We start from the raw sequence: 115343 nt of genomic DNA, 5'->3' as shown, positions 1-115343 counted from the left end.
GCTCTCGACGGGCGGCGGCGCGCGCGGCAGCCCGAGCCGGCGCTTGCTGGACGGTGTGTCTGGTGGGGCCGACCGGCGGTCACACCGCGCGACTGTGCCTCACGGGCACCTCACTTGTTGAGGAAGATGCCCGCCACGTCGGCGTTCTTGATGGGCGTCTCCGCGTTGCGCTGGCCCGCGCAGAGCAGGTCGACGGAGATGATGGTGGCGTCGACGGCGGTGCCCGCCGGTTCGCGCTCGTCACCGGTCTGCTGCTTGACGAACTTGGTGATCGTCATGCGCTTGGTGTCGGCGTCCTGCTTGACATACTCGCTGCACGGTGTGTCGCCGCCCTTGTTGAGCGCGCGCTCGATGTCGGTGCATCCGGCCAGCAGCAGCGCGGCGGCCGCCGCGCCGAGAACGGTCCGGGTCACGGTGGCCTTCATCTGCTCCTCCTGGTCGCCTGGTCGAGCGGATGGGCCGCCGCGATCGGTATCGAGGGTAAGCGGACCGGATCCGGGCGTGCCGAGGCGGTCCGGTGTGTCGATCAGGCCAGGCAGGTGCGCAGCGGCACGTTCAACTCGGCCGAGGTCAGCGACCCGTGGTGGCCGAGCATGGCCGATTGCAGCGGTTCGGCGCCGGTGCGGATGACGCCGCGCGGTCCGCGCGCCGCGACGACGAGATCGCCGATCCGCTCGACCACCGACGACCCCACCGTCGGACCGAACCAGCCGCGTTCGATCACCTCGGCGCGCGGCAGCACCGCGAAATCGGCGCCGAGCGTCTCCCGCCACGCCGCCGCGACATCGTCCACCGCGCCGTCGACGGTGTAGACGTGCCGGGCTCGTGGCTCGCCGCCGAGCCGGTCGACGCCGGTGCGCAAGGCCTCGACCGCGTCGAAGTCCACCGTTCCGGTCAGCTCCACCATGCCATGATCGGCGGTCACCAACAGTGCCGCGCCGGGCGGCAAGTTCTCGGCGATCGTGGCGGCCAGGCGGTCGACGTGCGCCAGTTCCAGCCGCCAGGCGTCCGAGGACGGACCGCGCACATGACCGGTGGTGTCCAGGTCGCCGTGATAGGCGTAGACGAGCGAGCGATCGCCCGCGCGCAACGCGGTGGACACGCCGTCGACCAGATCGCCGAACGACAGGCTCGGACGGAAATCGCAGCCGCGCAGCACGGCCCTGGTCAGCCCGGAGCCCGCCTGGTACATCGGGGCGACCTGCGAGACGCTGATCCCGGCGCGGCCGGCGCGCTCGAATACCGTTGCGGCGGGCTGGAACTGCTCCGGCACGAGTTCGCGAAGCAGGTCGACCTTCGGGCCCTCGCCGTGCAGGCGCCAGCGCAGCGCGTTGACCAACCGGTCGTAGCCGGGCACGTTGATCAGATAGCCGACGATGCCGTGCTCGCCCGGCGGCACACCGACACCGAGCGAGCTCAGGCTGGTCGCGGTCGTGCTCGGGAATCCCACCGACAGCTGGCCGGGCGCGAGGCTCGATAGGAAGGGCGCCTCCTGCTGGTGCGCGGCGAGCGCTTCCGCGCCGAGTCCGTCCACGAGCAGGACGCAGATCCGGCGAGCGGACAGGCCGAGGCCGAGCCGATCGGTTTCGCCGGGGACGCCGAGGCAGGCGAGGACGGAGGGGAACAGGTCGGCAAGGGAACCCGAGCCGTAGGGAGGCGCGTCGAACACGAGGTCAGAATGTCAAGATCGGCGCGGCCACGGCAAGGGGTCAGGCCTGTCCGGTCTCGAATCGGCTGATCTTGCCGTCGCGCACGATGAAACGCCACGCTGTGCGCATCGATCCCCAGCGCGAATTCGTGTAGTCGGCGAGCAGTTCCACGCCGCCGTCGGTCACCGATTCGATTTGCATCCGGCCGTTGCTCGCGAAGATCTCCGCATCGGTCCACTGCGCGACATCGCGCTCCACGCCGTCGTCGGACATGGTCGCGTCCTCGGTGAGCACCGCGCGGAAGCGGTCGGGGTCGTTGGCATTGAGCGCGTCCACGAACTCCTGGACGACGGGGTCGAGCTGCTGTGCGGACATCCGGTCATCCCTCTCGGCTCACGGTAATCGGGTTGAGCAGTGACGGAACAGCAAACATCTGGCGCCCACTCTAGGGCAGAAACCGCCGTACCGGGTCAAGGCCCGGGCGCGAGAAACGAAGACACGGTGCGCAGCACTTCTTCGACCAGTTCGGGGGCGGTCGTGCCGAGCTGGGTGCTCCGTTTCTCCAGCTGACCGTCCAGCCACAGCGAGGCGAGGCCGTGGCCGATGCCCCACCAGGTGATGCCGAGGATGTCGGCCTTGTCGGCGGGCAGCAGACCGGCCGCAACGCAGTCGCCGATGGCATCGGCGAGGACCGCGAACGCGGCATCGCCCGCGGCGACGGCGTCGGGGTGCTTCTCCGGCTGGGAGAGCTCCGGCCGGAACATCAGGCGGAAGTACGCGGGTTGCTCGCGCGAGAAGCGGACGTAGGCGACCGTCAGCGCGCCGAGGGCGTCCAGCGGTGAGCCGGTCGCGGCCGCCCGAGCGGCGGTGAGTTCGGCGGCGAGCAACTCGAATCCCTTGGTGGACAAGGTCGCGAGCAGCGCGGCTCGATCGGCGAAGTGGTGGTACGGCGCGCCGGTGCTGACGCCCGCCTCCCTGGCCACGCGGCGCAGGCTCACCGCCGCGATGCCCTCGGTTTCGATCAGGCGCAGGCACGCGGCGATCAGCTCATCACGCAGTGCGCCGTGGTGGTAACTGGTCCGCTTCACCATCCGAGCGTATGCGACGGGGGCTGGACAACCTATCTATGCGGTGCTTAGATTATCTGAGCGGCGCTTAGATTCCGGCCGTTCTCCCTCTTCCCCAGACAGGTGGGACACATGAGCAACCAGGTATTGGTCACCGGCGCAACGGGATTCATCGCCGGACACGTCATCGCGGAACTTCTCGAACACGGCTACCGGGTCCGCGCCACCGTGCGCGACCTCGCGAACACCGGCAAGCGCGCGCACCTCGTCGAGCTCGCACGCCGGCTCGGCGCGGACCTCGAGTTCGTCGCCGCCGATCTCGACCACGACGCGGGCTGGAGCGAGGCCGTCGCGGGCTGCGCGTACGTGCTGCACGTTGCCTCGCCGTTCCCGTCGTACGTCCCCGACGACGAGCGCGAACTCGTCGAACCGGCCGTCCAGGGCACTTTGCGCGTGCTGCGCGCGGCCGCCGAGGAGCCGGGGGTGCGCCGGGTGGTGCTCACCTCCTCGGTCGCCGCGATCGCCTACGGCCACGACGTGGACGAGGTGCGCACCGAGGCGGACTGGTCGGTGGTGGATCGGATTCCGCCCTACCAGAAGAGCAAGACGCTGGCCGAACGCGCGGCGTGGGACTTCGTCGGCGGTCTGCCCGCCGAGCGCGGACTCGAGCTGGCGGCGGTGAACCCGGGCATGGTGCTCGGACCGCTGCAGAGCCCCGTCACCAGCACCTCCCACGAGCCGATCCGGCGGCTGATGGCGCGCGACGTCCCCGGCTCGATTCGCACCGGCTGGACACCGGTCGACGTGCGCGATCTCGCCGTGGCGCACCGGCTGGCGATGGAACTGCCGCAGGCCGCGGGCAATCGGTACATCTGCGCGGCCGACGCGCTGTGGATGGCCGAGCTGGCCCGCATCCTCGCGGACGAATACAACCCGCGCGGCCTGCGGGTGCCCACCCGGGTGCTGCCCGATTGGCTGATCCGGTTCATCGCCCGCTTCGACAAGGGCGTGCGGTTGGCCGTTCCGGTGCTGGGCCGCACCGAACTGGTCAGCGCGGACAAGGCGCGCACGGAACTCGGCTGGACCATGCGTCCCGTCCGGGAGACCGTGCTCGACACCGCCGAGAGCCTGCTCACCTTCGGCATCGTCGACGCGCCCGGGCTGCGGCCGAAGGCGATCGCGCCGCGCCCGGCCTCGAACGCAATCGGCGCCTGAGGGATTCGGGCATGCTGACCGCGACTATCGTCCTGGCGATCCTAGGCTTCGGCCGCCGCTGGTTCCGCCGCGATGGGAACGCCTCGAATGCCGAGGGGCAGGCGCGACGCACCCGCCGCCTCGACGCAGCGGCCTTGCGCCGCTTCGGCCGCAGCACGATACAACGCCCGGTGCCCGCGCTGAGCGCGGCGGTGGCGCTGCTCGGCGTGGCCGTCGCGGCGAGCGCGATCGCGCAGTGCTGAACTCGTGCGGTGGCCTCGGGTGACGGGCGCGCCGAGCCGACGGGTAGACAGTTCTGGTGACAGTGCAGCGTCCTCTCCGTTTCGGCGTGAACATGGTGACGTCGGAGTCCAGGTCCCGATGGGTCGAAAAGTGCCGTAGGGCCGAAGAACTCGGCTTCGACGTGATCGGGGTCGCCGACCACCTCGGCCTGCCCGCGCCGTTTCCCGCCATGATCGTGGCCGCCGAGGCCACCGAGCGGGTGCGGCTCAACACCTTCGTGCTCAACACCGCCTTCTACAACCCGGTGCTGCTGGCCCGCGACGCGGCGGGCGCGGATCAGCTCACCGACGGGCGCGTGGAACTCGGGCTCGGCGCGGGTTATGTCCGCGCCGAGTTCGACGCCGCGGGAATCCCTTTCGAGAGCGGCGGCAAGCGGGTGCGGCACCTCGAGCACACCGTGACCACACTGCGTAAGCTGTTCGCCGACCCGGACTACCAGCCGCGCCCGGCGCAGCCCTCGGGCCCGCCGCTGCTAGTGGCGGGGTGGGGCGACCGGCTGCTGAAGCTCGCCGCCGAACAAGCGGACATCGTCGCCTTCGCGGGCGGGGGAGCGGTGACGCCCGGCGGCCCCGTGCGACTCGCCGACGAGGACGAAACAGCCGAGCGGGTGGCCTATGTCGACGGGCTGCTCGGCGATCGCGCGGGCGAGGTCGAATTCAATCTGCTGTTGCAGCGCGTTGTTTCACGGGAAGAATGGCCAGCGCTGGCCGACGCGTACGCCCCGGCGCTGCCGCCCTCGGCCGCCGACAGCCCCGAGCGGGTCCCGACCCTGCTCATCGGTTCCCCGGACGAGGCAGCCGACCGTATCCGAGAGCTGGGCGAGCGCTTCGGATTCAGCTACTTCACCGTGCTGGAGAACAGCATGGAGCAGTTCGCGCCGGTCCTCGCCCGCCTGCGCTGACGCGGTTGCGGCCTACGCGGGCCGCTGCCACAGCAACGTGTAGCGCCACATGAGACGACGCCGGATCCGCGCGCCGGGCAGGATCGCGGCGGCGGATTTCCGGATGTCGTCGAGCGTGTCCACCGGATCTCGCAGCGGCACATCCGGACCGCTCGGGCGCGGCGGAAAGTGATCGATGGCCCAGATCAGCGGCAGCATCGGAAAATAGTGAGCGTCGCGTAGCGGCGTCATCTTCCACAGTCCGACCACGGCCAACGTGCCGCCGGGGGCGACGAGGCGGCGCAAGGCCGTCAGACCCTCCACGAGTGGCACGTGGTGCAGTGTCGCGACGGCTGTCACATAGTCGAAAGTGCCAGGGAATTCCCGGAAGTCGGCTTGTTCGAAGCGCACCCCGTTCGCTCCCGACGCCTGTTCCAGCGCGCCCGAGTCCGCGTCGATCCCGACTACCTCGCGGCCACCCGTCGCCAACTTCCTTGCCAGAAGCCCGTCGCCGCAACCCACGTCGAGCGCGGTCCGCGCGGACGTCGGCGCCTTGGCGAGTAGCCACGGGTGATAGCGGGTGTTGTGATTCCAATACGGGTCGCGGGTCACTTCACGACTCTACGGACGCGCTTCCGCGCGACTGTGATAGCGATTCGCCTAATATGTGACCTTCATCACTGAACACCGGGCATTTTGTCGGTGCGCGATGGCATGGTGTCCGGTATGCCTTCTACCGATTCGGCCGTTTCCGTCGATGTCATCCGGGTGCTCGGGGCCAGCGAGCACAACCTGCGCAACGTCTCGCTGGAGATTCCCAAGAACAAGATCACCGTCTTCACCGGCGTTTCCGGGTCGGGCAAGTCGTCCATCGTGTTCGACACCATCGCCGTGGAGTCGCAGCGGCAGCTCTACGCCACCTTCCCGGCGTTCGTGCTCAACTTCCTGCCGCGCTACGAGCGGCCGCACGCCGAGGCGATCGAGAACCTGACCGCGCCGGTGATCATCGACCAGCAGCCGGTCGGCGGCGGCCCGCGCTCCACGGTCGGCACCATGACCGACATCTACTCGATGGTGCGCGCCATGTTCGCCCGATTCGGTTCGCCCTCGGCCGGATTCGTCTACAACTACTCGTTCAACGTGCCCCAGGGCATGTGTCCGGACTGCGACGGGCTCGGCATGACGGTCCGCGCGGACCCGGACCGGCTGGTCGATCGCACCAAATCGCTCAACGAAGGCGCCATCCTGCTCCCCGGTTACGGTGTGGGCAGCGGTGATTGGCAGCTCTACGGCAATTCCGGGCGCTTCGATCCGGACAAGAAGCTGGCCGACTACACCGAGGCCGAGTACGAGGACTTCCTGTACGGCAGCGGCGGCAAGGTGGAGCTGACCTTCGCCAAGGGCACCTGGAAGGCCAATTACGAGGGACTCGCGGCGAAGTTCACCCGCACCCGCCTGCAACGCGACACCTCGACGCTCAGCGAGAAGACCCGCGAGCAGATGCAGAAATTCCTCACCGAGGGCGTGTGCCCGACCTGCCGAGGCGCCCGCCTCAACGCCGCCGCGCTGGCCACCCGGATCGAGGGCCGGAACATCGCCGACTGGTCGCGCATGCAGATCACCGACCTGATGGCGGTGCTCGACGAGATCACCGACCCGGCCGCGCTCGGCCTCGCCGACGCCATCCGCACCGCGCTGCGCCGGGTCGCCGACATCGGACTCGGGTACCTCAGCCTGGACCGGCCCACCTCGACCCTGTCGGGCGGCGAGGGCCAGCGGCTCAAGATGATCAAGCATCTGTCCAGCACGCTGATCGGGATGACCTACATCTTCGACGAGCCCAGCGTCGGGCTGCACCCCCGCGACGTCGGCAGGCTCAACAACCTGCTGAAAGCGTTGCGGGACAAGGGCAACACCGTGCTGGTGGTCGAGCACGACCCGGATGTCATCCAGATCGCCGACCACGTGGTCGACGTCGGCCCGCGCGCCGGCGTGCACGGCGGGCAGGTGGTGTTCCAGGGCAGCTTCACCGAGCTGCGCGCCGCCGATACGCCGACCGGCGCGGGGCTGCGCAGGCCCTTCACCGTCAAAGAAACCTTCCGAGCCGCCACCGGCGAGCTGCTGATCGAGCACGCGAGCGTGCACAACCTGCGCGATGTCACCGTCGGTATCCCCACCGGCATCCTGACCTCGGTCACCGGCGTGGCGGGCTCGGGCAAGAGCAGCCTCATCCGGGACGTGTTCGTGCGCCAACATCCCGAGGCGCTGTTCGTGGACCAGTCGCCGATCGCGGCGTCGTCCCGGTCGACGCCGGCGACCTATCTGGGGTTGATGGATCCCATCCGCAAGCTGTTCGCCAAGGCGACGGGCGAATCGCCGAGCCTGTTCAGCTTCAACTCCGACGGTGCGTGCAAGCAGTGCGAGGGGCGCGGTGTGATCATCACCGAGATCGCCTACATGGATCCGGTCACCACGCACTGCGACGCCTGCGACGGCCGCCGCTTCTCCGAGGACGTGCTCGGGCACACGCTGCGCGGCAAATCCATCGCGGACGTGCTGGAGATGTCGGCGGAGGAGGCGCTCGCCTTCTTCACGGAGAAAGCGCTGAACACCAAGCTGCGCACCATGAACGACGTCGGCCTCGAGTACCTGAGCCTCGGCCAGGCGATGAGCACGCTCTCCGGCGGCGAGCGCCAGCGCATCAAACTCGCCACCCAGTTGCAGAACACCGGCTCGATCTATGTGCTCGACGAGCCGACCACCGGCCTGCACATGTCCGATGTCGACACCTTGCTCGCGCTCATGGACGGCCTCGTCGAACGCGGCAACACCGTCGTCGTCATCGAACACAACCTCGACGTCGTCGCCCACTCCGACTGGGTGATCGACCTCGGCCCCGACGGCGGCAAAGACGGCGGCCGAATAGTCTTCACCGGCACCCCCGCCGACCTCCTGAACCACCCCACCTCGCTGACCGGCGAATACTTGCGCAAGTACAAGGCGGCCTGACCCGATCCCGCGGCCGCAACGACGAGGATCGTTGCGGCCGCGCATGTTTCCGGCCGCTGGTGCACCGTTAGGATGCGGCAATGCGTGTGCGGAAGGGGGAGGGGCGGCGGGCGGATACGGTGTTTCGGTCGTGGCGGACGACGGTGGGAGTGGCGGCGGCGTGTTCGGGGCTCGCCGCGATCTGTGTGCTCGCGATCGTGACCGATACGGCGGTGATCGCGGGGAAGATCGGGGCGCTGGTTTTTCTCGCGATCGGTGCGGAGATGGCGTGGTCGGGGCTGCGGCGCAGGCCGGATCTGGTGATCACCGACGATGCCGTGGAGCATCGGGCGTTCGGGCGGATCGCGTGGTCGACGGTGGATCACGTCCGGGTGCGCCGGTGTCCGGGTGGCGACGCTGTCGACCTGGTGCTGGCGCATCCGGATCGCGAGTACGCGATCGCCACCGCGCCGTCCATTCCGATGACCTCGCTGTCGGTCCCGCTGCTGAAGGTCACCGAGGCGATGCGCGAGCACCGGCCGGAACTGGAGATCGTCGCCGACTGACCGGCGCGGCCGACGCCGAAACTCGTTCCGGCAGAACGCGTCAGAACATGCGCATGTAGTGCCCGAGCAGACCGGCCGCATCGAGCATGGCGAGACCCCGCGCGGTGAGTTTTCGTTGCCAGTCGTCCAGGGCGGCGGCCAATTCGGCTGTGCCACCGGCACTTCGGATCTGCTGGACCACGGCGGCGATCTGCTCGAGCGGATAGCCGCCGCGCCGGAGCAGATGCGCGAGCTCGGCGTCGCGGATGTCGCTCGCACTGTAGCGGCGGTATCCGGTGGCCGGGTCACGCATTGGGGTGAGGATGCCGACGCCTTCCCAATTGCGGAGGGTCGCCGGAGTGAGGCGGAGCCGGTGCGCGAGTTCGCGGATGGTTCGGCTGTCGGCGTCTTCCGCGCGATCGGCGACGGTGTGGGATGCCGCCGTCAGGTGATTCACCGCTCGCCGCACCGAGTCGAGGGTTTCCCGGTCGCGAAGCAGCTGGCCGTGGCCGCTGTCGATGAGGCGGAGGGCGTCGTCGAGCGCGTCGTCGTGGAGCGCGTTCATGATCCGGCCCGCGGTCGCGTGCCCGTACGCCGCGACGAGACCCAGATAGGCGCGCAGCGCCGCCGCGTGCGCCTCGGTGTAGATCCGGTAGCCGCTGGGTGTGCGCTCGGCGGGCGGGAGAAACCCGTCGCGCTCGTAATTCCGGACCGCCTGGGTCGAGAGGCCGTGCTCGCGAGCCAGATCGGAGGGCCGCAAAATTTTCACCGGTTCGAGACTTTACCTCACCGGTGCGAGGTCGTAGCCGCGGAAGCCTCAACCGGCCTTTCAACGATACGATCGAAACACATGAGTCAGGACATTGGAGACTTCGTATCCGCGTCATGTGAGCTGGTCGCGCTCGGTGAGCCGACGCACCGGGAACCGTCCTTCGGGTTCGCCCGCAACGAGCTGTTCGCCCAGCTGGTCGACCGCGGCTTCCGCTCGATCGCGTTGGAAACCGACCGCGTCGCCGCGCTCATCGTCGACGACTTCGTCCGGAACGGTGTCGGCAGCCTCGACACCGCGATGAGCGAAGGCTTCTCGCACAACTTCGGCGAACAGGCCGCCAACCGGGAACTGGTCGCCTGGATGCGCGAATACAACCGAGACCGACCGCCATTGGAGCGCTTGGCGTTTCACGGTTTCGACGCACCGATGGAGAACCCGGACGCACCCAGCCCGCGCCGCTTTCTCGAGCACGCCCGCGACTATCTGCGTCTCGATCTCGATCTGGCCCAACTCCTCGGCGCCGACGAACGCTGGGACCGAGCGGAGGCGATCATGGATCCGACCGTGTCGATCGGCGCGACGGCCGAGGCCGAGCGCCTGCGGGAGATCGCGGACGACATGCTCCTCGCGCTCTACGCGCGCGCACCGGAACTGATCGCGGCGACCTCACGCGCCGCGTGGCTGAACGCCGAGATCCACCTGACCGCCGGTCTCTGTCTGCTGCGCTATCACCGGCAGGCGGTCCACCAGGGCGACGAGCGGGTGCGCCTCTCGGGCCTGCTGGACATCCGCGAGACGGCGATGGCCCAGAACCTCTTCGACATCCGCAACATCGAGGCCCGGCGCGGCGGAACCATGGTCGGCGCCCACAACGCCCACCTACAGCGGAACCAGGGCACCATCCACATGGCGGGGATGGACTTCGGGTGGTTCGGTGCGGGCGCCATCGTGGGCTCCCTGCTGGGTGAGCGGTACGCCTTCATCGCCGGAAGCTTGGGCAGCAGCGAGACGCTCGGACTCGGCGAGCCCGAGCCGGGCACCTACGAGAGCGTCCTGCAGAGCCGCATCGCAGGCTGGGGTCTGGCACCGGCCGATGCGGTGACCTCCGCTCGCCCGCGCACCGACACCACCCCGCGGCAGGGCTACTCCCCGCTCGACCGAGCGATCCTCGACACCGCCGACGCGGTCCTGCACATCGATACCGGTTCTCGATCAGAGCGAGCCTGACGAGGAGGATGCCGCGGCCGCCGCGAATTCAGCGAGCCAGGAAGGGAATTCGGTGAGGTCGCGCAGGACGACATCGGCGCCCGCGGCCAGCAGTTCGGCGGCGTCGCAGGGCCCGGTGGTGACGCCGACCGCGAACGCGTCGGCGGCCTTGGCGCCGCGCATGTCGCCCGCGTGGTCGCCGACGTAGATCGCCGCGCCTTGCGCGCGCAGGACCTCGGCCTTGCCGGTGGACCACAATCCACCGGCGAGGTGGTCGATTCGCCAGCCGAGCGCGTCGAGATGGAGTTGCGCGTGCGGTTGGTGCTTGCCGGTCACGACCATCAGCCGCCCGTCGCGCGCGGTCACCGCGGCGAGCGCGGCCTCCGCGCCGGGCAGGGCGGGGATGCGCGACACCACGTCGGGATACAGCTCGCGGTAGCGGGTGATCAGTGCGGGAATGAGCTCGTCGGGCGCGCCCGCCTCGGCGAGCAGCAGGGCCAGCGGCGGCCCGAGCCGCTCCACGAAGTCGGCCCCGCGTAACGGGAGCTGGAATTCCGCGGCGACGGTGTCGATGGCGTAGGAGACTCCCGGTCGCGAATCGATCAGGGTCATGTCGAGGTCGAAGCCGACGGTCCAGGTCACCGCTCGACTCTATCCGGCCGGTCAGTCCGTGCAGCGGGTCCCGTCCGGCGGGAGCGTCCCGTCGTAGAGGTAGGCGATGACGATGGCGTCCACGCAGGCCGAACCGTTGTCGAAGGCGATGTGGCCGTCGTGCTCGCTGACCACCAGCACGGCGTCGGCCAAGGTGGCGGCGACGTTCTCCGCGTCCTCGACCGTGGTCGCCAGATCGCCGCTGTTGTTCAGCAGCAGGATGGGCGGCGCGCCCGCCGCGTCCACGCCCGCCGACTTCTGGGTCGGCCGGACCGGCCAGAACAGGCACAGCGGAGTGCTGAACACCCGGTTCACGCCGAACAGCGGTGAGCGCACGGCGGCCCACTCGGCCTCCAGCGCCAGATCCCGGAGGATCGCGTCTTCGGGCTTCGAGCGCCAAGCGGCCGGGTCGTCGTTCATGCACTCTACGGCCCAGAACGCCGGATCGGACGAGCTGTAGCGGCCGTCCTCGCGGCCGACGTAGAAGTCGGCGAGCTCCGCGAGCCCGGTGCCGTCGCCGCGCAGGGCGTCGGCGAAGGCGCGCTCGAACCGCGGCCAGTACCGCTCGTCGTAGGTCGCCATGAAGATGCCGAGCAAAGCCAGATTGGAACCGACGCGGCGGCCGTCGGAGGCCGGAATGGGCTCGGCGTCCACCCGGTCGATCAGGTCGATCAGCCGGCGCATGGCGGCGTCCGGGTCGTCGCCGAGGGGGCAGTCCTCGCGTCGCGCGCACGCTTCGAGAATGCTGTGCACCAAGCGATCCCGCGCCGAGATCGCACCGGGCACGGGAGCGTCGGATGCGTCGAGCGAGTTCCACCGGTCCGGTGTCAGGCTCGGGTCGTCGACGGAATCCAGCACCATTCGCCCGACCCGACCCGGGAACTGCTCGGCATACAGCTGCCCGAGCCGGGTGCCGTAGGAGAAGCCGAAGAAGTTCAGCTTCGCCTCGCCGAGCGCCGAGCGCATGATGTCCATATCGCGCACCACGAATTCGGTGCCGACGAATCCGAGCAGGCTGCCGGTGTTGCGCAGGCACGCGGTGGCGTAACGGCGGTGCGCCTCGGCGACCAGGCGGCGACCCGCGTCGTCCACCGGCGTGAAGTCGGTGGCCAAGTATTCGTCCATCGCGCGGTCGCCGAGACACCGGACAGGCGCGGTGCGGCCGACCCCGCGCGGGTCGAAACCGACCAGGTCGTAGCGGATACGGAATTTGCGAAGTCCGGTGTCGTCCGGGTTCAGCGCGGAAAGCACGTCCTCGTAACCGGATTCGCCGGGGCCGCCCGGGTTGGTGGTGAGCACCCCGATGCGCTGCGCGGGGTTGGTGGCGCGCAAACGCACCAGCGGCATGGTGAGGGCGGCGGCTTCCGGGCGGGCGTAATCGACGGGCACCCGGATCTCGGCGCACTCGGCCTCGCGTTGCTCACGGCACGGCGTCCACTCGACCCGCTGGGCCTCGTAATCCCGCAACGTGGGCAGTGGAGCGGGGGAGGGTCTCGCGCTGCCTTCCACACTCGGCGTGATGGAGCACCCTGTGGCGACCAGTGTCGCGACCGCGACGACGCTCAGCAATACGCACCGACTCGACCGCACCGTCGTCCCCCGATCCTCCGCGACACTCCGCGGGAACATCGCGCCGCGCCCGCCGAACGTTCCGAGCGGGTCCACTTCGAAGATAGCGAGAAAGCGGCGATCCGTGCGGATTGCCGCGCGCGGCACGGCCCGGCGGTACGTTGGACCTCACGCAGGTTTCGCCTCGCGGAAGGGCCACCTCGGAGATGGATTCGGATCTGCAGCAGCGGCTCGTGGCGTTGTTCCAGCGGACGGCGGCGACCGTGCCCGCCTACCGCGCCTTCCTCGACAGCCACGGCGTCGACGCGGCTTCGGTCGTCGACGGCACGGGATTCGCACGACTGCCGCTCGTCACGAAAGAGAACTACCACCAACGCTATTCGCTGCCGCAACGCTGCCGCGACGGCGATCTCGGGGCATGCGACCTGATCGCGGTGTCGTCCGGTTCGACGGGCACGCCGACCTTCTGGCCCCGCTCCGCCGCCGACGAGGCGGCCGCGACCCGCCGCTTCGAGCAGGTCCTCGTGCACGGTTTCGACGCCGCCCAGCGGCGCACCCTCGCCGTGGTGTGCTTCCCGCTCGGCACCTGGGTGGGCGGCCTCTACACGCTGTCCTGCCTGCGTGGGCTGGCCGCCGAACTGGCCATGACGATCGTGGCTCCCGGCAACAACAAGGCCGAGATACTGCGCGTGGTACCGGAGCTCGGCTCGCATTTCGACCAAGTGGTGCTCTTCGGCTATCCACCCTTCCTCAAGGACGTCATCGACACGGGGCTGCGCGAGGGCGTCGACTGGTCGCGTTACGCGGTGAAACTGGTGTGCGCGGGGGAGGTGTTCAGCGAGCAGTGGCGGGATCTCATGGGCAAGCGGGCGGGCCTGGATCCGGTGCACGATGTCGCCGCGCTCTACGGCACGGCCGACGGCGGCGTCCTCGGCAACGAGACGCCGCTCAGCGTGCGGACCCGGCGGTTCCTCGCCGAACATCCTGCGGCGGCGCGCGAGTTGTTCGGGGGTCAGCGGTTGCCGACGCTGATGCAGTACAACCCGGCCGATCGCTTCTTCGAAACCGTCGACGGGACATTGGTGTTCACCGCCGACTCCGGAGTGCCGCTGATCCGGTATCACCTCGCCGACGACGGCGGTGTCATCCCACACGAGCGCATGGTGGAGTTCTGCCGGGCGCACGGGTTCGAACCGGACGAGGAGACGGGTCCGGATCTGCCGTTCGTGTTCGTGTTCGGCCGCTCCATCCACGCGGTGTCGGTGTTCGGGGCCAATGTGTATCCCGAGACGGTGTCGCTCGGGTTGGAACGTGCGGAGATCAGCGAATGGGTCACCGGGAAGTTCGTGTTGGAGGCGTGGGAGGACGCCGATCGCAATCGGTTGCTACGGATCACGGTCGAGCTCGGGCCGGACGAGGCGAATACCGTCGAACGGACCCGGCTCGTCGCCAACGCCGTTCGAGACGAGTTGGTGACGCACAACAGCGAATACGCGAACTATGTCCCGGTCGAGCGGCATGTGCCGCATGTGGAGCTGCGGCCGATGGGGGATCCGGACTACTTCCCGGTGGGCGTCAAGCACCGGTATACCCGGTGAGGTGACGGCCTCCGAGCGGACCGACGCGAATCGCGTTCAGAACAGCCTTGATTCACGTGGAACTCCGGTTGCACTCGATGCCGCGACCCGAAAATCCCGGCGTGACAGTGCGATCTGCACCGAGTGCGGACCGGCACCACGTGTGGATCTGCGCGAACCGGCGATCGCTGGCACTGTGGACGCCATGACCCTCGGTTCCGATACCAAGATCCTTTCCATCGGCCTGCATCCGAGCCAGCTCGACTACAGCAGACTCGCCGGTCTGGACGAAGCCGAGCTGACCGCGCGGGTCGAGGCGGGGACGGCGATGCTGCGGGATTCGGGCTTCGACGTCGTGTCGTGCTCGGTTCCGGTCGATCCCGACGCGGCCGAGCAGATGCTGAAGGAGAGGCTGGCGGAGGCCGACTACGGGTTGGCGATGATCGGCGGCGGAGTGCGGATGCTGCCCGAGCAGACGCTGCTGTTCGAGCGCATCGTCAACGTGCTGACCGAGGCGTCGCCCGGCATCCGGCTGTGTTTCAACACGTCACCGGAAACGACGGTAAACGCATTGCTGCGCTGGGTGCGGCCGCGAGGGCGGGGCTAACTTCTCGGCGCGACCGGGACGCGGGTCGCGGCGAAGGCCGAGTGCTTGCGTCCGTAGCCGAGGTAGACCGCGACACCGATCGCCACCCAGATCGCGAACCGCACCCAGGTCAGCTCGTCCAGGGTGAACGCCATCAGCGCGCAGCCCAGCAGCGCGAGGATCGGCACCAACGGAACGAGCGGGGTGCGGAACGGACGCTCGCGGTTCGGCTCCAGCTTGCGCAGCACCAGCACCCCGACGCACACCACAGCGAAGGCCGACAGCGCGCCGATGTTCACCAGTTCGACCACGATGTCGATGGGCAGCAGGCCCGCGATGGCGGCACAGCCCACGCCGAGCACCAGGGTCAGCCGCACCGGCGTGGAGCGCCGGCCGGTGGCCGCGAGGCGGCGGGGGAGCAGGCCGTCGCGGCACATCGCGAAACTCAATCGCACCTGCGCGTAGACGATGAGCAGCAGGCCTTTGGTGAGCGCGATGATCGACGCGACGATGATGACGTTGCCGATCCAGCCGATGTTCAGCGCGCCGAAGGCGGTGGCGATCGGGGCGCCGTTGTTCAGGGTCGGGAACGGGGCGACGCCGGTGAGCACGGCGCTCACGAGCGCGTAGAGCAGTGTCGCGATGAGCACGGTGCCGATGATGGCGAAGGGCACGTCGCGCTTCGGGTTACGCGCCTCCTCGGCGGAGGCGGCGACCACGTCGAAACCGAGGAAGGCGAAGAACGCGATCGCCGCGCCGCCGATGACGCCGCTCCAGCCGAACGGCGCGAACGGGGCCCAGTTGCCCGGGTCGATGTGCGGGGCGCCGACGGCGACCACCAGCACCAGCACGCCGATCGTCACCGCGACCAGCGCCTTGGTGATGCGCGCGGTAAGCGAGACCTCGCCGACCAGTACGGCCACGATCGCGGCGATGATCAGCACCGCGGGCAGGTTCACCACACCGCCCTCGCCGGGCCCGGCGGTGATGGCGTGCGGGAGCGTGATGCCGAACATCGAATCCAGTGCCGACACCGTGGTGCCGGACCATCCGATCGCCACGGCCGCGCCCGCGATGACGAATTCCAGCAGGAGATTCCAGCCGACCAGGAACGCCGGTCCTTCCCCGAGAGTGGCGTAGGTGTAGGTGTAGGCGCTGCCCGAGACCGGGACCATCGCGGCGAGCTCGCTGTAGCAGAGCGCGACGAGCACGCAGACCAGACCGGCCAGTCCGAACGACAGCACGATCGACGGTCCCGCCTTCTCCGCGGCCGCAACGCCGGTGATGACGAAGATGCCCGCGCCGACGATGGTGCCCACGCCCATGGCGGTCAGGTCGATCCGCCCGAGGCTGCGTTTCAGCGACGAGCCGGAGCCGGGCAGGCTCGCGTCGTCGGGCGTGCGGCGGCGCCACCGTTGTTCTGCGCTGGTCATCGGTTTCCTCTCGGGGCGCGGTTCACCCGCCCCAGTACGAGATAGGGATCCTCGGCTCGGCCTTTGTGGGCCGAAGCCGAGGATCCATTCTCGTGGGTGCCTTCGCGGCGTCGATAACCGGGGGTTTGCAGAAGGTGCGTATCGGCAGCGACCGCACGCCGCGTCAGCTGGACGACGAGGCCGCGAACGGAGTCCCGACGCGCACCGGAGCGTCGCGGTGCGGATGCCGCCACAGACCCTTGCGCTCCAGGATCGGCAGCACCCCCTCGCCGAACCAGTACGCCTCCTCGAGATGGGGGTAGCCGGACAGGATGAAGTGGGTGATGCCGAGGCGCGAGTACTCGATCAGCCGCTCGGCGACCTCCTCGTGCGAACCGACCAGCGCGGTGCCCGCCCCGCCGCGCACCAGTCCGACACCGGCCCACAGATTCGGCGCGATCTCCAGCCGGTCGGCACTGCCGCCGTGCAGCTCCACCATCCTGCGCTGGCCCTCCGACTCGCTGCGGGCCAGGTTCGCCTGCACCCGTTCGATGTCCGCAGGATCGATGCCCTGTAGCAACCGATCGGCTTCGGCCCACGCCTGCTCGGAGGTGTCGCGGCTGATGACGTGGACGCGCAGGCCGTAGTCCAGGATGCGGCCGTGGTCGACCGCGAGTCGGCGGATCCACTCGAGCTTCCTGCTCACCGCGAGCAGCGGCTCGCCCCAGGTGAGATAGGTGTCGGCGTAACGCGCGGCCACCGGACCGGCCGGTTCCGACGAGCCACCGAAGAAGACCGGGGGAATCGGGTCGGGCCGGTTGGCGAGCAGTGCTTCGCGGACCCGGATGTGCTCGCCGTCGAACGTCACCGGTTCGGTCGACCGCCACAGTTCGCGCACGACGTGCAGGAACTCGCCGGTGCGCGCGTAGCGCTGTTCCTTGTCCAGGAAGTCGCCGTAGGCCTGCTGCTCGTGCGGTTCGCCTCCGGTCACCACGTTGAGCAGCAGCCTGCCGCGCGAGTGGCGCTGAAAGGTGCCCGCCATCTGCGCGGCCAACGTCGGACTGACCAGTCCGGGACGGAAGGCGACCAGGAATTTCAGCGTCTCCGTGGTCTCGACCAGCATCGCGGTGGTCAGCCAGGCGTCCTCGCACCAGGCGCCGGTCGGGGTCAGTACCGCCTCGAAGCCGTTGTCCTCGGCCGCGGCGCCGATCTGATTCAGGTAGCGCAGCGAGGCCGGGCGGTCGCCGGACATGAAGGTGCCGTGACCGCCCGCGACCAGACCGCGCGAATCGCCGTAGGTGGGCAGGAACCAGTGGAACGACAAACTCATGCGCGCGTCACTTCCTTCGGTGGATCGGGGGCATGCCGCAGTGGTTCATCGTCCCGACGGCGACTTCGGGGGTCACGGTTTGCGACCACCGTGGTTTTTATCGCCGATCAGGGCATTGGCGTTCTAGACGTTACTTCGAATAACATGTACCCTCGATTACCACGCTCGGACGACGGCGCCCGGGTGCGAGAACAGACGAAACGAGTACCCCAATGACGCGGCATGTCGACGTACTGATCATCGGCGCTGGCCTGTCCGGAATCGGCGTGGCCTGCCACCTCACCCGCGAGCGGACCGGACGCAGCTACGCGATCCTGGAACGGCGCAGCGCGATCGGCGGGACCTGGGACCTGTTCAAGTACCCCGGGATTCGCTCCGACTCGGACATGTACACCTTCGGCTACGGCTTCCGTCCCTGGCACGGCACCAAGGTGCTCGCCGACGGCCCGCACATCCGCCAGTACGTCGAGGACACCGCCGCCGAATACGGCGTCACCGAACACATCCGGTTCGGCCGTAAGGTGACCACCGCCCGCTGGTCCAGCGAGACCGAGCTGTGGACCGTGACCGCGCTCGACGAACAGACCGGCGCCACCGAGGAGTGGACCAGCAACTTCCTGGTCGGCTGCACCGGTTACTACGACTACGACAAGGGCTACCGCCCCGAGTTCCCCGGCGAGGAGAACTTCCGCGGGCAGATCGTGCACCCGCAGCACTGGCCCGAGGACCTGGACTACCGCGGCAAGCGCGTGGTCGTCATCGGCAGCGGCGCCACCGCGATCACGCTCATCCCGGCCATGGCAGACGACGCCGCGCACGTGACCATGCTGCAGCGCTCGCCCACCTACATCACCGCGCTGCCCGCCGACGATCCGGTCGCGGTGGGCATGAAGGCGGCCAAGGTGCCCGCCAAGCTCGCCTACCGGATCGGCCGGGCGCGCAACATCGCCTTGCAGCGCGCCAGTTTCCAGCTGTCCCGCACCAACCCGGCGGCGGCCAAGAAGCTGCTGCTCGCAGCGGTCCGGTTGCAGGTCGGCGCGGACCTGGACATGCGCCATTTCACGCCGACCTACAACCCGTGGGACCAGCGCCTGTGCGTGGTGCCCAACGGCGACCTGTTCAAGGTGCTGCGCAGCGGCAAGGCCTCGATCGCCACCGACCGCATCGACACCTTCACCGAGACCGGCATCCGGCTGGCCTCCGGCGAGGAGCTCGAGGCCGACATCGTCATCAGCGCGACCGGTCTCACCGTGCAGATGCTCGGCGGCGCGTCGCTCGAGATCGACGGCGAGCCGGTGGTGACCCGCGACCGCGTCGTCTACAAGGGCGCTCTGCTCGACGGCGTGCCCAACGCGATGATGGTGCTCGGCTACACCAACGCCTCGTGGACGCTCAAGGCCGATCTCGCCGCCGAGTACTTCTGCCGCCTGCTCAACCACCTGAAGGCCAATGGCCTGACCAAGTTCGTGGCGGTGGCCAAGGATGGCGACCGCGGCGCCGACTCGGTCATGGGCGGCGCGCTGACCTCCGGCTACATCAAGCGCGGCGACGCGGTGATGCCGCGCCAGGGCACCAACGGGCCGTGGCAGGTCGTCAACAACTACTTCCGTGACCGCGCCCTCCTGCGCAAGGCGCCGCTCGAGGACGGCGTGCTGACCTTCAGCTCTGCCGCCGATCGGCCCGGCGCGGTGCTCGAGACCCGCAGCGCCTGATCTCGGCAACACAGTCGATTGTCGGCCCGCCGATACGGCCCCTGAGGTCCAGTGACGCGAAAAGTCACGCTTAGCGGCTGGCGGGGCGGACCGATCGTTATTGTTCGATGAACTGCGGGCGGCGCTGGCCGCCATCGACGAGCTTGTGCCACAAGCGGATCCGGAATACGACTCCCAACGTCTCGAAGAGCTCGCGGGCCGGTTCTCCACGGTCCGCTCGTTCCTGCCCGTGATGATGCGCACCATCGAGTTCGGGCCACTGGCGACGGCAAACCGGTCCTGGCCGCGGTGGACAAACTGGCCGACATGCTCCCCGCAGCACACCCGCGGGCTGCCCGCCCGCTGGCTCGATGCCCGCCGGATCCACCACAACCTGGTCGGGGGCGGCTGGCAGCGGCTGGTGTATCCACCAGAGCGGCCGGAGCAGATCGTGGACCGCGCCGCGTACACGTTGTGCCTGCTCGAGCAGTTCCATCGGCGCCTGAAGTATCGCAACATCTTCGCCGAGCATTCCTCGAAGTGGCGCGACCCGCGCGCACATCTGCTGTCGGGGATGGCGTGGGAGGCCGCCCGCGGGTCGGGCGGGCGGCCGATCGCAGGTCAGGACTCTCCCCATTTGCGAGGATCAGGCAAGGCGAAGCCAGGATCGTTCTAGCGATTCCGCTGGTCACAGTGTTTGATTGGTGCGTCTCGTTCGACAGCGCAAACAAGGATGCGTAGGGAAGCGGCGCTCACGCGCACCTGATGCGTTCATCGAAGTTCGACGGCTGCCTCGAACTTCCTCACGTGGTTGCCGCAGGTGTTGGGATTGCGTCGAGCCTGTGGCCGTTGGTTCGCGGGACAGAAGTCTCGGCGCTGTCCGCATTCGAAAGGAGGGGGATCATGCCTCGTCTTGCCGGTACCGTCGCCCTGGTTACCGGGGCGTCGAGTGGGATCGGGCGCGCCACTGCCGTGGAGCTTGCCCGCCAGGGGGCGTCGGTGGCCGTGGTCGGCCGCCGAAAGGACCGTCTGTCCGAGGTCGCGGACCAGATCGCCGCCGCCGAACTCCTCGTGCGCCCCACCGAACAGATCTGAACCACCGCGCGAGAGCGAGCGAACAAACCCACTCAGAACACTAGAGAGAGGCGGAGTGGCATGAACACACACGGTCCGCTGCTGGCCGAAGGCGACTCGTCGTTCAGCGGCTCCACCATCACGGTCATGGTCTGCTTGCTGCTGACCGCAGCGATTATCGTCGCCGGTGCCAGCTTGCAGCTGGTACAGGGAGCCAAGGGCGGCGATGCAACCGCTGACCATATCCACCGCTTCATGGCAGGGGTCTACATCGGGTGGGCACCCATGTTCGTCTGGGCGGGCCTCACCATCCGCGACCACGATCACGGTCCCTTGATCTACCTGTTGACCGCACCGATCTTCCTCGGGTTCGCCGGGCGGATGCTCTCCCTCGCCCTCCGGGGACTGCCCGTCCGTCCCAGCGAATTCTTGTCCTTCGCGGCACTGGAATTCGTCCTGGGATGCGTCATCGTCATCGCACACGCACTGGGGTGATGGGTCATCTCGCACAGTGAGCTTCGACCCGTGCTGCTCGACGAGCTCTGCACGCTGCTGTCCCGCCACGCTCGCGAGGACGGGGCCACGGCCATCGAGGATCTGCTGGTGGGCCGCGAAGAATCCGATGTCACGCCTCCACCGTCGATGGCCAGAACACGCATGACGCTGATCACCCAGGGCGCAAAACGTCTTGCCCACGGCGAGCAGGTGTTCGATTACCGGGCCGGACAGTACCTGGTGACATCCATCGCCATGCCGCTGACGTGCAGATTCACCGATGCCACCCCACAGCGGCCGGTGCTGGGCCTGTGTCTGCTCCTGCAAGCCTCCGAAGTCGCCGAGCTGTTGTTGCAGGCCCCGCCCAGCACCCTGCGCGATCGCGACCACACCGCACCACCGACGATCGCGGTCAGCACCGCCTCCGACGAGTTGCTCGACGCCACCGTGCGGCTCGTGCGCCTGCTCGACCAGCCGCGCGACTTGGATGTCCTTGCGCCACTGGTCAAACGGGAGATTCTGTGGCGGTTGATCACCGGTGAGCACGGGGCCACGGTCCGCCAGATCGGGCTCGCTGACCCCCGGCTGTCTCCGATCGCCCAAGCCGTGCAATGGATCCGGCAGCATTACAGAGAGCCGTTCCAGGTCGAAGACCTCGCCGAGCTCGTCGGCATGAGTCCATCGGCGTTCTATCGCAACTTCCGGTCCATCACGCACACCACGCCGGTCCAGTATCAAAAGCGGATCCGGCTGCACGAGGCGCGTCTTCTGCTGGCGGCCAATCCCAAAGACATCGCCAACATCGGATATCTCGTGGGCTACGACAGCCCATCACAGTTCAGCCGCGAATATCGGCGCCTGTTCGGCGCACCCCCCAGCCAGGATCCTGTGGGCTTCGCATCCCGAGACACCGTCGAATGAACAGCAAGGATGCCGCGCCATCGACAAGATCGTGTGCGGCTACCTCGACGACGGCATCAATACATCTTCAGGCACTCTGAGAGAAAGACTCTGGCAGTGGACAGTCCATTCGGCCCAGTGGGGACTGCGCGATACCTTCTGTTGACAAGTTTCAAGATAGACGGGTCCCCGGTCGCCACCCCGGTATGGGCCGCACTCGACAACGGCAAGCTCTATGTCTCCTCCCTGCCCGATGCCGGAAAGGTCAAGCGCATCCGCCGCAATCCCGAGGTCACCGTCCAACAATGCACTATCCGCGGCAAGGCGCGCGGCGAGATCGTGCGGGGCACCGCGGTCTTGCTCGACGAGGCCGCCACCGCCAAGGCACGCCAGCTGATCCGGCACCGCTACGGATTCCAAGGCTGGATAGCCACCCTCAGCAGTCGCCTGCGACGTGGTGACAACGCCAACATCGGAATCGAGATCTCCGCATCCTGATCACGCACCGGCAATTCTCGGCAATATTCGACACGATCACATGCCACGACGGACGCCGACCACCACGGCGGCCACCGTGACCACGTCCGTGTCCACGAAGTCGGCATCATCGCAGCCAAATGGCAGGCGCCGCCACGGGTACTCGACGCGACACTGCCACGAGAGTGCAGGGTCCGACACCGCCCGAAATCAGTGATCGAACTCCGCTCGTCCCCGGCACGCTGGGGAAAGATCCAGCATAACCGCCAAAACTGTTGACCCGCAGAATAATTCACGGTCGAGCAGCTGAAGTCGTTCAGGGACATGATAAAAGATCAGCCACTGGACGAGTTCCGTCCTGCCACCGTGGATAGTGCAGCTGGACCAAAACGCGGGTGCGGCGCCTTCGAAGGCTGCTTTTTCGACGATTGCTACCGGAACCCCTTGGGAGGGGTAATGCCTAGGTCTGCCAGAACGGTATTGCCGACATCGGCGGAGTCGCCGCCGATGAGCGTCAGAGTTCTGGCCTGTTGGTAGGGGCAGCAGGCTGCTTCGAAGGCGGCCGCGATGGCGGGTAGCCCGTCGGGCTCGTTGTCGAGTAGAGCTGCGGCGCGGTCGACGATCGCGTCGGCGATCGGGTTGCCTGCCACGGAGGTTCGCGCCGCGGCGAGGTAGTCGCGGGCGTCCGGATGACCGGCGAGCACCGCGGCCTCGGCGCGAAGTGCCAGATACCAATGGCGCCATACCCAGACGACTCGCTCGTCCATCTGGTCCGGCTCCGCTGCCAGCCCCGCCAGGGCCCGGTCGGCTCGTCCACGGTGCAGCAGGACGATCGCATCGAACACGGCGGCGTAGGCGGCCTTCTGCTCGCGCGTCGCACCGAGCGCGTCGACGGTGGCCAGCCACTCGGCTCGCGCCGCGTCGTCGCCACGCAAACCGTGGACCAGCGCCACCGCGGCCGCCGCTGTCGCGAGGTGGGGCGCGGGCAGGCGTCCGGCGAGCTCCCATGCGTCGAGGAACCGCCCGCCTGCCGCGAGCACCTCGGCGACATTGCCCGCCAGTGCGTCCGCCACCAGCAGCCGGGACGTGGCGAAGTCACCCCGTTCGGCCAGCAGCGGCAAGTCGCGAAGCTGCTCGCCCCACCGCTGGGCCCCCGCCAAATCGCCCACTCCGACGCAGGTTTCGGCCGCCTCGGCGAGTGCGTTGACTCGCTCCAGCGCGCCGGCCGCCGTCACCGGCACCGACTCGAGCAGCTCGACTCGTCGAAGGGTCGTCGCCGCGGTGGCGAAGGTATCGCCCGCCCAGCACTGGGCCGCGGCGAGTGCGTCGAGCGCAGCGCTCTGCGCCAGCGGATCGCCGGTCCGATACGCCAGGTCGACGGCTCGCTCGGCGAGCGCGATCGCCTCGGGCGCGCCGAGCCCACCCTGATCCGGATCGATGGCGTCGGCGAGCACCCCGCATTCGGCCAGTGCTATCGCGGCCAGCGCGGCCGGATCCGCCCCCGCCAGCTCGCGCGCCTCGGCCAACAGCATTGCGGCCGCGTCCGAGGGTGGCCGCTCGGAGAACGTGTCGGACATCCGATAGACGGTGATCGCGGCCGTGGCCAGGTCGCGTGCGGCCGCGGCGGGGTCGTCGGCGCCGGTGTCGGCGGCGGCGCGATACAGGCGATACATGTCCTCGCCGCGCATGCGACAACCCGCCACCGCCGCGGCGCACCGCAGCGCCGAGGCGGCGGCCGCGGGGTCGTCGGTGAGCGACGCCGCCTGTTCGTAGCGCCGCTGGGACTCACCGACCAGATTCCGGGCGAAAGTCAGCTGAGCCAGGAGCACGGCCAGCTCGTGCGCCTCGGTGCGGTGACCGGGCTGTTCCACCGCCCAGGCCAGCGCCGCCCGGATATCGTCGGCCGCCGCGTCGAACCTGGTGCGCCACCCGCCCGTCGCCGCGGGCAATTCGGCGGCCAGGTCGGCGGCGGTCTTCGAGCACCAGCGCAAGTGGCGGGCAAGAACTTCGGCGAGTTCGCCGGTCGCGACGAGTTGCTCGGTCTCGTACTGGCGAATCGTCTCCAACGCCCGGTAGCGGGTGCCCGCCGAGGACACCACGGTGGTCAGCAGGCTCTGCTCGGCGAGCCGGGCCAGCCCGTCCGCGACCGCGTCCGGCGCAAGCGGTGGATGGCCGGCCACCACCGCGGCGTCGGCGGCGGTGAACGGCGCGACGAGCACCGCGACGCGGCGCAGCAGGCACCGGTCCGAGTCGGTGAGCAGTGCCTGGCTCCAGTCGAGCATGGCCCGCACGGACTGATGCCGGTCGTCGGCGCGACGTCCGCCGACGAGCAGCCGCAGCGGGTCGGCCAGGCTCGCGGTGAGACCGTCGAGACCGAGCGTGGGCAGCCGGGCCGCCGCGAGTTCGATCGCCAGAGCCAGCCCGTCGAGCCGCTCGCAGATCTCGGTGACCCGGTCGCGTTGCCCCGCATCCACGGGCCAGCCCAAGGCGGAGGCGCGTTCCAGGAACAGCGCGATGGCGTCGTTGTCGCGGTCGCCGTCGAGGGAGAGCGGGGGCACCGCGTAGACGTGCTCGAAGGGCACCATGAGCCGCGCCCGGCTGGTGGCCAGGACGGTCACGCGCGGGCAGCGCGCGAGCAGGCGCTCGATGAACGGCACCGCCCCGTCGAGCAGGTGTTCGCAGTTGTCGAGCACGAGCAGAGTGTGGCGATCGGCCAGCGCGGACTGCACCGAGTCGTCGAGGCTACGACCCTGGTTTTCGCCGAGGCCGAGCGCGCCCGCCACCGCGGAGCCGATCATCGCCGGATCCGTGACCGGCACGAGGTCGACGAACCAGACGCCGTCGGCGAAGTCACCGGCCAAGTCCGCGGCGGCGGCCAGTGCCAGCCGGGTCTTGCCGATCCCGCCGGGACCGAGGGCGGTCACGTGGCGATGCGCCCGGACGGCTTCGCGCAGCGCGTCGCGCTCCGAGGCTCGGCCGACGAACGACGTCAAGGGCGCGGGGAGGGCGACGATCGTCTCGCTCATCCGCTCCGCCCTGGCGAAATCGGCCGAGCGGGCGGCGAGCGCTCGCCGGTCGGGCACGCCGACCTTGCGCAGCAGCGAGGACACGTGGGTCTCCACGGTGCGCACCGAGATGAACAGCTGCGCGGCGATCTCCGCATTGCTGCGGTGTTGCCCCACAAGACTCAGGACCTCGGCCTCCCGGTCGGAGATCCCGACGGCAACCTTCTGCTTCGACACGTCGCCATCTTCCCGTACGGGTCTCGGCTCCGGGTCGCACGGGCAACGCTACGGGCACGTTCAGTGGAGCGTTCCGTGGTCGGCACGGATGTCGGTGAGCCGCGCCGTCCATACCGTAATTGCCATGGACATCGGAGGAACGGCCGAAACGGCGCAAGCGTCCTCCGGTACCGCGCCCCAGACGATCCCGACCACCTCAGGAGTGATCATGACCGCCGGAATCAAGACCGTCCTGCATCCCGTATCCGACTTGGCGGCGGCCAAGAAGATGTACGCCGCGCTGCTCGGCGTCGAGCCGCAGACCGACGGAACCTACTACGTCGGCTTCGAAGTCGAGGGCCAGCACATCGGACTGGTGCCCGGCGGCGGACCGCAGAACATGACCGCCCCGGTGGCGTACTGGCACGTGCCCGACATCGAGGCGAAGCTCGCCGAGGTCACCGCGGCGGGCGCCACGGTCGTCGAGCCCGTGCGCGACGTCGGTGCGGGTCGCCTGGTGGCCACCGTCACCGACCCCGACGGCAACGTCCTCGGTCTGCTTCAGGACCGCTGAGCGCCCCCGACCCATCGACACCCGAACGAAGGAACCGACAATGACCACTCAGCAGACCACCACCCGCACCGCCGCCAAGAGCAAGAGCGCGGTCGGCTTCACCGCCGAAGAACGCGCCGCGATGAAAGAGCACGCCCAGGAGCTGAAGACGGCTGCCCGCCGCGGCTCGCGCGCCACCAAGGCCGACGGGGAGAAGGACGTGCTCGCCAAGATCGCCGACATGGCGGACGCCGATCGCGTGCTCGCCGAACGGATTCACGCCATCGTCAAGGCCAGCGCACCGCAGCTCGCGCCGAAACTCTGGTACGGCATGCCCGCGTACGCCAGAGATGGCAAGGTCGTGTGCTTCTTCCAGAGCGCGGAGAAGTTCAAGGCGCGGTACGCGACGCTCGGCTTCAACGACTCGGCGAACCTCGACGACGGCACCCTGTGGCCGACGGCCTTCGCGCTGACGAAGCTGACCGCCGACGACGAGAAGAAGATCGGCGAGCTCGTGCGCCGGGCGGTGAGCTGAGGCCACCGCACCCGGTGGCCCGGTGTACCGGCGGCCGAGTTCAGGACCGCGGAGCCGCTGTGGAGCCCATGCCGAGCAGCGTCTCCGCCACCGTCCGCATATTGCGCAGGTATTCCTCCCAAGCCGCCGGGTTCGCGTTCCGGCGCTGTAGCGCACCACTGGCCAGCGCGTAGCCGATCGTCTCCGCGACCACGCGCGGTTCAGCGACCGGCGCGACCGTCGCGGCCTGCCGTTGGCGCTCGATCCACCGGGCGAAGCGACGGATCGGGCGCTCGGCGATCTCGGTCGCGAGACCGGCCAGGGCCGGTTCGATGGCGCCACGCTCCTCGATCATCCGCAGCAGCGGACCGGCGTCGCGGGCCGCGGCGGCGAAGGCGTCCATGGTGGCGCGCAACGTCTTTCGCGGATCGTCGCCGACCAGGCCCGGTTCCTGCGCGGCGAGGAAATCGTCGCGCACCCTGGCGGCCAGCGCATGGAAGATTTCCTCTTTCGACGCGAAGTACACGTACAGCGTGGCGCGCGCGACACCGGCCTCGGCGGTGATGGCCGCGACGGTGGTCTCGGCGTAGCCGCGCGCGGCGAAGACCCGCGCGGCGGCGTCGAGCAGGTCGCGGTGGCGGTCGGTGTGCGAGCGTTCGCGCGCGGCGCGAACCGACCAGGCGGAGGAGGTCACGGCACCCATGCTCATTGACGTTGACGTCAATGTCAACGACACTGGGCGGCATGCGCGTCGTCGTGGCCAACAGAGGAGAGATCGCGGTTCGAGTCCTGCGGACCGCGCGTGAGCACGGATACTCCACGCTCGCGGTGTACACCGAGGACGAACGCGAGGCCATGCACGTGCGCCTGGCCGACGACGCGGTGGCGTTACCCGGACTCGGCGCGGCCGCCTACCTCGACGTGCCGGGCATCGTCGCCGCGGCGCGGAAGGCGGACTCCGGGGCGCTCGTCCACCCCGGATACGGATTCCTCAGCGAGAGCGCCGATCTGGCGGCCGCTTGCGCCGCGGCGGAGCTGGTGTTCGTCGGCCCCGCGCCGGAGGTGCTGCGGATCTTCGGCGACAAGACCGCGGCGCGCGCCGCGGCCGAACACGCGGGCGTGCGCGTGCTGCCCGCGACCGCCGCGGGGTCCGGCGTAGCCGAGATCGCCGAGCTGCTAGCCCGCTATCCGGAGGGCGTCATGGTCAAGGCCGCGGCAGGCGGCGGCGGACGCGGCATGCGAGTGGTGCGCGACCCCGATGCGGTGGCCGCCGCCTACGAGCACTGCCGGGCCGAGGCGCGGGCCGGGTTCGGCGACGACACGGTGTACGCCGAGGCGCTGGTTCCGGAGGCGAGGCACATCGAGGTGCAGGTCGTCGCGGACGGCGCAGCGGCGGTGGCGGTCGGCGACCGGGATTGCAGCGTGCAGCGCCGCCACCAGAAACTGATCGAGATCGCGCCCGCGCCCGGCCTCGACGCCGGACTGCGCGAGCGGCTGCACGCGGACGCCGTCGCGCTCGCCGAATCGGTGCGCTGCCGCGGCGTGATCACCGTCGAATTCCTGGTCAGCGGAACGCATTACTGGTTCCTGGAGGTGAATCCGCGACTACAGGTGGAGCACACCGTCACCGAGGAGGTCACTGGCATCGACCTGGTCGCGGTCCAGTTCGAACTCGCGCGCGGCGCCACGCTCACCGAGCTCGCGCTGCCGGATCCCGCGCCGCGCGGCTACGCCGTCCAGGCCCGGGTGAACGCCGAAATCGTCACGGCCGGTGGGGAAGTGCTGCCCGCCTCCGGCACCGTCGCGCGGTTCGCCGCGCCGACCGGCGTCGGCGTGCGGGTCGACACCGGCCTGTACGCGGGTATGCGGCACGGCGTGCACTTCGATTCGCTGCTGGCCAAGGTGATCGCGCGCGCCGGGACGTACCCGGCCGCGCTGCGGCGGTGCGCCGACGCGCTGGCCGAGACCGTGGTCGCAGGCGTGGACACCAACGCGACGGTGCTGCGCGCGGCACTCGGCGAGCTCGCCGACGGGCACACGGTGAGCACCTCGTGGTTCGAGCAGCGCGTAGCCGAATTCGTCGCTCGCGCGGCGGATCTCGCCACCTCGCTCCCGGTGGCCGACACGACGCCCGACAACACCGGTGCCCGCGTTCCCGACCGACTTCTCGACGGGGAGACCGCGCTGCTCGCGCCGATGGGCGGCACGGTCGTGAGCTTGGTGGAGCCGGGTACCGTCGTCGCGCCGGGCGACGAGGTGGCCGTCTTGGAGGCCATGAAGATGCAGCACGTGCTGCGCGCGGAGCAGCCGCTGCGCGTGCTGCGACACCTGGTCGCACCCGGCGACACCGTCGACCCGCACACCGCGCTGGTGGTCTGGGCCGCCGCCGAGCACGACGGCGAAACCGCCGATGTCACCGCCGTCGACCTGGACGCGATCCGCGCCGACCTCGCCGAGGTGCAGGAGCGCCACCGCGTCGGACTGGACGCCGCCAGGCCGGAGGCCGTCGCCAAACGCCACCGGCTCGGCAGGCGCACCGCCCGCGAGAACATCGCCGATCTGGTCGACGCCGACAGCTTCGTCGAGTACGGGGCACTCGCGGTCGCCGCCCAACGGCTGCGCCGCAGTCCCGAGGATCTCATCGCCAACACTCCGGCCGACGGCCTGATCACCGGCGTGGCCACGATCAACGCCGACCGCTTCGGCGCGGACGCGAGTCGCGCGGTCGTCCTCTCCTACGACTACACGGTGCTCGCGGGCACCCAGGGCATGCGCAACCACGTCAAGACCGATCGCATGCTGGAACTCGCTCGCGAGCAACGACTTCCGGTCGTCTTCTTCACCGAAGGCGGTGGCGGGCGGCCGGGCGACACCGACTACCCGGGCATCTCGGGCCTGGACGTCACCACCTTCCGTGCGATGGGCGCGCTGTCCGGTCGAGTGCCGCTGATCGGCATCGTCTCCGGACGCTGCTTCGCGGGCAACGCCGCTCTGCTCGGCATGTGCGACGTCGTGATCGCCACCCCCGACGCGAACATCGGCATGGGTGGGCCCGCCATGATCGAAGGCGGCGGTCTCGGTGTCTACGCGCCGGAGGACATCGGGCCGATCGACGTCCAGCGCCGCAACGGCGTGGTGCACTTGGTCGCGGCCGACGAAGCGGAAGCCGTCGCCCTCGCGCGCCGCTATCTCGGCTACTTTCAGCGCGGCACCGCCGAGTGGACGGCGCCCGATCCCCGCGTGGCGCGGCACGTGGTGCCCGAGAATCGCTTGCGCGCCTTCGATATTCGCGCCGCCATCGCCGCGATCGCCGACGTCGGCTCGGTGCTGGAGCTGCGCGCGGACTGGGGCGTCGGCATCGTGACCGCCCTGGTGCGGGTCGAGGGCAGGCCCTTCGGGCTGATCGCCAACGACTGCCACCACCTCGGCGGCGCGATCGACGCGCCCGCCGCCGACAAGCTCGCCATGTTCCTCCGGCTCTGCGACGCGCACGGCCTCCCGATCGTATCCCTCTGCGATACACCGGGTTTCATGGTCGGTCCGGAAGCCGAGACGCACGCGACGGTGACCAAATTCAGCCGTTTGTTCATCGAGGCCGCCGGACTGTCGGTGCCGTGGGGCACGGTGATTCTGCGCAAGGGCTACGGCCTCGGGGCGCAGGCCATGGCCGCGGGCTCGTTCCGCGCGCCGCGGTTCGTGATCGCCTGGCCGACCGGCGAGATCGGCGGCATGGGTCTGGAGGGCGCGGTGCGGCTCGGCTTCGCCAAGGAACTGGCCGCCATCGAGGACCCCGCCGAACGACAGACCGCCTTCGACAACCTCGTGCGACTCGCCTACGCCAACGGCAAAGCGCTCACCGCGGCGACCGTGCTGGAGCTGGACGACGTCATCGATCCCGCCGACACTCGCCGCTGGCTGCGCACGCTGCGGTGATCAGGACCGCTGTCGGTGGGTGCTGATAGACAAGACCGACCGTTGTCGACCGAGGTAGGGAGGTGGGGCGTGGCACGTGAGCTGGCGGATCTGCCGTTCGCGCGATACCTGACGCCGTTCGAGGGGGAACCGGCGCGCGAAGGCGATTACGACTGCGTGCACGTCGAGGACCGGCAACTCGAACACCCCACCGGCGAGTACGTGCGCTTCGAGCAGTCCGCGTTCAGCTCGCTGACGATCACCCGGGGCAGCTTCCGGTACGGCCGGTTCGACGACGTCTGGTTGCGCGCCGTCGCGTTCGTCGGCACCGAGCTCGCCGATACCTCTTGGCAGGACGCGGAATTCGTCGAGGGCGCGCTGTCCGGCGTGGACGCGCGCGGCGCGGTCCTGCGCCGCGTCCGATTCGAGGGCTGCAAATTCGACTCGGTCAACTTTCGCGGCGCGAAGCTGCGCGAGGTCTCCTTCGTCGACTGCGTCCTGCGCCACACCGATTTCGGCGAAGCCGAACTGAACACGGTCAGCTTCCCAGGCTCCACCCTCACCGACCTCGCGCTGAACAAGACCCGAATGCGCAAGGTCGACCTGCGCGGCGCCACCCGAATCGGCGTCGCCGAAGGCCTCGACGGCCTCCGCGGCGCGACCATCACACCGTTGCAGTTGATGGACCTCGCACCGAGTTTCGCCAGTGCCCTGGGCATCACCGTCGCCGACGAGCCCTGACGGAGAACCACCGGCTTCAGGCCGCGAGCCTCGGCGGCACTGTGCAACCGCCACCGCGCTGCCGGATTTCGCGCGGAGGTAGGCGACCGCAGCCGCGCCGCGGGAGGGCGTTGCTTGGTCTACTGTGGCGGCGTGGGGTTTGCCGAGTACGGGCCGGGTGATGTCGTCTATTTCCCCGAGGGGCCGTTCAGCGGAATCTGCGCCGTCGTGCGCGAAGTGGACGCTCGTAATGCCAAGCTACGCATAGAGTTCGGGGAGGGCACTGTTCATCGCGAAGGCAACGTGCTTCGCGAGCGGAGGCACGGGCTGACTGTCGGATTCGACGAAGTCGAGTTGGTCTAGCGAACGGCCGCTTTCGCCGCGCATTCGAATGACCGAGGCTATGCGTATACGTATACTCCGAGCATGGATCCCCTGAGCCTTGCGGTCGGTGCCGCGCTGGTCGGTGTCGGCTTCGTGTGCGGCAGGGTGGGGCGGCGGCGAGCGCGGTCGGGGGCGAAGGCACTCACCGCGCGTTGCGGGTGCGGGCACGATCTGGCACTGCACGATCGGGAGACGGGTAAGTGTCACGCCGAGATTTCCCGGAAGGGCGTGCACGGTCTGCGCGAGTGGGTGGGCTGTCAGTGCCGCCGCTACAACGGCCCGACGCCGTTGGAGGACGTGTTCGCGCCGCCGATTCTTCCACCGAACTCCTGAACGCGCGGCGACAGCCAGAATCCTTGTAGGCGAACGGATTTCCGAACACCGGCCTCGATTGCCCACCGACGCAACGGGGCCGACCGTGGAAGACGGAAAGTATTCGATCTTTCCCTTCTCAACATATAGCTCACCGGGGGCCTTGCGGCAAGACCCGGTGTGTGCCGCAGAATTGCCGACCTGATCCAAATCTGCGGACCTTGGGAGTAGCGCGTGACCGACATCGACGTGATCATCGTGGGCGCCGGCCCGGCCGGGCTGACGCTGGCCGCCGAATCGAGCCTTGCCGGTGTGCGGCCGCTGGTGCTGGAGAAGCATCCGGAGCCCCGAGACGTCCCGAAGGCCAGCGGTATCGCCGGTCGGATCCTCGACGTGCTGCGCTACCGCGGCATCCTGGATCGCTTCGAAGCGGCCAGCAGCGACCCGCACATTGCCGCCCGATTCCCCTTCGGCGGAACGCATCTCGACTTCACGCAACTGGCGGATCCGCCGCTTCGGGCCGTGCCGCTTCCGCAGCGGGAGATCGAACGACTACTCGCTGAACGCGCCCGCGAACTGGGCGCCCAGATCCGCCGCGGCCACGAGGTGATCGGGGTGAGCCAGGACGAGGGCACGGTAACCGCGGAGGTGCGTGGGCCGGACGGACCGTACCGGCTGACCGCCCGCTACTTGGTGGGCTGCGACGGCGGCCGCAGCCGCATCCGCGACATGGCGGGTATCGGGTTCCCCGGCACGACCTATCCGGAGGTCAACCGGGTCGCCCAGGTGCGCGTGGGCGATTCGGTCACCGTGCACGACAACGGCGACATCGATGTCCCCGGGCTGGGTCGGCTGCCCTTCGGATTCAACCGAACCGACCGCGGTATGTTCGCGTTCGCGCCCAACCCAGGGGGCCTGTTCCTGCAGACCGTCGAGGACGAGGCCACCGCCGACTACGACGATGACGAGCCGCTGACCCTGACCGAGCTCGCGGACAGCGTGCGCCGCGTGCTGGGCGTGGATCTCCCCATGTCGGATCCGAAGCGATTGTCGCGCTTCACCTTCAAGGATCGGCAGGCCGAACGGTACCGGGCCGGGCGGATCCTGCTGGCAGGCGATGCGGCCCACCTGCTGCCCGCCACCGGCACCGCGCTCAATGTCGGCATGCTCGACTCGGTCAACCTGGCTTGGAAGCTGGCCGCCGACGTCCAGGGCTGGGCTCCGGCCGGACTGCTGGATACCTATCACGACGAACGCCACTTCGCCGGTGCGCGGGCGCGGTTGCAGACCCGGGCGCAGGTGGCGCTGCGGCGCGGACACGACGAGGCCGCCGACTCGCTGCGCGAGGTCTTCCAGGAATTGCTCAGCGACGAACCGGCACTGCGCCGCATCGGAGCGCTGGTCGGCGGCACCGACATCCGCTACCCGATACCCGGCGATCACGCGCTGACCGGCGTCTTCGCGGCCGATCTCGCCCTGCACACCGACCGGGGCACGACGAGCGTCGCGGAACTCATGCACGCCGGACGGCCTGTCTTGCTCGACCTGGCAGACCGCCCGGAACTCCGCGAGATCGCCCGGCAATGGGCGCACCGCGTCGACATTCACACGGCCAAGACCGATGATCAACAGGTCGATGCCCTGCTGATTCGCCCCGACTGCCACATCGCCTGGGCCGGGAGTATCGGAGAACCGGCCGAGACCGCCGCGTCCACGCTGCGCGAAGCGCTGTCGCACTGGTTCGGCTCAGCGTCCGTCGCGTAGTCCCGCGCGCCGGCGCGAATGTGGGTGACGTCCGGCTCGTGGACTTGACCTTGTCACTGTGCGAAGCCGTTCACTAGCTGTCGGAGGTGGTTCCCATCAACTCGACACACAGGAATTCACAGGACACGCGGCTGATCGACGCATTGGCCGCGGGAAACTCGTCGACACGGCTGAAGGCGGCCCTGGCGATCGGTACGCGTCCCGCACCCGGTTTCGTCGATGTGCTCGTAGAACGGTGCGCGATCGAGCCGGACTTCTTCGTGCGCGACATGCTCACGTGGGCGCTGACTCGCTACCCGTCGGAGATCACGGTCTCGAAACTCCGCGCGGAACTGCGATCCCGACGCCCACAGGCCCGGAGCCAGGCGTTGCACACACTGTCGAAGATCGGGGACAAGAACGCGTGGCCCGCGATCACGCGGTCGTTGCTGCGCGATTCCGACGACGAGGTCGCGCGGAGTGCGTGGCGCGCCGCCGTCGTTCTCGCGCCCGAGGGGGAGCGGGAATGGCTGGCCGGGGAACTGGCCACCCAATGGGGCCGCGGTGACCGGGACGTACGGCTGAGTCTGAGCCGTGCCCTCGTCGCGCTCGGCGACGTGATCGAGCCGATACTGCGGGCGGCGATGGCAAGTGACGACCCGACGGTTCGTGCGCATGCGAGCGCCACGCGGCGGCTGCTGCACGACCCGGATGCCGGGTTCGACCTCGCCGTCGACGAGGCGCGCCGGGTCGTCGCGCTCGGTCCGGACCGGAAGGAGGAAACCGCGTGCTGATCGGTGAGGTGGCGCGCCGCTCGGGTGTGAGCGCCCGGATGCTCAGGCACTACGACGCCCTCGGGCTGGTACGACCCACGGGCCGCACCGTGGGTGGCTACCGGGAATACTCCGCCGAAGACATCCGGCGGATCTTCCACGTGGAGGGTCTGCGATCCCTGGGACTGTCACTGCGCCAGATCGGCTCCGCTCTCGACGATCCAGGGTTCACCCCGTCCGCATTGGTCGGCGACCTCATTCGAAAGACCGAGGCACGACTGAACCGGGAGCAGGAGCTGCTCGAGCGGCTACGCATGGTCGATACGGCCGAGCCCGCCAGCTGGCAGGACGTCGCGCGCGTCGTGGAGCTCTTGCACGGACTCACATCGCCGAGTGCCGCGCGCCGGCAGCAAGCCGTCCTGGCCCCGGCCGAGGACTTGGCCATGCCCGCCGAGTTGCTGGTCGAGGCGGTCCTCACCGAATCCGATCCGAACGTCGCCGGGGCGCTGCGGTGGGCCCTCACGAGGGCGGGTGGTGACGGCGTGGCAAGCCTGACACCCGCCATGAGCTCGGAGAACGCCGACATCCGGCGGCGCGCGGTCCTGGCGCTCGCCGAGCTGCCCGGCGACGAGGCGACCGCAGTCCTCACGGACGCGCTCGAGGACAGGGACCCGACGATCCGCCGACATGCTGCTCTGGCGCTGGGTGCGCGCGGCGTGACCCGAGCAGTGCCGGCGCTGGTCGGCACGGTGGTCGAAGGCCCGAACGATGTCGAGGCAGCCGAGATACTGGGAACCTTGGCATACGACCCTGAGTGGGCGGACCGGATCATTAGCGCGATGGCCGCTGAACTGGCCGCCCCCACAGCGGATTCGGCGGTGCGGATGCGGCTGACACAGGCACTCGCCGAGATGCCGGGGACCATAGCGCTCGGTATCCTGCGGCAACTGGCCTCTGACGATGATCGGGCCGTGGCCATCCTCGCCTCGTCCCTCGTGAAAGCGCTCGAAGAACGGCCGGTCTGATTCGGCAGACCGAAAGGGACCGGTCTAGCGGACGGTGATCTGCAATTGCAGCGCGCCGTCCGGAGTCGTGGCGTGCAGCGCCTGGGAGATCAGACTGCCGAGGTCGACCTTGCCGAGCACGCCGGTGGTCAGCGCGAGCAGCGGCTGGACGACCGGAAACAGTTCGCGCAGTTCTGGTCCGAGCAGGTTCAGTTTCTGGGTGAGCGCGTCGAGGAATGGAAGCAGTCCGATGACGTCTTCGGTGTCGGTGAGGTAGTCGCCCGGAGTGTCGCCGATCCGCACGACCCGGGCGATCGCGGCGGCCACCTCGCTGACCCGCGGTCCGAAGTCCGCCCACGGGCTGGCCGCGGCGGTCAATTCCCCTCCGGCCCAGGTCATCTCGGTGGCCTGCGCCTGCATGTCGGTCAGCAGTTCGCGGATCAGGTCGGTGCGGCTCACCAGCGTCGCGGCCAGCAGATCGGAGGCCCTGGCCAGTTGCGGAATCACTGCCTCGGTGCCCGCGAGGCCGGTGCTGAAGTTCTCGATAATGGCGGCCACCGTCGCGGGATCCACCTGTTCCAGCAGCTGGGTCGCGGTGCGGGCGACCTCGGGGATCGACACCGGACGCTGTACCGAGGCGGCCGCCAGCCGGTCGCCGTCGCGCAGGTACGGCCCGCCCGCGGTCGTCGGCCGGAACTCGAGGTAGGGCTCGCCGAGCGCGGAGAGCGTCTCGATGCGCACCGAACTGTTGGCGGGCACACGGTATTCGGCGTCGTAGCGGAAGTCGACCTCGATGCCCTCGCGGGTGTGGGTCACCGCGGTGACCTGCCCGATCTGGACGCCGGAGAGCAGGACCTTGGAGCGCGGCAGCAGTCCGCCGGAATCCGGGACCGTCATGGTGGCCTCGGTGTGCTCGGTGAACCAGCCGACCCGCACCACGCCGAAGCTCAAATAGCCGACGCCGATCAGCAGAATCGCCACGATCGCGGCCAGTGAGGCGACCGGACCGAGCCGCCGCAGCAACTCGTCGCTCGCGCTGCCCGCGGGCGTGGACGGAACATAGCCGGGATAGGCGGGCTCGGTGGCGACGGTCATCGCACGACTCCGATCATCCTGAGGGTGGCGATGATCTGCTGAACTTGTTCGTCGGTGGCGACCGGTGCCGCGGCGCCGTCCACCGCCACCGCGCCGATGTTCAGTTTCGGACCGCGCTCGACGAACGGAATGATCTTGTCGCGGACCAGCGACACGACCCGGTTCAGATTCGACGGCGCGGTCAGATCCAGCGGTCGGTCCGCGAACAGCAAGGGCACCAGAGCTTTCGCGGCCGCGTCACTCGCCTCGAGCAGCGGGCCGAGCCAGGCGATCGCGTGCCCGACGATGCCGAGCCCGCCTACGACACCGAGCGTGAGAATCAGCGATTTCGCGTCGGCCGGAATCTCGACCGACCCGCGCTCGCTGAGCAGCGCGTCCAGTTCGCGCGGATTGTCCAGCGCGGCATCCAGATCCCGCTGGATGGTGTCCAGGAACCGGTCCACCACCGCCATGTCGGCGGCCACGTCGGACACATCGCGACCGACGACCTCGAAGATTCGCGCGGTCTCGGCGGGCCGGTCGGGCAGGGTCGCGTTGACCCGGTTGACGATGTCCTGCATCTGCTGCATCGCGCCGCCGCCGACGAAGGTGGACATGCCGGCCAGCAGATCCTCGACCTGGAGCGCGGGCCGGGTGCGTGCCAGCGGGATCGTTCCGCCCGGCGGGATGGTGCGATCGAAATCGCCCGCCGGCGTGCTGAGTCCGATGTAGATGTCGCCGAGAATGGTGTTCTGGCGCAGCTGGACGGTGGTGCCGACCGGCAGCCGCACCCCCTCGGCGATCTCGACGACGGCCTCGACCCGGCCCGGCTGCTCGAGCGTCGGATCCACCACGCTCACCTCGCGCAGGCTGCCGATCTGCGCGCCGTTGGCCACCACCTTCGCCCGCGCGGGCAGGTTCAGCGCGTTGGCCAGCTCGATCCGCACCTGGTAGGTGGGGCCGGACACCGTCGCGCCGGGCACCGGCACTTGCGCGGGATCGAATCCGCATCCGCTCAGCAGTCCCAGTGCCAGCACCGGGACGAGCGCGGCGCGCCGGACAGATCGCGCGGTCATCGGGCACCTACCGTTCCGAGCACCAGGGACACCAGATTCACGTCGGCGAAACCGTTTTCGGCTCCGTCGCAATGGCCGGGCAGCACCGCGTCGATCGCGGCACACACCTGGTCGGCCTGCTCGCGGGGGAGACCGACCTTCGGCGCGGCGTACGTCAGCTGCGGCCTGCCGGTCGCCGGGTCGATCACCTCCTCGAAGAACTGCACGATCGGCGGGATCATCTCCACCAGCTGTCGCAGCGTCGCGACGTTCGCCGAGAGCAGCCGCAGGCCGGGCAGCGCGCCGTCCAGCGCCCCGAGGATCGGCCTGCCGTACTCGCGGGCGATGCTGTTCAGCCACGGCAGAATGACCAGCAGCGAGTCGATGAGCTGCACCACCCGGTCCCACAGCTCGTTGATGAAGGCGATGCCCTCGCTCGCCTGCACCAGCACGATCCTGATATCGCCCCAGTTCATCGCGATGCTGGACATCAGCCTGCCGTAGGAATCGAGCAGCCCGCCGATGTGTCCGATGGCTGCGTCCGGGGCGCGCAGCGCGTCACCGAGATCGGTGATCAGTTTGTTCAGCGCCGGCCCGGTGCCGGAGGTGGCGGCTTCGAAAGCCACGACGCTGTCGCGAATCCTGCTCTGCTCGCCGGGATTTCCACCGCCGGTGAGCTGACCAGCCAGCTGGGAGAAGCCCTGGAGTGTCTGACTGATGCTCTTCGGCGTGAAGGTCTTGGTGATGCACGTCGACCGGTTCCACGGGGCGGCGCCCGGCTCGCCGAGAACCGCGAGGTTGCGATCGGCCACCAGCGTGTCGGAAACGGTGGTCGCGGTGACTTCTCCCCGCAACACCCGCTCCTCCCGCACCTCGAAGTCCACCCGCACACCCGTGCCCTCGGGCCGTACCGAGTTCACCGTGCCGATCGGAATGCCCAGCGCTGTCACGTGATTGCCCGGATACAGGCCGACGGCGTCGGGCATCATGGCGCAGTAGGCGACCGTCTTCTTCACCGGGTCGAACACCACGAGGTAAGCGACAGCGGCGACCGCCGCGACCACCAGCGCGCCGAGCACGGTCACGAAACCCTGGGACCGCAGAATGCGTTTCATCGCTCAGCACCCCCATCCGGGCAGCGGGATACACACCGGCGCGGTGAGCGCCGACTGATCGATGACGACACCGTCCTCGGCGGTCGTCATCGCCACCAGTCGCTCACGCAACTGCTTCCACTGCGGAATGGCCACATCCAATTGCGCGGCGAGCTGTTCCAGCTGCGGCAGCAACTCGCGCAGCTTCCCGGCCAGCGGCGCGAGCACCTCGCGCCAGGACGGCTCGACGGCGGCGATCCTGGACAGCAGCGAGGCGGCGATGGACAGCGCCGACGCGATCTCGGCGCGTTTGCCGAGGCCTACGGTCATCAGTGTGCCGAGCTCGCGGACGAATGTGCCGATCAGTGATTTGTTCCCGTCGATGGTGCGCAGGTACTCGTCCATCACCGTGAGCGCGCGCGAGACCTCGACGTTCTGCCTGCGCAGGATGTCGACGAACGACTGCATCGCGGCGCCCATCTGGCGCAGCGCGTCCGGACTGGTGTCGAGGGACTGCTGGAGGGCGGCCAGATTCCGGCGCAGCGTCTCGCCGTCCACCTCGGAGACCGGCGCGGCGGCGTCCTGCAGAATGCGCACCAGGCTGTAGGGCAGCCGGACCCGGTCGGGTGGAATCGGTCGCGAGCCGAGAGCTTTTGTGCCCGAGGGGAACACCGCGACGTAGTGGCCGCCGACCGCGGTCAGCATGCGGATCTCCAGGCTGGTCGTGTCGCCGAGGAACACGTCGCGGTCCACGGTGAAGGTCATCCGTACCTTCGTCTCGCCCAGCTCGAGCGCCGTCACCGAGCCGACGGTGATGCCCGCCAAGCGCACTTGGTCGCCGACCTTCACCGAGTTCGCCTCGACCAAGTCGGCGGTGTAGCTCGCCTTCCCGAACGGGACGAGATAGATCACCGCCGTGGCGAGGAGCAGCGCGGCGACGAAAAGCCCGCCGAGTATGCCGAGGCGGAACTCCCTCGCGTTCTTCGCCGCCTGGTGCCGGTCGTGCGAAAAACCGTGCGGTGCAAGCTGGTTCAGCAGTCGTTGCGTCATCCGTTGCATATCGCGATCCTCTGCCCGGCGACGAGCACCGAAAGCACCTGGGGAAGCTGGACCGGCCCCTTGGAACAGCTCATCGGCACCGGTCCCGCCGCGCCGGGCGCGGGCGGCAGCACGTTGCTCAGCGCTTGGAGCAGGCCGGGGAGCCTGCCGAGCAGCTCGAGCGCGGCCTCCGGGTCGGGGAAGAGCAGCCGCAGGTCCGTCATCAGATCCGGGTTGGCGCGTTCGGTGAATCCGAGGGTTTCCATCAGGCGGTTCAACGGTCCCATCGCGGAGGGGGCCGCGGCGGCGAAGTCGAGCAATCCGTCCAGCTTCACCCGGAACGCGCTGACCACGTCGGCGAGGCCTTCCATCAGGGTGACCAGATGCGGTGAGCGCCCGCCGATCTGCGCGGAGATCGCGTGCAGGTTGGCCACGATGGTCGCGATCACCGCTTGGCGATCGGAGGTGTAGCGACTGAGTTTCTCGATGGCGTCCAGCGCGGGACCGATGCCGGAGCCGTTGCCCTCGATCACCGCGAGCACGCTCTCGGTGAACTGGTTGAGCGCGCCGGGGGAGAACTCGGCGATCACCGGCTGCAACCCGTTGAACAGCTGGGTGATGTCGAAGGACGGCACCGTGTTGGCCACCCCGAGCGCCGCGCCGGGCGGCAGCGGCGCGCCCGGCCGATCCGGTTGCCGCACATCGACATAACGCTGACCGGTCAGGGACTGGTAGCGGATGGCGACGACGCTGGAGTCGTAGATCGGACGGTCGCGCTGAACCGTGAAACTCACCCGCGCGTTGGTGCCTGCCCGCTCGATCGCGGCGACCTTGCCGACGGAGACGCCGAACATCCGGACGTCGTCGCCGGTCTTCAATCCGCTCACATCGGTGAATTCGGCGGTGTAGGCGCCGGTCTCGCCGTCCACGGGCCGGGTGATCGCTTGCACGACGACGACGAGCAGCACGAGCATCGCGACGGTGAACAGTCCGAGTCGCCACATCACCGCTCGGATCGGCAGGGTCGTCATCGCGCACCCCCCGGACCAGCGAGCGCCGCGAAGCCGGACGTCCCGAGCAGCGGCACCGCCAGCCCGGGCATCCCGCGCAGGGCCACGGCCACGTTCAAGGCGGGGCCGTCGGGCGTGTCGGAGAACATGCGGTTCAACCGGTCGATCAGTTCCGTCACCTCGGCGCGCGAGCGGCCCGGCGCGGGCACGGTGGCGGCGAGCGCGGCGACGAGCGGAGTCAGTTCCGTTGTGTACGGGGACAAGTGCCGGTTGGCGGCGTCGCCGAGCACGCCGATCGACGGCAGCGCACCGTCCACGACCATGGTGATGGTGGCGTCGTAGCGGGGGCGGTCGGTCAGGAAGATCTCGATATTCATGACCGAGTGCAGCAGCCGGAAGGTCGCCGAGGCGAAATCGCCCACGCCGCCGAAGAAGGCCGAGTACTGGTCGATCAGGTACGGCGCCGGATAACGCTGGGTGTCGGCCACGGCGCGGCTCAGCGTGATGATCGCCTCCCAGAGCGGCGCGAACGAGCTCATCTCGCTGTTCACCGTGGCGAGCAATTCCGAGAGTTGCGGGGTGAGCACCTCGGTGGAGGTCTCGGTGAGCGCGCGCAGCAGGCTGCCCATGGTCACGTCGGTGACCTTGCCCGCGTGCGCTCCGGCGAGATCGATCAGATCGCCCTCGGTGAGTGGGGCGCCGCCGTCGGCCGCGCGCAGCGTGAGAGCGCTGATGCCGAACAGGTTCTCCGGGGCGTAGTCCACGGTCAGCGCGTCGGTCAGGCCCGCCGTCTGGGTCTTGTCGAGTTCCAGTGTGATCAGCTGGCGTCCCTCGTCGACGGCGGCTATCTCGGTGATCTCACCGACGGTGACGCCGTCGTAGCGCACCCGCGTGCCCTCGATGACGCCCTCGCCGATCTGCTCGGTGCGCAGCTGGACCTGCAGGCGGTCCGGTGGCCGGTCGTCGAGCCCGGCGCGCCAGATGAGACCCGCGACCACCGCCACCGTCAACGCGGCCGCGCCGAGCGCGCGGGAACCGCGCCTGCTCATCGGCACACCGGGAAGTCCGTAGTTCGGCATGCGCTCACCCCGGGAATTCGATGGCGGAGTCGACGCCCCAGAGCACGATGGTGAGCACCATGTCGAGGGCGATGATGGCGACGAAGCTGGCCCGCACCGCGCGTCCGGAGGCGATGCCGACGCCCTCGGGTCCGCCGGAGGCGAAAAAGCCGTAGTAGCAATGGATCAGGATGACGGTGACGCCGAACACCAGGATCTTGATCACCGCGGCTAGCACGTCGTAGCCGCTGGTGAACTGGAAGAAGTAATGGTTGTAGACACCGCCCGCCTGGCCGTGCAGCAGCACGATCACCGCGGAGCAGGCCAGATAGCTCAGGATCAGCGCGATGAGGAAGGTCGGTACGATCGCGACGGCGCCCGCGATCACCCGCGTGGTGACGACGAAAGGCACCGAACGCAGCCCGAGGGATTCGATGGCGTCGATCTCCTCGGAGATGCGCATCGAACCGATCTCCGCGGTCGTCCGGCAGCCCGCCTGCGCCGCGAAGCCGACCGCCGCGGCGATCGGCGCGAGTTCCCTGGTGTTGGCGAAGGCCGACACGACGCCGGTGACGGGTCCGAGCCCGATCAGGTCCAGCGCGGCGAAGGACTGGATGCCGACGCCCGCGCCCATGGCGACACCGAGCACCACCAGCATCGGCACGGTGCCGCCGCCGACGATGACCGACCCGCGCCCCCAGGTCATATCGGTGATGGTGCGCATCGTCTGAGTGCGGTAGCGGCGCAGCGTCAGCGGTATCGCCCACAACGCCTGGAAGACGAAACCGAGCAGGAAGCCGGTGTTCTCGACCGGAGCGAGGATCCGGCCGCGGTTGCGGACGACGCGATAGGCCCAGCCGAGTCCCTTCGGCGCATATGGTGTCGCGGTCATCTCAGGCCACCCGCAGCGGGAGGAACATCGTGACGATCTGGGTGATCACCAGGTTGACCACGATTATCGCGGCCACCGAGATCACCACGGCCGCGTTGACGCCGTCGGCGACGCCGCGCGGACCGCCGCGCGCTTCCAGCCCGCGCTGGCAGGCGATGATCACGACGAGGAAGCCGAACAGCATGGCCTTGGCCAGCGAGATCCAGACGTCGGCGACGACAGCGAAGGAGCCGAACGTCGCCCAGTAGCTGCCCGGCGTGACGTTCTGCGCGCTGATCGCCACCGCGTAGCCGGAGACCACGCCGACGAAGATGATGAGCACATTGAGCAGCGGCGCGACGAAAAGCATGGCCGCCACCCGGGGTATCACGAGCCGGTGCACGGGACTGATTCCCATGGTGCGCAACGCGTCTATCTCCTCGCGCACGGTCCGCGCGCCGAGATCGGCGGCGATGGCCGAGGCGCCCGCCCCGCCGAGCAGCAGCCCGGTGGCGATGGGCGCGCCCTGCTGGATCACGCCGAGGCCGCCCGCCGCGCCGATCATCGAGTCGGCGCCGAGCTGGTGGATCAGGTTGCCGACCTGCACCGAAACCACCACACCGAAGGGGACCGCCATCAGCACGGCGGGCAGTGCCGTGACAGTCACCAGATACCAGGCCTGACGCAGCATTTCCTGCCACTGGAAACGCAGGCCGATCAGATCGGCGAACGCACCGCGCACCGACTCGATGCCGAGATCGACGGCCCGGCCGAAGGTGCGCACGCTGGAAACCGCTGTGCCGGTGACATTTTCCCGCGCGATACGGATCGCGCCCGCGTCCGTGACGCTCGGCGGCGCCTCCTTCATCGTTCCTCCCTGCATCCCCCGTTGCGCGCCGATCCGCCTCGGCGCTCGTCGCCCGACGGTCCACGGAAACCGATAGCCCGACGGCACATTCGCATGTGATCACCGGCACTTTTACCGGCCGGAAGTAATGCACGTCACACGCAAATACAACGACGTCAATTTACCTCCGAGCCGCCATCGCCGCCGTAGAATTCGGCGAATCCGGTTGTCTCCGAGGACAAGCCGATGTGCGGCAGCGTGACGTTCGAGCGCGGTCCGCCCCGTCGGGTCACCGACTGCGTACACTGTTTCAATCGAGTGACCAGTTCGCTGGGGGAGTGCTGACGCTCGACGACCGACGACGATGGAGGCGAAGGTGTCAGCGCGACGCGACCAGATCCTCGACGCGGCACGCGATCTGGTCCTCCGCGAGGGCTACGCCCAGGCGAGCATGCACGCCATCGCGCGGGCCGCTGGCCTGACCAGGCCCGCCCTGTACGCCGAATTCGGCGACCGCGATGGACTTTTCACCGCCCTGCTCGACCGGGAGGAAGAGCGCGCCTTGACGATGGCCGCCGCGGCCTTACCCGAGATCCGGCCCGGGGCCGATCCCGCCGAGATCGCGGTCGAGGCGGCCGATCTGTTCCTGGGCATGGTGCTCGCCGCGCCCGGCACGTGGCGCTTCGTGCTGATGCGCGACCAAGCGCTGCCACCCTCGGCGCACGAACGGGTGGCCCGCGGCCGGATGGCGCTGCGCGAGCGCTCCGAAGCCATGATCCGGATCGTCGCCGCCATGGCCGAACGGGAGCTGGACGCCGAACTGGTCAGCTACACCGCCATCAGCGCCAGCGAGACCGCCGCGCGTTTGCTGCTGGCCGAGGATGGAACGCAACGCCGTGACGCGATCGCCTCGACCCTGCGCTGGATCGCGCGCCGAGCGGTGGCGACGGCTGGAATAGGGGAGGCCTCCGGTGGCGCGCGCCGGTAGCGACGCCGCGCGGCCGCGCCGCAAGTACGCCAAGCGCCTGCAGCCCGCCGACCGGCGAGAGCAGTTGCTCGACACGGCCTTACGCATCCTCGCCGAATCCGGGTTCGCCGAGGTCACCATCGCGGCGGTGGCCGAGCGCGGCGGCGTGACCCGCCCGGTGGTCTACGACCTCTACGCCAACCGCGACGATCTGCTCCGCGACCTCATCGCGCGCGAGACCGCACGCATGGTCGCCGCCACCTCGCACGTCGCCGAGAGCGGCGCCGCGCCCGCCGATCCCAAGGCGGCGCTGCTCTCGGCGCTGAGGCGCTTCCTCAGCGATCTGCGCTCCGTACCGGACAGCTGGCGACTGGTCTACTTCCCGATCGACGGAGTGCCCCCCGCGCTGCGCGCGCCGATCGAGCGGGCGCGCGACGAACTGCGCGCGCCGCTGCGGCGCCTGCTGCGCGACTGGCTGGCGAGCCGACCGGCCGAAGAGCGCACCGACGAGGTCGATCTCGACGTCTTCGTCGAAATCGTCCAGGGCGCTGTGCAGACCGTGGCGCGCCAGATGCTCGCCGAACCCGAGCGCTTCGACCTCGACCGAATCCTGCGCGTCGTCGACCTGTTGCTCTACGAAAACCCCTGAGCTCGAGTATCTTTCCCACCGCTCCGGGCGCGGCCCGTCGTCGTGGACGCGCTTCGCGGATCTGAGGCCCGCGGGCCGTCGGCAGGCACGCGCGCGCCCCGGGTGGTCGGTTCCGTCTGGGACGGATCGTGTCCGATTCATAGACAATGATGTTCGTGAACACTATGGTCTAGCCATGACGAAGTTCGACGGCAAGAGCTGCTTGATCACCGGGGCGGCCAGCGGTCTGGGCCACGGCACCGCGCACGCGGTAGCGGCCAAGGGCGCGTCACTGATCCTGACGGATGTCGACGCGGCAGGCTTGCAGCGTACCGCCGAAGAGTTGCGCGCCGCGGGCGCCACGGTGCACCTTGCCGAAGCGCTCGACGTCAGCGATCACACCGCCGTCGCCGCACTGGCCGCCAAGACGCACGAACAGATCGGCAGCGTCGACATCGTGATGAACGTGGCGGGCATCGCCACCTGGGGGACCGTCGACCGGCTCACCCACGACCAGTGGCGGCGCACCATCGACATCGACCTGATGGGGCCGATCCACGTCATCGAGGAGTTCCTGCCGCCGATGATCGAGGCCGGGCGCGGCGGACACCTGGTCAACGTGTCCTCGGCGGCAGGCCTGTTCGGCCTGCCGTGGCACGCGCCGTACAGCGCGAGCAAATTCGGACTGCGCGGCGTCTCGGAGGTGCTGCGCTTCGACCTGCGCAGGCACGGCATCGGCGTGAGCCTGGTGTGCCCCGGCGCGATGTCGACCCCGATGGTGAACCGGGTGGACATCGCGGGCGTCGACCGCGAGGCCGAAGCGGTGCAGCAGGGGTTGAAGCTGTTCCTGCGGCACGCCGTGACCGCCGAGGAGGCCGCGAAATCCATTGTGCGCGGGGTCGAGCGGAACAGGTATCTGATCTACACCTCGCAGGACATTCGCATCGGGCACTGGGCCCAGCGCTATTTCCCGCCCTCCTACAACCTCGCCATGCGCGGGCTGAACTGGGCGATGCAGCGTTACGTCGACAAGCCAGGGGTCCTGCGCGCACCCTGATCGAACACGGAGAGGGGATCGCCATGGTCGAGCCGCTGTCTAGCGCCACCGGCGCGCCGCCGGACGCACGCTTCGACATCGGACCGGAGCGTTATCCGAGACTGCACGCGGCCGTCACGGTTCCGATCCCCATGTCCGACGGCGCGGTCCTCAGCGCCGACGTCCTGCGCCCCGGCGACCGCTCCGGGCCGACCGCCGAACCGCTCCCGGCGCTGATCAACTTCACCGCTTACAACAAGATGATCAACCGGCACGGCATGCGCGCGAATCGGGCGCTGCGCGCGCTGGCGGGCCGCATCCCACCGTCGGACCGCGCCAGGATGACGGCGCGGGACGTGCTGCGTACACCCGCGGGCGGCGTCCTGGAACCGTTCGCGATCAACCGCACCGCCGTGTCGCGCGGGTACGTGGGTCTGATGGTGGACGTGCGGGGCACCGGAAGTTCCACGGGCACTTGGGATTTCTTCGGTCCGAGGGAGCAGCGCGACTATCTCGAGGTCGTCGGGTGGGTCCGTGAACAGCCATGGTGCGACGGACGTGTGGCGGTGACGGGGCTTTCCTACGGCGCGATCGCGGCGCTCGTCACCGCGGGCCTTCGCCCCGAGGGACTCGCCGCCGTCTTCGCCATCGAGGCGGGGGAGAACCCGGTGCGCGAACTCGGGCTCACCGGCGGGGTGCCCACGCCGGGCATGCTCGCGTGGATCCTGTTCGTGCACGGAGCCGGGCGGATTCCGGCGCTGCCCGGTCTCGTGCGCAACGGACTGCTCGGCCATTATCTGCGCGACCGGATCACCGCGCGCTCGGATTGGCTGCGCCGCGCCATACGGATCGCCGTCAGCATCGACCACCCCGACGGCTACCTCAATCCCGAGTGGGCGGCCCGGCTCGCGCACTTCGAGGAGATCGACGTCCCCACCTGGATCCACGGCGGCTGGCACGACGTCTACAACCGCTCGAATTTCCGCATCTACGAGCGTATTCCGGTCGCGCCGGGCGCCAAGCAGATCCTGGTGGACGACTCCTACCACCTCACGCCCGGCTCCGGCTTCGGCGATCCCGGCAACCCGCAGGCGCTCGACGAACTCCAGTGCGCGTTCTTCGACCGCTGGGTCAAGGGCATCGACAACGGAATCGACGGATACGGACCGGTGACGGTGCGCAGACAGGGCGACGGTCGCTGGATCCGCCGCGCCGAATTCCCGGATCCGGCGACGCGCGTGCGCAGGCTCTACCTCACCGCCGATCCGAGCGGCACCGCGTCACACGCCGCCGCAGACGGCGGATTGTCCACCGCGCCAACGGATACCGAGTATTCACTGACGGTGCCGACGGGCCGGGTCAGCGCCGCCTCGAACAACACCGCGGTGATGACGATGGGCGTCGCGCTGCTGTTCGGTGACCGTTTCGGCAACGACGACCGGCGCAGCGAGGCCACCGCGCTCACCTTCACCAGCGCGCCGCTCGAGACCGACACCGTGCTCTCCGGTCCGATGAACCTGCACCTGCTCGCCGCGGTCGACGGCACCGACGCCTTCTGGTCGGTCACCGTATGCGACGTATCCCCCGACGGCGTCTCGGCGCCGCTCACCCGTGGCGCGCTGTTGTCGACGCTGCGGGCGACCGATTCCGCCGACAGCTATTACGCCGAGGGCGAACTGCTTTTCGCCATGCACCCCATGACCGCCGATTCCGCGCTACCGGTGACGCCGGGGGAGGCCTTCGAGATCGACGTCGAGATCAACCCCACCGAGGCGCTGCTTCGCGCCGGGCATCGGCTGCGAGTCGCGGTCAGCCCCACCAGTTTCCCGCGCCATCTGATTCCGCCCTGGAAGCGGCGCCAGATCGCGGGTCAGCGCATCCTGTTGCGTCCCGACCGTCCGAGCTACCTGAGTTTCCGCGCGTTCGGCGGCGACTGATACGCGCGCACGAGCCGGACCGACGGTTGTTGCTGCGCGGTCGCGAGGCCGGAAAAGCAAGGGGGGAGCGGATCGCAGCGGCCTACCGTACTATCGCGTGCGGAGACACCGGCCGGGTAGACGAAGGGGGGACGGTGTGGGACCTCGCCTTCCGGCGACCGCGCGCGACGGGGCAGCGTGGATTCGGCGCTTCGCGCGTACGACACCGGGACTGATCGGCGCGCTCGCGCTGGCGACGGTGGCGCTGTGCCTGCTCGCTGGATTCACCGGCGCGAACCAGTTGAGCGGGAAGATCGACCGCCGCGACGCCGCCTTGGCTCGCGCCGAGCCGCTCGCCTACGCGGCGCAGAACCTCTACGTCTCGCTCTCGGCGGCCGATGCCGCCGCGGCCGAGGCGTTTCTGACCGGCGGCATCGAGACGCCGCAGGTGCGCGCACGCTACCAGCAGGCGCTCGCCGACGCGGCCGACGCGCTGGCGCAGGCCACCGCGGACGCCTCCGACGAGCGCACCCGCCGCATCGTGGCGGCCATCAGCGCCGAATTGCCCGCCTACACCGGCCTCGTCGAGACGGCGCGTGCGAACAACCGGCAAGGGTTCCCGGTCGGTTCGGCCTACCTGCGCGAAGCCTCCGAAGTCATGCAGGATTCGCTGTTGAAGAACGCCGAGGAGCTGAGCACCCTCCGCTTCGCGGCCATGCACGAGGAGCAGCGGTCGATCGGGGCGCTGCCGTTCACCACGATCACCACACTGCTGCTGGTGCTGTTCGCCTGCGGCGCGGGCTCTTTCGTGCTGCTGCGCCGTACCAACCGGCGGGTCAACCCCGGACTCGTCGCCGCGGCGACGGCGACCGGAGTCGCGCTGCTGTGGACCGTGCTGGCGACCTCGGTGGCCGCCGCGGCACTGGAGACCGGCGACGACGGCGCGGCCGTACGGTTCCAAACGCTCGCCGAGGCAAGGATTCTGGCGCAGCAGGCCCGCACCGCGGAGACATTGCAGCTGATCACCCGCGGTGACATCGCCGCGGGCGAGGAGACGTTCACCCGCCATACCGCGGCGCTGCGCGACCGACTCTTGGAGGTCACCGGCCCCGATTCGCCCGCGGCTCTGCGCTTCGAGGGCTGGACCTCGGGGCATCGGCGCCAGATCGCGTGGTATCAGGCGGCCGACTATCCGGCGGCCGTCGACCAGGCCATCGGCACCGGTCCGGAGACCTCGGCGACCAGGTTCGCCCAACTCGACGATTCGTTGCGCGCCGACGTGCAGCGGGTGCGCAGCGACCTGCGCGGCGGTGTCGACGCCGCGGGTGACGCGCTGACCTGGAGCCCCTCCGGCGTGTTGCTGCTGATGCTGGTCGCGGCGGGCGCCGCGGTCGTCGGATTGTGGCCGCGGCTGAAGGAGTTCCTGTGACAAGACGGCTCTTCTCGCTGGTCGTCGCGCTGGCCGCGCTCGGTCCGCTGGTCGGGTGCAGCACCGACGCCTCGGTGCCCGCGACGCCGGCCGCGGCCGCGGTGAATCCGGCCCCGCCCGAGTTCGCCGAGATCACCACGCCCGGTCAGGCCGAGGACGAGTGCGACGCCGAGGCCAGCTTGCGCCCCGGCCCGTTGCCGCCGCCTGGCGCGATGCCCACGGGCTCGCCGATGGCCGCGATCGAGGCCAACGGCCGGATCCGGGTCGGCGTCGACCAGAACACCTACCTGTTCGGTTTCCGCAACCCCATTACCAACGAGATCGAGGGCTTCGACATCGACATCGCCAGGGAGATCGCCCGGGCGCTGTTCGGCGACCCGAATCGGATCGAACTGCGCTCGGTGACCGCCGAGGAGCGCATCTCGGCGCTGCGCGAGAACAAGGTCGATCTCATTGTGCGCACCTTCTCGGCCACCTGCGAGCGCCGGCGCGACGTCGACTTCTCCGCCGTGTACTACCGTGCGGCGCAGCGCATTCTGGCGCCGAAGAACTCCGGCATCCGGTCCGGGGCGGATCTCGGCGGCAAGCGCGTGTGCGTCACCAGGGGCACCACCGCGTCCGGGCCGCTGTTCGCGTTGCCCAAGCGACTCACGGTGTTCGGCGTCGCCAACTGGACCGACTGCCTGGCCGCGCTGCAACAGGGCCACGTGGACGCGATCAGCGCCGACGACCCCATTCTGTTCGGCCTCGTCGCCCAGGACCGGAACCTCGAGGTGGTCGGCGAACCCATCGGCAGCGGCGCCTACGCCGTCGGTGTGGCCAAGGGCGCGCCAGATCTCGTGCGCTTCGTCAACGCGGTGCTCGAACGGATCCGCACCGACGGCACCTGGCAGCGCATCTACGCCGCGCGCCTCAGCGCGCTCGGACCCTCGCCCGGCCCGCCAGAAACCCGGTACACCACGTGAGCCGAGCGATCATGCAGCCACGCACCCTCGCCGAGATCGACAGCGAATTGGCCGCCCGCAGCGCGGAATTCGACGCGATCGCCGCCACCCTGCTGGAACTGGACCGGCATCCCGGACTGACCCTGCTGCGCGGTTTTCCGCCCACCGGCCTCACCGAGCGCCGGTGGACGCCGATCCGCGCCGAGCTGGACCTGATGTGGCAGGACTTCGCCAGGCTGAAGGCCATCCTCGACTCGGCGCGCACCGTGCGCGGCACACGGTCCCGGCTGGACGCCGAGACGCGCGCCGAACTCACCCGGCTGCTGTACGGGCGGCCCTACGAGGCCTCGCGCACACCGATTCCGTTGGCGCAGCGGTCACTCACCGGACCCGGCGAACAGGTGTTGTTCGTCGGCTTGGCCGACACGGTCGATCGCATGCGCGCGACGTTTCCCCGGATCGCCGCCTTCCTCGACGAGGTCGGCGCCGTCAACGACCGGGTGCTGTCCGGGCTCGCGCCGCTCCAGGACCGGCTGGACCGCGCGGGCGCCGTCACCGCCGAACTGCGCGACATCGGTGCGGCAATCGCGGAGCTGTTGCGCCGCTCGGCCACCGATCCGCTGGCGTTGACACCGCCCGAGATCGACGCCCGCCTCGCCGATATCGGAGCCCGCCTGGACCGCGCGGCCGACGTGCTCGCCGAGCTGACATCGATCACCGCGAACTGGGATGCCGCCGTGGCGGCGACCCGTGACCGGCTGACCGTGCTCGCCGAGAGCGAGGCCCGAGCCGGACGCGCGCGTGCGGAAGCCGAACGCAAGATCCGCACCGGGCCGCTGCCATCGCCCGGCGCGGAACACAAGAGGCTCGACGCCGAATTGTCCGCCCTCGCCGCCGAACCCGGTGCCGCGGCGGAACTGCTGCACCTGCGCCGCCGGATCGCCGCGGCGACCCAGGCGGCCGTCGATGCGGCGGAACTCGCCCAGGGCTTGCTGGACCGCCGCGCCGAGCTGCGCGGGCGACTATCCGCATACCGGGCCAAGGCGGCCAGGCTGGCGCTGGCCGAGGACGACGAGCTCATGGCGAGCCATCGGATCGCGAACGACCTGCTCGCGCACCGGCCGTGCGATCTCGCGGCGGCCACCCGCGCGGTCGCCGACTACCAGCAAATCGTCGCGCGGAAATCGGGGAGGAGATCATGACCTGCACCGAGCCAGGCTGTGGCGGGGCGGTCGAGGACGGCTATTGCACGGTGTGCGGGACCGCACCGGCTGCCACCGGCGCGACGGCCCAGCAGTCGGCGGGTACCGCACCGGTTGCCTCGGCACCGGAGTCGGGGAATTCCGCGGGCACGGCGTCCGAGGCCGGGCGCGCCGATGTCTGCGCCGAACCCGGCTGCGGCGGAACCATATCCGGCGGATACTGCGACACCTGCGGCACCGCGCCCGCCGCGACCGGGACCGTCGCCGCCTCGGCCCGGACGTCCGCGGGCACTGCGCGAGGGTCGGCGCGCTCGGTGCGGACCGGCCGGTCGACGTCGTCCAAGCCCAGCGCGCGCGGACGGCTCGGCGCGGGCATGGTCGACGTGCCTCGCGTGCCGCGGATCCACCCCACCTCGGCCATTCTGGCCGACCCGATGGTCGCGGAGTCGAAGCGTTTCTGCGGCGCCTGCGAACGACCGGTCGGCCGCGGCCGGGACGGCGCGCCGGGCCGCACCGAGGGCTTCTGCCCGAACTGCGGCGCCCGGTTCTCCTTCGCGCCCAAGCTGAGCGCCGGCGACCTGGTCGGTGGCCAATACGAGGTGGTCGGTTGCCTCGCGCACGGCGGGCTCGGCTGGATCTACCTGGCCACCGACCGCAATGTCGGCAACCGCTGGGTGGTGCTCAAAGGCCTGCTCAACTCCGGCGACCTGGACGCCATGGCGGCGGCCGTCGCCGAGAAGCGGTTCCTCGCCGAAGTCGAGCATCCGAGCATCGTCAAGATCTTCAACTTCGTCGAACACGCCGGGCCCGATGGCGTCGCGGTCGGCTACATCGTCATGGAGTTCGTCGGCGGCACCTCGCTCAAGCAGATCCTGCGCGATCGGCGCGACACCGACGGCGGATACCTGCCGGTGCCCCAGGCCATCGCCTACATTCTGGAGATGCTGCCCGCACTCGGCTACCTGCACTCGCTCGGTCTCGCCTACTGCGACTTCAAGCCCGACAACGTGATGCAGACCGACGAGCAATTGAAGCTCATCGATCTCGGCGCCGTGATCGCCATGGACGATCAGGACAGCGCCATCTACGGCACGATCGGCTATCAGGCGCCCGAGATCGCCGCCACCGGACCGACCGTCGCGACCGAGGTGTACACCGTCGGCCGCACGCTGGCGGTGCTGATCATGCACGTCCCGCAGGAGGGCGGGCATTTCGGCGCGCTGCCGGGACCCGAGGCCGAACCCCTGCTCGCCCGCTACGACTCGCTGCACCGGTTCCTGCTGCGCGCCACGGACGCCGACCCCGAGGCCAGATTCGCCTCGATGGAGGAAGTGGCCGATCAGCTGACCGGCGTGCTGCGCGAGGTGCTCAGCGCCGACGACGCGGTACCGCGCCCCGGCATGTCGGCGTACTTCGGGCCGCCGCGCGCGGTCTTCGGTATCGGCGTCGACGCGGCGGTCGCGCCGGAGGACATCGTGGCCGGTCTGCCGGTGCCGCTGGTGGATCCGAGCGACAGCGGCGCCGCGCTGCTCGCCACGACGGCCGGAACGACGCCCGGCGAACTGGAGCAAGCCTTCGCCGACGGACTGCGTTCGGTGGTCACCGGCCGCGGCGAATCGGTGGAGATCCCGCTGCGCTTGGTGCGCGCCGCGCTCGACACCGGCGATCCGGCCGAGGCCGAGCGCAGGCTCACCGAGCTCGCCGACCGGTTGCCCGGCGACTGGCGGCTGGCCTGGTATCGCGGGCAGGCCAGGCTGCTCGCCCGCGATTTCGCCGCCGCCCGCGCCGAATTCGACGCCGTGTACGCGGCGCTGCCCGGTGAACCGGCGCCCAAGCTCGCGCTGGCCGCCGTCGCCGAGCTCACCGCCGACGGCGCCGCGGCGGCGCGCTACTACGACACCGTCTGGCGCACCGACCGCTCCTTCGCCGCCGCGGTGTTCGGCCTGGCGCGGACGCGCCGCCGCGCGGGTGACCGGGACGGCGCGGTCGCGGCTCTCGACCAAGTCGATCGGTCCTCGTCGCTGTACACCGACGCGCGCGTGGCCGCGGTGGACGCGCTGCTCGCCGAACGCGGGCCCGCCGAGCTGACGGAGGCGGTCCTGCGCGATGCGGGCGGCCGGGTCGACGCGCTCGCGCTCGATTCCAAACGCCGTCACGCACAGGTGCGGATGCGGGTGCTGGACGCCGCGCTGGCCTGGCTCGACGGCGGCCGAGCGGCGACGAACCACGCGCCGCTGCTCGGCGTCTCGTTCGACCAGGAGGGTGTGCGCACCGGGTTGGAGCGCTGCTTCCGCGACCTGGCGCGCGAGACCGAGGACATGTGGGCCCGTTTCGCGTTGGTGGACCGCGCCAACGCCATCCGCCCGAGGACCACGCTGTGAACCGGGACGGGACAACCGAACCGGGTGAGCCCACCCGGCCCGACCGGTCCGCCGCGTCCGACCGGCCCACCGAGCCGATCGACCCCGCCGAGCCCAGCACGGCGCCGCCCCCATCCGACCAGCCGACTTCGACCGTGAGTGCCTACGTGACCCCACCTGTGAGCGCAGCTCCGACCCATCCGTCGGACACCGTGCCGACCATGCCGTTGGCGAAACCCGCCGCACCGCCGAACGCTTCGCCGCGCTGCCCCGGTTGCCGGGAGAGCGTCTCGAGCACCGACCGGTACTGCGAGGCCTGCGGGCGGGAACTGGGCGCGCGCCGGGTCGCGCTGCCGCACCCGGAGGCCGAGTCGGCGACGCCGCGGCCGTGCGACGCCTGTGGCGCGCAGGAGTACGACCCGGACGGCTACTGTCGCGGCTGCGGCCAATTGCGCGCTCCGCGTGACCGTTTCGAGGCCGACCTCGGCGCGGTGTGCGTGGCCACCGATCGCGGCATCGCGCACGCCCGCAACGAGGACTCCGTCGCCGCCGCCGTGGTGGACGGCGCGGCGGGACCGCGCACCGTCGTCATCGTGGTGTGCGACGGTGTGTCCACCTCCGAGGATCCGCAGGCGGCCTCCGGCACCGCGTCTCGGTCTGGCGTGGACGCCACGCTCGCCGCACTGGCCGAGGGCCAGGACGCCCCCGACGCCGCGCTGGCCGGACTCGCCGCCGCGGCGCAGGCCGTGCGCGATATCGCCGTGCACGAGAGCCACGCGCCCTCCTGCACGTATGTCTCGGCCATCGTGCGCGGCTACGACGCCGACACGGTCGAGATCACGGTGGCGAATGTCGGTGACAGCCGGGCATATTGGCTCGTGCCCGCGCCGGGCGCGCCCGACATCCCGCCCTCGCAACGGCTGACCGTCGACGACTCCTGGGCTCAGGCCCTGGTCGACGCGGGCGCCATGGACGAGCAGGCCGCCATGAAGGATCCGAGGGCGCACACGCTGTTGCGGTGGCTCGGCGCCGACTCGGGAGACCGGCCGTGGTCGGACACTTGCGTGCGCGCCTTCCGCACCCGCGGCCCCGGCCTGCTGCTGCTGTGCAGCGACGGCCTGTGGAACTACCAACCGGACGCCCACGCGCTAGCCGCGCTCGCGACCGCCCCGGAGCCGATGCGAGCGGCCCGCGATCTCGTCGAGTTCGCGCTGCGCAGCGGGGGCAACGACAACATCACCGTCGCGCTCGCACCGGTGCCCTGATCGACCAGCCAGGAGAAGTACTGTGAATTCTGTTGCCGGCAACGGTATCTCGGTGGTCGTCGACCAGAACGAGTACCTCGCGGAAGGTGCGGGCACGGTCGACGCGGTGGTCTCGGTGGAGACCGGCGCCGATTTCGTCGCGGCCGGGCCGCCGCCGGAGCGCGTGGAGATCCTGATCATCGACAGTTCGGGGTCGATGGGCAACGGCAAGAAGCTCGAGGGCGCCCGCCGCGCCGCCATGGCCGCCCTCGACGCGCTGCCCGACGGCACCCGCTTCGCGATCGTGCAGGGCACGTCGATGGCCCGCCTGGTCTTTCCCACCGATGAGCCCTCGGTGCCCGCGGACGCGACCACACGCGCCGCGGCGCGCCGAAAGCTCGACAAACTGCGTGCCGACGGCGGCACCGCCATGGGCACCTGGCTCGGCTTGGCCCGCCAACTGGCCAAGAAGCACGAGGGCGCCATGGTGCACGCGATCCTGCTCACCGACGGCAAGAACGAGCACGAGTCGCCGGAGTCCCTCGCCGCCGAGATCGCCCAGTCCGAGGGCGTGTTCACCTGCGATTGCCGCGGCGTCGGAACCGATTGGCGGGTGGACGAATTGCGGGCCATCGCCTCAGCTCTGCACGGCACCGTCGACATCGTCGCCGATCCGGCGCACCTGGCCGCGGATTTCGCGGCGATGACACACACCTCGATGGCCAAGGCCATTCCCGAACTGACACTGCGGGTCTGGACTCCGGCCGGCGCCACGGTGCGCTTCGTCAAGCAGGTCGCGCCCGCCATCGAGGATCTGACGGCCCGCCGCGTCGAGAGCGGCCCGCAGGTGGGGGAGTACCCGCTCGGCGCGTGGGGCGCGGAGGAGCGCGATTACCACGTGCAGGTGCGGGTGGAGCCCGCCGCGCCGGGACGGGAGAAGCTGGCGGCGCGGGTCAGTGTGATCGCGGGCGACGAGGTCGTCGGGCAGGGTCTGGTGCGGGCGGTGTGGACCACCGAGACGGAGTTGTCGGCCCGGATCAGCAGGCGCGTAGCGCATTACACCGGTCAGGCCGAGCTGGCCGACGCGGTGCAGGAGGGGCTGGCGGCCCGCAAGAACGGTGACGTGGAGACCGCGACGGCCAAACTGCGGCGTGCGGTCCAGCTTGCCGCCGAGTCCGGCAACGAGAGCACAGCGAAGCTGCTTCGCGGCGTGGTCGAGGTGGACGAGCACAACGGCACGGTGCGGCTGCGGGCGCGCGTCGCGGCCGAGGACGAGATGGCACTGGACGCCCGCTCCACCAAGACGGCACGGGTACGCAAGGAGTCCTGATGGTCACCTGCCCGGAGGGACATCGGTCGGCGGCGGCCGACTACTGCGATGTGTGCGGAGCGCCGATCGGCGCGCCGCCGGCGACGGTCGCCGCGCCTCGCTGCCCGGCCTGCGGCGCGCCGAGCGGGGGACGCTTCTGCGAGGCTTGCGGTCACGATTCGGCGTTGCCCGCGCCGTCCCCGCCGGAACCCCCTGCGCGCCAGGACGATTCGAAGGTCGCCGACTCGGCCGCCGTGCGGCCGCCGACCGTCACCTGGATCGCCACCGTCACCGCCGATCGCGCCTTCTACGACCGTGTACTGGCGCGCGAAGGTCCGGACTCGGATCGCGTGGAGTTCCCCGCGTACTATCCGCCGCGCCGAATCACGCTGCACGGCAGCGAGATCCTGATCGGCAAGCGCAGTGTCTCGCAGGGCCTGCACCCCGACATCGATCTCGGCATCGCCCCCGCCGACGCGGGCGTCTCGCGGGCGCACGCGCTGCTGCACCTGACCCCGACCGGCCTCACCGTCACCGATCTCGGCTCCACCAACGGCACCAGCCTCAACGGCGGCGACGACCTGATCCCGCCGGAGCAGCCGGTCGCGCTGCGCAGTGGCGACCGCGTTCACGTCGGGGCGTGGACCACCATCACCCTCACCGTGGAACCGGCCTGAGGTCTGCGATCATGGCCGGATGGTCTCCGCTGTCTATCTGATCACCGGTATCCAAGCCGCGGGCAAATCGACGGTGGCCCAAGCGCTGGCCGAACGCCTGCCCCGATCGGCGCACGTGCGCGGGGACACCTTCCGCAGGTTCGTGGTGGGCGGCCGCGCGGAAATGGGTCCGGAACCGTCCGCGGCGGCCCTCGATCAATTGCGGCTGCGCCACCGGCTCGCCGCGTCCGTCGCCGACGAGTACGCCGCGGGAGGATTCACGGCGATCCTGCAGGACGTGGTGCTCGGCGAGTTCCTGCCCTACACCGTCGACCGGATTCGCACGGACCCGCTGTATGTCGTGGTGCTCGCGCCCAGCCGCGACGCGATCGCCGCCCGTGAGGCGGCCCGCGACAAGAACGCCTACGACACGTTCACCGTGGCGGCCTTGGACGCCGTGCTGCGCGACAGCACGCCGCGGCTCGGTTTATGGCTCGACACCTCGGAGCTGACCGTCGCCGAGACCGTCGACGCCATCCTCGACACCGCCCGCCCGATGGTCCGGGAACCGAGCCGTTAGACGTCCTTGCGCAAGACCGCGCGCCGCGCGAGCGGCTTGGTCGCCGGTCCTTCCAGCACCGTGCCGTCCGGCGCGAAGCGAGAGCCGTGCAGCGGACAGTCCCAGGACCGTTCCGCGTCGTTCCACCGCACGATGCCGTACAGATGCGGGCAGACGGCCGACACCTCGGTGCTGACTCCGTCGACGGTGCAGATCGCCGAGGGCGTGAGCCCGTGGCGCTCGACCCGTCCGCAGCCCTCCTCGGGCATACTGGCCGAGCCGCCGCCGAGCATGCGTAGCCAGCCCATCGAAAGTTGTTGGGCCACCATGGTGTTCGCCTTGGCGCCGGAGATCAGCGAGCGCAGCTCGGCGGGCCGCCAGGTGGTGAAGGTGCCGGACCAGGCGGGTGGCTTGCCGGTGAGCCTGCCGGCCAGCGCGAGCGCGGCGGCGACGCCGTTGGTCAGGCCCCACTTCGCGTAGCCGGTGGCGACCAGGATGTCGTCTCGACCGGGCAGCAGCGGGCCGACGTAGGGCAATTCGCCGACCGGGTGGTAGTCCTGGGCCGACCAGCGGTGCAGCACCTGCGCGCCGGGGAACCAAGCGGCGGTCCAGTCCAGGAGTTCGTCGGCGTGCTCGGCGGCCGCGTCGGTCCGCCCGACCGCGTGGCCGTTACCGCCGACCAGCAGCAGGTCGCCCTCGGGCGTGGGGTGGTAGCGCAGCGAGCGGATGGGCTGTCCCGCGCTGATGTACATGTCGTGCGGCACCGCTCCGGGCACCCGGAACGCGGCCAGGTACGAGCGCTGTGCCGTGAGCCGTGCGAAGAACCCGCCACGGTCCAGCATCGGGGTCCCGGTGGCCAGCACGACCGTGCCCGCGGTCAGGTCGCCGTGTTCGGTTTGCACGATCAGCTCGCCGTCGGAGCCGTGGTGCACTCCTTGCGCGAGCGTCGATTCGTAGATCGGGGCGGCGTGCGACTCCACCTCGGCGGCGAGTGCGGCCAGCACGGCCATCGGATCGATCTGGGCCTGCTCGATCAGCCGGACACCGCCGTACACCGGGAAAGGCGCTTCCAGGTCGTCGATCAGCTCGGTCGGCAGTCCCGCCGCCCGCGTCGCCTCGAATTCGGCTCGCACCGCATGCTTTTCGTGCTCGGATTGGGCGTAGGTGACCGCCGCGGCGCGCTGGTACGCGATTCCGTGCTCGTCGCAGAAGCGCAACAGCCAATCCTGGCCGTCCCGATTCGCCGCCAGGTACTGCGCGAGGGCGCCGATGCCGTGCTGTCCGGCGATGCTCTGCGCGCGAGTTCCCTGGAGCAGACTGACTTTTCCGGTCGTACCACCGGTTGTCCCGTAGCCGACGCGCCGACTTTCGACCACCGCGACCTGGACGCCGTTCTGGGCCAGTAGCAGGGCGGTGACGAGCCCGGTGATGCCTGCGCCGATCACCACGGTGTCGAAACGCGAGCCGGGCGTCAGCCGCAGTCGTGCGGGTACTTGCGCGTCGTTCATCCACAAGGACGTCATAGTCGGGACATAGCCGATCGACCCGGCCCGAAACCCGGCGCTGACCGGCCGATCTTCCATCCGGGCGCGCGCGTGATCGACTTCGGCGAATATCCGCGGCGCTGATTGAGCCCGCCTCGGCCGGGTAGACCGCCACTGTCCACCTGATAACCGATATTTCGGAGGTAGATATCGTGTCCGAGCAGAAGAGTGGTCCCCGGGAAGGCGTCGAAGGCGCTGTCGAAGGCGTCAAGGGCAAGGCCAAGGAGGCCGCCGGAAGCGTCTTCGGAAACGACGATCTGCGCGACGAGGGCAAGGCCCAGCAGGACAAGGCCGAGTCGCAGCGCGAGGCCGCGCGGAAGGAAGCCGCCGCCGAGAAGGAGCGGGGTGAGGCGTCGGTCGACGAGCAGCGTCAGCGCGCCCACCAGCGGGGGCAGTAGTCCCCGTCCCCGACCTGTGCGGTGACGAACGGGGTGCCCGGCATCTGCCGGGCACCCCGTTCTCGTTGTTCTACTTCAGAACGAAGGGTCTGCTACTTCGGAACGAAGATGCCGGTCAGGTCCGCTTTCCGGATCGGTGTGTCCGGATTGGCCTGCGCGGTGCACATCAATTCGATCGAGGCGATGGCGGCGTCGACCATGCGGTCGTCCGGCGCCTCCTGGCCGCTGCGTTCCTGCTCGAGGAACTTGGTGACGGTGGTCCGCTTCTTGTCGGCGTCCTGCTCGACGAATTCGCTGCACGGCGTGTCGCCGCCCTTGTTGACGGCCTTCTCGGCCTCCTCACAACCCACCGCGAACATGGCGGCCGAGGCCAGCGCCGCGACGGCGAGGCTACGCATTCTCATCGAAACTCTCCTGTGTCGGGGCGGCTCAGAAACCGGCGAGGCCGGCGGCCAGGTCATCGAGGTTCAGCGCATCGAGCACCTGCTGGCGCACGTCGGGGCACTGTTGGATGGTCGCGGTGTCGATGATCGACTGATCGGCGAGCACGGCGTCGTTGAGTCCGCCGTTGCGCACCGCCCAGTTGTGCACCGTGCCGTTGAAGCTGACCCGGCCGACGACCTCACCCTGTTCGCTCCAGTTGCCGACCTCCGCGCGCATCATGTCGCACAGCTGCGCGGCGGCCGCGGGCGTCACCTCGTCGGGATTCGGCACATCGGCGCTCGTCGGCGGTGCGATGGTCAGCTCGACGCTGCCCTCGGTGGGGGTGGCGGGCACCGGGTCGGTGTTGCCGTCGCCGCCGCATCCCGCGACGAGCGAGCCCACGGTCACCAGCCCGGCGAGCACAGCCAGACTCCGGCTCTGCAGCCGAGTTCGGCTGAGTATCATTCTTTTTCCTTTCCACGCCACCCCGTCGGCTTCATACGATCGGTGGTGCACGATCAGTGGCCTCGGTCGTCGTAGAGCGAGTCGCCGTGCTTGCGCTGGACGCGCTTGTGTTCGGCGAAGACCAGCACGGCGCCGATGACGATGCTCAGCCCGGCCGCGATGCCCGCCACGATCGCCCAGCCCTCGAAGCCGTAGCCCGCTGCGGTGAGCGTCAGCGCGACGAGCACGATGCCGACGCCGACCAGGACCATGCCCGGCCAGTTCTTGGCGTCCTCGATCGCCTCGCCCGCATGCGTCCGAGTGGTCCGGTGGTGGTCCGGGAATACGCCTTCGGGCTTCTTGTCGCCTCGGAAATTGTTCTCGGCACGCATAGTGGTCTCCTTCCGGCCGCAACCATCGAACGGGTGCCGTTCGACGGGTACCCGGGGAATCACCGGTCAATCAGCGGTGGTCGGCGACGAGGTCGGTGAGCAGCCGGTCCCAGGCCAGCAGGAACTCGGGGAGGCCGAAATTGGCCTGCGCCCATTGCCTCGCCGATTTGCCCGCCAGCTCGGCGAACATGGGTTCGTGCAGGAACTGCCGGACCGCCTCGGCCAGAATCTCCGGCTCGGTCGACACCACACCGGCCTCGGCGGGGATCGAGGCGGAGACCTCGGTGGTGCCGAGCGCCACGATCGGCATGCCGAGATACATCGCTTCCAGCACCGACATGCCGAGCGAGGTCCAGCGCGGCACGTGCAGGAACACACGGCGGCGGGCCAGCTCCTCGTGCAGCCGGTCCTGTTCGAGATCGCCCGCGCCGACGATTCGATCCGGCGGGCGGTGCAGGGCGTCGGCCAGCCGTTCGGTGCCCGCGCCGTAGACATCGATCGGCGCCGCTTCGGAGAGCGGCGCGAGCAGGTCGGTGCCGGTGATGCGGCAGCGGCGCACCGGATCGTGGATGATCGTCGCCGCCCTTGCCAGTTCACCGGTGTACCGCTGGCCGGGATCGGGGATGCCGTAGCGGATGACCATGCTCGGGCAGCGGCCGTTGTCCCACATCAGCCGGTTGAACTGGGTGACGTGCACCAGCGGGATGTCGGAGCGACCGGCCAGGGGATGCCTGGTCAGCGCCGCGTGCTGGTGCGGGGTGTTGTGTTCGACGTAGACCGCGGGCACGTCGATGCCCGGCGCGCGGCCGAGCCATTCGTGCGCGAGATCCATCTCCCTCGGGCGTTGCAGGACAACGAGATCGATGTCGGTGTCGACCAGATCGGCGGGTGCGATGTCGACCGCGTTCGCGGGCCAGGGACGACCGCACCGGCCACGCGCCCACTCGCCGCGGCGTGCGTCGTAGGGCACCAGATAGCGGTGCCCGCCCTGGACGAAAGCTGTCATCCACGGGCTGTGCGCGTGCCACACCAGGACGTTCAGCGGTCCGGCCGCCCCGTTCGAAGTGATCGTCGGAGCTTCCATACGCCCGGGGTGCCCCGGCGCGCGCGCCCGAAACCTGGATACCCGAGAACCCGTGTACCCGAGCGCGACCCGGGTAAGCGGTCCCCGAGGCGCCCGCACCGTGGCGACTCTCACACGGGACCAGGGAGGTCGGGGATGACAACGGCAGGCGACATCATGACGGCGGGCGTGCACTGTATTCGCGCGGGCGACACCGTGGCCGAGGCGGCGGACCAGATGGCCGAGCTCGACATCGGCGCGTTACCGATCTGCGGCGAGGACAACCGGTTGCACGGGATGCTCACCGACCGCGACATCGTGGTGAAAGTCGTTGCGGCGCGCAAGGATCCGCAGCGCGTGACGGCGGGGGAGCTGGCCGGTGGTGTGCCGTACACGGTGGACGTCACCGACGGCGTGCGAAAGGTGGTGTCGCTGATGGCCCAGCACCAGGTGCGGCGCATCCCCGTGCTCGATCGCGGGCGGCTGGTCGGCATCATCGCGCAGGCCGATATCGCGACCGCGCTGGGTAACGCGCAGGCGGGGAACATGGTGGAGGCGGTCTCGCTGGACTTCTGAGTGCCACCGATCGGGCACCGTGCCGCGGCACCGATCGGGCACCGTGCCGCGACACCGATCCTGGCGCTGTGCCCGCCGCGCCGATCAGGTGGCACTGTGCTGCGGCGCGCCGATCGCGCGCCGCGCGTCGCGACGCAGGATCAGGTCGGCACGATCACGTGGGCGCGCTGACGACCCGCTGCCTGGCGGGTTCCAGCTCGTAGATCGCGTAGGCCGCCCGGATCACCGGCTCGGCCACGTTGCGCACCCGGATGCCGCCCGGCGTCGTTCCGCGCTCGGTCCCCGCGTGCGCGTGCCCGTGCAGCGCCAGATCCGCGCCGAACTCGTCGATCGGCTCGCCTAGCAGATAGGAACCGAGGAACGGGTAGATCTCCCTCGGCTCGCCGTGCAGGGTGTCGCTGACCGGCGAATAGTGCGTGAGCACGACGGTGACGTCGGTGTCCAGCTCGGTCAGCGCGTCGCGCAACGAATCGGCCAATGCCACGGTGTGGCAGGCGAATTCGCGCATCACCCGCTCGCCGAACACGCTGGCGCACTTGCCGGCGAACCCGCCGCCGAAGCCCTTCGTGCCCGCCACGCCCAGCGTCTGCCCGTCGACCGAGACGGTGGTGGAGCTGCCCTCGAGCACGGTGATGCCGTAGTCGGTGAGCAGGGCGGTGATGTCGTCCTGGGCATCGCTGTGGTGGTCGTGGTTGCCGAGCACGGCGATGACGGGCACGCCGAGATCGGTGAACTCGGTCGCGACCACCCGCGCCTCGTCCAGCGTGCCGTGCCTGGTCAGATCTCCGGCGAGCAGCAGCACGTCGGCGCGCATGGGAAGTTCGCGCAGCACGGGGCGCAGCTGTCCGGAGGATTCGGCTCCCAGATGTACGTCGCCTACCGCGGCGATCCGCATGGCGTCAGCTCCCTTCGTGCGTCGACAGGTGTTCGGTTCCGGTCGGTGCGGTGGGCACCGAGACGCGCACGTCGTTGTGGATGACCACGCCGGGCAGTTGTTCGCGGATCACCGCCTCCATCTGCTGTTTGCGCTGGTCGCTCGTCACTTCGCCGTCGAGCACCACCACCTCACCGCGAATGGTGACCTGCACGCCGAGTTCGGCGGTGCGCGGGTCCTCGGCGAGCGCGCGGCGCAGACGGGCCACGAGGTACTGGGGTTTCTCCATCGGCTCAGCCTTCTTCTCGATCTCGGGTGCCGGCGTCGGTCCGGCCGGCGTCGGTGATACCGAGGTCGTCGACCAGGCCGAGAAAGGCTCGGGCATACGGTGATTCCATCGTCTGACTGCGCACGACGTCCCAGTCCACCTGCTCGCGCAGATCGCGCGCGATGTGCAGCAGCGGGCTCAGATCCAGTCGGTGCGCGTCGAAGACGAGGAGCTTGTCGATCATCAGGTCGGTCGCGCTGATCACCGGCGCCACCGTCGGCCCGACGCGCATGACCGTGGCGCGGTCGAGCAACTCGTCGGTGACGTCGCGGCAGTTGGGCCGGTAGATGACGTCGATCAGGGTGTCGCCGTCGTAGACCTTGGACAGCCAGTCCTCGGGCGGCTGGCACACCCGCAGACCCGCCCGCGCGAGCGCCTGGATGGCGCGCGAGGTGTCGGCGGGTTTCACGAAGAGATCCACGTCGTGATCCGACGCCGGACCGCCGCGGGCGTACACCGCGCAGCCACCCGCCACCGCGAACCTGATCTCCGCGTCGAGCAGCGTGTTCGCTGCCCGGGTCAGCGCGTGCAGCAGTTCGTCCATCGTCGCGACCATGCTGCGGTGGTACCCGGCGGATTCCGGGTTAATCAGGCTCTGAGCGGGTATGCGATGGCGTACAGCCCGGCCGGAAACGACCGCGGCCGGCCACTAGGAAGGGGCGGTGACATGCCGAAGACGACCCGCAGCGGAGAGGCGAAGAAGTCCGAGCTGCCGAGCACCGTGCGCCGGTCGGACGACAAGGCGCAGCGGACGTTCGCGAAGGCGCACGATGCCGCCCTCGAGGAGTACGGCAGCGAAGAACGCGCCTACCGGGTGGGCTACAGCGCGTTGAAGCACAGCTACGAGAAGGTCGGCGACCATTGGGAGCCGAAAGAGCGGCGCGGCCCTTCCGACGAGCGCGCCGAGAGCGGTGGCCCGAACGCCCGGGGCCGGACGGCGGAGGGCGTGAACGCCAACGCGACGAAGAAGCACCTGATCGATGTCGCGGGTCGCCTGTCGATCACCGGGCGTTGGAGGATGACCAAGGACGAGCTCATCTCGGCGATCGAGAAGGAGAATCGCCGGAAGACCGCAAGTGCACGACGATGAAGACACCTCGCGCCGCCCGGCAAGGGTCGACGAGGGGCGAGACGAAACCGAGCTCGAACGACTGGACCGCAACTGGGCCAGCCTGATTCAGGAGTTGCGCGTCGTGCAGACCGGCGTGCAGTTCCTCGTCGGCGCGCTGCTGCTCCTGCCATTCCAACCCGAGTTCGCGGTGGTGTCGCAGCAGATGCGGACGCTGTATCTCGTGACTGTCGGCGCGGCGTTCGGCGCCACGGTGTTCCTGATAGCGCCGGTGTCCTGGCATCGCATCCTGTTCCGCAGGCATCGGCTGGGCAACGTCGTCTCGGCCGCGCACCGGTGCGCGATGGCGGGCGTAGCGCTGCTCGGCATCGCGCTGACGGGAGCGTTGATCCTGGTGGTCGACGTGGTTGCGGGGGACATGGCGGGCGTGATCGCCGGTGTCGTCACCGCGGTCCTCTTCGCCGGGGCCTGGCTCATCGCGCCGTGGCGATGGCGCGCCCGGAGCCGCCCGCATCCGTGACCACCGAGGCCCGCGCGGGCGCGGCGCGTCGATACGCCGACAGCGTCGCGGCGGCGACGCGATCCCAGGAATAGCGGCTGCTGGCTCGCTGATAACCCGCCGCGCCCCAGGTTTCGCGCAGTGTCGCGTCCTCGAGCAGCGGGCGCACCGCGCGCGCCACGACTTCCGGCTCGGGCGGTGCGACGAACTTGCCCGTGACTCCGTCCACCACGGTGTCGAGCATGCCGCCGACCGCGGTGGTCACCACCGGCTTACGGCAGGCCATCGCCTCCAGCGGGACGAAGCCGAACGGCTCGTACCAAGGCGTGCACAGCACCACGTCGGCCGAGCGGTACAGCCGAGGCATCGCGCTGTGCGAGACCTGGCCGAGCAGCCGAACCCGTTCGTGTACACCGTGTTCCACGGCGATGCGACGCAACCGCTTGCTTTCGGCGTCGTCGTCCACGTCGTCGCCGACCGCACCGCCCGCGATCACCAGTTCGGTGTCGGGCAGGTCGGGCAGCGCGCGCACCGCGAGGTCGAATCCCTTCCTGCGCACCAGCCGCCCCGCCGCGAAGATCCGGTGGCGCGCCTTGCGGTCGGCCATGCCGCCCTCGGGACGGAAGGCCGTGAGATCCACTCCGCAGGGCGCCACCGAGATACGGAAGCGCGGCACGCCCATCCTGACCAGTTCGACGGCCTCGTCGGCGCTGGTCGCCAGCACGTGCGCGGCCCTGGTCGCGATGAGGCGCTCGAATCGGATCCGCGAACGCGGGCTGGTGTCGGCCAGCCCGTGGTGACGGCGCTTGACGGTGCCGAGCGCGTGGAAGGTCACCACCACCGGGATGTCGTGCGCCCGGGCGGCCAGCTCGGCGGCGAGCGCGGACATCCAGAAGTGCGCGTGCACCAGATCGGGGGTGTCGATCGCCCAGTGCTTGCGCAGGAAAGTACCGAATTCCCCGAGGTGGGGCAGCGTCTGGTCGCGGCCGAGTGGCCGTGGTGGCCCGGCGGGGACGTGCACGACACGGTAGCCGTCGCGGGTCGCCACCTCTGTCCGGATGTGCGGGTCGTCGCGCCGGGTGTAGACCGTGACGCGATGCCCGCGGCGGACCAGCGCCGCCGAGAGCGCCGCGACGTGCACCTGTTGACCGCCCGCGCCGCCGCCCGGATCCGCGAGAGGACTGACGTGTTCGGAAACCATGGCGATCTTCACGGCTACTCCGTTCCGGCGAGAAGGCGGGCGCATGCCGATACTCGGCGCGGCCAGGGCCGGACGTGCCGTCGGCTATATGTGCGGGATATGCCCGCCACCGTCACGCGCAAACGGTCCGGCGCGCGCTTTCCGGCCGGAAATGTCTGGATGAGCTCGGTTTACCTGCACCGAATGCGGGCAGTCGGCCCGACGAGAGCGACTGACGGCAGGCAGGAGGAAGCCAGTGAACGAGCGATCGGACAACGGCGTCGGCGGATCCGGTGCCGATCCCAAACAGCGGCAGCTGGACGCGCACCGTGTCGATCGGGAGAGCGGCTATCTGACGACCCAGCAGGGCGTACGCGTCGAGAGCACCGACGACGCGCTGGCCGCGGGGAACCGCGGACCCACGCTGCTCGACGACTTCCACGCACGGGAGAAGATCACCCACTTCGATCACGAGCGCATTCCCGAGCGCGTGGTGCACGCCCGCGGCGCGGGCGCCTACGGCTACTTCCAGCCCTACGACAACACGCTGGCCGACGTGACGGCGGCGGCCTTCTTGACCGACCCGAGCGTGCGCACCCCGGTCTTCGTGCGGTTCTCCACCGTCGCCGGGTCCCGCGGTTCCGCGGACACGGTCCGCGACGTGCGCGGATTCGCCACGAAGTTCTATACGGCCCAGGGCAATTTCGATCTGGTCGGCAACAACTTCCCGGTGTTCTTCATCCAGGACGGCATCAAGTTCCCCGACTTCGTGCACGCGGTGAAACCCGAGCCGCACAACGAGATTCCGCAGGCCGCCTCGGCGCACGACACCCTGTGGGACTTCGTGTCGCTGCAACCGGAGACTCTGCACGCCATCATGTGGCTGATGTCGGACCGGGCCCTGCCGCGCAGCTACCGGATGATGCAAGGCTTCGGCGTGCACACCTTCCGGCTGGTGAACGCGCAGGGCAAAGGCACCTTCGTCAAGTTCCACTGGAAGCCCAGGCTCGGCGTGCACTCGCTGGTGTGGGACGAGTGTCAGCAGATCGCCGGACGCGATCCCGATTTCAATCGCCGCGATCTCTGGGACTGCATCGAGGCGGGCCAGTACCCCGAGTGGGAGCTCGGCGTCCAGCTGGTGCCCGAGGAGCGCGAGTTCGACTTCGATTTCGATCTGCTCGACGCCACCAAGATCATTCCCGAGGAGCAGGTCCCGGTCCGCCCGGTGGGACGCATGGTGCTCGATCGAAACCCGAACAATTTCTTCGCCGAGACCGAGCAGGTCGCCTTCCACACCGCGAACCTGGTACCAGGCATCGACTTCACCAACGATCCGCTGCTGCAACTGCGCAACTTCTCCTACCTGGACACCCAGTTGATCCGGCTCGGCGGTCCCAATTTCGCCCAGCTGCCGATCAACCGCCCGGTGGCCGAGGTCCGCAATCACCAGCAGGACGGCTACGGCCAGCACGCCATCCCGGTCGGACCCGCCTCGTACACCAAGAACAGCATCGGCGGCGGATGCCCGTTCCTGGCGGATTCCGGTGCCTACCAACACTATCCGCAACGGATCGACGGCGAAGCGCAGCGCAAGCGCGCGGAGAGCTTCAAGGAGTACTACCGGCAGCCGAGGATGTTCTGGCGCAGCATGTCCCCGCCCGAGGCGGAGCACATCGTCGACGCGTTCGCCTTCGAGCTGGGCAAGGTGAACCGGCCGGAGATTCGCGAGCGGGTCGTGGAGCACCTGGTTCGCATCGACACCGACCTGGCGGTGCGGGTGGCGGGCAAGCTGGGTGTTTCCGCCCCGGAGTCCGACACCGACACCTCCGACGCCTTCGTCTCGCCCGCGCTGTCCCAGGCCAACACCGCGATGGACACGATTCAGACGCGCAAGATCGCCGTGCTGGCGGCCGACGGCGTCGACGCGGCCGGAGTCCGCGCGCTGCGCGCGGCGCTGACCGAACGCGGCGCGATCGTCGAGGTCCTCGGCCTGCACGGCGGACGGGTCAGGGGTGACGGATCCGACGGCGACCAGCTCGATGTCGACCGGTCGCTGGCCACCGCCGCCTCGGTGCTCTACGACGGCGTTGTCGTCCCCGGCGGTCCCGGCGCGGCGGAGACGTTGGCGCGCAACGGTTCCGCGGTGCACTTCGTGCTGGAGGCGTTCAAGCACGCGAAGGCCGTCGCCGCCTTCGGCGCGGGCGTCTCGGTGATGCGCATCTCCGGGATCATCCCCGAGACGCCGCCGAACGGCGGCCTCGGCATCGAGCAGGGCGTGGTCACCACCGAGTCGAGCGGAGGCTCCCTACCTGGGGATTTCGTGGACGCCTTCGCCGACGCGCTGGCCAGGCACCGCATCTGGCGGCGGGCGACCGCCGCGGTGCCCGCCTGAGACAAGTCCCTGACACCGCCGGGCGAACGTGCCAGACTGTAGGGAGGTTGAGACTACAGCCGAACCCGGTTCGACGCGGTCGGCCCAGACGACGGGCCACCCGCGATCATTCGGACGGGAGCGTGACGGCACCGGCCGATCGATGCCGATCGGCGGGCGCGCGCTGGACGAACTCCGCGTGCGCCACCAGGTGGCTGACAGACTCGGCACGCGGCGGCTCGACGCACCGCGTACCTCACAGCGGGCGATCATTCCACCGTGCCTCTCCCATCGACGGCGCTCGTCCGTCGACCGAGCCGATCGCACCGAGCCGGACATCCCTTGCCAAGGGAGGTATGCCATGCCAGTTGATGCCGCTCTGCCTCGGCACCGCATCGACGGAGCCGATCCGAGCGCTCGTCAGCACGACGGCCGCATGTGGTCGCAACGGGTCGACCGGCGGCGACATTGCGTCGTTGTCCGCGTCGAGGGCGAGATAGACGCGCTCGTGCACGACCGATTCCAGGAAACAGTCGAACGCGCGACGCAGTCGCGGTGCCAGGCCGTGGTCGTCGATCTGCGCGCCGCCAGATTCCTCAGCATCCGCACCGCCAGTATGCTGGGCGCGCTCCGGCAACGGGCCGCGTGCGCGGGCGTCGATCTGCGCGTCGTGGCCGGTCGGGCCGAGATCGAACGGGCGCTCGACGTCGCGGGCGTTCGCTCGTTGTTCTTCCGATACCCATCCATGCGGGCCGCTCTGGACGCGTGAGGCCGATAGTCCTCGGCCGCATCGATCTGCTCGCCGCTCACCCGGCGAGGACGGATACTTGCCGTGTGACGGAGAGTGGGTCGGTTCCGCCCGAGGACGCGTTCGTGCTGAACCGGGTGATCGGTATGGGAACGCCGCAGAGTGTCGGCAGTTTCCGTTTCTGGTTCGAGGACCAGCGGTGGGAGTGGTCGGACGAGGTGGCGTTGATGCACGGGTACTCGCCGGGAACGGTGCGGCCCACGACGAAATTGTTGCTGTCGCACAAGCATCCCGACGACCGCGAGCAGGTCGCGACGGCATTGGCCAACTCCATCGAGACCGGAGCGCCGTTCTCGAGCAGGCATCGGATCATCGACACGAAGGGCACGGTGCACCACATGATCGTGGTGGCCGACCGGATGACCGACGAGTCCGACGAGGTGGTCGGCACCGCGGGCTACTACATCGATGTCACCGACACGCTCGAGGAGCACCGGCAGGAGACGCTGGACGACACACTGCCGGAGCTGTACGAGGCGCGGGCGATCATCGAACAGGCCAAGGGCGCGCTGATGCTGGTGTACGGCATCAGTGCTGAACAAGCTTTCCGAGTCCTGAGCTGGCGTTCCCAGGAAACCAACGTGAAATTGCGCTCGCTCGCAGCCCAGTTGATCGCCGATATGCACGCCGCGACACAGGTCGCCGTCGGCCTGCGCACGGAATTCGATCACCTGCTGCTGACCGCGCACGAGAGGGTGCGGCGGTAGGGTGGGTACCCGCGTCGGCGTTGGCCGACGTTTCAGTTCGTGTCCGACGGGTAAGCGCAACGATGAGGGACGCCGCGGTCGCCTGACCTCGAGGTGCTTGGTGATTGTTGCGCGGTAGCCTGACGGATCGGCCGCGCGAAACAAGGTGGTGATGGGTTATGGGGGAGTGGACCTCGCAGTCCTCTACGGAAACGACGACCATCGGGGTGCGTGTGCCCGCGCGCCTCGAGCAGCTGACGATGCTACGCGCGCTCGCCGAAACCGTGGCCCTCATCGCGGATTTCGCCATCGATGAAGTGACCGACATCCGCCTCGCGCTGGACGAGGTCGCCACCGCGCTGATCTTGGACGCGGTGCCCGGCTCGAACATCGACTGCGCTTTCACCTACGACGAGAACCGCATGTTCGTGCACGTCTCCTCGGTGGCCACGACCGAATCGGTAGTGGAACAAGCCGGTTTCGGATGGCACATCGTGCGGACCCTCACGGAATCGATCGCGGCGCAGCAGGAGCCCTACGACGGAGGGCTGTCGGGTTATCCGACGGTTGTCGACTTCACCTGGGTGCGAGGGGGCGCCGATGGCGGGTGAATCGAAATCGGCGGGCGACAGCTACGACAACATCGAGCCGCTCTTCGAGAAGATCGCCGCCCTCGGCCCCGACGACCCGCGCCGCGCAGCCCTCCGCGAGGAGCTGATCGGGCGGTGTCTTCCGCTGGCCGAGCACATCGCGCGCAAGTTCTCCGGACGCGGTGAGATCTTCGACGACCTGCTGCAGGTCGCGCGCCTCGGCTTGGTGCAGGCCGCCGACCGGTTCGACGTCAGCCGCGGCTCGTCGTTCCTGGCGTTCGCGGTGCCTACCATCATGGGCGAGGTCCGCAGGCACTTCCGCGACAACACCTGGGCCGTGCGGGTGCCACGGCGCACCAAGGAGATTCAGCTCAGCATCGGCGCGACGGTGGAGGCGCTCTCGCAGCGGCTCGGACGGATGCCGCGCGCCAGGGAGATCGCCGACGAACTCGACGTCGACCTCGTCGAGGTCACCCAGGCCCTGATCGCGGGCAATGCCTACCAATCGTCGTCCATCGACGCCGTTGCCGGCGACGACATCGACAGCGCGCCGCTTCCGCTGCTGGAAAGCCTCGGCGCCGACGAACCGTCCTACCACTTGGTGGAGGACTTCATGGCGGTCAAACCGCTCATCTCCGACCTGCCCGAGCGCGAGCGGCAGGTACTCATCATGCGTTTCTTCGAGGGCAAGACCCAGACCCAGATCGCCGACGTACTCGGCGTCTCCCAGATGCACGTTTCCCGGATCCTGGCCAAGACGCTGCGCTGGTTGCGCGAGGAAGCGCTGCGCGACTGAGTCGCCCAGCGCCTCCAGCTCATCGACACAGAACTCGGCGCCCTGTCCTCGAAACCAATTCACCCGGCGGCCGCGCGCCTCACACCGGATTCGGCGGTGGTGGCGCCGGGTCCGGTCCTGGCGTAGGACGACCAGGCGTCGGTTCCGGTCCCGGTGTGGGATGGCCCGGGCCCGGCACCGGCGGGGTACCGGGTTCGCGTGGATCCGGTTCCGGCGGGAACGGATGCGCCGGGCTCGGATCCGGTTCGGGCGGGAAGGGATGCGCCGGGCTCGGGTCAGGTTCCGGTGGCAGCGGCGAGGGTCCCGGATCGGGTTCGGGCGGGAACGGATGCGCCGGGCTCGGATCCGGTTCCGGCGGTAGCGGCGACGGACCAGGTTCGGGTGGGAACGGCGGCGGGAACGGGTGCGGCGCGGGGTCCGGATTCGGGATCGGCTCGGGCTCCGGCGGCGTCGGCACCGGGTCGGGCTGTGGACTCGGTGGAATGGGATCGGGCATCGGCTGTGGCGTGTGGTCGTCCATGCGACATCTCCTCGGTGGTGACCTGCTGCGCGCGAGAAATCGCGCGGCGGAGCGGGCCGGTCACCGAGCCGGATACCCACCCAGCACCGGACGAATCGGGTGCGGCGTACGCCTCACTCTCGTTTGCCGACGATCCGGTTCGGGTAAGGGTGGAAGAACCGGACAAAGAGATACGAGGGCGCAGAGGGAGTCGTCATGGACGATCAACGACGACCCGCCACCCGGACTCCGTACACCGGACCGGGGCATTCGAGGTCGCTGCAGCAGGCACAGGAGATCACGTCGCCGACGCAGCGGCCGGACCGAGCGGGCCGCACCCTGATCACGCGCAATCACGAGGTGATCAGGCGGTGGGCCGAGGAGCGCGGCGCTCGTCCCGCCACCATGCCGGGCAGCGAGTACAACGGCCGTCTCGGCGTGCTGCGCTTCGACTTCCCCGGCTACGGCGGGGCGGTGCTGCGCCAGGTCGGCTGGGACGAGTGGTTCGAGACCTTCGACGACCGGCGGCTGCGTTTCCTCTACCAGGAGCAGCGTGCCGACGGCTCGCCGAGCAATTTCAACCGGCTGGAGCGACCGCGCCGCGAGGAACGCTGACCCGTTTCGTCGGCTCGGCAGCGGCAACCCTCCGAGCATGACCGAACCGATAGGCGAGGAGCCGCTGGACGACACGACGTGGACCGATCAGATTCCGTCCACCACCGAACAGCTCGACGAGGACGAACTCGACGCCGACCCGCTCGAGCAGGCGATGGACCCGCCCGACGCGTGGTCCGCCGCCGAACGCTACGCCCAATCGCCCGCCGAGCAGCGCGCGGGCGAGTCGATCGGCGAGCGTCTCGACGCCGAGGAACCGGACGTCGTTCCGGACCAGCCGCCGCTCACCAGGGGGCCCGAGGAGTCCTGACCGGCGAACGGCCGAGAAGATCGGCGCGGCATCCCTGCCGCGCCGATCTTCTCGCGTCCGCGATCAGTCCGTCGCCGCCGGTGACGGCAGGAAGCGGGGGAGCACCACCGAGCCCGCGGTGGCCGCGGCGGCGGTCGTCGCCGCGATGGTCCAGCCGACCGGGCCCAGCGGCCTGCAGCCGAAGTAGCCGCAGACTCCCGGCGTCATGACCACGGCCCCGAGCACCGCGCCGCTGGCCGCGGTGGTCACCCACACCATCGGGCTGCGGTGTCCGGAGACCAGCGTCTGCCCGAGCTGGGTGCCGATCAGCGCGACCAGACCGATGGTGGCCGCCCGGCGATGCGACCCGGTGTAGCGGCCGATGGTCCACGCGGTCGCCGCGCCAGCGGCGGTGGTGATGCCGCGGACCGCGATCGTGTGCGCCAGCTCCGGCCCGAGTCGCGCGGGCGGGATCTCGGACAATTGCCTGGCGCGCTCTTCGGGATCGGTGGCGTCCTGCTCCGCACGGTCGGTGGAGAGCGCGAGCGCCAGCGCGGGGAACATGTCGGTGAGCATGTTCACCAGCAGGAACTGGCGGGTGCCCAGCGGTGCGTGCCCGCTGACGGCGGTGCCGTACAACGTGAACGCGACCTCGCCCGCGTTGCCGCCGACCAGCACGCCGACGGCGTCGTTGATCCGCTGCCACATGCCGCGTCCCTCCACGAGGGCGTGCAGCAGGGCGGTCGGGTCGGGATCGGTGAGCACCAGGTCGGCGGCGTTGCGTGCGGCGGCGGAACCGTGTGCGGCCAAACCGATTCCGACGTCGGCGCTGCGGATCGCGGCCGCGTCGTTGCTGCCGTCGCCGGTCATGCCGACGACATGCCCCGCGCGGCGCAGCGCGGCGACGATGCGCACCTTCTGCTCGGGAGCGACCCTGGCGAACACCGTGGTCTGCTCGATCAGCTTCGTCTGTTCGGTTTCGTCGAGGTGGTCCAGATCGGCGCCGGTGGTGACCGACTCCGCCTCGATGCCGAGCTGCCGCGCGACGGCCGCCGCGGTCACCGGATGGTCGCCGGTGATCATGCGGATGCCGATACCGTTCTCGCGCAACGCCTTCACGAGCGGAAGCGTCTGCGGGCGCGGCGTGTCGGCCAATCCGAGGAAGCCGAGCAGGGTGAGTTCACCGACCGCCTCCTCGACGTCCGCCGGCTTCTCGGCCAAGTCGCGGCGGGCCACCACCAGCACCCGCAGGCCCTGTTCGGCGAGATCGCGCACCACCGCTTGGGCGCGCTCGCGATGCTCGTCGGTGAGCGTCTGCTTGTCCTGATCGCCCGTGCGCACCTTCGTGCACCGGGGCAACACCACCTCGGGAGCGCCCTTGACCACGAGGCGCAGCCTGCGGGTTGTGTGCCCGAGCGCGGCGGCGTAGCCGCGATTGGACTCGAACGGGATCTCCTCGATCGGGTCCCACTGGTCGTCCTCGCCGAGCACGTCGGCCGCATCGAGCACCGCGCGATCGGTGGCGTGCAGCACCGGGCCGTCGTCCGGATCGGGGCAAGCTCGCGCCGCGGCGCGCAGCAGACGGCGGGCGTTGTAGACATCGGCGTCGTGCGGCCACTGCCGATCCAGGTCGGCGAGGGTGGTCAGCCGCAGTCGCCCTTCGGTGAGAGTCCCGGTCTTGTCGAAGCACAGCGTGTCGACGCGGCCGAGCGCCTCGACGGTGCGGCTGGCCCGCACCAGCACCCCGTACCGGGACAGCCTGCGGGCGGCGGCCAGCTGCGCGACGGTGGCGACCAGCGGCAGCCCTTCCGGCACCGCGGCGACGGCCACGCCGACGCCGTCGGCGATCGCGACGCGCAGTGATTGTCCGCGCAGTCCGCCCAGCGCCGTCACCGCGCTGCCGCCCGCCAGGGTGAGCGGCAGCACGCGCTCGGTCAGACGCCGCAACTGTGCTTGCACACCGCCCTTCTCGGGCGGCACCGCACCTGCGGTCGCACGCCCGGCCTGGGTATCCTCGCCGACGGCGACGACGACGGCGCAGGCCTCGCCGGTCACGACCGTGCTGCCCTCGAACACCATGCAGGCACGGTCACCGAGCTCGGCGCCCGGCGTGGCGGCCAGCTGCTTCTCCACGGTGACCGATTCGCCGGTCAATCCGGATTCGTCCATCTCCAGGTCGTCCACCCAGAGTAGACGGGCGTCGGCGGGCACCACATCGCCCGCCCGTAGCGCGACGACATCGCCGACGACCAGCCGGTGGGCGGGCACGATCCGCTCGTCGGCATCGGCGTCCGGCTCGGTGCCGCCGTCGCCCACCACGGCGCGATCCAGCAGCCGGGCGGTCACCTCTTCCTCGGCGATCAGCTGGTGCAGCGCGTTCTCCGCCTTCTGGCGTTGCCGCGCGGAGACCAGCGCGTTGACGGTCAGCACCGAGGAGAGCAGCAAGGCGTCGGAGGGGGAGCCGAGGATGGCGGTGGCGACCGCGCCGACACCGAGGATGGGCGTGAGCGGGTCGGCCAGCTCACGGCGAAGCTGCCCGGCGAACGAGACCAGCGACGTGAAGGGCGCGAGCAGCGCGGGCGCACGCGGCGCCTCGCTGACCCGCGCCTCCAGCGCCTGCGGCTCCGGCAGCCGGGAGAGCACCTCGTCGGGTTCGAGCGCGTTCCACGGCAGCAGCGGCGCCAGGGTGGTGCGCGGCTCGCCGCGCACGGCCCGCCAACCCGCGAACGCGCCGTTGACCAGGCCGACGAAGTGCGCGGTGACCATCGGCGAGCTGCGTCCGCGCCGCGCCGGACCGGTCGCCAGCAGCAGTCCGCCGAGTGCGCACGCCGACAGCGCCAGCGCGCGGCCGCGTTCGCTGGCCTGCCTGGCCGGGACCACCGCGGCGAGCACCCGCTGGGCCTGGCTCAGATCGCGGCACATCAGATCGGCGCTCCACGGCGGTCGCATCGACTCGCACGCGCCGCCGCACACGCCGATCGCCACGTCGGCCCAGGCCAGCGCCTTGTGCGCGCGCGGGCTCAACACCGCGACGACGTGACCGTCCTGCTGCGCGCCGTTCACCAGCTTGCTCATCGACACCCCCGCGGAGACGAACTCGTCGGCGAGAGACCGCAATTCCGCGACATCCTCGCCGCCGACCAGCGTCACCCGCAGGCCCGCGGTGCGCGCGGCGCCGAGCAGGGCGTGCGCACGACGGTCCAGTTCGCGCCCGATCAGGACCCGGCCCACCGGTCGGTCGCCGTCGCGCAGTTCGCGCCAGACGGGGCGCACCGTGAGGCCGCGATCCGGCGCCCCGCTCTTGGGCTGGACCAAGCGCAACCCGTGCAGATCATCCGGGCCGGCTTCCTCGTCCAAGCCGTCGGTCGACCGCAGCAGTCGCTGTGCGGCGCTCCACACATGGGCCGCGGCGCGGTCCTCGTCGGCTTGCACTTGCTCGTCGAGTTCGTCGTGCGCGGGCCGCGACCCGTTGGTCGACGCCCGCCGCGAGGCCGCGGACGAGCCGTCCGTCTCGGCGGCGCCATCCCGCCGCCGACGCCTGCGCGGGTCCCGCCAGCGGGGGTCGATGGGTTCGGCCGCGAGCACGAGGCGGCGCGAGGTGAGCAAGGATTCGCCGTCCACCACCAGCGCGGTGAGGCGATCCAACCGGCGCCACACGACCGGCTCCAGTGTCAGCACGCCCGCGCGCGACATGGTCGTCGAGACGGCGGCGGCGTATGCCTCCCGCGTCGCGCGGGCGGCCTTGGGTGCGCCGAGCTCGAGCGCCTCCGACGCCGTGCCCCCGCGCCCGGACGCGCCGAAGGCGGCCGCGCTGAGCAGCGCGCCCGCCGAGGCCTCGTCGGCGACCCGTTCCACCGGTCCGCGCGGCAGATCGACGGGCCTGGAGTGCTCGGGCAACGGATCGTCGACGGCCAGCGCCTCGTGCGTGGTGAGTTCGCACTCCCAGTCGCGCCACTGGGCGCGCCGCGCCATGACCTCGGTCAGCACCATGGTGCGCTGCATCGTGTCGACGAACAGGTTCGCCATGCCCGCGGCGGGCGCGTTGCCGATCGCGTTGCCGATCGCCGTCGCGGTGCTCAGCACCAGATCCGTTCTCGGACGGCCCAGTCGATCCTCCAGCACCCGCCGCAGTCGCGGCTGGGCGTCGGTGAACGCGGCGACCGAGCGCAGCACGCTCACCGGCGGCTTGATCGGCAGCAGCCAGCTCGTGGTCGCCACGGCCATCGCGGCCAGATCTCCGGCGACCTGAATTCCCGCCACCAGCAAGGGTTCTCGATCCGAAGGGAACTCGGTGCGGCGGTTCCACTCCCGGTCGGCGACATGGGCCTCGCGCTCGGTCCGCTCGACTTCGGCGAGGAGCGCCGGCAGATCCGCCGCGCCGTTGGCCAGCGCCGCGACCACCCGTCCGGTGACCGCGTTGACCTCCCACCAGCGCACCCCGCGCAGCCGGTCGAGCCGCCTGCCGAGCGCCCTGGTGATGGCCGGGTTGTCCACGTCGGTGAGGCCGCGCACCTCGACGGTCGCGCGGTCGTCGCTCACGGCGATCCGGCGATGAGTTCGTCCGGTATGCGGGTCGACCAGGTCGGCCAGGTCGTCACGCAGGTGACCCGCGGCGTCGGGGAGCAGCAGCTCCGCGCCCGCGACGGCCGCGCGCACACCGGTCTCGGCGACGCGGATCGGCACGGTGGCGGCTTTCATCCCGGTGTCGAGGGCGAGCCCCGCCCCGGATCGCGCGACGTCGACCGCCGTGCCCGCGACGGAGGAAACCAGGGGGTTGAACACGATTTTGCGCACCGATAAGCCCATACCGGTCAGCTACCCGGCAGTGCACCGAACAAACAGCGTGGAAGCGGTCCCGACGGCGCTGTTCGGCCAGTTCACGCCGCGGGAACGACGTGTCGGGGATCACTGCCGATTTGCCATTGCCGCGCTCGCGGGTAAGGGTGGGTACCCGAACGGAGCGGCACCCGCCAGCCACCCGATGTTTACCGAGCGGTCGGTACGGGTATTTGGGTGGTCGGCAAGCTGCTCCAAGCGGACTGTCGCGTCGTCTGGGCATGCGATTTCCGCATCACGCCGCGCTTCCGCCTGTCTGCAAGGGATGAGGTCTTGAGCGCGAACCTGATGATCGTTGACGACGACGACCAGATCCGCGGCGCGCTGCGGGTGGCCATGGAGGACGAAGGGTACGACGTCGCCGAGGCGAACGAGGCCGAGGACGCGCTGACGCATCTGCGCAGCAACGGCGCCCCGGATGTGATGATCGTGGAACTCATGCTCGGCGACATGGACGGCTTCGACTGCATCCGAGAGATCCGCCGCGACCACGACGTCCCGATCATCGTGATCAGCTCGCGCGACAACACGCACGACGTGGTAGCCGCGCTCGAGGCGGGCGCCGACGATTTCGTCACCAAGCCCTTCGAAATCAAGGAAATCTCCGCGCGCATGCGCGCACTGCGCCGCAGGGCGCGATTGGCCGCCGAGCGCGAGGTGCCGCGAGAAATGGTGCTCGACGCGTATCCGGGCGCGCCGCTCGTTCTCGACAAAGACGGCGGAGCGGTACGCCGCGGTGACGAGGAAATTCGTCTCACAATCACCGAGTTTCGACTCCTCTGCGAACTCGCCGAATCGCCGGGACGCGTGCTCAGTCGCGCCCTGCTCCTCGAACGAGTATGGGACGACGGGTTTTTCGGCGACGAGCGCATTGTAGACGTCCATATGCGCCGACTGCGAACGAAGATCGAGCGCGATCCATCGGATCCGCGCGTCGTGGTCACTGTGCGCGGGCTCGGATATCGCCTCGACGTGCAACGTTGATCACATTATGTTTTGCCTCGTGATCTGTTCGTAATACAACCGCAAAGAGATCGACCACTTCAGCTCAAAGTTGGTTCGTAAGCCTGGATAAGTACTGCAGACCCGACCTGGGAGTTGTATGTCACTGCCAACCTTGTCCACGGAAACGATCGATCGTGCCGACACCGCGTCGGCGTGGCGCAGATCCGACCGCATCGGTGTTCCGATCCTGCGCGCGCCACAGCTGGGCGACGCCGCCCAGATCTGGCGGATCGCCAAGGATTCGCACGTGCTCGACACCAATTCGAGCTACGCGTACCTGCTGTGGTGTCGGGACTTCCCCGGCACCACGGTGGTCGCCGAGGTGGACGGCAGGGTCGTCGGCTTCGTCATCGGCTACCTGCGACCGCAGGCCCCGGACACCGTATTCGTCTGGCAGGTGGCGGTTTCGCACAGCGAGCGCGGCCGGGGTACCGGCACCGCGCTGATCGAGCACCTGCTCGACACCGTCGCCCCGCACGGGGTCACGGCGCTGGAAACCACCATCTCGCCGGACAACCCCGCCTCGGTCGCGATGTTCGCGGCGGTGGCCCGCCGTCGCGGCGCGCGAATGACCAAGCGCCCCTTGTTCGATCCTGGCGTCTTCCCCGACAACCACGCCGCAGAAGACCTCTACCGCATCGCGCCGACCGCGCAGCGAAAGCCTGAGAAGGAGCTTCGATGATCACCGCCGAAACCACCGTCTTCGAGTCGCTCGAGTCGAATGTGCGTGGCTACTGCCGCGCTTGGCCCACCGTCTTCACCACCGCGAAGGGGGCCTGGCTGCGCGACGAGGACGGCAAGGACTACCTCGACTTCTTCGCGGGCGCCGGCGCACTGAACTACGGGCACAACAACCCGATCCTCAAGCAGCCGCTGCTGGACTACATCGCCAGTGACGGCATCACGCACGGCCTGGACATGTCCACCGCGGCCAAGCGCAAGCTGCTGGAAACGCTGCGCGATACCGTCTTCGCGCCGCGCGATCTGGATTACAAGGTCCAGTTCCCCGGCCCGACCGGCGCCAACGCCGTCGAGGCCGCGCTCAAGCTGGCCCGCAAGGTGACCGGCCGCGAAACCATCCTCAGCTTCACCAACGCCTTCCACGGCATGACCCTCGGCGCGCTGTCGGTGACCGGCAACGCCGCCAAGCGCGCGGGCGCGGGCGTGCCGCTGGTACACGCGGCGCACATGCCCTACGACGGCTACTTCGACAACACCACCGCCGACTTCCAGTGGATGGAGCGGGTGCTCGACGACACCTCCTCGGGCTTCGATCGTCCGGCCGCGGTCATCGTGGAGACCGTGCAGGGCGAGGGCGGCGTGAATGTCGCTCGCGCCGAGTGGCTTCGGCACCTGGCGAAGCTCTGCGAGGAGCGCGAGATCCTGCTGATCGTCGACGACGTGCAGATGGGCTGCGGCCGCACCGGCCCGTTCTTCTCCTTCGAGGTCGCGGGCATCACCCCCGACATCGTGACGCTGTCGAAGTCCATCGGCGGCTACGGATTGCCCATGGCGCTGGTGCTTTTCAAGTCCGAGCTGGATCAGTGGGCGCCCGGCGAGCACAACGGCACCTTCCGCGGCAACAACCCCGCCTTCGTCACCGCGCAGACCGCGCTGCAGCACTACTGGTCCGACGACACGCTCGAGCGCGCCACCTACGCCAAGGGTGAGCGCATCGCGACGGCGCTCGGCGAGGCGGCCGCGCACTTCCCCGGTCTGTCCACCCGCGGCCGCGGCCTGGTGCACGGCATCGCCTTCGACGACCCGTCGCAGGCGAGCAAGGTCTGCCAGGTGGCCTTCGAGCGCGGCCTGCTCGTGGAGACCTCCGGTTCCACCGACGAGGTGGTGAAGCTGTTGCCGCCGTTGACCATCAGCGACGAGGAGCTCGACCACGGCCTGCAGCTGCTCACCGGCGCCATCGACACGGTGTGCACCGGCTGGGGCCGCCTGCACCACCGCGGCGCCGCCGAGGGAGGTGAGCTCCAGTGATCGTGCGCAGCACCGCGGAGATCACCGGCACCGAACGCGACGTCGCGGGCGAGGGCTGGCGCAGCAAGCGGATCGTGCTCGGCGGCGACGGCGTCGGCTTCTCCTTCCACGAGACGACCATCGAGGCCGGGACCGTACACGAGTTCCACTACCGCCACCACGTGGAGGCGGTGTGGTTGATCGAGGGCGAGGGCACGCTCACGGACCTGGACAACGACGTCACCTACGAGCTCGGCCCCGGATCCATGTACCTGCTCGACGGCAACGAACGCCACCGTCTCGAGGTGCGCAGCACCATGCGGATGATGTGCGTGTTCAACCCGCCGGTCACCGGGCAGGAGGTTCACGACAGCAACGGCGTCTACCCGCTGATCGCGGCGCCGGTCGGCTGAAAGGAGCGGCGAGAAGTGTTGCCACAGACCATCGAGCGCGACGAGGTCGAGCGCATCGATCGGTACCCCACCCGAACCGGAGCGCGCGCACGGCACATCGAGCGACCCGACCCCACGGTGTGGGGGACGATCGAGACCGAGGAGCTGGCCACCTTCGATCGCGACGGATTCGCGGTCGTCGAGGACCTGCTCAGCGCCGACGAGGTGGCCCTGTTCGGCGCCGAGATCGGCAGACTCGCCGCCGATCCGGCGCTGGCCGACGACGACCGGCTCATCGTGGAGAAGGCGTCGCGACGGGTTCGGTCCATCTTCGAGGTGCACAAGCTCAGCGACGCGGTCGCCGAGTTGGTGCGCGAATCGCGGGTGGCCGGGCTGGCCAGGCAGGTGCTCGGGTCGGACGTCTATCTGCATCAGACCCGGATCAACTACATGCCCGGTTTTCGCGGCACGGGGTTCTACTGGCACTCGGATTTCGAGACCTGGCACGCCGAGGACGGCATGCCGAGCCCGCGCGCGGTGAGCCTGTCGATCGCGTTGACCGACAACCACCCGGTCAACGGGAGCCTGATGGTGATGCCCGGCTCGCACCGCACCTTCGTGCCGTGCCAGGGCAGCACGCCCGCCGAGCACTACCGGGAATCATTGCAAGAGCAGGAGATCGGCGTCCCGACCACCGACGACATCGCGACGCTCGCGAGCAAACACGGCATCGTGCAGTTCACCGGTCGGGCAGGGTCGGCGTTGCTGTTCGACTCGAACATCATGCACGGCTCGTCGAACAACATCACCCCGTTCCCGCGCTCGAACATCTTCCTGGTGTTCAACAGCGTGGAGAACACCCTCGAGGAGCCGTTCGCCGCGCCGGGACGGCGACCCACGTACATCGGCAGCCGGGATTTCACGCCCGTGTAGCCGGTGTTCCGGCGCCGCGGTGTGTGATGTCGGGTCGGCGCCGCGGCGAGATTTCGCACAGCGACGTGCGGGATTTCGATACCGTGCCGTGCGCGTCCCTCGTGGATGCGCGCGGCACGGTGTTTTTGTTGTGGGACGGGCGTCAGCCGTAAATGTTCATCGTGACGGTGAGCGTGGCGAGGCGGGTGTCCAGGCGTAGTTCGCGCACTCGTCGTTCTAGCGTCTCGCGGTCGGTCGCGGGCAGTTTCGCCCATGCCTCGCCCAGGCGGGTCTGTGTCTCACCGTCGATCTCGGCCAGTATCCGCAGCAGCGCGGGCCACAGCCTGGCCTCGGTGACGAGCGCGGGCAACTCGACGAGCACCGCGTCGGCCGACTCGAACAGCTGCCTGCCCCATCGACGCGCCGTCTCGGGGTCGGCGCGCTCCAGCAGATTCACCAGACCGCGCAGCGTCGCGGGCTCCGGCCGTCCGGCTACTCCCGCCACCAGCGCCGACATGACGGCGTGGTCGGCGGTCACCGGATTGGCGGCCAACGTGTCCAGCGCCGAAGGGCCGAGATGCCCGACGAGCGTGAGCAATTCGCGGATCGCGCCCGCCTCGGCCGCGACACGGACGAGGTCGCCGTTCTGCTCGACGGTCCCGACATCGATGAGGATGCCGCCCAGCGCGGCGATCACGTCCTCGTCGCAGCGCGCGAAGACCGAGAGAGCGGTCAGCCGCAGCTCCGCGGAACCGGACAGGAGGGTGGCGGCGAGGCGCGGGATCCGTTGCGCGGGGCCGTGCAGCATCTGCCGGATGACGGCGCTGATGCTCGCGCTCGAGTACGCGTAGGCCGCCGAGCGGATCATGCCCTCGTCGTCGTGCACGCCCGCCTCGACGGCACGGATGAGCGCGGGGGTGGCGTAGGCGAGAAACGGACCCGCCGTGACGTAGTCGCCGCGGCGCAGCAGCTCGTTGGTGATCGCGACGACTGGGCCCGGCGGTGCGACGTCGGCCAGCTCGCCGACCATGCGCGGATCCAGGTACGGCGCGCAGTCGGCGGCGTAGGAGACGTCCAGCATGCCGAGCGCCTCGGCGGCCTTCTTCGGATGCTCGACGCCGACGGCGCCCGCGGCGCGCCCCGCCATCATCGGTGGCACCATGCGCTGCACCAATGGCAGCGAAATGCTCAGCGGGATCACCGGAACCAGCATGCCGACGCGCCGGAAGGTGGCCGTGTGCTCGTCGAAGATCCGGCGCGCGATGCGCTGTTGCAGTTCGTGCAGGCGTGCGGCGCCGAGCTTCTCGAGGTGCGCGAGGCGTTCGGCGGGGACGTGCAGCGTGCGGGCGAGCAGGACGAGCTGAGCCCGGGTGACCAGGTCGCTCATCAGCCGAGCCGGTTTCCGAACATGATCTTCTTCGCCGCCGTGCGCAGTGGCCACGGCAGCGCGCCGATCACCGCGTCCACGGAGTCGGCGAGGGTCGCGGTCTCGGTGCGCAGCGCGGCGTCGACCGTCGCGGCCAGTTCATCGATCTCCTGCTCGCTGAGCAGATCGAGGGCCGCGATCGGTCCGCCCAATTCGCGCTCCAGGTGGGCTCTGGCGGTCATCGTTCTCCCGTCGTGCGGCCCTCTCGACCGCGGCGGGCCACGAAGGCTTTTCTCGATCACATTGTGCAGGTCCGCACGGAATGCGGGACGGATTCCCATAATTGGACGTTTGACCGAAAAGCCACCGGCGCGTCCGGCGGATTCCACCGGGCCTTGACCTAACTGTTACCTGTCGGTACAAATACGTGACCACGCCGACCCGTCGCACACGGGTGGGCCGGAGAGAAATGCACACAGTTGGTTACCGATGTCATCACCGTAGATGCCGAGTACGCAGTCGACCGCACGGCGATGTGGGATCTGCTCACCGAGACGCAGACCTACGCGCGAATGTTTCAGGGGGTCGGCTCCTGTGAACGCGCCGAAACATCAGAAACGCAAACCGTTCTGATAGTTCGCGCCGGCGGGCCCGACACCGAGATCACCGTACCGCCCATTCATCTGGTTGTCGCGCGGGAACGCGAAATTCTCGAATTCCAATGTCCGGGCGCGGGCGGATTCGCCTCGGTTCGCTTGCGCGGCAACGACGAAAGCACCCGGGTGACCGTGACCTACGTCGGGCTCGGGCGGGTGCATCCGAGCATCGCCGCGTTCGACAAATCGGCGGTGATCGCTTGGACCAGCGCGGGATTGGACCGGATCGCCGACGCGGTGCGCGGTGCGCCGACCTCGGTGCTCGTCAATGGCGAGGATTCCGTCGCGCGCTTGCAGATCGGCGTCGCTCGCCAGCTCGTCACCACCGGCGTCGTGCGCAGCTACCGCCCCGACCGCGGGCTGAAACAGCTGGGCGGACTGGCCAAATGGGGCTTCACCCTGGCGGGCGGCTACGCGGCCGCCGCGGCGTACACCCCGCAGCGGCCCGCGCTCATCGACGCCCGTACCACCTACAGCTTCGCCGAAGTGCACAGCCGCACGCATCGGCTGGCCGGTGCGCTGGTCGCGCTCGGCATGGGGGAGGGCAGCGCGATCGGGGTGCTCTCGCGCAACAGCGCCGCGATGGTGGAATGCATGGTCGCCGCGGGCAAGGTCGGCGTCGACGCCGTGCTGCTGAACACCGGGCTTTCCGCGCGCCAGATCCGCGACGTGATCGAGAAGCAGGATCTCGCGGCGGTATTCCGCGACGACGAGTTCGATCCGCTGCTGCGCTCGGTGTCGCCGGAGCTGCCCCGCTACTCCACCTCCGACCCGTACCAGGGCGGTCCCGCCACGGTCGACGATCTGGTCGCCTGGGACACTCCGCCTTTCACCAGACCGGCCCAACCCGGCCGCCTGATCGTGTTGACTTCCGGCACCAGCGGCAGGCCGAAAAGCGCACGACGCCCGCAGCCCAAGGGTTTCGGCACCGTCGCCGCCCTGCTCTCGCGCATCCCGTTCCGGATGGACGAGACGATGCTGCTGCCCGCGCCGCTGTTTCACACCTGGGGTCTGGCCGCCTTGCAGATCAGCACGCCGATCCGGGCGAGCGTGCTGCTCACCGAGCGTTTCGACGCCGAGGAATGCCTGCGCCTGATCGAGCAGTACCGCGTCAGCGCGATGGTCGTGGTGCCGGTGATGGTGAACCGGATCCTGGACCTGCCCGCGCACGTGCGGGCCCGCTACGACACGTCCAGCCTGCGGATCGTCGCCAGTTGCGGCGCGCCACTGGACGGCTCGGCAGTGCTGCGGTTCATGGACGCCTTCGGCGACGTCCTCTACAACGTCTACGGCTCCACCGAGGTGTCCTGGGCGACCATCGCCGACCCCGCCGATCTGCGCGCCGCGCCGACCACCGCGGGCCGCCCGCCGCTCGGCACCAAAGTCGCGGTGCTCGACGCGGACCTGCGCCCGGTCCCGCGCGGGGTGACCGGCCGCATCTTCGTCAACAACCACATGCTCTTCGACGGCTACACCGATGCGGCGCCGCCCACCGAAGCGGGCGGCATGCTCGACACCGGCGATCTCGGCTACATCGACGCCGACGGCCGGGTGTTCGTCGCGGGCCGCGACGACGAGATGATCATCTCCGGCGGCGAGAACGTCTTCCCGCGCCCGGTCGAGGAGGCGCTGCTGCGCCTGCCGCAGGTCAGCGAAGTCGCCGTGGTCGGCGTGCCGGACCGCGAATTCGGGCAGCGGCTGGCGGCGTTCGTGGTGACCCGGGACGGTTCCCGGATGGATCGCGAGATGGTGCGCGACTACATCCGGCACCGGCTCAGCCGCTTCTCGGTGCCGCGCGACGTGACGTTCCTCGAGGCGCTACCGCGCAACGCGACGGGCAAGATCCTCAAGCGCGCGCTCGTCCGGCCCGGCTGATCACCGCGCGACGATGCGCTCCAACGCGGCCAGGTCCTTCTCCAGCATGCGGAACAACCAGTACACGCCGACGAAGGCCGCGGCGCTGCCCACGCACAGCACCCGCAGCGCCACGATGACCGCCGGAATGTCCTCGGCGGGAATGAAGGTCGCGCCCGCGACGCCGAGCAGCGGCACCGCGGCGGCGATGGCGAGGAAGTAGGTGCTGCGCTGGTCCAACAGCTCGAGCTGTGCGGCGTCGGCGGCGCCGAGTCCGCCGTGCGGCAGGAATCGCGGGTACATGCTGCGCACCGCGTAGAAGCTGACCAGGAAGTACGGGTAGGCCATCGCGATGGCGCCGCACACGATCTGGGTGATGAAGAAGTGCAGGTAGGCGTCTGAGCTGAGTTCGCTACCCGAAGCTTGCACCGTGGCGGGTAGCACGATTCCGGACAGAACCCACAGTGCGAAGCAGGTCAGCACGTTGCGTTGGGCGAGCCGCAAGGTGTCCGAGCGCGCTTTGGCGAGCCGGGCCGAATCGTACTCGCGGCCCTTGTGCAGCCCGTAGAGGAGGGACAACGGTCCGGCTATCAGCACATTGGTGACGACGAAGCCGATCAGAAAAGCCAGACCATAGGCATTCAGCGCGATCTGGTCGAACTGACGCTGGGCCTGCTCGCCCATCTTGTCGATGATCAGCGACCGATTGTGCTGGTAGCTGTAGAGGATCGCGAGCAAATTCGGAACGCCGATGGCGACGAGCATGACCGGAAGCATCAGCCGCCCGGGATGCCGCCGCCAGCTGTGCACGGGTGGGTCGACCAGATCGCGAGCACGTGCGTCCAGGCAGACGTCGAGTTGCTGCGCCATGTCCGCGCCCGTTGCCCAGCGCCGGTCGGGATCGGGTTCGAGGGCGCGCACCAGCGCGCGGCGCAGCGCCGCGGGGCAATCCGGCGGCAGGTCCTCGTAGGGCAGCGCGTCCGGGCCCGCCCTACGGCGATCCAGCATGCCGTCCAAGGTGGTCCGGTCGCCGCCGGTCACCGCGTCGTCGTGGAACGGTTTGCGTCCGGTCAGCAGCTCCCACAGCACCACGGCGAGCGAGTACAGATCGCTGCGGGTGTCGAGATCGGCGGCCGTGGTCGGCTTGTCGGGATGCACCGCCGCGAGCTGCTCCGGTGACATGTACGCCAGCGAACCGCCGAAATACGCCACCGGGCTCGCGCCGGACACGTTGCCGCTGAAGCTGATGTTGAAGTCGGCGAGTTTCGGAATGCCCTCCGCGGTCAACAGGACGTTGGCGGGTTTGATGTCGCGGTGCAGCACGCCGCGGCGTCCCGCGTAGTCGAGCGCTTCGGCCAGCCGGCGGCCGAGCCAGGCGATGGTCTCCGGCCACGACAGGGTGGCCAGTTCGGCGCGCACCGACGACTCGACCGGCGTGATCTCGCCCTTGCCCGCCAGCACCGCGTCGATGACCTCGAGCAGCAGCGCGCCGCTGCGCTCGTCGTGCGGCGTCGCGCGCACCCGCTCCAGCACCGAGAACAGCGTGCCGCCCGGCACGTACTGCATGTACAGCAGGCGCAGGTGGCGGGAGGGCAGCACCCGCTGATCGAAGACGCGCACGATGTACTCGTGGTCGAGCTGGGCCAGCGTCTGCGGCTCGGCGCCCTTGTCGTGCGAGATCTTCAGCGCGACCAACCGTTGCATGGACCGCTGCCTGGCCAGGAACACCCGGGCGAAGGCGCCGCGGCCGAGGCTGGTCATCAGGTCGAAGTCGTCGATGCGCTGGCCGACGTCGACGTCGTCGAGGCGGACCGGTTCGGTGGCCGCCGTCAGCATGGTGCTGTGGTACTCGTCGGTCGCCAGCATCTCCGAAAGTTCTTGGGCCTGCGCGGGATACGCGGCGGTGTACTCGCCGACCTGCACCGAGCTGCCCGCCTGCCTGCGCACGTGGAACTCCTCGTAGATGAGATCCGGCGGCAACGGCCAGGTGCGCAGCTCCGGCAGTTCCTCGACGTATTCGGCGAGCCGCTTGGGTTCGGTGTTGCGCGACCACCGATTCACCAGGTCGACTTTGATCAGCTCGATCAACGACACCCGGCGGATCGCGGGGGAGTCGGGCAGGAAGGTGGGCAGGTCCGGCGGTGTCGGCGCGTCCCGCCAAGCCTCTTCGAACCGCGCGACCACCTCCGCGACACCGGTACCGCGCCCGGCCGCGACGGGCGACGAGCCCGTTGCGACCGTCGCCCCCGGTACCGGTGTAGCGGGGTGCGCCATGTGCGCATACTAACGCCGGGGCGGACCGCTGATCCGCGCATTGGGTGGCAACGGCCGCACCGCTGTCAGGACAGCGACTTGTAGAGCGCGATCCAGCGATCCGGGTCCACGGTCGCCACCACTTCGTCGGCGGGCACGTCGGCGCTTCGGCATGCCGCACGCACCCGCCGCGCCGGAAACTCCCTCGCAAGGGAAGCGGCAAGAGACCCGCCGACGCCGGTGAAGCCCAGTTCCACAAGGCGTCGATAGCCGGACAGGGCATCCTTCGGAAGCAGTGGCCGGGATCGAGTGCGCAGACGCAGCACCGCCGAGTCGACTCGCGGGACGGGCCGGAAGCGGGTGCGGTCGACGCGCGGACCCATCGTGAACTCGGTGGTCGGCCAATGCGTGACGGCCAGCTTGCTCCAGCGGCCGTAGTCGCCGGAGTGCTTGCGCGCGAACTCGAGTTGGGTCAGCAGAGTCGCCGAGGTCAGGTGCCGCGCGGCGAGGCACCAGCGGACGATGTCGGTGGTGCTGCCGTACGGGATGTTGGCGACGACCGCGAACGGCTCGCGCGGCGCGGTCACCGACCGGAAGTCCGCCTGAAAGCAGCGAACCGTCGGGTCGCCCGCGTAGCGCTTGCGCAGCAGCGCCGCGTAGCGCGGGTCGATCTCGTAAGCCAGCACGCGACCGGCCGTGGCGGCCAGCTGACGCGTCAGCATGCCCGCACCGGAGCCGATCTCGAGTACGAGATCTGCGGGACCGACACCGGACGCGTGCACCAGCAGGCGCGCGGCGCCAGCGTCGGCGAGGAAGTTCTGGCTCAGCCGCTTGCGCGGGCCGACGCCGGAATGGCCGCGCGCGTCACGGGCGCGCGGCAGGGAACGATTGCGGGACATGGGTGTCCTCCGAACGGAGTGGCCGAATCAGGAAAAGGTGATTCGCCCGGACCCATGCCAGGGCACAGTCGACGGACCGCGGACGCGGTCGTCGGGCGGCGCTTCAGCTCGAAAGAGGTGGATCAGCTCGGCGCCGGAGACGCCGGATCGAAGTGATGCCGGAGCGGTGCGGTGCGCTGGCTAGGCCCGGGCCTCCGCGCGCAGCCGGATGAAGTACGCGCCGACCGCGCACGCTCCGTTGATGCCTGGACCTCCCATGGCCGTCAACCTACCGACCGACCCGGATTCGCTGCCACTTCTTTTTCCCGCCGTCGGTCGGGCAGACTCGCGACCATGCGTTCGGTCGATGATCTGATCCGATTCACCGCGGCGGGTGGCGCCGTGAAGTACCTGCCGTTCTGGGGCCATCGCCCGCAGGCCGACGGCAGTGTCGGCAAGGGCTGCTTCAGCCAGTGGTGGCCCGCACCGTTCGATGTGGACGACACGACCTTCGCGACGGCCGAGCACTACATGATGTGGCGCAAGGCGCTGCTGTTCGACGACACCGAGACCGCGGCGAAGGTGCTGACCGTCGGGCACCCCAAGCAGGCCAAGGACCTCGGCCGCCAGGTCCGCGGCTTCGACGAGAAGCTTTGGGAAGCCGAGCGTTTCGAGATCGTCGTCGCCGGCAACCTGGCGAAGTTCGGCACGCACGACGAGCTGCGCCGATTCCTGCTCGGCACCGGGGAACGGGTGCTGGTCGAGGCCAGCCCGGTGGACCGGGTGTGGGGGATCGGATTGGCCGCCGACCACCCTGACCTCACGGAACCGGCGCGCTGGCGCGGTGCGAACCTGCTCGGTTTCGCGCTGATGCGGGTGCGGGAGGAACTCGGCGCGGCTCAGTAGGGGCCGACGGGCTGGCCCGCTTCGGCGGCCCGCTCATCGGCGGCGCGGGCGCGCCACATCCGCGCTTCCGCGTGATCACCGCGCCGGTCGAGCAGTTCTGCGAGTCCGGCCATCGCACGGAGGTCCCGCAGTTCGGCGGCCGTGCGCCACCAGCCCTCGGCGCCGGCGAGATCACCGCGCCGGAACAGCACGACGCCCAGGTCGTAACCGGCGCCAGGATGCCCGGCCGCGGCCGCCTGCGCCCACAGTCCGCAGGCCTGCTCTTCCTCGCCGCGGCCGAACATGGCGACGCCGAGATCGTAGAGCGCGCCGCGATATCCGGTCTCGGCTCCCCGTTCGACCGGCCGCTGCTCTCCGGGTTCGCCGACCGAAGGTGCGACGGATTCGGCGGCGGTCGGCCGTCCCCGATTCTGTTCGGCGGACGCGACCGTTCCCGATGTGTCCGGCGTAGCCGTCGGCGAATACGCTTGTGCGGCAGCGGTTGTGGCGCTCCTCGGCGCGGTGCTGGCGGGAGACGACGTCGCGGCGTATCCGGCCGGAGTGCCGTTGGGGTACGGCAGCGAGCCCGGCGTCGCGGCGGTCGGCATGTCGGTGTTCGTAATCGTTTCTGCCACAGGTTCTTTCGGGGTTGCGATGACGGGAGCGGCCGTGGTGCCGAGACCGACGACCAGGTTGGCGAAGTTCGGCGGGCCCTCGCCGACGCTGCACCACAGCGCGATCCGGCCGTCGGGCGTGTCCTCGATGAGGATGCCGTAGTTGCCCATCCAGGAGCGCTGCACGCCGGACTGGTCCACCCAGACCGGCGTGAGGGTGAACAGCGCGTCGGGGCCGGTCGGCGTGAGGGTGACGGTGGTGCCGCGGGCGAGCGCGTCGCTCCACACGTCGATGCCGGCGAGCTGGCGTCCTTCGAGGTCGATGTAGCCGCCGACCACCGAGAGACCGATACCGTGCCCGCGCAGACCGGCGGGCGGCGCCGCGGACAGCAGGGTCATGCTGAGCAGGGTGGTCGTGCGTCCGAACTGCTCGGTGTACATCGGATAGACCATGCTGCCGTTCCAGCGGATCGGGTCGGCGGACTTGTAATGCGCGGCGAGGGGGAGGTCGGGGGCCGAATTCTGGGCGTGCCACTGCGAATACGGCTCGTTCATGTGCTGGCGTCCCGCCTTTCCGCCGGATGCTCGTCCTACGTCTGCGCCTCGCGGCGGGCTATACCGTACTAGCCGCGACGGCCGTCGGCGGACCAATCCGGGGCCGATCGGGCCTCCCGCGCAGGACTGTTACGAAGATGAGTTCTTTGCCCGCTCCGGAAGCGATTTCGGGGCGCGGAGAAGCGCTGCCGAACAGCCCAGGATACGTGTAACTCATGGTTACATGTAACCCAGGGTTACAGTTACTTTTCTTCTGATCCGAAGATGCCGAACGGCGAATGCGCACTCATAGGGCGCTGACGAACGCTCACGTTACCCTACGAGGACCGATCCTGCCCACCGAAGTGAGCGCGATCTCGTCAACCCCCGGACACCGAACCAAGCGCTTGCTACGCTCACGCGATGATCCCCACGATCGTCTGGGGCACCGGCAATGTCGGCCGTGCCGCCATCCGTGCCGTCGATGCCCATCCGGCGCTGGATCTCACCGGCGTGCTCGTCCACGATTCCGCCAAGGTGGGGCGCGACGCGGGCGCGCTTGCCGAACTGGACCGCGAGCTCGGGATCGCGGCCACCGACGACATCGACGCGGTCCTCGCCGCGCGCCCCCGCGCTGTCGTCTACGCCGCCTCGGGCGACATCCGGCCCGCCGAAGCCCTCGCCGACATCGTTCGCGCGATCCGCGCGGGCGCGGTCGTGGTCACCCCCGCGCTCTACGCGCTCTACGATCCCCGAAGCGCGCCAACGGAATTGCGCGAGCCCGTCCTGGCCGCCATCGCCGAAGGCGGCGGTTCGCTGTTCGTCTCCGGCGTCGATCCCGGCTGGGGCAACGATGTGCTGCCGCTGTTGATCAGCGGGCTGGCGAGCACCGTGGATGTGGTGCGCTGCCAGGAGATCTTCGACTACACCACCTACGACCAGCCCGACTCGGTGCGCTACCTGGTGGGCATGGGCCAGCCGATGGACTACCAACCGCCGATGCTCGCGCCGACGGTGCCGACCATGGTGTGGGGCGGACAGGTCCGGCTGATGGCCCGCGCGCTCGGCGTCGAACTCGACGAGATCCGCGAGACCCTGGACCGGCGCGCGCTGGAGACCACCGTGCGCACGGCGAAGATGGGCGAGTTCGCCGAAGGCACCCAGGGCGCGGTGCGTTTCGAGGTGCAGGGCATCGTGGGCGGGGAACCGCGCATCGTCGTCGAGCACGTCACCCGCATCCACGCCTCGTGCGCGCCCGACTGGCCGGCACCGCCCGACGGCGACGGCGCGCACCGAGTGATCATCGAGGGCCGCCCGCGCATCGAGGTGACGGTCGAGGCCACCGACGAGGGCGGCAATCGCTCCGCGGGCGGGAATGCCACGGCGGTGGGCAGATTGGTCGGCGCGATCGACTGGCTGGTGGCCGCCGAGCCCGGACTCTACGACGCACTCGACGTTCCGCTGCGGCCAGCGGTCGGCAAACTCGGAAGGAAGAATCCATGATCGTCGACGTTCCCCAGGGCAAGGATCCCATCGGCTACGTGTGGGGCGAGATGGTTCCCGGCATCGGGATCGCCGCGTCCGGCTTCTCGCTCGCGGTGTACGAACACAGCACGCTCGGCCTGCGCGAGTTCGAGGCGGCCCGGCTGCGCATCGCCCAGATCAACGGCTGCGTGTTCTGTCTGGATTGGCGCACCGAGCGCGACGGCGTGAAGGTCGAGGAGGAGTTCGCCGACGCGGTGACCGCGTGGCGCACCACCGACGCCTTCGACGAACGCACCAGGCTCGCGGCCGAATACGCCGAACGCTACGCCACCGACCACCACAACCTGGACGAGGAATTCTGGGCCAGGATGAAGGCGCACTACAGCCAGACCGAGATCGTCGAGCTCAGCATGAGCATCGGTTCCTGGCTCGCGTTCGGGCGGCTGAACCACGTGCTCGGCTTGGACACCGCCTGCGTGCTCCCCGGCCACTCCTGATTCCGGCCTATTTCCCTTCCCGAATCCAATCCACCCGGTCCAGAGTCGACCAGTCGTCGTTGGCCCATTCCCAGATCAAACGCGCGACGAGGCTCGGATCCGAGAACGCCGCCGCGAAGAAATGGTCGGTGTGCGCGCTGTCGTGAATTTCCAGCGTGTAGGCCGCCGGCCCGTCACGATAGGTCTGAATGAAGGTCTCCCGATCATCGGGGCGGCTGACGATGAGAAACGGCGTGGCCGCGAGCTGTGCGAGATTCGGAATCCAGGACAGCACTTGGCCTTTGGTCATCGACTGGTAGTTGCGCTCACCGCCGATATCGACGTCGACGACGCGGAATCCCGGGGCCGGGGTGAGGGTGCGCTGCCGCCCGTCGTAGAGCTCGTAGTCGAAGCCGGTGATCAGATCCTCGAGCAGCTGCCGCACCGGGCCCGCCGCGTAGTCCACCGCCGACCCCCTGGTCCGGCGCCGATCCAGATCGTCGGCGGCCGTGACCCGTACCGCGTCGCCCGCCGCTTCGATCCGCACGGCGGCGTGCGGCCGTGAGGCCGGAAGCGCCGCGTTCCACGCCGTCAACCCGGTGAGCACCACGATCCGGAGATCGTCGTCGACGGGCCGTCCCTGCTGCGATCGGAAATAGGACGGCACTTCCACCGCCGATGCGACGACCCCCGCGGGTACGACGACGTACTCGTAACTCACCCAACCAAACTAGCCGCGCCACGCCGCCGACGCACCCCGGTCGATTACCGAAATACCCCTAGCCACAAACTTTTACACGTTTTTAGGCGCTGCGGAAAGTTCGCTCACCCTACCGTTAACGATCGGCAACGGTGGCGCGGTGCGAAACCGCGCCACCACTGCGTGTCAGGCGTTGACGGGCGCCTCGTCGCCGCTCGGATCGGTCGGCTCGCCGACCGTGCGCTTCGGTCCGGTGAACCAGCGCCGGGCCGAGACGAACCACCAGATCGCGATCGCACCGACCACGCCGACCAACGTCAGCGGCGCGTAATTCACCGTGGTCCAGGTGAATTCGCTGTTCCACGGATAGCCGCGATCGTCGGTGGGCAGAATGAACAGCACGCTGATCACCGCGATCCACGCCAACGCGACGATCCCGATCGGCCGATACCATTTCCCGAGTTGCCACGGGCCGGTCTGGAAACGTGAACCGTGCAGCTGCCGCAGCAGGATCGGGATTCCGTAGGCGATATAAAGCCCGATGGTGGCCACCGACGTGGCCGCCGCGTAGGCCGTCGGCGCGTTCGCGGCGGGCACCAGCATCGACGGAATCAGCAACACGAAGGCGAAGAACGAGATGAACAGCACCGCGTGCACCGGCACCTTCTTCGCCGACAGCTTCGCCCAGTAGGCCGAACCGGGCACCGCGCCGTCGCGGGAGAACGCGAACAGCATCCGCGACGCGGAGGTCACCGAGGCGTATCCGCAGAACAACTGCGCGACCGCGGCGATGATCAGCAGCAGCCCCGACCAGAACGAGTCGAGCGAATTCTCCAGGATGTAGATCACCGGATAACCGCTGTTCTTCTCGGGATCCAGCGCGTCGTCCAGATTCGGAATGGCGAAGGTGACTGCCATGATGAGCAGATAGCCCGCGACCGCGGAGACGAGAATCGTGTTGATGATGCCCTTGGCCGCCGAGCGGGCCGCGTCGTGGGTTTCCTCCGACATGTGCGCGGACGCGTCGTAACCGGTGAACGTGTACTGCGCGTGCAGGAGACCGAGCAGAAAGCTGAACGCCACGCCGCCGAAGCCGACCGCGCTGTTGTCCACGGTCTCGGTGAACACGAACCCGACGCTCTGATGGTTCTTCGCGCCGAAGCCGAGCACCAGCACGAAGATCGCCACGCCGCCGACATGCCACCACGCCGAGATATTGTTGATGACCGCCGACAGGTGCGGGCCGATCGCGTTCAACACCGCGTGCAGCACCAAAATCACCGCGAAGACGAGGAAGATGGCCGTGCGGTCGGTGCCGATATCGATGCCGATCACGTTCAGCACCACGGTGGTGAAAATCGCCGCGCCGTAATCGATGGCGGCGGTGACCGCGATCTGACCGATGAGATTGAACCAGCCGGTGAACCAGCCCCACACCGGGCCGCCCAATTCCGAGGCCCACCAGTAGAGACCGCCGGAAGTCGGGTAGGCCGAAGCCAATTCGGCCATGGCCAGTCCCACGAACAACACCATGATCGACACCAGCGGCCAGCCCCACGCCATGGTGATCGGGCCGCCGTTCGCCAATCCGATGCCGTAGCTGGCCAATCCGCCGGTGAGAATGGACACGATGGTGAAACTGATGGCGAAGTTGGAGAAGCCGGACCAGGATCGCGCGAGATCCTGTTTGTAACCGAGTTCGGCCAGCCTGCGTTCGTCCTCGGACGGGGTTTCGGTCATGATCGCTCCCGAAGTGAAAACGCTGCCCTCATACAGCGTTTGCCAGAAGCTCAGTGTGCGGTAAAGCCGGGTGGATCACAGCGCAAACGGTCAACCCGGCGAGACATGCCGGAAGTCCGGTCCTCCGCAGCGGCGAACGGGGCGGTCTCCCGACCGGCCTTTCGGGGCCGGTGGCCGGGAAACCGCCCGCTCGAGGGTGTCAGCCGATCGCGGCCAATGCTTGTTCGGCCATCTTCTGCATGCCGAGCGCGTTCGGGTGGATCGGCACGAAGTTCGTACCCCACACGGCCGGCTCGACCCAGCGGACACCGATGGGCTTGCAGGCGTCGTGGCCGATGGAGCTCCGCATGTCGACGAAGATGGTGCCCGTCTCGCCTGCGGCGCGCTCGACGACGCCGTTGAGGGTGTCCTCGATGTTGTTGATGTAGGCGACGTCGCCCTTGGCGATCGGCATCGTGAGGAAGCAGTTGGTGTTGTCCTCGGGCATGACCTGGGGGTACGCGAGAATGGCCACCTTCGCGGACGGTGCCTTGGCGTGGATGTCGGTCAGCGCCTTCTTCACCGCGGGGTAGGTCTTGTTCAGAATGTCGTTGGTGAACTGGTCGCCGTAAAGGGTCTCGCAGGGGTTGCCCAGGCCGGCGGTGCCGGTCCCCGCGCTCATGCAGGCGGAGATCACTTTGATCAGCGTGTCGTTGTTGTTGCCGCCGATGGTCAGGGTGACGAGCTTCGTTTCCCTGGTGACCGCGTCGAGCTGCGGGGTCAGGCTGGGGTACTGGCTCTCGTAGAAGTCCTGGGTATCGGCGTTGCCGCAGGTGACGTCGGAGAACGCTTCGACGCCGAGGGCGTCGGCGATGAGATTCGGGTAGTTGCGGGTGGTCCGCGCGCACGCCGGGGTGACGGTGGGGTCGAGCGGAACGATGCCCGATCCCGCGCTGTAGCTGTCACCCATGGCGACGTAGGGACCCGGGCTCGGCGCGGCTTGGGTTGGGGCGGCCGCAGCGAGGACAAGGCCCGCCGTGATTGCCGTGGTGAACGCAGCAGCGATCCGTGTGCGAACGACCTTGACCATGCAAAACTCCTGTAACAGACACTCACAGTTACCAACCGGTAACGATTTGGCGGAGGAACTGTGACACGGCGCACACGGATTCGCAACGGGCATCGAGCTGTGGCTGTTTACTTAACGGGATACTCGATCGGCTCCGGGTCGCAGCAGGCTGCGGATCGCATAGTGCACACACAGGTGGCCGTAGATCTCCTGAATCACTCCGTCCGGTGTCTTCGACCGCAACACCACACCGCGCCCGGGTTGGTAGGTCTCGAGCCCGATATACCTTCGCTGTGAATACAATTCGGCCAGCTCACCGGCGGGCGCCGCCTCGGGATCAAGGATGGTGGTCAGCAGTCGGTGAATTCGCTCGTGGTCGCGGTCCGTGTCGGCGTCGAAAGCGGTGCCGACGAACTCGACGACTCGCACCGCGGTTCCGTCGGTGTCCTTCGGGGCCGCCCGCATTCCCGGACAGATGTGGGAAGCGAAAGACCCATCCGGATAACGTCTTTCGACGGGAAGCGCCGAATCCGAACGCACTCGCCACAGCAGATCCGCGCCGTAAGAACGGCACAGTTCCCACAGGCGGTAACTGAAAAAGGCTCGGTCGGCGAGCAGCAGCATGCCCGGGTACAGCGACCGCACCACGGATTCGGTCAGTTCCCGCTCGCGATGCTCGCGGGTCCCGAGCGCGGCATCGATGATCGCGCGCGAACCGCACTCGACCAGCCAGAGGACGCGCACCTGGGGTAACGCTCCGCCCCGGCCGGGCCGAGAAGACATCGGCCGGCTGAAGTGCTCGATATTCGCTTCGCTGGCGGGCACATCGATGGTCGAGGCGTGGAGGCTCATCAGTCGCCAGGACCGGTAGGAACTACCCGGAACCCGCGCATCGAACAGTGACACCGCCACCTTCTCGTACAACGCGCGCAGCGGTTCCGAGCCCAGGCGCCTACGGGCCTGGAACAAGGCTGCCTTCGTCGGGATCGTCGTCGGGGGCGACCGTCCCGAGATCCACCCGAGCCCGGAAACGAGCTTCCGCATCACCTCTTCGTACGAGCAGGATGCGAACAGCGCCAGCGCGAGCACGTAGTAGACCACCACCCGAGCGGGCAGCACGCGATTCCGGCGTTCGACCCGCCCATGTTCGACCAGCACCGCGTCGACGACCTCGGGCGTGAAAACCCTGGTCAACGCGGCTAATGCGATGTGATCGGACAGCCGCTGATCACTCTGCGGCGGCGCCCGTCCCGCACGCGCCACGGCTGGAGAATATCGACGTCGGCGCAGTTAAGTAAACGATCGGAAAGTCAAGAATCAGTCTCGACGAGGGAGTTTCCGTCAGCGGCGCACTCCCGCCTCGGCGGAGCGGCGGGCGAAGCGGGGGACGATCGTCCCCGGGAAGAAGGATTCAGCGGTCCGGATCGCTGCCCTCGGCACGGGTGCACGCATCCGTCGACCGGTGCTCCCAACCGAGCGTCGCCGCACCGGCCGAGCAAGAACTGCTCGGCTCGCCGCCGCCGGGGGAGCGCACCGGAACCAACCCGGCCACCGAGGCGACGACGCCGACCGCCGCGAGCACCAGGCCGAGATCGGTGAGTTTGCGGTCCCAGCGCCCGGCCGGGTCGGCATCTGCGGACGGCGGATTCGCCAGTCGCCAGCTCGCGGCCAGCACGAACGACACCGCCGCGAACACCAGCAGCGGAATTCCCACCCCCGCGAGAAGTTCTCGTACGCTACCCATCGTCACCACCCCTGTTTCGTCCGGGCGAAGCCGGACGACCCGCGACGACCCCCGGCGGCGGCCTCGCGTGGACGACCCCGCCCCCAGCGACGGGCAACTTATCGCACCCGAATCCGACCCGCAAGCGCGCCGACACCTCGCGCGCCCGCGACGGTCCGCCACGTAGCGTGATCGTCATGATCGAACGTCTCGTTGTCATCGGCGCCGACGCGACGGGCATGTCGGCCGCCTCGCAAGCCTGCCGCATGGCCGGTCCGCGGGACCTGGAGATCGTCGTGTTCGAGCGCGGCTGCTTCACTTCCTACTCCGCGTGCGGGATCCCGTACTGGGTCGGCGGGCTTGTCTCCGAACGCGATTCGCTGATCGCGCGCACCCCCGAGGAACACCGCGCCCGCGACATCGATCTGCGCCTGCGCACCGAGGTGCTCGAGATCGATGTCGCTGGACGCCGGGTGCGCAGCCGTGACCTCGGCTCCGGCGCCGAATCGTGGACCGGCTACGACCAACTCGTGATCGCCACCGGCGCGCGTCCGATCCGGCCCCCGCTGCCCGGCATCGACGCCGAGGGCGTGCACGGCGTGCAGACCCTCGACGACGGGCAGGCGCTCATCGACACGCTCGTCACGACGGAGGGCAAGCGGGCGGTCGTCGTGGGGGCGGGCTACATCGGCGTGGAGATGGCGGAGGCGCTGATCAATCGCGGCTACCAGGTGACGGTCCTCCATCGCGGCGCCGAGCCGATGTCGACGCTCGACCCGGATATGGGTGCGCTGGTCCGAACGGCGATGTGCGGCTTGGGAATCGAGATCGTCAGCGATGCGGAGGTGACCGAGATACGCACCGACGACAGCGGCCGTGTCCGCGCCGTCGCCACCGCCGACGGGGAATATCCGGCCGACGTCGTGGTGCTCGGCATCGGTGTCCGCCCCGAAACCGCGCTGGCTCGCGCCGCGGGTCTGCCGCTCGGCGAATACGGCGGTCTCGTGACCGACCTGTCCATGCGGGTGCACGGCCACGAGAACATCTGGGCAGGCGGCGACTGCGTGGAGGTGCTCGATCTGGTCTCCGGCCGTCTGCGGCACATCGCGCTCGGCACCCATGCCAACAAGCACGGCCAGATCATCGGCGCGAACATCGGCGGCGGCTACGCGACCTTCCCCGGGGTGGTCGGCACCGCCGTGAGCAAGGTCTGCGATCTCGAGGTGGCAAGGACCGGTCTGCGTGAGAAGGACGCGCACGCGGCGGGCTTGCAGTACGTGACCGTCACGATCGAATCCACCAGCCGCGCGGGCTATTACCCCGAGCCCGCGCCCATGACGGTGAAGATGCTGGCCGAGCGGCGCACCGGGCGGTTGCTCGGTACGCAGATCGTGGGTCGCGAGGGCGCGGGCAAGCGGGTCGACATCGCCGCGGTCGCGCTCACCGCCCGGATGACGGTCGAGCAGATGACCGCCCTGGATCTCGGTTACGCGCCGCCGTTCTCGCCCGTGTGGGATCCGGTGCTGGTCGCGGCCCGCAAGGCGATGACGGAGGTGCGGCGGCGCGGCTGAGTCAGCCGTCGCCGCGCTGGACCGCGATCACCGGGATCACGCGGCTGGTCTTGGCGCGGTAGTCGCCGAAGGCGGGCATCAGCTCGACCATCCGGTCGTAGAGTTCATCGCGTTCCGCGCCGGTCACGAATTCCGCCGTGGCATCGAACTTCTCGGTGCCGACCTCGACGGTGAGTTCCGGTTTCGCGCGCAGATTGTGATACCAGGCGGGATGCCGGTCGGCGCCGCCGTTGGACGCGACGAGCACCATCCGGTCACCGTCGGGCAGGTAGACCAGCGGGTTGGTGACCTGTCGTCCGGTCCTCGCCCCGGTGGTGGTGATCAGAACCATGTTGGTCCTGCCCTCGAACATGCCGCCGACGCGGCCGCCGTTGGCGCGGAATTCCTCGATCACCTGTGCGTTGAAATCGCTCATCTCGATCCTGTCCGGTCGCGGTTGCACCACGGCCAACCCGGGGTCGGCCGCGGAAATTCCGCCCGGCTCAGTTCAGCGCGTCGAGCAGCTCCGTCTTGCCGAACATGGCGGCCGCGTCGCGTGCCGACGGGGTGCCCGCGTCGGGATCGGCGCCCGCCGCGACCAGCAGGCGGACGATCTCGTCCTCGCCCTTGAACACCGCGCCCGCCAGTGGCGTCTGGCCCTTGTCGTTGGCCCGGTTGGGGTCGGCGCCGCGCACCAGCAGCACCGCGACCGCGTCGCGGTGGCCGTGGTAGGCGGCGAGCATGACGAGCGTGTCGCCGTTGTCGTTGGTGAGGTCCGCGGGTACTCCGGCGTCGACGTAAGCGGCCAGCGCGTCGGCGTCGCCGTGACGCGCCAGGTCGAAGACCTTGCCCGCCAGTTCGATCACTTTGTCCGCATCGGAATCGTCTGGGCTCACCAAACCTTCCTACCAGGTTCGGCGGTTTCGCCGTGGCAACCTCGGGTACCGCGCCAGCAGATCACGCCGGAACCACGACACCCAAGGAGGCGAGTTCGATGCCGGTATGCGATACCTGCGGCAACGATTACGAGAAGACGTTCACGGTCACCCGAAACGGCTCATCGGCGACATTCGACAGCTTCGAATGCGCGGTCAGCGCGCTGGCGCCGACCTGCGAGCACTGTTCGTGCCGGATTCTCGGCCACGGCGTGCAGGCGGGCGAGCAGATCTACTGCTGCGCGCACTGCGCCCACCAGGCAGGTCACCGGGCTCTCGTCGACCACATCTGAGGCAGCAGGCGGGTCGAGCGGCGGGCCGGAAGCGGCCCGCCGCTCAGCTCGCGTCCATCGCGGCGCGCACCGCGCGCAGATCCTCGACGAATCCCTTGTAGGCCGCGTCGCGGTCGGGTGCGCGCAGCACCGCCGACGGGTGCACCGTCGCGACGACCCGGTAATCGTCGGAGAACACCACGTTGCCGCGCTCCTCGCTCACCTTGAACGAGGGGCCGAGCACCGCCTTGGCGGCGACCGCGCCGAGACACACCACGAGCTCCGGGTGGATGGCGTCCAGTTCGGCGGTCAGCCACGGCGTGCAGGCGACCACCTCGGTGCGTCCCGGCGTCTTGTGGATCCGGCGTTTGCCGCGCTCCTCGAATTTGAAGTGCTTGACCGCGTTCGTCACGTAGACGGTGTCGCGGTCGATGCCGACTTCCTCGAGCGCTTTGTCCAGCAACCGGCCCGCGGGACCGACGAAGGGGTGTCCCTCGATGTCCTCGCGGTCGCCGGGCTGTTCGCCGACCACGAAGACGGACGCGTCCGCGGGCCCCTCGCCGAACACGGTCTGCGTCGCGTCGTGGTACAGCTCGCAGCCCTGACAACCGCACGAGGCGGCGCGCAGGGTTTCCAGATCCGCTCCCGCTGGGACGAATTCCTCAGCGCCCTTGGCTTTCCCGGCAGCCATCAGCGGCTCCCTTCGCCGACGATCGGCAATTACCTGAGCGGACTACCCGCGCCCGCCTCACCGAAACCGAGCGGCGGCTCCTCGGGCAGCGCACAGCCCTCCAGGGTGGCCTCGGACAGTTCGGCGACCACCGCGGCGACGTCACCGCCCGCACGGAAGGCGCGCAGCTGACGCGTCGCGCCGTTGCCGCGCTCGAGCACGGCGGCGATGGTGTCGGCGACGAACTCGCGATCGCCGAGTTCCTTCAGTGCGGGCTCGACGTATTCCACCAGTTCGGCCAGCAGCTCGCGGGCGGGCAGCACGCGACCGTCCATCGGCGCGACCGCGTCGCCGTCGATGCCGCTGCGCGCCGCTTTCCAATAGGCCGCCCGCAGCATCTCCGCGGCGACGGGCGGGGCCGTTCTGCCCTCGTCCAGCGACTGACGCGCCATGATCACCGTCGCGCGCACCAGCGTGGCGAGCAGGGTCGTCTCGGCCACCGTCGCGGGCACATCGCTGACCCGGATCTCCACGGTCGGATAGGTGATCGACCGGCGCACGTCCCAATAGACCATCTTCTCGTCGAGCATGATGCCGCTGGACAGCATCATCGCGACCAGATCGTCGTAGTCGTCCGCGCAACCGAAGTAGGGCGGCGGCCCCGCGCTGGGCCAGCGTCGCCACAGGATATTGCGCCAGCTCTTGTATCCGGTCTCCACGCCGCGGTAGATCGCCGAATTGGCGGTCAGCGCGAGAAACAGCGGCAGCCACGGCCGCAGGTAGTTGCTCACCTGCACGGCGGTCTCGCGATCGGGTACGGCGACGTGCACATGGCAGCCGCACAGACCCTGCTCGTGGGCGAGCATCCCGAAACCGTCGGCGATGCGGCGATAGCGCGGGGTGTCGGTGACCGGGTAGTGCAGCGGGACCGTCGGCGGGATCGCCACGGCGAGCAGGCGGGCATCGTTCATCTCGGCGCAGGAGGCGACGCCGCGGCGCAGATCGCGCAGCTGTTGGGCGAGTTCGCCGGTGCGGGTGTGGACGCGGGTGTTCGTCTCGATCTGACAGCGCGTCAGCTCCAGCTGTAGGTCCAGCCCGAGGTCCTCGGCGGTCCGGGCGACCGCGTCGTTCTTGGCGGTAGGCGCGCCGGTGCGCGGATCGGCGAGGAGGAATTCCTCTTCGACCCCGACCGTAGACGAGTCCACGTCCATGTGGGTAGGTTACCGCGCTGACCTGAGGCTATGCCTCGAGCTCCCGCTAATTCTGGCGGCAGCGCCGGTAGACTCGGGCCAGACGGTCTCGCGTCGGCCGTGCCTGATCTCGGCCTGCGCGACCACGGGAGAGTGGGTGATGAGCACACGCGACGGTCTCGGCCTGCGGCGGTTGCCGCGCAGCACTCGGGTGCTGGTGATCACGGCCGCCCTGTTGCTCGCCACCTTGCTCGTCGTTCCGCGCTTGGTCGGCGCGTACGTCAGCTGGATGTGGTTCGGGGAGGTCGGTTTTCGCGGCGTCTGGCTCACCGTGCTGCTCACCCGGCTCGCGCTGTTCGTCCTCGTCGCTCTGCTGATCGGCGGCGCGCTGTTCGCGGCGATGTGGCTGGCGTACCGGTTCCGTCCGCTCGTGCTGCCCGCCACCGGGGACGAGGATGTTCTGCGTCCCTACCGCACCGCGGTGCTGCGGCGGCCGCGGCTGTTCGGCCTCGGCATCGCCGCCGCGTTGGGCCTGCTGTGCGGTCTGATCGGGCAGTCGGGATGGGTGACGGTTCAGCTGTTCGTCCACGGCGGGTCGTTCGGACTCACGGATCCCGAGTTCGGCCACGATGTCGGGTTCTACGTCTTCGATCTGCCCTTCTACCGGCTGCTGGTCAACTGGCTGTTCGTCGCGACGGTCCTCGCGTTCCTCGCCTGCCTCGCGGCGCACTACCTGTTCGGCGGCCTGCGCCTTTCCGGGAACGGCGGCGGGTTGACCCACGCGGCTCGCGTCCAACTCGCGGTGCTGGCAGGCACATTCATCGCTTTGAAGGCGGCCGCCTACTGGCTGGACCGCTACTCGCTGCTGTCCACCCGAAGCAAGGAACCCACCTTCGCCGGTCCCGGCTACACCGACATCAACGCGGTGCTTCCCGCCCGGCTGATCCTGTTCGCGATCGCCGTCATCTGCGCCGCGGCGGTCTTCGCCGCCGTCGTGGTGCGTGACTTGCGCATCCCGGCGATGGCCGCCGCGTTGCTGCTGTTGTCCTCGATCCTGGTCGGCGCGGTCTGGCCGCTGCTCGTCGAGCAGCTCTCGGTTCGCCCGAACGCCGCCGACATGGAGCGCGTCTACATCGAACGCAACATCACGGCCACCCGGCAGGCGTACGGAATCGGCGCCGACCATGTCGAATACCGCGACTACCCGGGGATCGGCACCAAACCGCCGCCCGAAGTGCCGGCGGACGTGACCACGATCGCCAACGCGCGCCTGCTGGATCCGAATGTGCTCTCGCGGACCTTCACCCAGCAGCAACAGCTGAAGAACTTCTACAGCTTTCCCGCGCATCTCGACCTCGATCGCTACCGCATCGACGGGGAACTGCGCGATTACGTGGTCGCCGCCCGCGAGCTGACGCCGAACGCGCTGAGCGGCAACCAGCGGCACTGGGTCAATCGGCACACCGTCTACACGCACGGAAACGGGTTCGTCGCCGCGCCCGCCAACCGCGTCAACGCCGCGGTGCGTGAGGCCGCGGGCGACGCCGCGAGCAGCAACAGCGGATACCCGATCTACACGGTGAGCGACATCGCCTCCCAGGCCTCCGGCCAGCAGGTGATTCCGGTCGATCAGCCGCGCATCTACTTCGGCGAAGTGATCGCCGAGTCGGACCCCGACTACGCCATCGTCGGCGGTGGCACCGAGCCACGCGAATACGACACCGACGCGACGAAATACACCTACACCGGCGCCGGCGGCGTGCCGATCGGGAACTGGTTGAACCGGATGGCCTTCACCATCTTCTACGCCGAACGAAACATCATCTTCTCCAAGGCGATCGGTGACGGTTCCAAGATCATCTTCAATCGCGATCCGCGCCACCGCGTCGAACTCGTCGCCCCTTGGTTGACGACCGACCACAACCCCTATCCCGCGGTCGTGAACGGGCGGATCGTCTGGATCGTCGACGCCTACACCACCATCGACGGCTACCCCTACGCCAAGCACACCTCGCTCGACATGCTCGAGCCGCCCGGCGAGACCGGTGGGCGATCGCACGACATCTCCTACCTGCGAAACTCGATCAAGGCCACCGTCGACGCCTACGACGGCACCGTCACCCTCTATCAGGTCGACCAGGACGACCCGGTGCTCGCCGCGTGGATGAAGGTATTCCCAGGCACGGTCGAACCCGAGGAGTCGATCACCGACGAGTTGCGCGCGCACTTCCGCTACCCGGAGGACCAGTTCAAGATCCAACGCGAGATGCTGGCCAAATATCACGTGGACGAACCACGAGAGTTCTTCACCACCAACGCTTTCTGGTCGGTGCCCAGCGATCCCACCGTCGAGACCAACCCGCACCAGCCCCCGTTCTACGTCCTGGTCGGCGACCCCGGTAGCGCCGAGCCGACGTTCCGGCTCGCCACCGCGATGGTCGGGTTCAACAGGGAATTCCTCTCGGCCTACGTCTCCGCGGACTCCGATCCGGAGAACTACGGCAAGATCACCGTCCTGCAGCTGCCCACCGACACCCTCACCCAGGGGCCACAGCAGATCCAGAACTCGATGATCTCCGACACCAGGGTCGCCTCCGAGCGGACACTGCTGGAGCGCTCGAACCGGATCCAATACGGCAACCTGCTGACGTTGCCGATCGCCGACGGCGGCGTGCTCTATGTCGAACCGCTGTTCACCGAGCGAATCTCGAACACGCCCAACGGATCCACGTTCCCGCAGCTGGCCCGGGTGCTCGTCAGCTATCGCGAACCCGGCACCGGCGGTGTCCTCGTCGGTTACGCCCCGACCATCGCCGAGGCGCTCGTCCAAGTCTTCGGCCCCGAAACGGGCCGGCTCGCCACCGCGCCCGGCGGTGGGCCCGCGGCGCCACCGCCACCGGGACAGCAGCCGCTACCGGGGCCGCCACCGCCCCAGGCTCAGGCGGCTCCGCCACCGGTGGATCAGGCGAAACTCGCCGAGCTCAACGCGCAGATCGACGCCATGCGCGAAGCGCTCGATCGTCTCCAGCAGCAGCTGAACGAACTCGGCATTCCCGGCCGATAGTCCTTGCCGCCGAACGGTATTCGTCAGTCTTCGCGATACACCACCGGGAGGCCGTCGGGCTGCGCGACGACCCGCGTGCCGAACCCGCGGCTGATCTCCCGGATCGTCTCGCACAGCCACCGCGCCTCGTCCGGTCCGGCCGTTTCCAGGCGCATGCGCCGCATCCGCAGTGGAATCATGCGCAGCCGCACCGCTCCGGAATCCAGGTCGACCAGGAACAGCAGGCGAAGATCGGTGCGGTAGCTCTCGTGACCGTGGATGCCTTCGTAGTCGTCGACGACATCGCCGCACCCGTACAGAATCGGTTTGCCGCGGTAGATCTCGATCGGTCGCGGATGGTGCGCCGAATGTCCGTGCACCACATCGACTCCCGCGTCGATCAGCCGGCGCGCGAAGCGCTGTTCGCTGTGCGTCACGCGGTAGCCCCAGTTGGGTCCCCAGTGGATCGAGACGATCGCGACGTCCCGATCACGGGTGGCGGCCAGCACCGCGGCGGCCACCTCGTCGGCGGCGGTGGCGCTCGGCGTCTCGCCGATCCGCCACAGTCCGAGCCGATCGTGGCGCGCCGCCCAGTATTCCGGCACCCCGCTCGATCCGGCGGCGACCGAGACGATCACCGCCCGGCTGCCGTCGCCGAGATCCGCGGTCGCCGGGGCGCGGGCGCCGTCGAGATCCCTTCCCGCTCCGGCGTGGTCGACGCCCGCGGCATCGAGGGTGTCGAGGGTGTCGGTCAGCCCGTGCGCGCCGAAATCGAGCACATGATTGTTGGCCAGCGCGCAGACGACCGGCGCGACGCAGGTCAGCACCGGGATGTTGTCCGGCCGCATCCGATAGTGGATGCCCTTGGCGGGTGCGAACGTCCCGTCGGCGGTGATGGCGGTTTCGAGGTTGATCAGTCGCGCGTCGGCCTGCGCGAGCAGCGGCAGGGCATCGCCCCACAGCCTCCGGAAATCCACCGGACGGGCGAACGCGCCGTTCGCCTCCTCGGCCAGTTCGACGTACATCCGCGCGTCGCGGACATACCGTTCGCACAGCAGCGGGTCGCCGGGATGCGGCAGGATCTGATCCACCCCGCGGCCCAGCATGACATCGCCGCCGAGCAGCACCGTCGGCATACCACCATTGTCGATCACCGAGCGCCCACCCGCGCCGGTCCGGGGGACGACAATGGTCGTATGACCGCCGGTGTCGAGTTGCGCGTCTACGCCGAGCTGAACGACTTCCTGCACCCGGACCTCCGGTACACGGCGCAGCGGCGGCCGATGCGCCCGCACCAGACCGTGAAGGACATCGTGGAAGCCGCAGGCATTCCGCACACCGAGATCGATCTGATGCTGGTGAACGGTGTTTCCGTCGACTTCGCTCACCACCCGCGTCCCGGCGATCGGCTCGCGGTGTACCCGATGTTCGAAACGCTGGACGTCGGTCCGCTGACCCGGGTGCGCGCCCGCCCGCTACGAGATCCGCGCTTCGTCGTCGATGTCAATCTGGGCGGGCTGGCGCGGCTCATGCGACTGATGGGACTCGACGCTCGCTGCGAATGGGACGCCGACGACGCCGAACTCGCCGAACTCGCGGCCGCCGAGCATCGCATTTTGCTCACCCGCGACCGCGGGCTGCTCGCTCGGCGCGCCGTCACGCATGGCGTGTTCGTGCACGCGGACCGCCCGTTCGAGCAGATCGTCGAGCTGATCCGCCGACTGGATCTGACCGATCGGCTCGCACCGTTCAGTCGCTGCCTGCGCTGCGGCGGCCGCGTCACCGATGTCGCCAAGCAGGACATCGTCGACCGGCTCCAACCACTCACCCGCCGCTACTACGACACCTTCCGCCAGTGCGCGGACTGCGGCCGCGTCTACTGGCAGGGATCGCATCAGCGTCGCCTCGACGACATGGTCGCCCGGATACGCGCCGCGAGTTCATGAGGTCATGCCCCGCCGACCTGTTGCGCGAGGAACATGTAGCTCTTCTCCTCGACGCGCTGCCGGATGCGCCAGTGCCCGTCGACGCGGGCGAAGGTGTCCAGGTACCAGAGCCCGCACAGCATGAGACTCTGCGCGCCGTTCTCGCCCGCGACGAGCATCGGGTTGTGGCACATGGTGCGTGCCGACGCGGTGTCGCCGTTCACCGTGATCGAGGAGTTGCTCACCAGGTGCTGGAAGGCGGGGAAGTTCGGCATGACGGCGGCGAGGAACTGCTTGGTGGAAGCCAGATCGCCCGCGGGTCCGCCCATGGCCGTGTAATCGATGTGGGCGTCGGCGGTGAAGATCTCGTCGAGTAGGTCCCACTGCCGCGTGTCGACGGCATGCGAGTACCGGACCATGAGGTCCTCGATCTCGAGCCGGTCCGAAATCTCCTGCAATGACAGCACGGTGCCTCCGAAGCTCCGATATGGCGGACGTCGACCCACACTAGAACACGTTCTCGCGCTGCGCCGGAAATCCCGCACTCGCAACGTGATCCGCACTGGACGCGTCGAACCGCTACGACGGTTGCTCGGCGCTTTCCGGGCCGGGGGAGTACGGCGAGACGATCGAGGGGCTCCAGGTGAAGGGTGGCGAGTCCGGAGCGGGTGATCCGGCGGCCGCCGCGAGCGGCTCGTTGTTTGCGGTGAGCCGGACGATGGTTCGTTCGAGCGCGGGCAGGATCTCGGTGATCGCCAGATCCTCGTTGGCGAAGCGACCGACGAGGGCGTAGACCATATTGCTCAGGACGAGCCCGACGTCGGCGATGTAGTCGGGGTCGATCCCGGTGAAGAGAGCGGTCGCGGCGGGCAAGACGGCGTCGAAGCCCTGGGTGTCCAGCCGCTGACCGCCGGGCCCGGACCGCGCGCGGTAGTAGGCCGTCAGCATTCGCGGGTTGCGTTCCCACGGCTCGAACACGTACCGGACCAACCGCCGCAGACCGTCGGCCAGCGACTCGTTCTCGCACGGCGGCGCCAGTTCGGTGTAGATGTTGGTGGCCATCCACTGTTCGACCGCGGCGAGTATCAGCTCGTCCCGTGTCGGATACAGCTTGTAGACCGTGGCCAGCGAGACGTGCGCCTGCTTCGCGACAGGGCGCAATTGCACCGCGTCGTAACCGTCGGAGTCGAGCAGCGACAGCACGGTGTCGATGATCTTGGTCGCCGTGTCGGTCTCACCTGTCCTGGCCACCTGCCAACCGTAATCCAGGCGCCGGACGACCGCGGGCGCCGCACCGCCGAGCCGCGGCACCGGGCGGCTCGGTGGACACGGTCAGATGCGCGTGCCCACGTCGCGGGCGACGAGGTTGTCCAACGCCCTTTCGGCGACCGCGGCGATGGTCATCGAGGGATTGCAGGCCGCGGTATTTCCCGGCATCAGCGCACCGTCGAGGACGTAGAGCCCCGGCTGGTCGTGCACCCGGCCGTCCAGATCGCAGACCGCGCCCATGCTCGCGCCGCCGAGGGGATGCCACGTCGAGGGGAACAGGGCGTTGGTGTCGAGCAGCATGCCGTCGGGTCCGGCGATCTCGAGCACCGCGGGACCGATGTGGTTGTCCTGGATGCCGCGGTCGCCGTGCTCGGGCCAGTGCAGGATCGCGTCGTCGCGGGCCGCGTCGTAGGTGAACGCGCCGCGTCCGTCGCTGACGCCGTAGCCGACCAGCATCGTGCTGGCGGGGTCGAGCGAGAGCGGTGGGATGGATGCCTGGATCACGGTGTAGGCGGCCCGCGGATCCGCCCAGTTCTTGCTGCCGTAGATCACCGGACCGCCTTGCGGCGCACCGAATTCCGCGGACGGGTCGGTCCAGACGTAGATGCGGTCGGCGTTGGTGCCCCAACCCTGACCGAGGCCGTCCGGCAGGTCGGGGATCAGACCCTTCGCGCCGGCGCGGACCAGCAGCCGCGTGGTGTTGAGACTGCCGGCGGCCATGATCAACGCGCGCGCGGTGAGGATCTTGTTCTCGACCACGGCGCCGGTGGTGTCCAAGCGCTGCACGTGCACCGTCCAGCGGCCGTCGGGTGCGCGCTCGACATCGGTGACCTCGTGCAGCGTTTCCACCCGCACCAGTCCGGTGGCTTCGGCGGCGGCGATGTAGGTGACGTCGACGGAGTGCTTGCCGCCGTTGTTCACGCCCATCGCGCCGTCGCCGTTGGTGTAGGACGCCTTCATCTCACCGCGCAGCTCGGCGAGCGCGAAATCCCAATCGATCGGCATCGGAATCTTCGACAGTGGCATCCCGGCCCGGCGCACCCGGTCGGCGAAGACGCGCGCCGCCCGATAGTTCTCGGTCTCGATCAACTCGTCGGGCGCTTCGGCCAGGCCGAGCATCCGCGCCACCCGCGGATAGTGCACCCGGTTCATGGTCGCCCAGTCGAGCTCCTGCGGAAAATGCGTGTCGAACACCGCTTCCGAGGGTTGCAGCGACATGCCCTGGTAGACCAGCGACCCGCCACCGACGCCCGCCGCGCACAGAGCCGTCATGTTCACCCCCGGCACCGCCTCCACCAGACCGGTGTAAGGCTCGAATACCAGCGGCCTGCCGAAGAGGTTCGGACTCGACCGGCACCACAGCAACCGCTTGTCGGGTGCGGAGGCGCGGGGGAAGGTTTCGGCATTCGGGCCGGTGGGCCAGCGCAACCCGCGCTCGAGCACCGTCACCGGCACGCCCGCTTCCGCCAGGCGCAGCGCGCTGACTCCGCCGCCGAAACCGGAGCCGACCACCACGACGCGGTGCTCTTCGTAGGTCAGTGGGACGGTGTGGACCCGGGCGGCGACCGGGGCAGGCGAACCGATCGAGCGGACGCCGAGCAGTACGGCGCCGGCAGCGGCGGCACCGGTCAGCATCGACCGGCGCGAAACAGCAGTCATCACAGGACCTTCACGAGGATCGTTGGACTCACGCCCAGGGACACCGATGTCCCTGGGCGCCAGGAGAATTCAGTCGATGGTGCAGCCGGAGACGGGCTTGTCGGCGAGGCGATCGAGGAGGTAGGTGATCGCGTTGTCGGGGCCGAAGCCGTCGATGAGTTCCGGCCCGAAGTGATTCGGGATCGTGGCGCCGGGGAAGATCGGCGGCAGGTCGTTGGTGCGGAAGGTGACGGTGGCGCCTTTGGCGCACCAGTCCTCGGCGAGTTGGCGAGCCTGGTTGTAGGGGACTGTGTCGTCGTTGAGGCCGCTGGTGATCAGGACCGGCGTGCTGGGCTTCATGGTGCCGACGCGCAGTTCGCTCAGGGCGGGACCCGCTTCCGGGATCGCGTGCAGGTGTTCGGTGAGCGATCGGCCGTCGATCGTCATCGAGTTGGTCCGCAGGAATGGCTGATGGGTGATGACGTCGCCGATGCACGAGGTGCTGAGCGTGTCCAGCATGGCGCGTCCGGCGGGGCTGGTCACGCGGTCGACCGCCCTGTGCAGATCGGGGTAGCGGGCGAGCATGCCGTTGATGGCGAAGCCGATCGCGCCGCCGATCAGCGCGCCGTCGATGCGCTCGAGAATCTTCGCCAGATCCGCGACGGGACCACCGGCCCAGGTGCCCTTGAGATTCAGTTCCGGCGCGTAGCTCGGCTGCATCTCCGCCGCCGCGGCCGCCGCGCCACCGCCTTGGGAGTAGCCCCAGAAGACCACGGGGGTCTCGGGTCCGACGCCCGCCAAATGGTTGGCCGCTCTGGCGCCGTCGAGCAGGGCGTGCGCGCCCTCGATGCGATTGGCGAACGTATGGATACCGGGCGTCCCGAGGCCGATGTAGTCGGTCACCAGGACCCGGGCGCCCAGCGAGCTCCACACCGCCGACGACGGCAGTTCCTGATTCGCCGACAGTCCCGGCGAGGGGTCGGTGAACAGCGCCATTCCGGTCGAGAACGCCACCGACATCGCGCAGCGGTCGGCTTGGCCCGAGGTGCCGGGACCGATGACCACGGTCGGTCGCGGTCCCGGGCCCTGCCACGGGCCGGTGGCGTCGATGAACGTTCCGGTCACCGCGACGGGCGACCCGTCCTGGAACCGCGTGGTGTACATGACGTGCTGGGCCTGGCCCGGCCAGCCCTCGAGGGTCGGCGCGGTCGCGAACAGTGGCATCGGCTGGGTTTTGATGATCGCGCCCGGCTCCGACGGAATCTGCGCGGGCGGGGTGTAGAAGGCGCCGACCTCGTCGGCCGCCGCTCTGGTGACGTCCACCCCGACCCCGGCCACCGCCGTAGCGCAGGCAACGGCCACCGCCGCCGCCATCCGGGCGGCCCGCGACAGCGACCGCCTTCCGTGCACTCGCTGCATCGATAACTCTCCGTGAAGTTCACCCCCGACGCCGTCGCCGGAGTGTCCTGCGTCGCACAGCGCCGGATGCATGACACCCGTCACAGCCGCGACGGACGGTACAGTAACATGGTTACTGAGAGGTGTGAATCTTCTCGGTATCAGATTTGGTTGCTCCCAGATCTGCTCAGGCGCGGCCGGTTCGACCGCACGTCGCGCAGAATCGCGTCAACCGCAGCAGAACGGGTCGTCGCACGGATCGCCGACTTCGCTGCCGTAGGCGACAAAGCTCCGAATCGGCGCCACGGCCTTCTCCGCCGTCGCGGAGTCCAGCAGGGGAGTGGATTCACCAAGGCCTGGTCGCCACGCCGATGGCGCGTCGTCGATGTCGAAACGCCGCGCGCCGTCGACGAAAAGCGTCCAGAGCGGGTGATCGGGAAACCCGTTGAGCCGCAGGACCCACCACGAGCCGTCGACGACCGCGGCAACGGGGAATTTCGCGATCCCGGTCCGTCGCCACTGCGGTCGGGCATTCAGCTCTGAGTGCGTCATCCCTTCAGTTTCCAAGCCCGAGCCACGTCAGCCCAGCGGCGCCGAAGGCCGGACGTGAAACGCCGCCGCCATCCCATGCGCTCGGGTGCGGCGGCGGCGTGGATCCGGCCGATTCAGAGGCGATTCGGCTGCCACGTCGTGACGGCCCAGATCACCACGACGTCGAGCGCGATCACCAATACCGACCACCACGGGTAGTAGGGGAGCCACAGGAAGTTGCCGAGGAGGGACAATCCCGCGACGATCACCGCGACGACCCTGGCCCAGGCCGCGCCCGCCATCAATCCGAGCGAGGCGAGCACCAAGAGGATGCCGAGGATCAGATGCACCCAGCCCCAGCCGGTGGTGTTGAACTGATAGATGTACTCGGGGCCGGTCACGTAGATCTCGTCTTTGGCGATCGCGGAGATGCCTTGCAGGATCGACACGATGCCGGTGATCATCAGCAGGAATGCCGCGCCGATCGACGTCCCGGCCGCGACGGCCTGGCTGACGGGAACATCGTTGGTTTCGGTTGGCCTGGTCATGGGTCACACCTCCGCTGGTCTGTGAAGTCGGGATTCGCTCGGCTCCCATGACCGCCGGAGCGGTCTGGGTGCGTCGACTGGTTCCGGTCGAGCGATCCGGGTTCCCCGAATCTCCCGCCGGACCGCGCCGTACCGGGTATGGCGATCCAGGGTGTGTGCGAAGTGTATGAGCGGGACGGTATTTCGAATATCTCCGAACGTTCTCCAAAAGCGCGGATACACATACGCGTGCGAGCTGGCAAGCGGCCCGCGAATCCGATACTTGCTCCGCGATTTCGGAGGACGACTGACTTGGCCGGGCGACTCCTCGTGGATTTTCGGCGACTACGGCTCGAGTTTTCTCGGACATCCCACCGGCCTTCGCGGTGGGGGCGTATCAACGATCAGGATCACACACGCCATTGTGTGTGATCCAAACCACAATATCATCGCACGGTCGGCTTCCTAGGGGGAGTTCGAGACACCTGCGCGATCATGCCCGCAGGTAGATCGGCACGCTCACCGACGGAAGTCGCGACGCGATCGAGCAGACCCGCGTCAATTGATCTGTCGTAACGCACCCGGCGAGCCCTTTTCGCGTGTTCCAAATGTGGGTATCGAAAACTACTTCCACCGGACCGTGTCGGTCCGATTTCCGCACACCCCGCCCGTTGTGTGCCGCGCTGGCGCACACTGAAGGGGAGCGCTTCCGGACGGGTCGTGTGCGACGTTCGGGCGGGCAGCCCGCTAACTGTGTCACGCCCAATTCACCATGATCGAAGGAGCGCTCGTGAACGCGTACCCGCCCATTGCCGAGCACGGCATCATCGGCGATCTCCAGACCGCGGCTCTGGTGTCCTCCGCGGGGACCATCGATTGGTGGTGCACGCCCAGGTTCGATTCGCCGAGCGTCTTCGCCTCACTGCTGGACAGCGAGCGCGGCGGCTTCTGCCGGGTGGCCGCGGAACACACCGCCGAGAAGGCCGCGGTTCGCCAGTTGTATCTGCCGGATACGGCCATTCTCGTCACCCGGTTCATGGCACCGGACGGGGTGGGCGAAGTCGGCGATTTCATGGAACCGATCCGCGAGCCCGTCCCCACCGACCGACACCGGCTGGTTCGCGTGGTCCGCGTGGTGCGCGGAACCCTGACGTTCACACTGACCTGCCGCCCACGGTTCGACTACGGCAGGGCCGAGCACACACTGGAACAGCGGGGCGAACAGGCGGCGGTCTTCCATGGGCCGGACACGGACCTGCATCTACAGGTGACCGATCCCGTGACACTGCACTCCGAGGACGGCGATGTCACGGCACGATTCACGCTGTCTCAGGGCGAGAGCGCGGTGATCGTCTTGACGAGCACGGCGAGCGAGGGCCCAGCCCCCGCCACTCCGGAGCGCGACGACACCATCGCCGATCTCGATCGGTGTCGCCGCTTCTGGCAGTCCTGGCTGCGCTCGTCCACGTATCGCGGCCGGTGGCGGGACATGGTCAACCGCTCGGCGATCACCTTGAAACTGCTCACCTACCTGCCGACCGGCGCGCCGATCGCCGCGGCCACCATGGGCTTGCCGGAACAGGTCGGCGGGGAACGCAATTGGGACTACCGGTACACCTGGATCCGGGACGCCTCGCTGTCGGTGCGGGCGCTGATCGATCTGGGCTTCACCGAAGAGGCCTTCGCCTTCCGGCGCTGGCTGCGCGACCGTCTCGACGCCGGCCATACCGCCTCCGGTGAGCCGCTTCAGATCATGTACCGGATCGACGGCGACCCGCGACTGGAGGAAGAGATACTCGACCATTGGGAGGGCTACCGCGGCTCCGC

Annotated in this window: 111 protein-coding genes and 1 pseudogene (1 of these 112 only partly in view); 60 read left to right on the top strand and 52 right to left on the bottom strand. The window is 69.2% G+C overall.

Features of this window, described 5'->3' with window-relative positions:
* Positions 1-110 precede the first annotated feature (110 nt).
* The 4 genes from FB390_RS23600 to FB390_RS23585 all read right to left on the bottom strand — a co-directional run bounded on the left by FB390_RS23600 (position 111) and on the right by FB390_RS23585 (position 2740).
* Positions 111-425 (bottom strand): hypothetical protein, encoded by a 315-nt coding sequence (locus FB390_RS23600; protein ID WP_141810911.1) that lies wholly within the window; start codon positions 423-425, stop codon positions 111-113.
* A 101-nt stretch (positions 426-526) separates the two neighbouring features.
* Positions 527-1669: an alkaline phosphatase family protein gene (locus tag FB390_RS23595; protein WP_141810910.1), complete on the bottom strand. Its 1143-nt coding sequence runs from the start codon at positions 1667-1669 to the stop codon at positions 527-529.
* A gap of 40 nt (positions 1670-1709) precedes the next feature.
* Positions 1710-2024: a nuclear transport factor 2 family protein gene (locus FB390_RS23590; protein ID WP_141810909.1), complete on the bottom strand. Its 315-nt coding sequence runs from the start codon at positions 2022-2024 to the stop codon at positions 1710-1712.
* 95 nt (positions 2025-2119) lie between these two features.
* Positions 2120-2740 (bottom strand): TetR/AcrR family transcriptional regulator, encoded by a 621-nt coding sequence (locus FB390_RS23585; RefSeq protein WP_185757149.1) that lies wholly within the window; start codon positions 2738-2740, stop codon positions 2120-2122.
* A gap of 108 nt (positions 2741-2848) precedes the next feature.
* On the opposite strand from FB390_RS23585, the gene FB390_RS23580 reads away from it, so the two are divergent.
* The 3 genes from FB390_RS23580 to FB390_RS23570 are packed head-to-tail and all read left to right on the top strand — an operon-like array spanning position 2849 to position 5114.
* The gene (locus FB390_RS23580; RefSeq protein WP_141810907.1) at positions 2849-3931 is read left to right on the top strand and encodes an SDR family oxidoreductase; all 1083 of its coding nucleotides are present in this window, start codon (positions 2849-2851) and stop codon (positions 3929-3931) included.
* Between the two features lie 11 nt (positions 3932-3942).
* The gene (locus tag FB390_RS23575) at positions 3943-4173 is read left to right on the top strand and encodes a hypothetical protein (protein ID WP_141810906.1); all 231 of its coding nucleotides are present in this window, start codon (positions 3943-3945) and stop codon (positions 4171-4173) included.
* A 56-nt stretch (positions 4174-4229) separates the two neighbouring features.
* Positions 4230-5114, top strand: a complete 885-nt coding sequence (locus FB390_RS23570; RefSeq protein WP_141810905.1) for an LLM class F420-dependent oxidoreductase — start codon at positions 4230-4232, stop codon at positions 5112-5114.
* A gap of 12 nt (positions 5115-5126) precedes the next feature.
* On the opposite strand, the gene FB390_RS23565 is transcribed toward FB390_RS23570, so the two are convergent.
* Positions 5127-5705 (bottom strand): class I SAM-dependent methyltransferase, encoded by a 579-nt coding sequence (locus FB390_RS23565; protein WP_141810904.1) that lies wholly within the window; start codon positions 5703-5705, stop codon positions 5127-5129.
* Between the two features lie 114 nt (positions 5706-5819).
* On the opposite strand from FB390_RS23565, the gene FB390_RS23560 reads away from it, so the two are divergent.
* Together FB390_RS23560 and FB390_RS23555 are read left to right on the top strand one after the other, a co-directional pair.
* Positions 5820-8102: an ATP-binding cassette domain-containing protein gene (locus FB390_RS23560; RefSeq protein WP_141810903.1), complete on the top strand. Its 2283-nt coding sequence runs from the start codon at positions 5820-5822 to the stop codon at positions 8100-8102.
* Between the two features lie 80 nt (positions 8103-8182).
* Positions 8183-8647 carry a hypothetical protein gene (locus FB390_RS23555; RefSeq protein ID WP_141810902.1) on the top strand — a complete coding sequence of 155 codons (465 nt, stop codon included), beginning with the start codon at positions 8183-8185 and terminating at the stop codon, positions 8645-8647.
* Between the two features lie 40 nt (positions 8648-8687).
* Here the strand turns inward: FB390_RS23555 and FB390_RS23550 are convergent, their stop codons facing one another.
* On the bottom strand, positions 8688-9395 hold the full coding sequence (locus FB390_RS23550) for a TioE family transcriptional regulator (RefSeq protein ID WP_141810901.1): 708 nt from the start codon (positions 9393-9395) through the stop codon (positions 8688-8690).
* 81 nt (positions 9396-9476) lie between these two features.
* On the opposite strand from FB390_RS23550, the gene FB390_RS23545 reads away from it, so the two are divergent.
* Positions 9477-10625 carry an erythromycin esterase family protein gene (locus tag FB390_RS23545; RefSeq protein WP_141810900.1) on the top strand — a complete coding sequence of 383 codons (1149 nt, stop codon included), beginning with the start codon at positions 9477-9479 and terminating at the stop codon, positions 10623-10625.
* On the opposite strand, the gene FB390_RS23540 is transcribed toward FB390_RS23545, so the two are convergent.
* Positions 10611-11246 carry an HAD family hydrolase gene (locus FB390_RS23540; RefSeq protein WP_141810899.1) on the bottom strand — a complete coding sequence of 212 codons (636 nt, stop codon included), beginning with the start codon at positions 11244-11246 and terminating at the stop codon, positions 10611-10613. The genes FB390_RS23545 and FB390_RS23540 overlap by 15 nt on opposite strands.
* A gap of 21 nt (positions 11247-11267) precedes the next feature.
* Complete coding sequence (locus FB390_RS23535) at positions 11268-12722, bottom strand: alpha/beta hydrolase (RefSeq protein ID WP_185757148.1); 1455 nt, start codon at positions 12720-12722, stop codon at positions 11268-11270.
* A gap of 308 nt (positions 12723-13030) precedes the next feature.
* Between FB390_RS23535 and FB390_RS23530 the strand changes: the two genes are divergently transcribed.
* Both FB390_RS23530 and FB390_RS23525 read left to right on the top strand, forming a co-directional pair.
* Positions 13031-14422 (top strand): phenylacetate--CoA ligase family protein, encoded by a 1392-nt coding sequence (locus FB390_RS23530; protein ID WP_141810897.1) that lies wholly within the window; start codon positions 13031-13033, stop codon positions 14420-14422.
* Between the two features lies 1 nt (position 14423).
* Positions 14424-15008, top strand: coding sequence for a hypothetical protein (locus tag FB390_RS23525; protein ID WP_221639352.1), 585 nt, complete (start codon positions 14424-14426; stop codon positions 15006-15008).
* Here the strand turns inward: FB390_RS23525 and FB390_RS23520 are convergent.
* The gene (locus FB390_RS23520) at positions 15005-16420 is read right to left on the bottom strand and encodes an amino acid permease (RefSeq protein WP_141810896.1); all 1416 of its coding nucleotides are present in this window, start codon (positions 16418-16420) and stop codon (positions 15005-15007) included. The two genes, FB390_RS23525 and FB390_RS23520, sit on opposite strands and share 4 nt — an antisense overlap.
* Positions 16421-16583: 163 nt before the next feature.
* Positions 16584-17729 (bottom strand): LLM class flavin-dependent oxidoreductase, encoded by a 1146-nt coding sequence (locus tag FB390_RS23515; RefSeq protein ID WP_141810895.1) that lies wholly within the window; start codon positions 17727-17729, stop codon positions 16584-16586.
* A 212-nt stretch (positions 17730-17941) separates the two neighbouring features.
* On the opposite strand from FB390_RS23515, the gene FB390_RS23510 reads away from it, so the two are divergent.
* The 6 genes and pseudogenes from FB390_RS23510 (at position 17942) to FB390_RS23485 (ending at position 22387) form a co-directional block, all read left to right on the top strand.
* Entirely contained in the window at positions 17942-19441 is a 1500-nt protein-coding gene (locus FB390_RS23510) for a flavin-containing monooxygenase (RefSeq protein WP_141810894.1), read from the top strand.
* Between the two features lie 100 nt (positions 19442-19541).
* On the top strand, positions 19542-20096 hold the full coding sequence (locus tag FB390_RS23505; RefSeq protein ID WP_141810893.1) for a hypothetical protein: 555 nt from the start codon (positions 19542-19544) through the stop codon (positions 20094-20096).
* A 227-nt stretch (positions 20097-20323) separates the two neighbouring features.
* Positions 20324-20482: pseudogene (locus FB390_RS34400) on the top strand (SDR family NAD(P)-dependent oxidoreductase); the annotation flags it as partial.
* A gap of 93 nt (positions 20483-20575) precedes the next feature.
* Positions 20576-20989: a DUF4345 family protein gene (locus tag FB390_RS23495; protein ID WP_141810891.1), complete on the top strand. Its 414-nt coding sequence runs from the start codon at positions 20576-20578 to the stop codon at positions 20987-20989.
* A 30-nt stretch (positions 20990-21019) separates the two neighbouring features.
* Positions 21020-21910, top strand: a complete 891-nt coding sequence (locus FB390_RS23490; protein WP_141810890.1) for an AraC family transcriptional regulator — start codon at positions 21020-21022, stop codon at positions 21908-21910.
* Positions 21911-22006: 96 nt separating this feature from the next.
* On the top strand, positions 22007-22387 hold the full coding sequence (locus FB390_RS23485; protein ID WP_281292404.1) for a PPOX class F420-dependent oxidoreductase: 381 nt from the start codon (positions 22007-22009) through the stop codon (positions 22385-22387).
* 410 nt (positions 22388-22797) lie between these two features.
* Here the strand turns inward: FB390_RS23485 and FB390_RS23480 are convergent, their stop codons facing one another.
* Positions 22798-25608 (bottom strand): ATP-binding protein, encoded by a 2811-nt coding sequence (locus FB390_RS23480; protein ID WP_185757147.1) that lies wholly within the window; start codon positions 25606-25608, stop codon positions 22798-22800.
* A gap of 208 nt (positions 25609-25816) precedes the next feature.
* Here FB390_RS23480 and FB390_RS23475 point away from each other — a divergent pair, with 208 nt between their 5' ends.
* Together FB390_RS23475 and FB390_RS23470 are read left to right on the top strand one after the other, a co-directional pair.
* Positions 25817-26161: a VOC family protein gene (locus tag FB390_RS23475; RefSeq protein ID WP_141810888.1), complete on the top strand. Its 345-nt coding sequence runs from the start codon at positions 25817-25819 to the stop codon at positions 26159-26161.
* Positions 26162-26201: 40 nt separating this feature from the next.
* Positions 26202-26675, top strand: a complete 474-nt coding sequence (locus tag FB390_RS23470) for an iron chaperone (protein WP_141810887.1) — start codon at positions 26202-26204, stop codon at positions 26673-26675.
* 40 nt (positions 26676-26715) lie between these two features.
* On the opposite strand, the gene FB390_RS23465 is transcribed toward FB390_RS23470, so the two are convergent.
* Positions 26716-27348, bottom strand: coding sequence for a TetR/AcrR family transcriptional regulator (locus FB390_RS23465; RefSeq protein WP_185757146.1), 633 nt, complete (start codon positions 27346-27348; stop codon positions 26716-26718).
* Between the two features lie 29 nt (positions 27349-27377).
* On the opposite strand from FB390_RS23465, the gene FB390_RS23460 reads away from it, so the two are divergent.
* From FB390_RS23460 to FB390_RS23430, 7 genes are all read left to right on the top strand, one after another.
* Positions 27378-30587 carry an acetyl-CoA carboxylase family protein gene (locus FB390_RS23460; protein WP_425465876.1) on the top strand — a complete coding sequence of 1070 codons (3210 nt, stop codon included), beginning with the start codon at positions 27378-27380 and terminating at the stop codon, positions 30585-30587.
* Positions 30588-30656: 69 nt separating this feature from the next.
* Positions 30657-31307 (top strand): pentapeptide repeat-containing protein, encoded by a 651-nt coding sequence (locus FB390_RS23455; protein ID WP_141810885.1) that lies wholly within the window; start codon positions 30657-30659, stop codon positions 31305-31307.
* Positions 31308-31439: 132 nt separating this feature from the next.
* Positions 31440-31649 carry a hypothetical protein gene (locus tag FB390_RS23450; protein ID WP_141810884.1) on the top strand — a complete coding sequence of 70 codons (210 nt, stop codon included), beginning with the start codon at positions 31440-31442 and terminating at the stop codon, positions 31647-31649.
* A 63-nt stretch (positions 31650-31712) separates the two neighbouring features.
* Positions 31713-32003: a hypothetical protein gene (locus FB390_RS23445; protein ID WP_141810883.1), complete on the top strand. Its 291-nt coding sequence runs from the start codon at positions 31713-31715 to the stop codon at positions 32001-32003.
* 213 nt (positions 32004-32216) lie between these two features.
* The gene (locus tag FB390_RS23440) at positions 32217-33746 is read left to right on the top strand and encodes an FAD-dependent monooxygenase (RefSeq protein WP_141810882.1); all 1530 of its coding nucleotides are present in this window, start codon (positions 32217-32219) and stop codon (positions 33744-33746) included.
* Positions 33747-33832: 86 nt separating this feature from the next.
* Entirely contained in the window at positions 33833-34519 is a 687-nt protein-coding gene (locus tag FB390_RS23435; RefSeq protein WP_221639351.1) for a HEAT repeat domain-containing protein, read from the top strand.
* On the top strand, positions 34513-35523 hold the full coding sequence (locus FB390_RS23430; protein ID WP_141810880.1) for a HEAT repeat domain-containing protein: 1011 nt from the start codon (positions 34513-34515) through the stop codon (positions 35521-35523). Before FB390_RS23435 ends, FB390_RS23430 begins: the two co-directional genes overlap by 7 nt.
* A gap of 24 nt (positions 35524-35547) precedes the next feature.
* Here the strand turns inward: FB390_RS23430 and FB390_RS23425 are convergent, their stop codons facing one another.
* The 8 genes from FB390_RS23425 to FB390_RS23390 are packed head-to-tail and all read right to left on the bottom strand — an operon-like array spanning position 35548 to position 43570.
* Positions 35548-36597 carry an MlaD family protein gene (locus FB390_RS23425; RefSeq protein WP_141810879.1) on the bottom strand — a complete coding sequence of 350 codons (1050 nt, stop codon included), beginning with the start codon at positions 36595-36597 and terminating at the stop codon, positions 35548-35550.
* Positions 36594-37652, bottom strand: coding sequence for an MlaD family protein (locus FB390_RS23420; protein ID WP_246124176.1), 1059 nt, complete (start codon positions 37650-37652; stop codon positions 36594-36596). Before FB390_RS23420 ends, FB390_RS23425 begins: the two co-directional genes overlap by 4 nt.
* Positions 37649-38746, bottom strand: coding sequence for an MlaD family protein (locus tag FB390_RS23415; RefSeq protein WP_141810878.1), 1098 nt, complete (start codon positions 38744-38746; stop codon positions 37649-37651). The genes FB390_RS23420 and FB390_RS23415 overlap by 4 nt, the downstream gene beginning before the upstream one ends.
* A 3-nt stretch (positions 38747-38749) precedes the next feature.
* Positions 38750-39784, bottom strand: a complete 1035-nt coding sequence (locus FB390_RS23410) for an MlaD family protein (RefSeq protein WP_141810877.1) — start codon at positions 39782-39784, stop codon at positions 38750-38752.
* Positions 39772-40794 (bottom strand): MCE family protein, encoded by a 1023-nt coding sequence (locus tag FB390_RS23405; protein ID WP_141810876.1) that lies wholly within the window; start codon positions 40792-40794, stop codon positions 39772-39774. Before FB390_RS23405 ends, FB390_RS23410 begins: the two co-directional genes overlap by 13 nt.
* The gene (locus FB390_RS23400) at positions 40791-41852 is read right to left on the bottom strand and encodes an MlaD family protein (RefSeq protein ID WP_141810875.1); all 1062 of its coding nucleotides are present in this window, start codon (positions 41850-41852) and stop codon (positions 40791-40793) included. Before FB390_RS23400 ends, FB390_RS23405 begins: the two co-directional genes overlap by 4 nt.
* Positions 41853-41856: 4 nt before the next feature.
* On the bottom strand, positions 41857-42723 hold the full coding sequence (locus FB390_RS23395) for an ABC transporter permease (RefSeq protein WP_141810874.1): 867 nt from the start codon (positions 42721-42723) through the stop codon (positions 41857-41859).
* Between the two features lies 1 nt (position 42724).
* On the bottom strand, positions 42725-43570 hold the full coding sequence (locus FB390_RS23390) for an MlaE family ABC transporter permease (RefSeq protein ID WP_141810873.1): 846 nt from the start codon (positions 43568-43570) through the stop codon (positions 42725-42727).
* A gap of 355 nt (positions 43571-43925) precedes the next feature.
* On the opposite strand from FB390_RS23390, the gene FB390_RS23385 reads away from it, so the two are divergent.
* From FB390_RS23385 to FB390_RS23330, 12 genes are all read left to right on the top strand, one after another.
* Complete coding sequence (locus FB390_RS23385; RefSeq protein ID WP_185757145.1) at positions 43926-44537, top strand: TetR/AcrR family transcriptional regulator; 612 nt, start codon at positions 43926-43928, stop codon at positions 44535-44537.
* A complete protein-coding gene (locus FB390_RS23380; protein WP_141810871.1) occupies positions 44521-45165 on the top strand; it encodes a TetR/AcrR family transcriptional regulator in 645 nt (214 codons plus the stop codon). The genes FB390_RS23385 and FB390_RS23380 overlap by 17 nt, the downstream gene beginning before the upstream one ends.
* Positions 45166-45340: 175 nt before the next feature.
* Complete coding sequence (locus FB390_RS23375; protein ID WP_141810870.1) at positions 45341-46201, top strand: SDR family oxidoreductase; 861 nt, start codon at positions 45341-45343, stop codon at positions 46199-46201.
* A 23-nt stretch (positions 46202-46224) separates the two neighbouring features.
* Positions 46225-48117, top strand: coding sequence for a CocE/NonD family hydrolase (locus FB390_RS23370; protein ID WP_141810869.1), 1893 nt, complete (start codon positions 46225-46227; stop codon positions 48115-48117).
* A gap of 136 nt (positions 48118-48253) precedes the next feature.
* Positions 48254-49525, top strand: coding sequence for a hypothetical protein (locus FB390_RS23365; protein ID WP_246124175.1), 1272 nt, complete (start codon positions 48254-48256; stop codon positions 49523-49525).
* A complete protein-coding gene (locus tag FB390_RS23360; protein ID WP_246124174.1) occupies positions 49522-50490 on the top strand; it encodes a glutamate ABC transporter substrate-binding protein in 969 nt (322 codons plus the stop codon). The genes FB390_RS23365 and FB390_RS23360 overlap by 4 nt, the downstream gene beginning before the upstream one ends.
* Before the next feature lie 11 nt (positions 50491-50501).
* Positions 50502-51671 (top strand): hypothetical protein, encoded by a 1170-nt coding sequence (locus FB390_RS23355; RefSeq protein ID WP_141810868.1) that lies wholly within the window; start codon positions 50502-50504, stop codon positions 51669-51671.
* Complete coding sequence (locus FB390_RS23350) at positions 51668-54052, top strand: serine/threonine-protein kinase (RefSeq protein WP_141810867.1); 2385 nt, start codon at positions 51668-51670, stop codon at positions 54050-54052. Before FB390_RS23355 ends, FB390_RS23350 begins: the two co-directional genes overlap by 4 nt.
* 200 nt (positions 54053-54252) lie before the next feature.
* Complete coding sequence (locus tag FB390_RS23345; RefSeq protein WP_246124172.1) at positions 54253-55296, top strand: PP2C family protein-serine/threonine phosphatase; 1044 nt, start codon at positions 54253-54255, stop codon at positions 55294-55296.
* Positions 55297-55318: 22 nt separating this feature from the next.
* A complete protein-coding gene (locus FB390_RS34665; protein WP_141810866.1) occupies positions 55319-56605 on the top strand; it encodes a vWA domain-containing protein in 1287 nt (428 codons plus the stop codon).
* Entirely contained in the window at positions 56605-57261 is a 657-nt protein-coding gene (locus FB390_RS23335) for a double zinc ribbon and FHA domain-containing protein (RefSeq protein WP_141810865.1), read from the top strand. Before FB390_RS34665 ends, FB390_RS23335 begins: the two co-directional genes overlap by 1 nt.
* A gap of 19 nt (positions 57262-57280) precedes the next feature.
* Positions 57281-57820, top strand: a complete 540-nt coding sequence (locus FB390_RS23330; protein WP_141810864.1) for an AAA family ATPase — start codon at positions 57281-57283, stop codon at positions 57818-57820.
* Here the strand turns inward: FB390_RS23330 and FB390_RS23325 are convergent.
* Entirely contained in the window at positions 57817-59322 is a 1506-nt protein-coding gene (locus FB390_RS23325; RefSeq protein WP_185757144.1) for an FAD-dependent oxidoreductase, read from the bottom strand. The two genes, FB390_RS23330 and FB390_RS23325, sit on opposite strands and share 4 nt — an antisense overlap.
* Before the next feature lie 173 nt (positions 59323-59495).
* Here FB390_RS23325 and mbp1 point away from each other — a divergent pair, with 173 nt between their 5' ends.
* Positions 59496-59741, top strand: coding sequence for a microaggregate-binding protein 1 (gene mbp1, locus FB390_RS23320; protein ID WP_141810863.1), 246 nt, complete (start codon positions 59496-59498; stop codon positions 59739-59741).
* 92 nt (positions 59742-59833) lie between these two features.
* Here the strand turns inward: mbp1 and FB390_RS23315 are convergent, their stop codons facing one another.
* The 4 genes from FB390_RS23315 to FB390_RS23300 form a co-directional block, all read right to left on the bottom strand.
* On the bottom strand, positions 59834-60145 hold the full coding sequence (locus FB390_RS23315; RefSeq protein WP_141810862.1) for a hypothetical protein: 312 nt from the start codon (positions 60143-60145) through the stop codon (positions 59834-59836).
* 25 nt (positions 60146-60170) lie between these two features.
* Complete coding sequence (locus tag FB390_RS23310; protein ID WP_246124171.1) at positions 60171-60629, bottom strand: hypothetical protein; 459 nt, start codon at positions 60627-60629, stop codon at positions 60171-60173.
* Between the two features lie 53 nt (positions 60630-60682).
* Complete coding sequence (locus FB390_RS23305; protein WP_141810861.1) at positions 60683-61000, bottom strand: hypothetical protein; 318 nt, start codon at positions 60998-61000, stop codon at positions 60683-60685.
* A 70-nt stretch (positions 61001-61070) separates the two neighbouring features.
* Positions 61071-62084, bottom strand: coding sequence for a glycosyltransferase (locus FB390_RS23300; protein ID WP_141810860.1), 1014 nt, complete (start codon positions 62082-62084; stop codon positions 61071-61073).
* 135 nt (positions 62085-62219) lie between these two features.
* Between FB390_RS23300 and FB390_RS23295 the strand changes: the two genes are divergently transcribed.
* Positions 62220-62639 (top strand): CBS domain-containing protein, encoded by a 420-nt coding sequence (locus FB390_RS23295; protein WP_141810859.1) that lies wholly within the window; start codon positions 62220-62222, stop codon positions 62637-62639.
* 154 nt (positions 62640-62793) lie between these two features.
* On the opposite strand, the gene FB390_RS23290 is transcribed toward FB390_RS23295, so the two are convergent.
* From FB390_RS23290 to FB390_RS23280, 3 genes are read right to left on the bottom strand one after another with little or no spacing between them, the layout of a single operon-like run.
* Positions 62794-63534, bottom strand: a complete 741-nt coding sequence (locus tag FB390_RS23290) for a metallophosphoesterase family protein (protein ID WP_141810858.1) — start codon at positions 63532-63534, stop codon at positions 62794-62796.
* Between the two features lie 4 nt (positions 63535-63538).
* A complete protein-coding gene (locus FB390_RS34380) occupies positions 63539-63802 on the bottom strand; it encodes a BON domain-containing protein (RefSeq protein WP_097243759.1) in 264 nt (87 codons plus the stop codon).
* A 4-nt stretch (positions 63803-63806) separates the two neighbouring features.
* Complete coding sequence (locus FB390_RS23280) at positions 63807-64397, bottom strand: nucleotidyltransferase family protein (RefSeq protein WP_141810857.1); 591 nt, start codon at positions 64395-64397, stop codon at positions 63807-63809.
* 111 nt (positions 64398-64508) lie between these two features.
* Between FB390_RS23280 and FB390_RS23275 the strand changes: the two genes are divergently transcribed.
* Both FB390_RS23275 and FB390_RS23270 read left to right on the top strand, forming a co-directional pair.
* Complete coding sequence (locus tag FB390_RS23275) at positions 64509-64931, top strand: ChaB family protein (protein ID WP_141810856.1); 423 nt, start codon at positions 64509-64511, stop codon at positions 64929-64931.
* A complete protein-coding gene (locus FB390_RS23270; protein WP_141810855.1) occupies positions 64918-65430 on the top strand; it encodes a DUF6328 family protein in 513 nt (170 codons plus the stop codon). The genes FB390_RS23275 and FB390_RS23270 overlap by 14 nt, the downstream gene beginning before the upstream one ends.
* Here the strand turns inward: FB390_RS23270 and FB390_RS23265 are convergent.
* Positions 65384-66622 (bottom strand): glycosyltransferase, encoded by a 1239-nt coding sequence (locus tag FB390_RS23265; protein WP_141810854.1) that lies wholly within the window; start codon positions 66620-66622, stop codon positions 65384-65386. The genes FB390_RS23270 and FB390_RS23265 overlap by 47 nt on opposite strands.
* 223 nt (positions 66623-66845) lie before the next feature.
* On the opposite strand from FB390_RS23265, the gene FB390_RS23260 reads away from it, so the two are divergent.
* Entirely contained in the window at positions 66846-68981 is a 2136-nt protein-coding gene (locus FB390_RS23260) for a catalase (RefSeq protein WP_141810853.1), read from the top strand.
* A gap of 235 nt (positions 68982-69216) precedes the next feature.
* On the opposite strand, the gene FB390_RS34375 is transcribed toward FB390_RS23260, so the two are convergent.
* On the bottom strand, positions 69217-69474 hold the full coding sequence (locus tag FB390_RS34375) for a hypothetical protein (protein ID WP_246124367.1): 258 nt from the start codon (positions 69472-69474) through the stop codon (positions 69217-69219).
* Here FB390_RS34375 and FB390_RS23255 point away from each other — a divergent pair.
* The 6 genes from FB390_RS23255 (at position 69397) to FB390_RS23230 (ending at position 73264) form a co-directional block, all read left to right on the top strand.
* Positions 69397-69729: an STAS domain-containing protein gene (locus FB390_RS23255; RefSeq protein WP_246124336.1), complete on the top strand. Its 333-nt coding sequence runs from the start codon at positions 69397-69399 to the stop codon at positions 69727-69729. The two genes, FB390_RS34375 and FB390_RS23255, sit on opposite strands and share 78 nt — an antisense overlap.
* Before the next feature lie 65 nt (positions 69730-69794).
* Positions 69795-70475 carry a PAS and ANTAR domain-containing protein gene (locus tag FB390_RS23250; protein ID WP_425465875.1) on the top strand — a complete coding sequence of 227 codons (681 nt, stop codon included), beginning with the start codon at positions 69795-69797 and terminating at the stop codon, positions 70473-70475.
* 158 nt (positions 70476-70633) lie between these two features.
* A complete protein-coding gene (locus tag FB390_RS23245) occupies positions 70634-71065 on the top strand; it encodes an ATP-binding protein (protein ID WP_141810851.1) in 432 nt (143 codons plus the stop codon).
* A complete protein-coding gene (locus FB390_RS23240) occupies positions 71055-71840 on the top strand; it encodes an RNA polymerase sigma factor SigF (RefSeq protein ID WP_141810850.1) in 786 nt (261 codons plus the stop codon). Before FB390_RS23245 ends, FB390_RS23240 begins: the two co-directional genes overlap by 11 nt.
* Before the next feature lie 715 nt (positions 71841-72555).
* Positions 72556-72954 (top strand): hypothetical protein, encoded by a 399-nt coding sequence (locus tag FB390_RS23235; protein ID WP_246124170.1) that lies wholly within the window; start codon positions 72556-72558, stop codon positions 72952-72954.
* 37 nt (positions 72955-72991) lie between these two features.
* Positions 72992-73264, top strand: coding sequence for a hypothetical protein (locus FB390_RS23230; protein ID WP_141810849.1), 273 nt, complete (start codon positions 72992-72994; stop codon positions 73262-73264).
* Positions 73265-73327: 63 nt separating this feature from the next.
* Here the strand turns inward: FB390_RS23230 and FB390_RS23225 are convergent, their stop codons facing one another.
* Positions 73328-78037 (bottom strand): cation-translocating P-type ATPase, encoded by a 4710-nt coding sequence (locus FB390_RS23225; RefSeq protein WP_221639350.1) that lies wholly within the window; start codon positions 78035-78037, stop codon positions 73328-73330.
* A gap of 315 nt (positions 78038-78352) precedes the next feature.
* Here FB390_RS23225 and FB390_RS23220 point away from each other — a divergent pair, with 315 nt between their 5' ends.
* From FB390_RS23220 to thpD, 5 genes are all read left to right on the top strand, one after another.
* The gene (locus tag FB390_RS23220) at positions 78353-79063 is read left to right on the top strand and encodes a response regulator transcription factor (protein WP_141811972.1); all 711 of its coding nucleotides are present in this window, start codon (positions 78353-78355) and stop codon (positions 79061-79063) included.
* 118 nt (positions 79064-79181) lie between these two features.
* A complete protein-coding gene (gene ectA / locus FB390_RS23215) occupies positions 79182-79766 on the top strand; it encodes a diaminobutyrate acetyltransferase (RefSeq protein ID WP_141810847.1) in 585 nt (194 codons plus the stop codon).
* Complete coding sequence (gene ectB, locus FB390_RS23210) at positions 79763-81073, top strand: diaminobutyrate--2-oxoglutarate transaminase (RefSeq protein WP_141810846.1); 1311 nt, start codon at positions 79763-79765, stop codon at positions 81071-81073. The genes ectA and ectB overlap by 4 nt, the downstream gene beginning before the upstream one ends.
* Positions 81070-81465, top strand: a complete 396-nt coding sequence (locus FB390_RS23205; RefSeq protein WP_141810845.1) for an ectoine synthase — start codon at positions 81070-81072, stop codon at positions 81463-81465. The genes ectB and FB390_RS23205 overlap by 4 nt, the downstream gene beginning before the upstream one ends.
* An 18-nt stretch (positions 81466-81483) precedes the next feature.
* A complete protein-coding gene (thpD, locus tag FB390_RS23200) occupies positions 81484-82377 on the top strand; it encodes an ectoine hydroxylase (protein WP_425465916.1) in 894 nt (297 codons plus the stop codon).
* Positions 82378-82519: 142 nt separating this feature from the next.
* On the opposite strand, the gene FB390_RS23195 is transcribed toward thpD, so the two are convergent.
* Entirely contained in the window at positions 82520-83743 is a 1224-nt protein-coding gene (locus FB390_RS23195; RefSeq protein ID WP_141810844.1) for a hypothetical protein, read from the bottom strand.
* Positions 83743-83964, bottom strand: a complete 222-nt coding sequence (locus FB390_RS23190; RefSeq protein WP_141810843.1) for a hypothetical protein — start codon at positions 83962-83964, stop codon at positions 83743-83745. The genes FB390_RS23195 and FB390_RS23190 overlap by 1 nt, the downstream gene beginning before the upstream one ends.
* 237 nt (positions 83965-84201) lie before the next feature.
* Between FB390_RS23190 and FB390_RS23185 the strand changes: the two genes are divergently transcribed.
* On the top strand, positions 84202-86253 hold the full coding sequence (locus FB390_RS23185; protein WP_425465874.1) for an AMP-binding protein: 2052 nt from the start codon (positions 84202-84204) through the stop codon (positions 86251-86253).
* On the opposite strand, the gene FB390_RS23180 is transcribed toward FB390_RS23185, so the two are convergent.
* Both FB390_RS23180 and erm read right to left on the bottom strand, forming a co-directional pair.
* A complete protein-coding gene (locus tag FB390_RS23180) occupies positions 86254-88506 on the bottom strand; it encodes a serine/threonine-protein kinase (RefSeq protein ID WP_141810842.1) in 2253 nt (750 codons plus the stop codon). It abuts the gene before it with no gap.
* 65 nt (positions 88507-88571) lie between these two features.
* A complete protein-coding gene (erm, locus tag FB390_RS23175; RefSeq protein WP_141810841.1) occupies positions 88572-89384 on the bottom strand; it encodes an ErmE/ErmH/ErmO/ErmR family 23S rRNA (adenine(2058)-N(6))-methyltransferase in 813 nt (270 codons plus the stop codon).
* Positions 89385-89717: 333 nt separating this feature from the next.
* Between erm and FB390_RS23170 the strand changes: the two genes are divergently transcribed.
* Complete coding sequence (locus FB390_RS23170) at positions 89718-90269, top strand: riboflavin biosynthesis intermediates N-glycosidase (protein ID WP_141810840.1); 552 nt, start codon at positions 89718-89720, stop codon at positions 90267-90269.
* Here the strand turns inward: FB390_RS23170 and FB390_RS23165 are convergent.
* Positions 90263-91417 carry a tetratricopeptide repeat protein gene (locus FB390_RS23165; RefSeq protein WP_141810839.1) on the bottom strand — a complete coding sequence of 385 codons (1155 nt, stop codon included), beginning with the start codon at positions 91415-91417 and terminating at the stop codon, positions 90263-90265. The genes FB390_RS23170 and FB390_RS23165 overlap by 7 nt on opposite strands.
* A 402-nt stretch (positions 91418-91819) precedes the next feature.
* Here FB390_RS23165 and FB390_RS23160 point away from each other — a divergent pair, with 402 nt between their 5' ends.
* Both FB390_RS23160 and FB390_RS23155 read left to right on the top strand, forming a co-directional pair.
* Entirely contained in the window at positions 91820-92899 is a 1080-nt protein-coding gene (locus tag FB390_RS23160) for an NAD(P)H-dependent amine dehydrogenase family protein (RefSeq protein WP_141810838.1), read from the top strand.
* Positions 92896-93378 (top strand): carboxymuconolactone decarboxylase family protein, encoded by a 483-nt coding sequence (locus tag FB390_RS23155; RefSeq protein ID WP_067777980.1) that lies wholly within the window; start codon positions 92896-92898, stop codon positions 93376-93378. The genes FB390_RS23160 and FB390_RS23155 overlap by 4 nt, the downstream gene beginning before the upstream one ends.
* Positions 93379-93385: 7 nt before the next feature.
* Here the strand turns inward: FB390_RS23155 and FB390_RS23150 are convergent, their stop codons facing one another.
* The 5 genes from FB390_RS23150 to FB390_RS23130 all read right to left on the bottom strand — a co-directional run bounded on the left by FB390_RS23150 (position 93386) and on the right by FB390_RS23130 (position 98589).
* Positions 93386-94078: a hypothetical protein gene (locus tag FB390_RS23150; RefSeq protein WP_141810837.1), complete on the bottom strand. Its 693-nt coding sequence runs from the start codon at positions 94076-94078 to the stop codon at positions 93386-93388.
* A 165-nt stretch (positions 94079-94243) separates the two neighbouring features.
* On the bottom strand, positions 94244-95797 hold the full coding sequence (locus FB390_RS23145) for an amino acid permease (protein WP_141810836.1): 1554 nt from the start codon (positions 95795-95797) through the stop codon (positions 94244-94246).
* 199 nt (positions 95798-95996) lie between these two features.
* Positions 95997-96866, bottom strand: coding sequence for an SGNH/GDSL hydrolase family protein (locus FB390_RS23140; protein ID WP_141810835.1), 870 nt, complete (start codon positions 96864-96866; stop codon positions 95997-95999).
* Between the two features lie 111 nt (positions 96867-96977).
* On the bottom strand, positions 96978-98108 hold the full coding sequence (locus tag FB390_RS23135; RefSeq protein ID WP_185757142.1) for an IS4 family transposase: 1131 nt from the start codon (positions 98106-98108) through the stop codon (positions 96978-96980).
* Positions 98109-98256: 148 nt separating this feature from the next.
* The gene (locus FB390_RS23130) at positions 98257-98589 is read right to left on the bottom strand and encodes a hypothetical protein (protein ID WP_141810833.1); all 333 of its coding nucleotides are present in this window, start codon (positions 98587-98589) and stop codon (positions 98257-98259) included.
* Positions 98590-98765: 176 nt separating this feature from the next.
* Between FB390_RS23130 and FB390_RS23125 the strand changes: the two genes are divergently transcribed.
* A complete protein-coding gene (locus FB390_RS23125; RefSeq protein ID WP_141810832.1) occupies positions 98766-100139 on the top strand; it encodes an FAD-dependent oxidoreductase in 1374 nt (457 codons plus the stop codon).
* 1 nt (position 100140) lies between these two features.
* Here FB390_RS23125 and FB390_RS23120 read toward each other — a convergent pair whose 3' ends face one another.
* Positions 100141-100554 (bottom strand): nitroreductase family deazaflavin-dependent oxidoreductase, encoded by a 414-nt coding sequence (locus FB390_RS23120; RefSeq protein ID WP_141810831.1) that lies wholly within the window; start codon positions 100552-100554, stop codon positions 100141-100143.
* 67 nt (positions 100555-100621) lie between these two features.
* Positions 100622-101017 (bottom strand): ankyrin repeat domain-containing protein, encoded by a 396-nt coding sequence (locus tag FB390_RS23115; RefSeq protein WP_221639349.1) that lies wholly within the window; start codon positions 101015-101017, stop codon positions 100622-100624.
* Positions 101018-101112: 95 nt separating this feature from the next.
* On the opposite strand from FB390_RS23115, the gene FB390_RS23110 reads away from it, so the two are divergent.
* Positions 101113-101346 (top strand): hypothetical protein, encoded by a 234-nt coding sequence (locus tag FB390_RS23110; RefSeq protein ID WP_141810829.1) that lies wholly within the window; start codon positions 101113-101115, stop codon positions 101344-101346.
* A gap of 43 nt (positions 101347-101389) precedes the next feature.
* Here the strand turns inward: FB390_RS23110 and FB390_RS23105 are convergent, their stop codons facing one another.
* Both FB390_RS23105 and FB390_RS23100 read right to left on the bottom strand, forming a co-directional pair.
* Positions 101390-102016 (bottom strand): UdgX family uracil-DNA binding protein, encoded by a 627-nt coding sequence (locus FB390_RS23105; protein ID WP_141810828.1) that lies wholly within the window; start codon positions 102014-102016, stop codon positions 101390-101392.
* 29 nt (positions 102017-102045) lie between these two features.
* Positions 102046-103206: a glutamate--cysteine ligase 2 gene (locus FB390_RS23100; protein ID WP_141810827.1), complete on the bottom strand. Its 1161-nt coding sequence runs from the start codon at positions 103204-103206 to the stop codon at positions 102046-102048.
* A gap of 139 nt (positions 103207-103345) precedes the next feature.
* Here FB390_RS23100 and FB390_RS23095 point away from each other — a divergent pair, with 139 nt between their 5' ends.
* Entirely contained in the window at positions 103346-106249 is a 2904-nt protein-coding gene (locus FB390_RS23095; protein WP_141810826.1) for a UPF0182 family protein, read from the top strand.
* Between the two features lie 23 nt (positions 106250-106272).
* On the opposite strand, the gene FB390_RS23090 is transcribed toward FB390_RS23095, so the two are convergent.
* Positions 106273-107382, bottom strand: coding sequence for a CapA family protein (locus FB390_RS23090; protein WP_425465873.1), 1110 nt, complete (start codon positions 107380-107382; stop codon positions 106273-106275).
* Between the two features lie 42 nt (positions 107383-107424).
* Between FB390_RS23090 and FB390_RS23085 the strand changes: the two genes are divergently transcribed.
* On the top strand, positions 107425-108174 hold the full coding sequence (locus FB390_RS23085) for a Mut7-C RNAse domain-containing protein (RefSeq protein ID WP_141810824.1): 750 nt from the start codon (positions 107425-107427) through the stop codon (positions 108172-108174).
* Positions 108175-108176: 2 nt separating this feature from the next.
* Here the strand turns inward: FB390_RS23085 and FB390_RS33970 are convergent, their stop codons facing one another.
* From FB390_RS33970 to FB390_RS23060, 6 genes are all read right to left on the bottom strand, one after another.
* Positions 108177-108620 (bottom strand): nuclear transport factor 2 family protein, encoded by a 444-nt coding sequence (locus FB390_RS33970; protein ID WP_221639348.1) that lies wholly within the window; start codon positions 108618-108620, stop codon positions 108177-108179.
* Positions 108621-108732: 112 nt separating this feature from the next.
* Positions 108733-109404, bottom strand: a complete 672-nt coding sequence (locus FB390_RS23080) for a TetR/AcrR family transcriptional regulator (protein WP_141810823.1) — start codon at positions 109402-109404, stop codon at positions 108733-108735.
* Between the two features lie 81 nt (positions 109405-109485).
* Positions 109486-111081 carry a GMC oxidoreductase gene (locus tag FB390_RS23075; RefSeq protein WP_141810822.1) on the bottom strand — a complete coding sequence of 532 codons (1596 nt, stop codon included), beginning with the start codon at positions 111079-111081 and terminating at the stop codon, positions 109486-109488.
* Between the two features lie 69 nt (positions 111082-111150).
* On the bottom strand, positions 111151-112479 hold the full coding sequence (locus FB390_RS23070; RefSeq protein ID WP_141810821.1) for a lipase family protein: 1329 nt from the start codon (positions 112477-112479) through the stop codon (positions 111151-111153).
* Positions 112480-112686: 207 nt separating this feature from the next.
* On the bottom strand, positions 112687-113010 hold the full coding sequence (locus FB390_RS23065; protein ID WP_141810820.1) for a hypothetical protein: 324 nt from the start codon (positions 113008-113010) through the stop codon (positions 112687-112689).
* Between the two features lie 113 nt (positions 113011-113123).
* A complete protein-coding gene (locus tag FB390_RS23060; protein ID WP_141810819.1) occupies positions 113124-113537 on the bottom strand; it encodes a DUF7144 family membrane protein in 414 nt (137 codons plus the stop codon).
* A 769-nt stretch (positions 113538-114306) separates the two neighbouring features.
* On the opposite strand from FB390_RS23060, the gene FB390_RS23055 reads away from it, so the two are divergent.
* A protein-coding gene (locus FB390_RS23055; protein WP_141810818.1) for a glycoside hydrolase family 15 protein crosses the window boundary here: on the top strand, positions 114307-115343 show its 5' portion. Its footprint extends 808 nt past the window's final position; only the first 1037 of its 1845 coding nucleotides appear in the window; the start codon lies at positions 114307-114309; the stop codon falls past the right edge of the window.

The organism is Nocardia bhagyanarayanae (genome assembly GCF_006716565.1).
Taxonomy (GTDB): domain Bacteria; phylum Actinomycetota; class Actinomycetes; order Mycobacteriales; family Mycobacteriaceae; genus Nocardia; species Nocardia bhagyanarayanae.
Note: the sequence above shows the minus strand (reverse complement) of the source record. Positions and strands in the feature narration are given on the sequence as shown.

Excerpts from the sequence above, each read along its gene's own strand:
- FB390_RS23130 (WP_141810833.1), bottom strand. The coding sequence starts at position 98,589 with ATGGGTAGCGTACGAGAACTTCTCGCGGGGGTGGGAATTCCGCTGCTG.
- FB390_RS23275 (WP_141810856.1), top strand. The coding sequence starts at position 64,509 with ATGCCGAAGACGACCCGCAGCGGAGAGGCGAAGAAGTCCGAGCTGCCG.
- FB390_RS23410 (WP_141810877.1), bottom strand. The coding sequence starts at position 39,784 with ATGCAACGGATGACGCAACGACTGCTGAACCAGCTTGCACCGCACGGT.
- FB390_RS23350 (WP_141810867.1), top strand. The coding sequence starts at position 51,668 with ATGACCTGCACCGAGCCAGGCTGTGGCGGGGCGGTCGAGGACGGCTAT.
- FB390_RS23335 (WP_141810865.1), top strand. The coding sequence starts at position 56,605 with ATGGTCACCTGCCCGGAGGGACATCGGTCGGCGGCGGCCGACTACTGC.
- FB390_RS23415 (WP_141810878.1), bottom strand. The coding sequence starts at position 38,746 with ATGAAACGCATTCTGCGGTCCCAGGGTTTCGTGACCGTGCTCGGCGCG.
- FB390_RS23180 (WP_141810842.1), bottom strand. The coding sequence starts at position 88,506 with ATGGCGCACCCCGCTACACCGGTACCGGGGGCGACGGTCGCAACGGGC.
- FB390_RS23585 (WP_185757149.1), bottom strand. The coding sequence starts at position 2,740 with ATGGTGAAGCGGACCAGTTACCACCACGGCGCACTGCGTGATGAGCTG.
- FB390_RS23510 (WP_141810894.1), top strand. The coding sequence starts at position 17,942 with ATGACGCGGCATGTCGACGTACTGATCATCGGCGCTGGCCTGTCCGGA.
- FB390_RS23325 (WP_185757144.1), bottom strand. The coding sequence starts at position 59,322 with ATGACGTCCTTGTGGATGAACGACGCGCAAGTACCCGCACGACTGCGG.
- FB390_RS23580 (WP_141810907.1), top strand. The coding sequence starts at position 2,849 with ATGAGCAACCAGGTATTGGTCACCGGCGCAACGGGATTCATCGCCGGA.
- FB390_RS23375 (WP_141810870.1), top strand. The coding sequence starts at position 45,341 with ATGACGAAGTTCGACGGCAAGAGCTGCTTGATCACCGGGGCGGCCAGC.
- FB390_RS23445 (WP_141810883.1), top strand. The coding sequence starts at position 31,713 with ATGGATCCCCTGAGCCTTGCGGTCGGTGCCGCGCTGGTCGGTGTCGGC.
- FB390_RS23555 (WP_141810902.1), top strand. The coding sequence starts at position 8,183 with ATGCGTGTGCGGAAGGGGGAGGGGCGGCGGGCGGATACGGTGTTTCGG.
- ectB (WP_141810846.1), top strand. The coding sequence starts at position 79,763 with ATGATCACCGCCGAAACCACCGTCTTCGAGTCGCTCGAGTCGAATGTG.
- FB390_RS23355 (WP_141810868.1), top strand. The coding sequence starts at position 50,502 with ATGCAGCCACGCACCCTCGCCGAGATCGACAGCGAATTGGCCGCCCGC.
- FB390_RS23530 (WP_141810897.1), top strand. The coding sequence starts at position 13,031 with ATGGATTCGGATCTGCAGCAGCGGCTCGTGGCGTTGTTCCAGCGGACG.
- FB390_RS23170 (WP_141810840.1), top strand. The coding sequence starts at position 89,718 with ATGCGTTCGGTCGATGATCTGATCCGATTCACCGCGGCGGGTGGCGCC.
- FB390_RS23125 (WP_141810832.1), top strand. The coding sequence starts at position 98,766 with ATGATCGAACGTCTCGTTGTCATCGGCGCCGACGCGACGGGCATGTCG.
- ectA (WP_141810847.1), top strand. The coding sequence starts at position 79,182 with ATGTCACTGCCAACCTTGTCCACGGAAACGATCGATCGTGCCGACACC.
- FB390_RS23520 (WP_141810896.1), bottom strand. The coding sequence starts at position 16,420 with ATGACCAGCGCAGAACAACGGTGGCGCCGCCGCACGCCCGACGACGCG.
- FB390_RS23070 (WP_141810821.1), bottom strand. The coding sequence starts at position 112,479 with ATGCAGCGAGTGCACGGAAGGCGGTCGCTGTCGCGGGCCGCCCGGATG.
- FB390_RS23280 (WP_141810857.1), bottom strand. The coding sequence starts at position 64,397 with ATGGTCGCGACGATGGACGAACTGCTGCACGCGCTGACCCGGGCAGCG.
- FB390_RS23110 (WP_141810829.1), top strand. The coding sequence starts at position 101,113 with ATGCCGGTATGCGATACCTGCGGCAACGATTACGAGAAGACGTTCACG.
- FB390_RS23395 (WP_141810874.1), bottom strand. The coding sequence starts at position 42,723 with ATGACCGCGACACCATATGCGCCGAAGGGACTCGGCTGGGCCTATCGC.
- FB390_RS23405 (WP_141810876.1), bottom strand. The coding sequence starts at position 40,794 with ATGACGACCCTGCCGATCCGAGCGGTGATGTGGCGACTCGGACTGTTC.
- FB390_RS34380 (WP_097243759.1), bottom strand. The coding sequence starts at position 63,802 with ATGGAGAAACCCCAGTACCTCGTGGCCCGTCTGCGCCGCGCGCTCGCC.
- FB390_RS23240 (WP_141810850.1), top strand. The coding sequence starts at position 71,055 with ATGGCGGGTGAATCGAAATCGGCGGGCGACAGCTACGACAACATCGAG.
- FB390_RS23255 (WP_246124336.1), top strand. The coding sequence starts at position 69,397 with ATGTGGTCGCAACGGGTCGACCGGCGGCGACATTGCGTCGTTGTCCGC.
- FB390_RS23230 (WP_141810849.1), top strand. The coding sequence starts at position 72,992 with ATGACCGAACCGATAGGCGAGGAGCCGCTGGACGACACGACGTGGACC.
- FB390_RS23425 (WP_141810879.1), bottom strand. The coding sequence starts at position 36,597 with ATGACCGTCGCCACCGAGCCCGCCTATCCCGGCTATGTTCCGTCCACG.
- FB390_RS23195 (WP_141810844.1), bottom strand. The coding sequence starts at position 83,743 with ATGAGCGACCTGGTCACCCGGGCTCAGCTCGTCCTGCTCGCCCGCACG.
- FB390_RS23515 (WP_141810895.1), bottom strand. The coding sequence starts at position 17,729 with ATGAGTTTGTCGTTCCACTGGTTCCTGCCCACCTACGGCGATTCGCGC.
- FB390_RS23545 (WP_141810900.1), top strand. The coding sequence starts at position 9,477 with ATGAGTCAGGACATTGGAGACTTCGTATCCGCGTCATGTGAGCTGGTC.
- FB390_RS23590 (WP_141810909.1), bottom strand. The coding sequence starts at position 2,024 with ATGTCCGCACAGCAGCTCGACCCCGTCGTCCAGGAGTTCGTGGACGCG.
- FB390_RS23370 (WP_141810869.1), top strand. The coding sequence starts at position 46,225 with ATGGTCGAGCCGCTGTCTAGCGCCACCGGCGCGCCGCCGGACGCACGC.
- FB390_RS23085 (WP_141810824.1), top strand. The coding sequence starts at position 107,425 with ATGACCGCCGGTGTCGAGTTGCGCGTCTACGCCGAGCTGAACGACTTC.
- FB390_RS23105 (WP_141810828.1), bottom strand. The coding sequence starts at position 102,016 with ATGGCTGCCGGGAAAGCCAAGGGCGCTGAGGAATTCGTCCCAGCGGGA.
- FB390_RS23315 (WP_141810862.1), bottom strand. The coding sequence starts at position 60,145 with ATGAGAATGCGTAGCCTCGCCGTCGCGGCGCTGGCCTCGGCCGCCATG.
- FB390_RS23310 (WP_246124171.1), bottom strand. The coding sequence starts at position 60,629 with ATGATACTCAGCCGAACTCGGCTGCAGAGCCGGAGTCTGGCTGTGCTC.
- FB390_RS23245 (WP_141810851.1), top strand. The coding sequence starts at position 70,634 with ATGGGGGAGTGGACCTCGCAGTCCTCTACGGAAACGACGACCATCGGG.
- FB390_RS23075 (WP_141810822.1), bottom strand. The coding sequence starts at position 111,081 with ATGACTGCTGTTTCGCGCCGGTCGATGCTGACCGGTGCCGCCGCTGCC.
- FB390_RS23575 (WP_141810906.1), top strand. The coding sequence starts at position 3,943 with ATGCTGACCGCGACTATCGTCCTGGCGATCCTAGGCTTCGGCCGCCGC.
- FB390_RS23400 (WP_141810875.1), bottom strand. The coding sequence starts at position 41,852 with ATGCCGAACTACGGACTTCCCGGTGTGCCGATGAGCAGGCGCGGTTCC.
- FB390_RS23460 (WP_425465876.1), top strand. The coding sequence starts at position 27,378 with ATGTCAACGACACTGGGCGGCATGCGCGTCGTCGTGGCCAACAGAGGA.
- FB390_RS23145 (WP_141810836.1), bottom strand. The coding sequence starts at position 95,797 with ATGACCGAAACCCCGTCCGAGGACGAACGCAGGCTGGCCGAACTCGGT.
- FB390_RS23165 (WP_141810839.1), bottom strand. The coding sequence starts at position 91,417 with ATGAACGAGCCGTATTCGCAGTGGCACGCCCAGAATTCGGCCCCCGAC.
- FB390_RS23420 (WP_246124176.1), bottom strand. The coding sequence starts at position 37,652 with ATGACCGCGCGATCTGTCCGGCGCGCCGCGCTCGTCCCGGTGCTGGCA.
- FB390_RS23390 (WP_141810873.1), bottom strand. The coding sequence starts at position 43,570 with ATGAAGGAGGCGCCGCCGAGCGTCACGGACGCGGGCGCGATCCGTATC.
- FB390_RS23345 (WP_246124172.1), top strand. The coding sequence starts at position 54,253 with ATGCCGTTGGCGAAACCCGCCGCACCGCCGAACGCTTCGCCGCGCTGC.
- FB390_RS23330 (WP_141810864.1), top strand. The coding sequence starts at position 57,281 with ATGGTCTCCGCTGTCTATCTGATCACCGGTATCCAAGCCGCGGGCAAA.
- erm (WP_141810841.1), bottom strand. The coding sequence starts at position 89,384 with ATGTCCCGCAATCGTTCCCTGCCGCGCGCCCGTGACGCGCGCGGCCAT.
- FB390_RS23475 (WP_141810888.1), top strand. The coding sequence starts at position 25,817 with ATGACCGCCGGAATCAAGACCGTCCTGCATCCCGTATCCGACTTGGCG.
- FB390_RS23155 (WP_067777980.1), top strand. The coding sequence starts at position 92,896 with ATGATCGTCGACGTTCCCCAGGGCAAGGATCCCATCGGCTACGTGTGG.
- FB390_RS23060 (WP_141810819.1), bottom strand. The coding sequence starts at position 113,537 with ATGACCAGGCCAACCGAAACCAACGATGTTCCCGTCAGCCAGGCCGTC.
- FB390_RS23190 (WP_141810843.1), bottom strand. The coding sequence starts at position 83,964 with ATGACCGCCAGAGCCCACCTGGAGCGCGAATTGGGCGGACCGATCGCG.
- FB390_RS23065 (WP_141810820.1), bottom strand. The coding sequence starts at position 113,010 with ATGACGCACTCAGAGCTGAATGCCCGACCGCAGTGGCGACGGACCGGG.
- FB390_RS23095 (WP_141810826.1), top strand. The coding sequence starts at position 103,346 with ATGAGCACACGCGACGGTCTCGGCCTGCGGCGGTTGCCGCGCAGCACT.
- FB390_RS23100 (WP_141810827.1), bottom strand. The coding sequence starts at position 103,206 with ATGGACGTGGACTCGTCTACGGTCGGGGTCGAAGAGGAATTCCTCCTC.
- FB390_RS23560 (WP_141810903.1), top strand. The coding sequence starts at position 5,820 with ATGCCTTCTACCGATTCGGCCGTTTCCGTCGATGTCATCCGGGTGCTC.
- FB390_RS23140 (WP_141810835.1), bottom strand. The coding sequence starts at position 96,866 with ATGGTCAAGGTCGTTCGCACACGGATCGCTGCTGCGTTCACCACGGCA.
- FB390_RS23495 (WP_141810891.1), top strand. The coding sequence starts at position 20,576 with ATGAACACACACGGTCCGCTGCTGGCCGAAGGCGACTCGTCGTTCAGC.
- FB390_RS23470 (WP_141810887.1), top strand. The coding sequence starts at position 26,202 with ATGACCACTCAGCAGACCACCACCCGCACCGCCGCCAAGAGCAAGAGC.
- FB390_RS23305 (WP_141810861.1), bottom strand. The coding sequence starts at position 61,000 with ATGCGTGCCGAGAACAATTTCCGAGGCGACAAGAAGCCCGAAGGCGTA.
- FB390_RS23290 (WP_141810858.1), bottom strand. The coding sequence starts at position 63,534 with ATGCGGATCGCCGCGGTAGGCGACGTACATCTGGGAGCCGAATCCTCC.
- FB390_RS23160 (WP_141810838.1), top strand. The coding sequence starts at position 91,820 with ATGATCCCCACGATCGTCTGGGGCACCGGCAATGTCGGCCGTGCCGCC.
- FB390_RS23600 (WP_141810911.1), bottom strand. The coding sequence starts at position 425 with ATGAAGGCCACCGTGACCCGGACCGTTCTCGGCGCGGCGGCCGCCGCG.
- FB390_RS23295 (WP_141810859.1), top strand. The coding sequence starts at position 62,220 with ATGACAACGGCAGGCGACATCATGACGGCGGGCGTGCACTGTATTCGC.
- FB390_RS23300 (WP_141810860.1), bottom strand. The coding sequence starts at position 62,084 with ATGGAAGCTCCGACGATCACTTCGAACGGGGCGGCCGGACCGCTGAAC.
- FB390_RS23120 (WP_141810831.1), bottom strand. The coding sequence starts at position 100,554 with ATGAGCGATTTCAACGCACAGGTGATCGAGGAATTCCGCGCCAACGGC.
- FB390_RS23235 (WP_246124170.1), top strand. The coding sequence starts at position 72,556 with ATGGACGATCAACGACGACCCGCCACCCGGACTCCGTACACCGGACCG.